At 44.7% G+C, this 115,343-nt stretch carries 97 protein-coding genes, 4 tRNA genes and 1 other annotated feature; of the genes, 46 read left to right on the top strand and 55 right to left on the bottom strand.

What is annotated here, in order from left to right; genetic code table 11:
• Positions 1–6 precede the first annotated feature (6 nt).
• On the top strand, positions 7–474 hold the full coding sequence (locus R7190_RS15350) for a GNAT family N-acetyltransferase (RefSeq protein WP_186584872.1): 468 nt from the start codon (positions 7–9) through the stop codon (positions 472–474).
• 89 nt (positions 475–563) lie between these two features.
• On the opposite strand, the gene queD is transcribed toward R7190_RS15350, so the two are convergent.
• Entirely contained in the window at positions 564–926 is a 363-nt protein-coding gene (gene queD, locus R7190_RS15345) for a 6-carboxytetrahydropterin synthase QueD (RefSeq protein ID WP_005376896.1), read from the bottom strand.
• A gap of 293 nt (positions 927–1,219) precedes the next feature.
• Here queD and R7190_RS15340 point away from each other — a divergent pair, with 293 nt between their 5' ends.
• On the top strand, positions 1,220–2,845 hold the full coding sequence (locus R7190_RS15340) for a methyl-accepting chemotaxis protein (RefSeq protein ID WP_025767294.1): 1,626 nt from the start codon (positions 1,220–1,222) through the stop codon (positions 2,843–2,845).
• Positions 2,846–3,034: 189 nt separating this feature from the next.
• Positions 3,035–4,435: an asparagine--tRNA ligase gene (gene asnS, locus R7190_RS15335; RefSeq protein WP_017636101.1), complete on the top strand. Its 1,401-nt coding sequence runs from the start codon at positions 3,035–3,037 to the stop codon at positions 4,433–4,435.
• Between the two features lie 91 nt (positions 4,436–4,526).
• On the opposite strand, the gene R7190_RS15330 is transcribed toward asnS, so the two are convergent.
• Complete coding sequence (locus R7190_RS15330; protein ID WP_017636102.1) at positions 4,527–4,751, bottom strand: hypothetical protein; 225 nt, start codon at positions 4,749–4,751, stop codon at positions 4,527–4,529.
• Between the two features lie 98 nt (positions 4,752–4,849).
• Positions 4,850–6,241 carry a PLP-dependent aminotransferase family protein gene (locus R7190_RS15325; protein ID WP_054574732.1) on the bottom strand — a complete coding sequence of 464 codons (1,392 nt, stop codon included), beginning with the start codon at positions 6,239–6,241 and terminating at the stop codon, positions 4,850–4,852.
• Positions 6,242–6,499: 258 nt separating this feature from the next.
• Here R7190_RS15325 and R7190_RS15320 point away from each other — a divergent pair, with 258 nt between their 5' ends.
• The 3 genes from R7190_RS15320 (at position 6,500) to R7190_RS15310 (ending at position 8,797) form a co-directional block, all read left to right on the top strand.
• Entirely contained in the window at positions 6,500–6,730 is a 231-nt protein-coding gene (locus tag R7190_RS15320; protein ID WP_186584870.1) for a hypothetical protein, read from the top strand.
• 245 nt (positions 6,731–6,975) lie between these two features.
• The gene (locus tag R7190_RS15315) at positions 6,976–7,275 is read left to right on the top strand and encodes a hypothetical protein (RefSeq protein ID WP_005376885.1); all 300 of its coding nucleotides are present in this window, start codon (positions 6,976–6,978) and stop codon (positions 7,273–7,275) included.
• A gap of 331 nt (positions 7,276–7,606) precedes the next feature.
• Positions 7,607–8,797, top strand: a complete 1,191-nt coding sequence (locus tag R7190_RS15310; protein ID WP_017636105.1) for an amino acid aminotransferase — start codon at positions 7,607–7,609, stop codon at positions 8,795–8,797.
• A gap of 89 nt (positions 8,798–8,886) precedes the next feature.
• Here the strand turns inward: R7190_RS15310 and R7190_RS15305 are convergent, their stop codons facing one another.
• On the bottom strand, positions 8,887–9,528 hold the full coding sequence (locus R7190_RS15305) for an outer membrane beta-barrel protein (RefSeq protein WP_025767291.1): 642 nt from the start codon (positions 9,526–9,528) through the stop codon (positions 8,887–8,889).
• A 314-nt stretch (positions 9,529–9,842) separates the two neighbouring features.
• Between R7190_RS15305 and R7190_RS15300 the strand changes: the two genes are divergently transcribed.
• Positions 9,843–11,732, top strand: a complete 1,890-nt coding sequence (locus tag R7190_RS15300) for a DUF294 nucleotidyltransferase-like domain-containing protein (RefSeq protein ID WP_104979487.1) — start codon at positions 9,843–9,845, stop codon at positions 11,730–11,732.
• A gap of 8 nt (positions 11,733–11,740) precedes the next feature.
• Positions 11,741–12,460 (top strand): 3'-5' exonuclease, encoded by a 720-nt coding sequence (locus R7190_RS15295; protein ID WP_005376881.1) that lies wholly within the window; start codon positions 11,741–11,743, stop codon positions 12,458–12,460.
• Between the two features lie 70 nt (positions 12,461–12,530).
• Here the strand turns inward: R7190_RS15295 and R7190_RS15290 are convergent, their stop codons facing one another.
• Both R7190_RS15290 and R7190_RS15285 read right to left on the bottom strand, forming a co-directional pair.
• Positions 12,531–14,414 (bottom strand): methyl-accepting chemotaxis protein, encoded by a 1,884-nt coding sequence (locus R7190_RS15290; protein WP_138940459.1) that lies wholly within the window; start codon positions 14,412–14,414, stop codon positions 12,531–12,533.
• Between the two features lie 230 nt (positions 14,415–14,644).
• Positions 14,645–16,216, bottom strand: coding sequence for a BCCT family transporter (locus R7190_RS15285; protein ID WP_047103228.1), 1,572 nt, complete (start codon positions 16,214–16,216; stop codon positions 14,645–14,647).
• A 387-nt stretch (positions 16,217–16,603) separates the two neighbouring features.
• Here R7190_RS15285 and R7190_RS15280 point away from each other — a divergent pair, with 387 nt between their 5' ends.
• Entirely contained in the window at positions 16,604–17,080 is a 477-nt protein-coding gene (locus tag R7190_RS15280; protein ID WP_005376877.1) for a MarR family winged helix-turn-helix transcriptional regulator, read from the top strand.
• Between the two features lie 40 nt (positions 17,081–17,120).
• On the opposite strand, the gene R7190_RS15275 is transcribed toward R7190_RS15280, so the two are convergent.
• The 6 genes from R7190_RS15275 to R7190_RS15250 all read right to left on the bottom strand — a co-directional run bounded on the left by R7190_RS15275 (position 17,121) and on the right by R7190_RS15250 (position 23,123).
• On the bottom strand, positions 17,121–17,759 hold the full coding sequence (locus R7190_RS15275; RefSeq protein ID WP_005376875.1) for a response regulator: 639 nt from the start codon (positions 17,757–17,759) through the stop codon (positions 17,121–17,123).
• Complete coding sequence (locus tag R7190_RS15270) at positions 17,752–19,107, bottom strand: cache domain-containing protein (RefSeq protein ID WP_005386831.1); 1,356 nt, start codon at positions 19,105–19,107, stop codon at positions 17,752–17,754. The genes R7190_RS15275 and R7190_RS15270 overlap by 8 nt, the downstream gene beginning before the upstream one ends.
• Before the next feature lie 151 nt (positions 19,108–19,258).
• Positions 19,259–20,545, bottom strand: a complete 1,287-nt coding sequence (locus tag R7190_RS15265; RefSeq protein WP_005376871.1) for a TRAP transporter large permease — start codon at positions 20,543–20,545, stop codon at positions 19,259–19,261.
• A gap of 12 nt (positions 20,546–20,557) precedes the next feature.
• On the bottom strand, positions 20,558–21,097 hold the full coding sequence (locus tag R7190_RS15260; RefSeq protein WP_005376869.1) for a TRAP transporter small permease subunit: 540 nt from the start codon (positions 21,095–21,097) through the stop codon (positions 20,558–20,560).
• A 115-nt stretch (positions 21,098–21,212) separates the two neighbouring features.
• Entirely contained in the window at positions 21,213–22,304 is a 1,092-nt protein-coding gene (locus R7190_RS15255) for a TRAP transporter substrate-binding protein (RefSeq protein WP_017636112.1), read from the bottom strand.
• Between the two features lie 414 nt (positions 22,305–22,718).
• The gene (locus tag R7190_RS15250) at positions 22,719–23,123 is read right to left on the bottom strand and encodes a hypothetical protein (RefSeq protein WP_005376863.1); all 405 of its coding nucleotides are present in this window, start codon (positions 23,121–23,123) and stop codon (positions 22,719–22,721) included.
• A gap of 273 nt (positions 23,124–23,396) precedes the next feature.
• On the opposite strand from R7190_RS15250, the gene R7190_RS15245 reads away from it, so the two are divergent.
• Entirely contained in the window at positions 23,397–24,062 is a 666-nt protein-coding gene (locus R7190_RS15245) for a DUF2982 domain-containing protein (protein ID WP_186584868.1), read from the top strand.
• 18 nt (positions 24,063–24,080) lie between these two features.
• On the opposite strand, the gene R7190_RS15240 is transcribed toward R7190_RS15245, so the two are convergent.
• The 15 genes from R7190_RS15240 to nrfB form a co-directional block, all read right to left on the bottom strand.
• Entirely contained in the window at positions 24,081–24,737 is a 657-nt protein-coding gene (locus R7190_RS15240) for an MBL fold metallo-hydrolase (RefSeq protein ID WP_005376855.1), read from the bottom strand.
• 129 nt (positions 24,738–24,866) lie between these two features.
• Positions 24,867–25,415, bottom strand: a complete 549-nt coding sequence (locus tag R7190_RS15235) for a DUF882 domain-containing protein (RefSeq protein ID WP_031778936.1) — start codon at positions 25,413–25,415, stop codon at positions 24,867–24,869.
• 166 nt (positions 25,416–25,581) lie between these two features.
• A complete protein-coding gene (locus tag R7190_RS15230; protein ID WP_186584866.1) occupies positions 25,582–27,123 on the bottom strand; it encodes a murein L,D-transpeptidase in 1,542 nt (513 codons plus the stop codon).
• A gap of 153 nt (positions 27,124–27,276) precedes the next feature.
• Positions 27,277–28,359 (bottom strand): DUF1513 domain-containing protein, encoded by a 1,083-nt coding sequence (locus R7190_RS15225; RefSeq protein WP_186584865.1) that lies wholly within the window; start codon positions 28,357–28,359, stop codon positions 27,277–27,279.
• Positions 28,340–29,377: an imelysin family protein gene (locus R7190_RS15220; RefSeq protein ID WP_318137574.1), complete on the bottom strand. Its 1,038-nt coding sequence runs from the start codon at positions 29,375–29,377 to the stop codon at positions 28,340–28,342. Before R7190_RS15220 ends, R7190_RS15225 begins: the two co-directional genes overlap by 20 nt.
• A gap of 10 nt (positions 29,378–29,387) precedes the next feature.
• Positions 29,388–30,770: a di-heme oxidoredictase family protein gene (locus R7190_RS15215; RefSeq protein WP_104979495.1), complete on the bottom strand. Its 1,383-nt coding sequence runs from the start codon at positions 30,768–30,770 to the stop codon at positions 29,388–29,390.
• Between the two features lie 92 nt (positions 30,771–30,862).
• Positions 30,863–32,125 (bottom strand): imelysin family protein, encoded by a 1,263-nt coding sequence (locus R7190_RS15210; protein WP_186584863.1) that lies wholly within the window; start codon positions 32,123–32,125, stop codon positions 30,863–30,865.
• Positions 32,126–32,299: 174 nt separating this feature from the next.
• Positions 32,300–32,896, bottom strand: a complete 597-nt coding sequence (locus R7190_RS15205; RefSeq protein WP_025767283.1) for a GTP cyclohydrolase II — start codon at positions 32,894–32,896, stop codon at positions 32,300–32,302.
• A 271-nt stretch (positions 32,897–33,167) separates the two neighbouring features.
• Complete coding sequence (locus tag R7190_RS15200) at positions 33,168–33,344, bottom strand: hypothetical protein (protein ID WP_020480909.1); 177 nt, start codon at positions 33,342–33,344, stop codon at positions 33,168–33,170.
• Between the two features lie 146 nt (positions 33,345–33,490).
• Positions 33,491–33,901 carry a heme lyase NrfEFG subunit NrfF gene (nrfF, locus tag R7190_RS15195; RefSeq protein ID WP_025767282.1) on the bottom strand — a complete coding sequence of 137 codons (411 nt, stop codon included), beginning with the start codon at positions 33,899–33,901 and terminating at the stop codon, positions 33,491–33,493.
• Positions 33,888–34,421 carry a DsbE family thiol:disulfide interchange protein gene (locus R7190_RS15190; RefSeq protein ID WP_025767281.1) on the bottom strand — a complete coding sequence of 178 codons (534 nt, stop codon included), beginning with the start codon at positions 34,419–34,421 and terminating at the stop codon, positions 33,888–33,890. Before R7190_RS15190 ends, nrfF begins: the two co-directional genes overlap by 14 nt.
• The gene (locus R7190_RS15185; RefSeq protein WP_151514965.1) at positions 34,399–36,306 is read right to left on the bottom strand and encodes a heme lyase CcmF/NrfE family subunit; all 1,908 of its coding nucleotides are present in this window, start codon (positions 36,304–36,306) and stop codon (positions 34,399–34,401) included. The genes R7190_RS15190 and R7190_RS15185 overlap by 23 nt, the downstream gene beginning before the upstream one ends.
• Positions 36,307–36,315: 9 nt before the next feature.
• Positions 36,316–37,287: a cytochrome c nitrite reductase subunit NrfD gene (nrfD, locus tag R7190_RS15180; RefSeq protein WP_213961911.1), complete on the bottom strand. Its 972-nt coding sequence runs from the start codon at positions 37,285–37,287 to the stop codon at positions 36,316–36,318.
• Positions 37,284–37,970: a cytochrome c nitrite reductase Fe-S protein gene (gene nrfC, locus R7190_RS15175; RefSeq protein WP_017636123.1), complete on the bottom strand. Its 687-nt coding sequence runs from the start codon at positions 37,968–37,970 to the stop codon at positions 37,284–37,286. The genes nrfD and nrfC overlap by 4 nt, the downstream gene beginning before the upstream one ends.
• 1 nt (position 37,971) lies before the next feature.
• Positions 37,972–38,574: a cytochrome c nitrite reductase pentaheme subunit gene (gene nrfB / locus R7190_RS15170; protein ID WP_054866141.1), complete on the bottom strand. Its 603-nt coding sequence runs from the start codon at positions 38,572–38,574 to the stop codon at positions 37,972–37,974.
• Positions 38,575–39,024: 450 nt separating this feature from the next.
• On the opposite strand from nrfB, the gene nrfA reads away from it, so the two are divergent.
• On the top strand, positions 39,025–40,452 hold the full coding sequence (gene nrfA / locus R7190_RS15165; protein ID WP_262602554.1) for an ammonia-forming nitrite reductase cytochrome c552 subunit: 1,428 nt from the start codon (positions 39,025–39,027) through the stop codon (positions 40,450–40,452).
• 121 nt (positions 40,453–40,573) lie between these two features.
• Here nrfA and R7190_RS15160 read toward each other — a convergent pair whose 3' ends face one another.
• The 3 genes from R7190_RS15160 to gyrA all read right to left on the bottom strand — a co-directional run bounded on the left by R7190_RS15160 (position 40,574) and on the right by gyrA (position 44,638).
• Positions 40,574–41,128, bottom strand: a complete 555-nt coding sequence (locus tag R7190_RS15160) for a hypothetical protein (protein ID WP_262602555.1) — start codon at positions 41,126–41,128, stop codon at positions 40,574–40,576.
• A gap of 42 nt (positions 41,129–41,170) precedes the next feature.
• On the bottom strand, positions 41,171–41,794 hold the full coding sequence (locus R7190_RS15155; RefSeq protein ID WP_054701274.1) for a tetratricopeptide repeat protein: 624 nt from the start codon (positions 41,792–41,794) through the stop codon (positions 41,171–41,173).
• Between the two features lie 123 nt (positions 41,795–41,917).
• Positions 41,918–44,638, bottom strand: a complete 2,721-nt coding sequence (gene gyrA, locus R7190_RS15150) for a DNA topoisomerase (ATP-hydrolyzing) subunit A (protein ID WP_262602557.1) — start codon at positions 44,636–44,638, stop codon at positions 41,918–41,920.
• A gap of 475 nt (positions 44,639–45,113) precedes the next feature.
• Between gyrA and ubiG the strand changes: the two genes are divergently transcribed.
• From ubiG to yfaE, 4 genes are all read left to right on the top strand, one after another.
• The gene (gene ubiG / locus R7190_RS15145; protein ID WP_005376820.1) at positions 45,114–45,821 is read left to right on the top strand and encodes a bifunctional 2-polyprenyl-6-hydroxyphenol methylase/3-demethylubiquinol 3-O-methyltransferase UbiG; all 708 of its coding nucleotides are present in this window, start codon (positions 45,114–45,116) and stop codon (positions 45,819–45,821) included.
• Between the two features lie 501 nt (positions 45,822–46,322).
• Positions 46,323–48,605 (top strand): class 1a ribonucleoside-diphosphate reductase subunit alpha, encoded by a 2,283-nt coding sequence (gene nrdA, locus R7190_RS15140; protein WP_318137573.1) that lies wholly within the window; start codon positions 46,323–46,325, stop codon positions 48,603–48,605.
• An 83-nt stretch (positions 48,606–48,688) separates the two neighbouring features.
• Positions 48,689–49,822, top strand: coding sequence for a class Ia ribonucleoside-diphosphate reductase subunit beta (gene nrdB, locus R7190_RS15135; RefSeq protein ID WP_005376818.1), 1,134 nt, complete (start codon positions 48,689–48,691; stop codon positions 49,820–49,822).
• Positions 49,822–50,103, top strand: a complete 282-nt coding sequence (yfaE, locus tag R7190_RS15130; protein WP_005376817.1) for a class I ribonucleotide reductase maintenance protein YfaE — start codon at positions 49,822–49,824, stop codon at positions 50,101–50,103. The genes nrdB and yfaE overlap by 1 nt, the downstream gene beginning before the upstream one ends.
• Positions 50,104–50,199: 96 nt before the next feature.
• On the opposite strand, the gene R7190_RS15125 is transcribed toward yfaE, so the two are convergent.
• Positions 50,200–51,432: a CinA family nicotinamide mononucleotide deamidase-related protein gene (locus tag R7190_RS15125; RefSeq protein ID WP_115386155.1), complete on the bottom strand. Its 1,233-nt coding sequence runs from the start codon at positions 51,430–51,432 to the stop codon at positions 50,200–50,202.
• 191 nt (positions 51,433–51,623) lie between these two features.
• Here R7190_RS15125 and R7190_RS15120 point away from each other — a divergent pair, with 191 nt between their 5' ends.
• Both R7190_RS15120 and R7190_RS15115 read left to right on the top strand, forming a co-directional pair.
• Positions 51,624–52,526, top strand: a complete 903-nt coding sequence (locus R7190_RS15120) for a DUF3943 domain-containing protein (protein WP_206949302.1) — start codon at positions 51,624–51,626, stop codon at positions 52,524–52,526.
• A gap of 221 nt (positions 52,527–52,747) precedes the next feature.
• Positions 52,748–53,260: a glycine cleavage system protein R gene (locus R7190_RS15115; protein WP_005376814.1), complete on the top strand. Its 513-nt coding sequence runs from the start codon at positions 52,748–52,750 to the stop codon at positions 53,258–53,260.
• 77 nt (positions 53,261–53,337) lie between these two features.
• Here the strand turns inward: R7190_RS15115 and nspC are convergent, their stop codons facing one another.
• The 10 genes from nspC to uvrY form a co-directional block, all read right to left on the bottom strand.
• On the bottom strand, positions 53,338–54,471 hold the full coding sequence (gene nspC, locus R7190_RS15110) for a carboxynorspermidine decarboxylase (RefSeq protein ID WP_262602558.1): 1,134 nt from the start codon (positions 54,469–54,471) through the stop codon (positions 53,338–53,340).
• A 103-nt stretch (positions 54,472–54,574) separates the two neighbouring features.
• Positions 54,575–55,819 carry a carboxynorspermidine synthase gene (locus tag R7190_RS15105; protein WP_012841628.1) on the bottom strand — a complete coding sequence of 415 codons (1,245 nt, stop codon included), beginning with the start codon at positions 55,817–55,819 and terminating at the stop codon, positions 54,575–54,577.
• An 18-nt stretch (positions 55,820–55,837) separates the two neighbouring features.
• Complete coding sequence (locus R7190_RS15100; RefSeq protein ID WP_318137572.1) at positions 55,838–58,714, bottom strand: pyridoxal phosphate-dependent class III aminotransferase; 2,877 nt, start codon at positions 58,712–58,714, stop codon at positions 55,838–55,840.
• Between the two features lie 897 nt (positions 58,715–59,611).
• Positions 59,612–59,687, bottom strand: a tRNA-Gly gene (locus R7190_RS15095).
• Between the two features lie 13 nt (positions 59,688–59,700).
• A tRNA-Leu gene (locus R7190_RS15090) sits at positions 59,701–59,787 on the bottom strand.
• A gap of 78 nt (positions 59,788–59,865) precedes the next feature.
• Positions 59,866–59,941, bottom strand: a tRNA-Gly gene (locus tag R7190_RS15085).
• A 36-nt stretch (positions 59,942–59,977) separates the two neighbouring features.
• Positions 59,978–60,051, bottom strand: a tRNA-Cys gene (locus R7190_RS15080).
• Positions 60,052–60,514: 463 nt separating this feature from the next.
• Complete coding sequence (pgsA, locus tag R7190_RS15075) at positions 60,515–61,072, bottom strand: CDP-diacylglycerol--glycerol-3-phosphate 3-phosphatidyltransferase (RefSeq protein ID WP_186584859.1); 558 nt, start codon at positions 61,070–61,072, stop codon at positions 60,515–60,517.
• 46 nt (positions 61,073–61,118) lie between these two features.
• Positions 61,119–62,951, bottom strand: a complete 1,833-nt coding sequence (gene uvrC / locus R7190_RS15070) for an excinuclease ABC subunit UvrC (RefSeq protein WP_017820475.1) — start codon at positions 62,949–62,951, stop codon at positions 61,119–61,121.
• 1 nt (position 62,952) lies between these two features.
• Positions 62,953–63,597, bottom strand: a complete 645-nt coding sequence (uvrY, locus tag R7190_RS15065; RefSeq protein ID WP_005386783.1) for a UvrY/SirA/GacA family response regulator transcription factor — start codon at positions 63,595–63,597, stop codon at positions 62,953–62,955.
• A gap of 427 nt (positions 63,598–64,024) precedes the next feature.
• Here uvrY and R7190_RS15060 point away from each other — a divergent pair, with 427 nt between their 5' ends.
• Positions 64,025–66,388, top strand: coding sequence for a DNA polymerase II (locus tag R7190_RS15060; RefSeq protein WP_053306581.1), 2,364 nt, complete (start codon positions 64,025–64,027; stop codon positions 66,386–66,388).
• On the opposite strand, the gene R7190_RS15055 is transcribed toward R7190_RS15060, so the two are convergent.
• Positions 66,385–67,152, bottom strand: a complete 768-nt coding sequence (locus R7190_RS15055; protein WP_053306582.1) for a nucleotidyltransferase — start codon at positions 67,150–67,152, stop codon at positions 66,385–66,387. The two genes, R7190_RS15060 and R7190_RS15055, sit on opposite strands and share 4 nt — an antisense overlap.
• Positions 67,153–67,346: 194 nt before the next feature.
• Between R7190_RS15055 and yeiP the strand changes: the two genes are divergently transcribed.
• Together yeiP and R7190_RS15045 are read left to right on the top strand one after the other, a co-directional pair.
• Positions 67,347–67,913, top strand: coding sequence for an elongation factor P-like protein YeiP (gene yeiP, locus R7190_RS15050; protein ID WP_005376801.1), 567 nt, complete (start codon positions 67,347–67,349; stop codon positions 67,911–67,913).
• A gap of 2 nt (positions 67,914–67,915) precedes the next feature.
• Positions 67,916–68,236: an HI1450 family dsDNA-mimic protein gene (locus R7190_RS15045; RefSeq protein ID WP_005376800.1), complete on the top strand. Its 321-nt coding sequence runs from the start codon at positions 67,916–67,918 to the stop codon at positions 68,234–68,236.
• A gap of 187 nt (positions 68,237–68,423) precedes the next feature.
• Here the strand turns inward: R7190_RS15045 and rluB are convergent, their stop codons facing one another.
• The gene (gene rluB / locus R7190_RS15040; RefSeq protein WP_005376798.1) at positions 68,424–69,362 is read right to left on the bottom strand and encodes a 23S rRNA pseudouridine(2605) synthase RluB; all 939 of its coding nucleotides are present in this window, start codon (positions 69,360–69,362) and stop codon (positions 68,424–68,426) included.
• A gap of 565 nt (positions 69,363–69,927) precedes the next feature.
• On the opposite strand from rluB, the gene R7190_RS15035 reads away from it, so the two are divergent.
• Positions 69,928–70,638 carry a calcium-binding protein gene (locus tag R7190_RS15035; RefSeq protein ID WP_005376796.1) on the top strand — a complete coding sequence of 237 codons (711 nt, stop codon included), beginning with the start codon at positions 69,928–69,930 and terminating at the stop codon, positions 70,636–70,638.
• Positions 70,639–70,731: 93 nt separating this feature from the next.
• Here R7190_RS15035 and R7190_RS15030 read toward each other — a convergent pair whose 3' ends face one another.
• Positions 70,732–71,352 carry an L-threonylcarbamoyladenylate synthase gene (locus tag R7190_RS15030; RefSeq protein WP_005376791.1) on the bottom strand — a complete coding sequence of 207 codons (621 nt, stop codon included), beginning with the start codon at positions 71,350–71,352 and terminating at the stop codon, positions 70,732–70,734.
• Between the two features lie 59 nt (positions 71,353–71,411).
• Complete coding sequence (gene rnm / locus R7190_RS15025) at positions 71,412–72,269, bottom strand: RNase RNM (protein WP_053306583.1); 858 nt, start codon at positions 72,267–72,269, stop codon at positions 71,412–71,414.
• 95 nt (positions 72,270–72,364) lie between these two features.
• Here rnm and R7190_RS15020 point away from each other — a divergent pair, with 95 nt between their 5' ends.
• From R7190_RS15020 to R7190_RS14985, 8 genes are all read left to right on the top strand, one after another.
• The gene (locus R7190_RS15020; protein WP_005376787.1) at positions 72,365–72,490 is read left to right on the top strand and encodes a trp operon leader peptide; all 126 of its coding nucleotides are present in this window, start codon (positions 72,365–72,367) and stop codon (positions 72,488–72,490) included.
• Positions 72,437–72,540: a sequence feature (Trp leader region), on the top strand. (Overlaps the previous gene by 54 nt.)
• Positions 72,541–72,666: 126 nt before the next feature.
• Complete coding sequence (locus R7190_RS15015) at positions 72,667–74,232, top strand: anthranilate synthase component 1 (RefSeq protein ID WP_186584858.1); 1,566 nt, start codon at positions 72,667–72,669, stop codon at positions 74,230–74,232.
• Positions 74,233–74,248: 16 nt separating this feature from the next.
• Positions 74,249–74,857: an aminodeoxychorismate/anthranilate synthase component II gene (locus R7190_RS15010; protein ID WP_005434961.1), complete on the top strand. Its 609-nt coding sequence runs from the start codon at positions 74,249–74,251 to the stop codon at positions 74,855–74,857.
• A 37-nt stretch (positions 74,858–74,894) separates the two neighbouring features.
• On the top strand, positions 74,895–75,905 hold the full coding sequence (gene trpD / locus R7190_RS15005; protein WP_186584854.1) for an anthranilate phosphoribosyltransferase: 1,011 nt from the start codon (positions 74,895–74,897) through the stop codon (positions 75,903–75,905).
• 13 nt (positions 75,906–75,918) lie between these two features.
• Complete coding sequence (trpCF, locus tag R7190_RS15000) at positions 75,919–77,358, top strand: bifunctional indole-3-glycerol-phosphate synthase TrpC/phosphoribosylanthranilate isomerase TrpF (RefSeq protein ID WP_186584852.1); 1,440 nt, start codon at positions 75,919–75,921, stop codon at positions 77,356–77,358.
• A gap of 64 nt (positions 77,359–77,422) precedes the next feature.
• Entirely contained in the window at positions 77,423–78,613 is a 1,191-nt protein-coding gene (trpB, locus tag R7190_RS14995; protein WP_005445041.1) for a tryptophan synthase subunit beta, read from the top strand.
• A complete protein-coding gene (gene trpA / locus R7190_RS14990) occupies positions 78,613–79,419 on the top strand; it encodes a tryptophan synthase subunit alpha (protein WP_025767264.1) in 807 nt (268 codons plus the stop codon). Before trpB ends, trpA begins: the two co-directional genes overlap by 1 nt.
• A 196-nt stretch (positions 79,420–79,615) precedes the next feature.
• Positions 79,616–80,311 (top strand): Crp/Fnr family transcriptional regulator, encoded by a 696-nt coding sequence (locus tag R7190_RS14985; RefSeq protein ID WP_005376777.1) that lies wholly within the window; start codon positions 79,616–79,618, stop codon positions 80,309–80,311.
• A gap of 126 nt (positions 80,312–80,437) precedes the next feature.
• On the opposite strand, the gene R7190_RS14980 is transcribed toward R7190_RS14985, so the two are convergent.
• Complete coding sequence (locus R7190_RS14980) at positions 80,438–81,979, bottom strand: long-chain-fatty-acid--CoA ligase (RefSeq protein WP_186584850.1); 1,542 nt, start codon at positions 81,977–81,979, stop codon at positions 80,438–80,440.
• Between the two features lie 543 nt (positions 81,980–82,522).
• Between R7190_RS14980 and R7190_RS14975 the strand changes: the two genes are divergently transcribed.
• The 8 genes from R7190_RS14975 (at position 82,523) to R7190_RS14940 (ending at position 90,201) form a co-directional block, all read left to right on the top strand.
• Entirely contained in the window at positions 82,523–83,782 is a 1,260-nt protein-coding gene (locus R7190_RS14975; RefSeq protein ID WP_005376774.1) for a dicarboxylate/amino acid:cation symporter, read from the top strand.
• Between the two features lie 156 nt (positions 83,783–83,938).
• Positions 83,939–85,123 (top strand): acyl-homoserine-lactone synthase, encoded by a 1,185-nt coding sequence (locus R7190_RS14970; RefSeq protein WP_186584848.1) that lies wholly within the window; start codon positions 83,939–83,941, stop codon positions 85,121–85,123.
• Positions 85,116–87,656, top strand: coding sequence for a hybrid sensor histidine kinase/response regulator (locus tag R7190_RS14965; RefSeq protein ID WP_186584846.1), 2,541 nt, complete (start codon positions 85,116–85,118; stop codon positions 87,654–87,656). The genes R7190_RS14970 and R7190_RS14965 overlap by 8 nt, the downstream gene beginning before the upstream one ends.
• Before the next feature lie 111 nt (positions 87,657–87,767).
• Positions 87,768–88,010, top strand: coding sequence for a hypothetical protein (locus R7190_RS14960; RefSeq protein ID WP_017634694.1), 243 nt, complete (start codon positions 87,768–87,770; stop codon positions 88,008–88,010).
• Positions 88,011–88,208: 198 nt separating this feature from the next.
• The gene (locus R7190_RS14955) at positions 88,209–88,772 is read left to right on the top strand and encodes a septation protein A (protein WP_005376769.1); all 564 of its coding nucleotides are present in this window, start codon (positions 88,209–88,211) and stop codon (positions 88,770–88,772) included.
• 225 nt (positions 88,773–88,997) lie between these two features.
• Positions 88,998–89,393: an acyl-CoA thioester hydrolase YciA gene (gene yciA, locus R7190_RS14950; RefSeq protein WP_005376768.1), complete on the top strand. Its 396-nt coding sequence runs from the start codon at positions 88,998–89,000 to the stop codon at positions 89,391–89,393.
• 115 nt (positions 89,394–89,508) lie between these two features.
• Entirely contained in the window at positions 89,509–89,805 is a 297-nt protein-coding gene (locus R7190_RS14945; protein ID WP_005376766.1) for a YciI family protein, read from the top strand.
• 3 nt (positions 89,806–89,808) lie between these two features.
• Positions 89,809–90,201: a GspS/AspS pilotin family protein gene (locus R7190_RS14940; protein ID WP_005386726.1), complete on the top strand. Its 393-nt coding sequence runs from the start codon at positions 89,809–89,811 to the stop codon at positions 90,199–90,201.
• Between the two features lie 133 nt (positions 90,202–90,334).
• Here the strand turns inward: R7190_RS14940 and metE are convergent, their stop codons facing one another.
• Entirely contained in the window at positions 90,335–92,617 is a 2,283-nt protein-coding gene (metE, locus tag R7190_RS14935) for a 5-methyltetrahydropteroyltriglutamate--homocysteine S-methyltransferase (RefSeq protein ID WP_186584844.1), read from the bottom strand.
• A gap of 281 nt (positions 92,618–92,898) precedes the next feature.
• Here metE and metR point away from each other — a divergent pair, with 281 nt between their 5' ends.
• Positions 92,899–93,810, top strand: coding sequence for an HTH-type transcriptional regulator MetR (gene metR / locus R7190_RS14930; RefSeq protein WP_005386724.1), 912 nt, complete (start codon positions 92,899–92,901; stop codon positions 93,808–93,810).
• A 21-nt stretch (positions 93,811–93,831) separates the two neighbouring features.
• Here the strand turns inward: metR and R7190_RS14925 are convergent, their stop codons facing one another.
• The 3 genes from R7190_RS14925 to R7190_RS14915 all read right to left on the bottom strand — a co-directional run bounded on the left by R7190_RS14925 (position 93,832) and on the right by R7190_RS14915 (position 97,438).
• Complete coding sequence (locus R7190_RS14925; RefSeq protein ID WP_005376762.1) at positions 93,832–94,032, bottom strand: DUF4250 domain-containing protein; 201 nt, start codon at positions 94,030–94,032, stop codon at positions 93,832–93,834.
• A 152-nt stretch (positions 94,033–94,184) separates the two neighbouring features.
• Positions 94,185–94,895: a hypothetical protein gene (locus tag R7190_RS14920; protein ID WP_005389354.1), complete on the bottom strand. Its 711-nt coding sequence runs from the start codon at positions 94,893–94,895 to the stop codon at positions 94,185–94,187.
• A gap of 86 nt (positions 94,896–94,981) precedes the next feature.
• The gene (locus tag R7190_RS14915; RefSeq protein ID WP_186584842.1) at positions 94,982–97,438 is read right to left on the bottom strand and encodes an EAL domain-containing protein; all 2,457 of its coding nucleotides are present in this window, start codon (positions 97,436–97,438) and stop codon (positions 94,982–94,984) included.
• Between the two features lie 425 nt (positions 97,439–97,863).
• On the opposite strand from R7190_RS14915, the gene R7190_RS14910 reads away from it, so the two are divergent.
• The 3 genes from R7190_RS14910 (at position 97,864) to R7190_RS14900 (ending at position 104,905) form a co-directional block, all read left to right on the top strand.
• Positions 97,864–100,197, top strand: a complete 2,334-nt coding sequence (locus tag R7190_RS14910; RefSeq protein WP_186584840.1) for a YgiQ family radical SAM protein — start codon at positions 97,864–97,866, stop codon at positions 100,195–100,197.
• Between the two features lie 262 nt (positions 100,198–100,459).
• Positions 100,460–103,957 carry a T6SS effector BTH_I2691 family protein gene (locus R7190_RS14905; protein ID WP_186584838.1) on the top strand — a complete coding sequence of 1,166 codons (3,498 nt, stop codon included), beginning with the start codon at positions 100,460–100,462 and terminating at the stop codon, positions 103,955–103,957.
• Between the two features lie 3 nt (positions 103,958–103,960).
• Entirely contained in the window at positions 103,961–104,905 is a 945-nt protein-coding gene (locus R7190_RS14900) for a hypothetical protein (RefSeq protein ID WP_054574767.1), read from the top strand.
• Positions 104,906–105,033: 128 nt separating this feature from the next.
• Here the strand turns inward: R7190_RS14900 and R7190_RS14895 are convergent, their stop codons facing one another.
• Genes R7190_RS14895 through R7190_RS14885 form a run of 3 tightly spaced genes read right to left on the bottom strand, consistent with a single transcriptional unit; the run spans position 105,034 to position 107,910 of the window.
• Complete coding sequence (locus tag R7190_RS14895; RefSeq protein ID WP_186584836.1) at positions 105,034–105,456, bottom strand: GtrA family protein; 423 nt, start codon at positions 105,454–105,456, stop codon at positions 105,034–105,036.
• Positions 105,457–105,460: 4 nt separating this feature from the next.
• The gene (locus tag R7190_RS14890; RefSeq protein ID WP_186584834.1) at positions 105,461–106,867 is read right to left on the bottom strand and encodes an ArnT family glycosyltransferase; all 1,407 of its coding nucleotides are present in this window, start codon (positions 106,865–106,867) and stop codon (positions 105,461–105,463) included.
• A gap of 2 nt (positions 106,868–106,869) precedes the next feature.
• Complete coding sequence (locus R7190_RS14885; RefSeq protein ID WP_186584832.1) at positions 106,870–107,910, bottom strand: glycosyltransferase family 2 protein; 1,041 nt, start codon at positions 107,908–107,910, stop codon at positions 106,870–106,872.
• A 152-nt stretch (positions 107,911–108,062) separates the two neighbouring features.
• Here R7190_RS14885 and R7190_RS14880 point away from each other — a divergent pair, with 152 nt between their 5' ends.
• The 3 genes from R7190_RS14880 (at position 108,063) to R7190_RS14870 (ending at position 111,027) form a co-directional block, all read left to right on the top strand.
• Positions 108,063–108,740, top strand: coding sequence for a response regulator transcription factor (locus tag R7190_RS14880; protein WP_020197905.1), 678 nt, complete (start codon positions 108,063–108,065; stop codon positions 108,738–108,740).
• A complete protein-coding gene (locus R7190_RS14875) occupies positions 108,737–110,023 on the top strand; it encodes a sensor histidine kinase (RefSeq protein ID WP_186584830.1) in 1,287 nt (428 codons plus the stop codon). Before R7190_RS14880 ends, R7190_RS14875 begins: the two co-directional genes overlap by 4 nt.
• Positions 110,024–110,130: 107 nt before the next feature.
• Entirely contained in the window at positions 110,131–111,027 is an 897-nt protein-coding gene (locus R7190_RS14870; protein ID WP_086046917.1) for a 1-aminocyclopropane-1-carboxylate deaminase/D-cysteine desulfhydrase, read from the top strand.
• A gap of 39 nt (positions 111,028–111,066) precedes the next feature.
• Here R7190_RS14870 and R7190_RS14865 read toward each other — a convergent pair whose 3' ends face one another.
• Both R7190_RS14865 and R7190_RS14860 read right to left on the bottom strand, forming a co-directional pair.
• Complete coding sequence (locus tag R7190_RS14865) at positions 111,067–111,609, bottom strand: hydrolase (RefSeq protein ID WP_005457944.1); 543 nt, start codon at positions 111,607–111,609, stop codon at positions 111,067–111,069.
• 150 nt (positions 111,610–111,759) lie between these two features.
• Positions 111,760–112,620, bottom strand: coding sequence for a LysR family transcriptional regulator (locus R7190_RS14860; RefSeq protein WP_017634710.1), 861 nt, complete (start codon positions 112,618–112,620; stop codon positions 111,760–111,762).
• A gap of 99 nt (positions 112,621–112,719) precedes the next feature.
• Here R7190_RS14860 and R7190_RS14855 point away from each other — a divergent pair, with 99 nt between their 5' ends.
• Together R7190_RS14855 and R7190_RS14850 are read left to right on the top strand one after the other, a co-directional pair.
• Positions 112,720–113,784 (top strand): HlyD family secretion protein, encoded by a 1,065-nt coding sequence (locus R7190_RS14855; RefSeq protein WP_186584828.1) that lies wholly within the window; start codon positions 112,720–112,722, stop codon positions 113,782–113,784.
• Positions 113,785–113,793: 9 nt separating this feature from the next.
• Complete coding sequence (locus tag R7190_RS14850) at positions 113,794–114,813, top strand: DUF2955 domain-containing protein (protein ID WP_053306601.1); 1,020 nt, start codon at positions 113,794–113,796, stop codon at positions 114,811–114,813.
• Positions 114,814–115,343 lie beyond the last annotated feature (530 nt).

Here is a 115,343-nt window from a genome sequence, read left to right as displayed (position 1 = left end):
TGAGCGATGATTGCGATTAAACCCACCAAACTGAAAGATTTTTCAAGTTTGATGCAATTGGATGTGCAAGAAGAGCAAAAAGGATTTTTTACACCGTTTGAAATGGCTTATCAAAAACGTAGTAAGTCAGAGGCGTTCTTTACGATTTATTCTGATGATCTATTAGTAGGCTACCTTGTTATCGATAAAGGTTTCTCCCAACATGCGCCGTTTGCTAAACGATACGAACTGGAGCTTAAGTACTTGATGATTGATCAACGTTTCCAATGTCAAGGGGTTGGGAGTGAGGCATTGCGTAAACTGTTCCTTTATGCGTATACCATTAACCCTAAAAGCACCTCTCTTTGCGCCACTGTCCCACAAAGTCAGCAATACGCTATCAGTTTTCTTGATGCGTGCGGATTCATTAATACAGAGGAAACAACATTGGGTGATAATGAAAAAGAATGGATTCTACGACACCCATTAAGCTAGCTGGTGAAGCATAATCAAAATTGGGCCATTCAGATACAACAAAGGCAAGCTTCTCGCTTGCCTTTGTTTAATGCTCAACAGAAAGTGACTTATTCGCCTTTGTAAATACAACCCGCTGTGCACGTTTCTTTGATTTCTACTTTACTTAGCAGTGGTAAGCTTGGCTTGAGCTGCTGCCAAATCCATTTTGCTAACACTTCGCTAGTCGGGTTCTCTAACCCTTCAATGTCGTTTAGGTAGTAATGGTCTAAGCGATTGTAAATTGGTTTAAATGCAGCTTTGATCTCTGCAAAATCCACTACCCAACCTGTATGTGGATCAACTTCACCTTCTACATAAAGACGAACAAGGAAAGAGTGTCCGTGCAAACGACCACACTTGTGACCTTCTGGTACGTGTGGCAAATGGTGTGCTGCTTCGAACATAAACTCTTTGTATAATTCTGTTTTCATCTTGATTCTCAGGCTTTAAAAAGACAGGCAATACTAAGGAATTCGCTGCCAAGAGACAAGCGTTACCCCATACAAGCGTAGCAAAAACTTCCGCTGGTTCCCGGCCTCTTTGCTATCACTCACACCAAAGCGCCGTATTTCTGTCACGCGCCAAACATTTGATTACACAGCACTCACATCACAATTACATATCCCCAACATGTGTGGGGTCACAATCATTCATTTCGTTGTTCGCAGTGCGCATTTGTGCACATTAATATTGTGCAGTTTGTTCCAATTACACTTATAAATTTATGCGCTCAACTATCACTTTTAAGCTCTTACTGGCGTTAATTGCTGTCTTCAGCTGCGTTCTAGCTGCCTCTACGGCTTACCAATACCATCAACAAAAAACCTTAATCAATGATGTTCTTAGTGAACAACTCCATGATAAGGCTAGTAATTATTTCGATAGCCTAAATATGATGATGCTTACGGGCACCATGTCGCAAAAAGAAACCTTACGTCAAAAGGCCCTGGCCCAAGAAGGCATTGAAGCAGTTCGCGTGTTGCGAGCTGATACTGTGACCAAACTTTACGGACCTGGGCAACAAAACCAACAGCCTGTCGATGATATTGATCAACGAGCGTTGAATGGTGAACTGGTGATTGAACCAATCTCAGCCGATTGGGGCAAAGGGTTAGTAGTCGCGCTACCAATGAAATCGAGCGAAAATTACCGTGGCACCAACTGCGTTTCTTGCCACGTTGCACCAGCAGGAGAAGTGTTGGGCGCGATTCGCTTGGAATACAACATGAATCATGTCAATTCAATGATCAGTAAACAGGCAATGTTTGCGATGGGAATAATGGCCGTAATCGCATTTGTGGGCTTCATCATAACGATGAGTTTGATTCAAAAAATCATTGTACGACCAATTCAAAGAACGTCGAAATTCATGTCGAATGTGAGCCATAGCAAAGATCTATCTCAACGACTTATGCATCACCAACAGGATGAAGTGGGCCAACTTTCTACTGCAATCAATTCATTCATGGATACGGTCTCCGAAAGCTTAGAACGTGTGCAAGACACCTCTCACTCACTTGCCGACTCCGCGAGTAAACTAACTGCTGTCGCGCAGTCCACAGATAAAGCGGCCAATAACCAACAGCTAGAGACCAACGAAGTACAAAGTAATATCACCGATATGTTGCAGCAACAAACTGCGGTTGAGGACTCGACTAACAACGCTACTGTTTTGGTCAATCACACCGTTGATGTCGCCACTCATAGTGCAAGTCAAGCACACAACGTCAGTGAAGACATCAAACAACTAGTAAGTAACATTGATACCGTACGGGAAAAAATCAGCTCTCTAAACCAAAGAACCGAAGAAGTGTCGTCCATTCTTGTGGTTATTAAGGGTATTGCAGAACAAACCAACCTGCTCGCGTTGAATGCTGCTATTGAAGCCGCCCGTGCCGGAGAGCAAGGACGCGGTTTTGCGGTCGTCGCGGAAGAAGTGCGTAACCTGGCTTCTAGGACGGCTGAAGCCACTGGTAATATTGAACATATCATTTCTCAATTCCAGCAAGGAAGTGAAGAGTCATTAACTTCTGTTGATACCGTCTGCCAGTTTGCTCATCAACGCTCTGTCGATGTCGAGGCACTATCAGCCACAATGCATAACGTTGTTGACGAAATGCGCCAAGTGCTCAGACATGCAGAAGATATCCAAAACCAGACGCAAACCACATCTGATGTAAGTCAGCATATTCAATCTAAAATAGATGTGATCACACTGCATGCTAACGACACATCGCAATCAGCATCGCACACGCGTGATATTAGTGTTGATTTAGAGCATCTATCCGAACGTTTAGAGCAATTACTAAACCAATTCACACTTTCAGAGCACAAAAGAGTGAATAAATAGAGAGATTCTCCCCATCAAAACGAATATAAAGGTTGATGCGAGCGAATTGACAGGTAATATGTCTCGTTGAATCTGTAAAATGCTACCCAACTCAGCGCTTAGCTTGTTTTTTGAACAAAAATGTTATTAGACAAGTACTTTAAGTAAGCGTTGAGTTGAATTTTTACCTCAATGGAGAATATTGAAAACATGACTTACGCGCCTGTATCAGACGTATTGAAAGGTCAGCTAGCAGTAGACAGCGAAGTGACTGTTCGTGGCTGGATCCGTTCACGTCGTGATTCCAAAGCTGGAATCTCTTTCCTTGCCATATATGACGGCTCTTGTTTCGACCCGATTCAGGCCGTGGTCCCAAATAATCTTAATAATTACGAAGACGAAGTATTAAAGCTAACGACTGGCTGCTCTGTTGAAGTAACTGGTAAGATTGTTGAATCTCCTGCAAAGGGTCAAGACTTCGAACTTGCTGCCACTGACGTTAAAGTGGTTGGTTGGGTTGAAGATGCTGAAACTTACCCAATGGCAAAAACTCGTCACTCAATCGAGTACCTACGTGAAGTTGCGCACCTACGTCCGCGCACAAACGTAATCGGTGCAGTAGCACGTGTACGTAACTGCCTATCTCAAGCAATCCACCGCTTCTACCACGAGCAAGGTTACTTCTGGGTATCTGCGCCGTTGATCACGGCTTCAGATGCTGAAGGCGCTGGTGAAATGTTCCGCGTATCTACGCTAGACATGGAAAACCTTCCTCGCACTGACGCTGGTAAAGTGGACTACAACGAAGACTTCTTCGGTAAAGAGACGTTCCTAACCGTATCTGGTCAGCTAAACGCAGAAGCTTACGCTTGTGCGCTAAGCAAAGTTTACACTTTCGGCCCTACTTTCCGAGCTGAAAACTCAAACACAAGCCGCCACCTAGCAGAATTCTGGATGGTTGAGCCTGAAGTTGCGTTCGCAGAACTGGATGATGTAGCGAAACTGGCTGAAGACATGCTCAAGTACGTGTTTAAAGCAGTGCTTGCAGAGTGTCGCGATGACCTTGAGTTCTTCGCTCAACGCATCGACAAAGAAGCAATCACTCGTCTAGAGCAGTTCGTTTCTTCTGACTTCGCGCAGGTTGACTACACTGACGCAATCCAGATTCTTCTTGATTCAGGCCGTGAGTTCGAATTCCCAGTTGAATGGGGTATCGATATGTCTTCTGAGCACGAGCGTTTCCTTGCTGAAGAACACTTCAAAGCACCTGTAATCGTTAAGAACTACCCGAAAGACATCAAAGCATTCTACATGCGTGCTAACGATGACGGTAAAACAGTTGCAGCAATGGACGTTCTAGCACCGGGCATCGGCGAAATCATCGGTGGTTCTCAGCGTGAAGAGCGCCTAGACATTCTAGATGCACGTATGCGTGAAGTGGGTATCGATCCTGAACATATGAGCTGGTATCGCGACCTACGTAAATACGGTACAGTGCCACACGCAGGCTTCGGTCTAGGCTTCGAGCGCCTAGTATCTTACGTAACTGGTATGGGCAACGTTCGTGACGTGATCCCATTCCCACGTACTCCTCGCTCTGCGAACTTCTAATCACTTTTTAGTGATATCGAATTAAAAAGACCTCCCATGTGGAGGTCTTTTATTTTGTACGAATGATTTTCTAGCAACCGATGTATGCACTCTAGTTGTTATTTTCGTCGTCATCCTCATCTGCTCGCGCTGCGTATTTTACTCCAACCACACACAAGCCAAACATCACAAATGGGATAACGGCAGCAGTGTATTCCGTCCAAACCATATGAGAAAAAGATTTCGCCAATATCAAGTGTGCAAACACCAACAAAAATGCGCTAAAAATAGCAACACCCATCAACCTAAGTTCATGCTTTACCAACTGCTTTTTCATTCCGGCTCCTAACCTAAATGGTTGTCTGCCCATGATTGAAACACAGCTTCGGTATCGTCCACTGATACAGTTTGAGCAAAAAACAGGTAAACAGTTGGCTAATGAAGTAATTCTCCGACCGTCTTCACGGCTTGTTCTAATTCATCATTTACAGGTAACGATGTATTAAGCCTCAGGTAGTTCTCATAATTTGGAGCGACAGAAAACAACTGACCAAATGCTACAGTGATGTTCGCTTCCAATAACTTTTGATAAATCGCTTTTCCGCACTTTGTTTTCGGCAGTTCTATCCAAAGAAAATAGCCGCCTTCCGGTTGCGTGTAACGAATCGATTGGGGAAAGTACTTATCAACCAGTTCAATAAACGCCAATTGCCGCTGCTCAAGATTCTTTCGCAGTTTTCTAAGATGGCTATCATAACTATCGTTTTGCAAGTAATGCGCGATACCCTGCTGGATTGGTGCACTGCCTGACAACGTCGAGATAAGTTGCAGCTTTTGAAGTTGCGCATTGAAGCGTTTGTTTACCACCCAGCCCAGCCTATAGCCAGGGCAAAGGCTTTTTGAAAATGATCCACAATGCAATACGCGCTCTTGTGTATCAAAAGCTTTAAGTGAGCTTGGCTTTTTTTCAGAAAAATAAAGCTCTGAATACACATCATCTTCGATCAAGTACACATCGTATTTGTCAGCCAGTTCGACGATACGCTGCTTCTGCCCGTCACTTAATAAGGTTCCTGTTGGATTGTGAAAGTTAGTCATTAACCAACATGCGCGAACATCATTGTCGGTAAAAGTCGCTTCAATTTGATCCACTGAATGTCCAGTTAACGGATCCACCGTTATTTCTATCGCCTTTAGACCTAAACGTTCAATCGCTTGAAGTGCGCCATAAAACGTCGGTGATTCAACTACAACAGTATCTCCAGGCTGGGTCACGGCCTGAAGGCTCAAATTCAACGCTTCTAATGCGCCAGAAGTAACGACAATATCATCATGGGTAAACACCATACCTTGTTGGATGTACCGTTGAGCAATCAAACGGCGTAGAGACTCACAGCCCGGCGGCAAGTTATCCAATAACGTCTCTGCCCCCATCTTCCTGCCTGAGCTGGCTAGGTTGCGGTTTAGCGCTTCTAATGGGAACAATGCTGGGTCTGGAAACGCGGAGCCAAACTTCACCGCATTCGATGAGGCCTGATTTTTGAGGTAGTCGTAAAGTTCATCGTTGATGCTAGAGCGATAAACGGAAGTGGCTGGAGAACTCGGTTCGAAGCGGTCCAACTCCGCAGTAACAAAGTATCCAGACTGAGGTTTCGCTGCGACCCAACCTTGTGCTTCGAGCAGCTGATAAGCTTGTAATACCGTACCTGCGCTGACAGAATGGTTTCGGCTTGTTACACGCACTGATGGCAGCTTTTCCCCTGCTCTCCAAGTATTTTGCTGAATCTGCGTTTTGAACAGCTCAGCCAGTTGACGGTATCGGTTCATGTTTCCCTCATTTCACTTACAGCCGCACCATAGCATACTTCGCGCCAGCATTCTGATATGGGAGTATTCAATTTAGCAACGTAATTTATCAATCTTATAATAGATATTTCAGCCACGAAGTGAGCGTTTATATCCCATACTTTGACCGTTACACACATATTGCCTCACATCTTTGCAATACCTAAAAACCAAGGTTTTACGTTGGACTGAGTGCGTTAAACTCACTTCGAACTACTGTCTTTAAATCAGGAGGAAGCGATGAAAGTTTTTACAATGGACGATCTCTCGTATCGCGGAAAACATAAAGGTGTACATAGTTGGGACCATCCTGGCAGTACCACCCCTTATTATTGGCATCCTGATTGGCTGCATATCGCTGAAGATACTTTGGGTGAACACAAAAAGGCTGACCTTGAAGTCCCTGATGGAGAAACAGCGACAGAAGAGCATGCAAAAGCGGCGATTCTCAAACACTTGAATGACGAGTAGTTTAGGCTCTATCACCGTTCAAGAATAGCATTAGGTAGGCGAATCCATCGTTGTATGCTTTAAACACAAATAAAGCTAAAACCTGCCAAATAGTAAATTCTTCTGAATGAGAAGTACGCATCTTCTATAGCGTTCAAAGGGCAAAATAAGTCGATTGTTATCACATTAATTTTCATTACATCTGTTACATTTAAATAGTAATGGTGATGCACACCTCAACTCATGGATTATGAGAGAAAACAATAATGGCGAAATACAACGAAGAAGATATTAAATACAAAGGTGAATCCAACGGCGTACATTCTTGGAGCTCTCCTTCCGGCCAACCTTATTACTGGCACCCAGATTGGCTACACGTTGCGGAAGATGCGACGGGTACGCATCCGAAGCAAAAACTTGAAGTTGAAAAGACAGAAGTACCAACCGAAAAGCACGCATTAAAAGCGATCTTAAAGCATATGAACGACTGGGCGACTGAAAAACTTTCTTCTAACCCTGACATCGAAACCAATGCGGTTGAGTCGGAAATCAATCTGAAGAAATAACCCCAACCGATATCCATACTCTAACAGTAAACGCTCCACCTTTGGTGGGGCGTTTTTGTCTCAACAAATCCTCACTAGACAATTATAAACGTGTTAACGCAAAGCACTGAATTGAAACGATTGGGATGTGTGCAAAACTTCTCCAACCATGGCATAAATGCCCTTCAAACTCTGTGCCTACCAAACGTTTTCATGGCAAAAACTTTAGTTATGTTAGAATTCTGTTTCAAATCGCAACTTTTTTAGGTTTTCTTTTCAGTAACGGTTGTAACCAATATTGCTGAAAGGTATAAATGTTAGCACACCCCTTCGATTAACATGGATGAAGATTATGTTTGAAAAAGTAGTTGCCGCTCCGGCTGACCCTATTCTTGGCCTTACTGAAGAGTTTAAAAAAGATGCTCGCGCAGACAAAATTAACCTTGGCGTAGGTATTTACAAAAACGAGCAAGGCGAAACTCCCGTTCTTGCGACAGTAAAGAAAGCTGAAGCAGCACTTGTTGAAACTGAAAAAACCAAATCTTACCTAACCATCGAAGGCACAGCAGAGTACGGCATTGCAGTGCAAAAACTGCTTTTCGGCTCTGATGCAGAAATTGTAAACGAAAAACGCGCTAAAACAGCTCAAGCTCCGGGTGGTACTGGTGCACTACGTGTTGCCGGCGAGTTTATTAAACGTCAACTAGGCGATGTAAAGATCTGGATCAGCAACCCAACATGGGCGAACCACAACGGCGTATTTACTGCTGCTGGTATCGAAACGGCACAATACAGCTACTACAATGCTGAAACAAAAGACAAAGACTTCGATGCGATGCTAAATGATCTGCAATCTGCATCTGAAGGCGACATCGTGCTTCTACACGGCTGCTGTCACAACCCTACAGGGATCGATCCTACGGCTGAAGAATGGGAAACATTGGCGAAACTTGTCGCAGAGAAGAAATTGCTTCCTCTGTTCGACTTCGCCTACCAAGGCTTTGCTAAAGGTGTGGAAGAAGATGCTGCAGGTCTTCGTACTTTTGCTAAATACAACAAAGAAATCCTAGTCGCGAGCTCTTTCTCGAAAAACTTTGGCCTATACAATGAACGCGTAGGTGCCTTCACGTTAGTAGCTGAGTCAGAAGAAGTCGCAACAACCGCTTTTTCTCAAGTTAAAGCCATTATTCGCTCTATCTACTCTAACCCACCTGCACACGGCAGCGCTGTCGTGACTCACATTCTTGGCAACGCCGAAATGCGTGCGGAATGGGAAGCTGAAGTAGCAGAAATGCGTGACCGCATTCAAGAAATGCGTGAACTATTTGTAGCGACACTAAAAGCAGAGGGTGTGGACGCAGACTTTAGTTTCATCGAACGTCAAAATGGTATGTTCTCTTTCTCTGGTCTTTCTAAAGAGCAAGTTAACCGCCTTAAAGAAGAGTTCGGTATTTACATTGTCGGTTCTGGCCGAATCAGTGTTGCTGGTATGACGAAGTCAAATATGGGCCCTCTGTGTAAAGGCATTGCAGCGGTTTTATAATCGACTGTCGCATACTTTATTAAAAGGAAAGGTCAGCATAAGCTGACCTTTTTTGTTTTAACTTAACGCCAAAAGCGAACCCGTCCGATCTAGTAGACAAACTTCAAACTCAGCCCTACTTCATTGACGTAATCTGAGCTTTCACCGCTGTAATCAGTATCTCTAAACTGATAAAAAAGACCAGTGCCGATGACTTTATGCCATTGGTAGTTAAAACCGATCTTAAAATTGTTCTCATCAACGATATCACTACGGTTCAACTCCACTTCAGCTGTCGCAATAAGCTTTTCACTGAGCAAGTAATTCACCCCAACAGTTACAGCTTGAATCAATTCGCTATCGGAAGACAACGTATTATCCGTTTTGTCGTCCGTCGCTTTCGCTTTGATTGCGCCTATTCCATATATCCCGTAGATATCGAATTGCTCTGTAACTCCATAACGGTAACCACCACCAAACAAAAGGCGGTCAATGCGAAGAGTAAAATCATCCGGATGGAAAAACTGCGCTGAGTAATCAACATTAAACAACCAGTTCTCAGTAAACAAATAGTTACCACCGAGTCCAACTGTGGTCGCATTAGAGTTATCTAACCATTCTTCGTTTGTCGTTCCGGCACCAACATCCAAATGAATGTGTTCGTACCCAAATTTTTCTGCTTGGTCCATGACCGCTGCGCTTGATATCGCCGGCAAAGCAGCTAAAGAAACAAGCAATAAATTTCTCACCATTCGACTTCCTTTCATGAGAATTATCTAAACACTGTATTCCATCGCCTGAGCTACTTGGCTCAAGAAGAATAGCTTAATCTAAAGACGTGATAACGATCTGAAACAGCCAAAGATCTAATCAGTCATCACGAAGAAAACATATCGACGACGTCTTTTTCAATTGAGGTGACCATATAGTAGTAAAAATGAAGCTCCCTTATCGTGCGATATGTCAGAATCTTATGACTGAGCACGAAAATCGCGGTTCAGATAAGACTCTGTTTTAAAACTAAGTTAAGATTACTTTATTATTTGCGAACTAAAAGGCGCCTTCGATGGATGCAGAACTTCTCGAGATTTACAACTTTCTCGCCAAGTATCCCCCGTTCAATGAACTCCCTGAAGAAACACTAAACAAGGTGACAGAGAGTGTCGAAATCTCGTACTACCGAGAAGATACCCCCATCATCCATTTTGGAGACTATATCCAAGATTTATACGTGGTGCGAAGCGGTGTTGTTGAAGTTTATCGACGCAAAGGTGAGCTGTATAACCGCCTTGACGAGGGTGACCTATTTGGCCAGATGGGCATGCTCACCAATAACAAAGTCCGCTTTCCGGTAAAAGCCATTGAGGATACCCTGCTCTACTGTATTCCTGGTGACATTTTCCAAGAAATTTACGATAACTTTGATTCCTTTGCGGATTTTGTTGAAGTTGAAAATAGCGCTCGTTTACGCCAAGCCATTTCAGAAAACAAAGACGCCAATGACCTGACGACGTCGAAAGTGAAAACCTTGCTAACTGGCGATGCTCATACGATTGATCGTGGTCAGACAATCCAGCAAGCCGCGCAGCAAATGGCGAATGACAACGTATCGGCTTTACTTATCGTCGACCCAGATTTCGTTCGTGACGAAGACGATCCACAGTCCCCAGTACTTGGTATCATTACTGACCGCGACTTGTGTACCCGTGTGTTAGCTGAAGGTTTGTCCCCACAGGACGATGTGTCCAGTGTGATGACCACGGAGGTCATGTCACTTGACCACAACGCTTACATCTATGAAGCAATGTTAACGATGCTGCGTTACAACGTACATCACCTACCAGTGGTAAAAAACCAATTACCAATCGGTATTATCGAAACAACCGACATTGTTCGTTATGAATCTCAGAATTCGTTGTTGTTGGTGAGTAGTATTTTCCAACAACAGACTATCGAAGATTTAGCCGTTGTTGCCGAAGAAGTGAAAAGCAGCTTCGTGCGTTTGGTCAATGAAGATGCCAACTCTCACATGGTGGGTAGCGCGATGTCGGTCATTGGCCGAAGCTTCAAACAGCGTCTGCTAGAAATGGCAGAAGAAGAGCTTGGCCCACCGCCAATTCCTTATTGTTTCCTTGCACTTGGCTCAATGGGGCGAGATGAGCAACTGTTGGTAACTGACCAAGATAACGCCATCATTCTAGATGAGACCTATCAAGAAGAGAAACATAGTAAATACTTCGAAGCCCTAGCAAAATACGTCAGCGATGGTTTAGATGCCTGTGGCTACAAATATTGCACAGGCGATATTATGGCAACCAACCCACTATGGCGCATGACTCGTTCAGAGTGGGAAGAGTGTTTTGCTGACTGGATTGATAACCCGAACCCGAAAGCACTACTCAACGCCTCCATCTTTTTCGACTTGGATGGCGTCTATGGCCGCTTAAAATGGGCAGAACAGTTAACTAGCTTTATTGTTCGTCGCGCTCGAAAGAACAACCGCTTCTTAGCGTGTTTGGCTCGTAACGCACTAAACAGAACACCACCTCTAGGCTTTTTTAAAGACTTCGTGATGGAAAAAGATGGCAGACACAACAACTCCATCAACCTCAAACGTCGCGGTACTGCTCCTCTGGTCGACTTAATTCGCGTTCACTCTCTGGCGGTTGGTTCACGTGCACAGAACTCGTTTGAGCGTCTTGACGACATTATTGATGCTGGCATTTTGCCAAAAGGTCGAGCACAAGACTTAAAAGACGCGTTAGAGTTTATTTCCATGGTGCGTATTCGTCACCAAGCGACGGATGTGGAACTAGGCATTGATCCTGATAACAATATCGAACCGGAAAACCTCTCTGAGTTTGAACGTCGCAACCTAAAGGATGCATTCCAGATCCTAAGCAATGGTCAAAATTTCCTTAAGTTCCGCTACCAAGCGAACAAGAGCTTTAAGTGAGGTTTAGCATGATTAAAAAGCTCTTTCAGAAGCCAACCATTCAGTGGCCAACGAAGTTTGAACAAAAGCTGGAGATGGCGAAGGATGAGAATTTAATTGCGTTTTATAGCAACAAGCCGCCTGCTCCAGAAACACCGTTATCTGAGGTGGAGTTCGTGGCGTTAGATTTCGAAACGACGGGTTTGAATCCTGAAAAACATGACATCATTACTATTGGTTTAGTGCCGTTTAACCTGAAGCGAATTTTCCTACGTAACTCGCGTCATTGGAAGGTACGTCCACAGCGTGCACTCGATGAAGATTCAGTCATTATACACGGTATTACTCACAGCGAATTGATCGATGCACCTGACTTAGGCGATATCTTAAGCGAGCTGCTACCATGCTTAAGCGGGAAAATCATTGTTGTTCATTACCGTCGTATCGAGAGAGAGTTTCTGGATAAAGCGCTCAAAAGCCGTTTAGGGGAAGGTATTGAGTTTCCTGTTTTAGATACGCTGCACCTTGAAGAAACCATTCAACAGAAACGTTCCGGCTCTCTCTGGGAGCGTTTAAAAGGGAAAAAGCCAGAATCGGTTAGGCTAGCGCAATCTCGACGCCGTTATGGGCTGCCAGACTATACGCCTCACCATGCATTAACCGATGCAATTGCTACCGCAGAGCTACTGCAAGCGCAAATCGCCCATCATTACAGTGAAGAGCAACCCATCAGTGAGTTCTGGCTGTAATATACTTCACACTTAATAGCGATCAAAAAAGGAGCCAGATGGCTCCTTTTTTACTTAGGTTGAGACAAGATTACAGCTTAAAGCGTTGAATCTCTTGTTCAAGTTCGTGTGATAGCTCAGACAGGTGAGCAGCTTGTTCTGCTGCTTGATGAGCTTCGACTGACAGCTCGTTAGACACATCACGAATACCTTCAGTGTTACGAGTGATCTCAGTGGTTACCGATGCTTGCTCTTCTGCTGCTGAAGCAATCTGCGTTGCCATATCACTGATACGCTCAACAGCAGTGTGGATTTGCGTCAAGCTCGCTGCAGCCGCATTGGCATCATCAACACTGGTATCAGCTAGACGACGACTGTCACCCATAATACCGACCGCCTTGGCTGTTGTGCCTTGTAGCATCTCGATAGTTTCTTGAATCTCTTGCGTTGAAGCATGAGTACGTTGGCTCAATACGCGGACTTCATCTGCAACCACAGCAAAACCACGGCCTTGCTCACCTGCACGTGCCGCTTCGATCGCCGCGTTCAGTGCAAGTAGGTTCGTTTGCTCTGCAATGCCTTGAATCGTTGATAGAATCGTATTGATGCTATTTCCGTGTGCTTCTAGCTCTTGAATCACATCAGTAGCAACTTGAACTTCTTGCGCTAAGTTCTGAATAGAGCCTTGCGTTTGAGTTACTTGGCTTGAACCATGTGAACAAGCTTGAACCGCTTCTTCTGAATTACTTGCCGTGCTATCAGCATTACCTGCAATTTCTTGTGTCGCTGCTGCCATTTCGTTCACAGCCGTCGCCACCATGTTGATTTCATCTTGCTGGTAAGAGATACGCTGACTACGCTCCTCAGCTTGCTGTGCTGTCGTGCGAGCTTGCTCTGAAAGCGCAGAAGATACGTGGCTAAGCTTAGTAACCATTGTGTGCATGTTGCCAACAAAACGGTTGAAGTTTTCCGCCAGTTTACCTACTTCATCATCACTGCGTGGTTCTAGGCGTTGCGTTAAGTCACCTTCGCCAGATGCAATTTCTTCCAGTGCATTTGATACGCGGTTCAAGTCACGGAACAAGAAACCAACTAGCCAAGAAACTGCAAGAATAACCACAATCGTGATCGCCACAGCAGTAAACAATAGATCTCGTAGCAATACCGCATGACCTGCTTCTTCTGTTGCGCGATCCATTTCAATCGCAAACATCCAATGCGTACCAGGAACTTTATTGAAGTAGTAAAGCTTCTCTTTTCCTTTGATTATCGTATCTTCGATACGACCTTCATCGGCGGCGCGCTCAATTGCCTCTTCTGAAAAATCTTTTAGAACACTGGTGATAGGCTTAAGCGTCAAGCTTTTATCTGGATGTGCTAAGAAGGTGCCTTCATTCATGTCGATTAGCATCGCATGCGCGTTTTCACCTGCATCTAAGTTAATGACATCGCTGATAAGCTGATCGATCAGTACGTCCGCACCAACAACACCAACAAACTGACCATTTTTCATTACTGGCTCAGCAATGGTCACAAGTAGTGCATTAGTGATTGCGTCTTGATATGCGGCTGTGATGATTTGCTTACCCGCTGCATCAGCATCCTTGTACCAAGGACGTGTGCGAGGGTCATAATCAGCACGGTTACGCTCCGGATGAGAGCGGTACATATCACCGTTTGGTGTACCAAGGAAGATGTCATCGAAGCCACCAGCCTTGCGAGCTTGTTGTAGGAAAGGAACAACGTCTTGCTCGGTCGAGTAGTCGTTGAACGCAGTGGCAATATCTTTACGGATATTGACCCAATCAGAAATTCCCTCTGACGCAGTAGTACTAAGACTTTGCGCACGTGAATAGACACCTGAACGAGTCTGATCAAATAATTGACCAGCCGACAACCAAGTAAGTGCTGTTGCCATCACAACAACAGCAGAAAGGCTTGCGCCTATAAGCTTTTGTTTTAATGATAATTTCATATTTATAGTTTTTTGAGTTGGGAGAACAGTTAAGGTGCATGAATATTACACACTTTTTTACGACTATTCACTAATTTTTAAAAAACAAAATAGCACATTAACTCTTTGTAAAATATGAACTTTCATGTGTCATTTTTTTGTCTCGAGCGTCATAAAAACCGCACAAAAAAGCCAGCAAATTGCTGGCCTTTTGATTAATTGTTAGTCAGACGGTTTTATAAAATGCCGAATTACTGACGCTCAGTTCGCATACCCATCAATAAGCTCACACACATTGCAAGCAGAATGAAGGTAAATGGCAGTGCTGTAGAAATGGCACCGGCCTGAAGAGCTTGAACCGCCTCGGAGCCACCAATCCATAGCAGAGCAACCGCAATTGCACCTTCCATGAATGCCCAGAAGACACGTTGAAGTACAGGTGCATCGACTTTACCACCTGCCGTGATACTGTCGATAACAAGTGAACCAGAGTCAGAAGATGTAATGAAGAACACAAGTACCAGCACAACAGCGATGATAGAAAGCATGCTACCAAATGGAAGAACATCAAACATTTGGAACATAGCGAGAGATACGTCAGTCAAGCCATTTGTGCCCAGCTCACCTACTTTATCAACAACTTGCTCGATCGCCAGGCCACCAAATACTGACATCCAAATAACAGTAACAGCGGTTGGAACAAGTAGAACGGCTGTAATGAATTCACGAACGGTACGACCGCGAGAAACACGCGCAATGAACATACCTACGAATGGTGACCATGAAATCCACCAAGCCCAGTAGAATACAGTCCAGCCTTGGAACCATGCCTCATCTGTACGACCAAACGGGTTACTTAGTGGAATAATATTCTCTACGTATGCCATAAGTGTGGTTGGAATCGAGCCTAAACTCGCCGCCCAACCGATAAGACCAACAAGGAGAAGTAGCAAGAACGCCACAACCATGTTGATGTTACTAATGACTTTAACGCCACCATCAATACCACGTACCACTGAAACAACAGCAAGCAAAGTTACAACGGTAATGACGACGATTTGTAGGCCAAGGCCTGGCTCAACACCAAATACGTGATGAATACCACTTGCTGCTTGCTGCGCACCTAGACCTAGGGATGTAGCAAGACCAAATAAAGTCGCAAGCACAGCCAGAATGTCCACAATGTGGCCAGCCCAACCCCATGCACGATCACCCAGAAGTGGGTAGAAGATCGAACGCATAGATAGCGGTAAACCTTTGTTGTAGGCAAAGAATGCTAAAGAAAGTGCTACAACACCGTAAATTGCCCATGGGTGAAGGCCCCAGTGGAACATCGTTGCACCCAGTGCCAATCTCGCGGCTTCTGGTGTATTTGCCTCAACACCAAGTGGCGTTTCATACCAACCGGTGAAGTAAGCGACAGGTTCTGCAACACTCCAGAACATTAAACCGATACCCATACCAGCTGCAAATAGCATTGCAAGCCATGACATAAACGAGTAATCGGCAACAGCGTCTTTACCACCTAGTCGAATCTTACCCATTGGTGAGACGATAAGCGCCAAACAGAAAATAACGAAAATGTTACCTGCAATAATGAACAACCAATCGAATGAACCAATAATTTTCCACTTCAGCCCATCAAGTGCCGTCTTTGCGGTATGTGCATCTAGAACTAATGCAGCGACAAGAAACAGCGCAATTAAACCTGCACTAATACCAAAAACTGGGTTATGAACATCAAAACCCCATTTTTGAACGTTGTCCTGACCTACCGTATAGTCGGTACTATCGATACTGTACTTATCTATACCCTTTGTCATCGTTCCTCTCTATTTTTGTAGTGTTTTTACGTACCAAACAAAAAAATCTTTCGAACACGATACGTTTTGCATTCCGTGAAGGCGCAAGATCCTATCATTTGACACGTTTTTGTCTATCTTTTTGCTATTAAAAAATCCAATAACTTACTTTTCACTGTGTGGTTACGGCCTTTGATAGAACAAATCACTACTACAATAGTTAGACCACAAACATTTATTGCTATAATAATTTTAGCTCTTCTTATTTTGTCGAAAAGGCGCGACAAAATGGTATTGAGGACACGGCGTAAAATTGTAGGGGTAATTTTTGATTTCCCCCCTTTAAATAAGGGCGCATTTAAGTTAGTGTCGCCTCGATAAATGTTCCCTACAGACTGGATGAATAAATTGGAAAAGTACGAAGAAGTATTGGTCTCGATTCGTCAGATCATCCGCGCTATTGATTTACATTCTAAAAAGCTGAGCAAAGAGTCTGGATTGACTGCTCCACAGTTGATTTTGATGCGCGCTATCAATGACTTAGATAACGTGACGATTAAACAGTTGTCTAGCCACACTAACATGAGCCAAGCGACCGCAACGACCATTCTAGATAGACTAGAACGAGGCCAGTTTGTTGAGCGTCAGCGCAGTGTTCAAGACAAGCGTAAAGTGCATGCTGTACTTACGAGCAAGGGCCAAGAAGCCTTAAAACAAGCACCAACGCCGCTGCAAGAGCACTTCATTAATCGATTCCAAAAATTGGAAGAATGGGAGCAATCCCTTCTACTATCTTCCGTTCAACGCATCTCGACGATGATGAATGCAGAGGACATCGATGTTGCTCCAATGCTAGAGCTTGGTAGCATTACCAAAGCCGATTAGTTTCGCTCCCACGTGCTCGCTTTTTGCGGGCACTACTCTCCTACTCAGTCAAGCCAGTTTCAAACGCATATTTTGCTAACTCTGCCGTCGAATGTAAGTCCAACTTGTGCTTAATGTTATGGCGATGCGTCTCTACCGTTCGATAACTAATATTGAGTAAAGTGGCGATTTTTTTGCTGCTGTTTCCTTGAGCAACTAATTTAAGTACCGCTTCTTCCCTGCGGCTGAGAGGATTCGTTTTTTGCGTGGCAGGCACCACTTCTTGGGTAAAGAGTGTTTGTGTGACGGATTCACAGAAATACGTCGAGCCTTGGTTCACCGTTTTTATTGCTTGCACCATTTTCTCGGCCGAGATTTCCTTGAGCATATATCCTACGGCACCAGCTTGCATGACCTTCATGATGTACTCGCGATTATCGTGCATGGTCAACATAAGTATTTTGCTCTCTGGGCGCGCTTCTTTAATTACACCAGTCGCTTCAATACCGTTCATTATAGGCATGCTGATATCCATCAATATGACATCCGGTTGCAAGTGCTTTGCGACCTCTATCGCTTCCAAACCATTACTTGCTGTACCCACCACTTCGATGTCAGGCTCTAACTCCAAACGAGCCATGAAGCCATCCAACACCACTTGATGATCATCGACAATCACTACACTAATCGGTTTATCCATAAACTATTTCATCCAAATTAAGCAGCACGGTAATCTCTGTTCCCAAGCCAAGCTCACTCATTAGCTCAAATTCACCACCGATGAACTCTACACGCTCTTGCATATTCCTTAACCCAATCCCTTGTTGGTGCACTGCTTGGTTAACCACAAACCCAACGCCATCATCACGTATGAGTAATTGCAGCATATTGCCCATTTTTTGCAAAGTAACCGTTACTTTTTTCGCTCGCGCATGTTTTTCAATGTTATTCAAAGACTCCTGAGCGACGCGATATAGCGTCGTTGCGACTTCCGAAGTCAGTTTGTGCTGCTGAGTATCGAAATTGCTCTCGATATCAATCCCGGAATGGGAATGAAAATCCTGTAGCAAGGTCGTCAGTGCTGCTTCTAAACCGATATCATCGAGGGCGCTTGGACGGAGCTGATGAGAAATATGCCGCACCTCATTTATCGCGGTGACGAGCGATCGTTGTGATTTATCTAAGTGGGATTTGAGTTTTTCGTCTTCCAGTCTATGACTCATTAAGTCTAAATGACATTTACTGGAGACTAACAACTGATTGATTCCATCATGCAGTTCTCGCGCTAAATGCTTTTTCTCATCTTCTTGGAACATCACGGTTTTATGTGCCAATTCTTTCAGGTTCTTATCAGCGAGGCGATGCTCGTGCAGATTGATCGCCAAAGTGAGAACAATGATTACAGCAACGGTCACCGCTAAGATCACGACGACTGAGAAAAATGTCGTTTCGATATTTTTGTTCACTGCCGCGCGCATATTGGCGACTTCTCGGCTGACATCCTCAATATACAGCCCAGTCCCTATCATCCATTCCCACTTATCGAGCCATGCAGCGTAACTAAGCTTAGGGACGACTTCACCCGTAGATGGCTTTTGCCACAGGTACTGATGAAATCCGCCACCGGATTGCGCTTGATACAATAAAGCTTCGATTAAGCGATCGCCATTTTCGTCTTCAAGATAGAGTAAGTTTTCCCCGACAAGCTCTGGAAGAACTGGGTGTACAAGGTTGGTACCATATTTATCATAAGCAAAAAAATAGCCGTCAGACCCATAACTCAAACGATTTAAAATCGCTTTCACACGCGTTTTGGCAACACTCTCTTCTAATGTCGGATCGTTGTAGATGTAAGAAATGGAGTCAAAAGCGACGTCGACCGTATCTTTCAGCGCCGCTTCTTTTGATTGGATCAGGTTTTGATGAAAGATCTCTACCTCCCTTTTGCCAAGGGTCTTGGTTTGATAGATAGAGATCCAGCTGATACTCGCTGACACCAATACCACGGGTATCAGTGTCAGCAGAATTAACTTTGCTTTGAGAGGCATCCCTTCCCTCCATGAAACGCTGCCTTTACAGCTTACTATCTTAGCAGTACAAACCAATCGATTGTGTCTGCATAGACATAATTAACAGCTTAACAACTTGTCTCAAAAGGTAAAAACTCTCAGTTCACAAAATCTCTTTATTATCGAGTGATTAACTCATACCGTAAAAACCTGGGAAAAACAGCAAAGACGCCAACACAACAATCTGAATCGCGATGAATGGCATCACACCTTTGTAGATATCACGCGTAGTAACCCCTGCTGGAGCGACACCTTTTAGATAAAACAAACTAAAGCCAAATGGCGGTGTGAGGAACGACGTCTGCAAGTTCATCGCAATAAGAATCGCAAACCACGTCATATTAATGCCCATCAATTCAGCGACTGGCGCAATAATTGGCACGATGATAAAACAGATTTCAACGAAGTCGATAAAGAAACCTAAAATCAGAATCACCACCATGGTAATAATAAGGAATCCCCACTTTTCACCCGGCAGTTCTAACATCCACTCTTCAACTAAATAATCACCACCAGTGTAGGTAAATGCCATTGAGAAGGCGGTCGCACCAAGTAAGATCGCAAAGACCATTGCGGTTACTTTAACTGTCTCTTTTGATGCATCATAAATCATCGACCAACTAAACTGCTTATACAATAGCGATAAAATAATCGCACCTGCACCACCCAGTGCCGCTGACTCTGTTGGTGTTGCAATCCCTGCAAAGATGGAGCCCAATACCACGATGATTAATGCTAAAGGTGGCAATACAGCTTTCAGTGCGGTGAGCACTTCTTGTTTACGACTGATCGACTCATCGCGCTCTATCGCCTGTGCGGCTTGAGGGTTCAACTTCGCGTAGATGAGAATGTAGATCACATAGGCGCCAACAAGTGTAATACCGGGCCAGATCGCAGCTTGAAATAGGTCCCCTACCGGTACGCCAAGTACATCACCCAACAAGATCAACACGATAGAAGGTGGGATAATTTGGCCCAACGTGCCAGACGCACAAATAGTCCCACACGCTAAACCTTTGTCGTAATTGTACTTGAGCATCACAGGAAGAGATATTAAGCCCATCGCAACAACTGATGCGCCTACCACACCCGTTGAAGCTGCAAGCAATGCGCCAACTAACACGGTAGAAATAGCGATACCACCGCGAACGCCACCGAACAAACGCCCCATTGATTCTAGTAGCTGTTCAGCAAGCTTCGTTTTCTGTAGCACTAGCCCCATAAAAACGAACAGCGGTACGGCCATTAGCACCGTATTTTCCATAATGGACTGAATTCGATATGGCATAAAAGCAAACATCTCGATGCCTTCAGCCCAAACACCAAAAATCAGCGCGATACCACCAAAAGTAAAGGCAACGGGAAATCCCAATAGAAGCGCAAAGAGCGCAACAAAAAACATCACTATACCGATCATAATGACTTCCTTTTACGACTTACCGTTATTACCGGCATAGATGAGATGAGGGTTGACAATTTTGTTGATTGAATGGAGTAACAATCCAATACCACTCACCGCCATAAAGAAAAATGACAGCGGAATCATCGCTTTGATAATCCAACGATATGGTAAGCCACCTGGGTCACCAGACGTCTCGCCTAACGCGTAACTTTCCTTGGCGAAATCAATACCAAACCAAGCCACCAGTAGGCAAAAAGGGAATAAGAAAAATAGTGTGCCTATGATGTCGATGATGGATTGTGCTTTGTAAGATAACCGTTCATAAAAAATGTCGACGCGAACATGCCCACCGGACTTAATTGCGTAAGGCACACCAAGCAAGAACACGGCAGAGAATAGATGCCATTCCATTTCTTGGAATGCGATAGACACATCATTAAACACGTAACGCATGACAACGTCGTACACAACGTTTGCTAACAACAAAATAAACAGGATGCTGGATAACCATCCGAGAAAATCGCTAAAGCGGTTAAATAATCGCTCAATATAAATAAGACTTCTCATTCCGAACTCCGTGGAACGTTTAGATGCGCTCCGCTATGGTGCGGAGCATTCATTATGAAGTTTTCTTGGGCTTCGATAGCAGGCTAAACCTCTCGGCATCGCCTGCTTCATAACGTTATTGTTGAGCTTGACTGTTTAAGTACGCTCGGTGCGAAATATCTGACCATGGTCGAACTTGATTCATATAGTTCGCTTGCGACTCTTGAATCTCTTTCGCCAAAGCATCTTTCTCTGCATGTTCTTTCAACAAACGATCGTTTGCTTCTCGCAACGCAGCTACTACTTCAGGTGGGAAATCTTTTACTTCAACATTTGGGTATTCAGACTTAATAGACGCCCAGTTTTTGCCGCTTTCGTGTTTCGATTGCGTGTACATATCGTAAGCGGCCGTTTTCATGGCTACTTGCAAAATCGCTTTTAGATCATCAGGTAGACGGTTCCAGGTACGCTTGTTAACGAGGAACTGAAGCTCAGTCGCTGGCTCATGCCAACCTGTGTAGTAGTAAGGCGCGATTTTGTGGAAGCCCATACGTAGATCCAGCGATGGACCAACCCATTCCAAGGCATCAATTGTGCGACGCTCTAGAGAAGTATATAGCTCACCAGGGGCGATATTCGTTGGCTTGGCACCTAACTCAGCCAAAATCTCACCAGCAAACCCTGGGATACGCATTTTCAAACCCTGTAAGTCCTCGACGGACTTGATCTCTTTTTGGAACCACCCGCCCATCTGAGTATCGGTATTACCGCCAGGGAAAGACATCAAGTTATGTGGAGAGTACACTTTTTCCATCAGCTCCATACCACCGCCGTAGTAAAACCATGCATACTGCTCAGTTGGCAACATACCGAAGGGCATAGAAGTGAAGTAAAGTGTGTTTGGAACCTTACCCTTCCAGTAATAAGACGCTGAGTGACCCATGTCATACTGACCCGACTTAACCATATCAAACACCCCAAAAGGCGCTTTATGCTTGTTTGCGGAATCAATGCGGATTTGCAAACGTCCGTTGGACATCTCTTCCGCCATTTTGGCCATGTTTTTTGTGGTATCACCAAAAATTGGGAAATTAGGCCCCCAAGTTTCAGCAAGCTTTAAACGATAGACTTTTTCAGCAGCGTTTACAGAAGTCGCTGCGAGTGCCATCGCGGCAGCGACAGCGGTTGTTTTGAGCACTCGTTTTAAAGATTTTTGGATTAGACTCATCGTTCACGTCCTTTATCACCAAGGTTATTGTTGTCATCCATTTCATTAGGATTGGCTGTATTCGGTATAAAAGATGTAACAATGTTGTCTAATGCGAAATGGGCATGAACACGGAAGCGAGTAATTCATCAATAAGGCATTAGCCTAAGGTATTACGTACAAGTACGTAGGACAACCGTCATGACAAAAGACTGTTAATAGCAAAATCAATAAATTATATTTTTATCTATGAATAAAAATAAAAGACAATACGTACGTATTTTTCTGCCAAAAAATTTACATAGTATTTAAGAAAATGTGACAAACCACTTATTGGCAGTGTTAAAGTCAGTACTTAATGCATTATTTCCAATACCAAGATAAAAAAATACCTCGGCATCGGCCGAGGTATTCAATCTAGAACGGTAGCGGTAATTAAACTGCTTTGTAGATAACTTTGTTACCTGCTAACTGCTCTTTTTGAACTAGGTTTTCTTCAAGAAGCTTCTTTAGTGCGCCAGTAGCCCATGATGCCGCTTTAGTATCTTCTTGACCTGCAGCTAGACCGATGCCTTTAGGGTTAATACCTTCAGCATTCGCCATAACGATGTCTAATACTTGTTGTTGCTTAGGAGTAAGGGCAACATCAACTGTTTTCACTGCAGCTACTTTTTTATCAGCTACTACTTTCTCCGCAACAGCTTTTTCAGCAACAGAAGGTGCTACTGCTTTTTCCGCAACAGGCTTCACTGCTTTAGGTGCTGCAGCTAAGTTTGCTACTGTCGCTTTAATGCGTTTTTGCAGTTTCATCTGCACTTTACGCTTATGAGCAAGTCTCATTGAATATTTCTCCAGTTCACTGCATCTCAGCAGGGATGAAAATTTGAAGCGCGTTTTATACCAAAATTCACAAGCAATTTGTAGGTTTTAGCGGCGAAACGCGATGAAAAATGCGCTCAAAGCATAGAACGTCTACTATTTAATCAGATATTTTATGAACGGATTTATTGAATACTGGGTATAAAAACAGAGGTTTGTTTTATTTTAAATGCAAATCAATGCACATAAAGCTACCCACTTATTTTTGGACAAGTATTCGATGAGGTTATAAGCATGGAAACGCTGCACCTAACAAATTCACATTTCAAACCCGACTCCCCTATCAACAGAATACTTTTGTTGCTTGTTGCACTCATCACTTTGTTTTTGGTTGCCATTTCTCCGGGATGGAAGCAAGCCATGTTCTCGGTCATTTTGATGTCTGCAATCGTTGGTTTCGCCATCTTGATGATTAAGAAAAGCCAAGTCACTTTTACGCTGACAGCTTCTCACTTTCAGCAACACCTTTTTAAAGGAGGTTGGGTCGTCCGATGGCGAAATATTGAGTCAATCGGTATTTGTAGCTACCAACAGGAAGGGTGGCACCAACCGCTACCTTGGATCGGTATTCGTCTAAAACACTACTCGCCCTACTTAAATTCAATCTGCCCTCGTATAGCGACAGAAATTCTCCTCAGCCAGCGAGCACTGCTTTACTTAGGCGCGAAACAAAATCAGTGTGAAGATAAGTTTGAGGATATAGTGCTTGACCCTAAACCGTATATAAACAGAGATGGGATTGAGTACAAAGGTTTGTTAGCGATGCTCGCCAACCGGATGAAGTATCAGAGAGGCTTTTATGGCTACGATCTATTTATATCAGCAAGTGATCTAGATCGTGAGGCTGAGGATTTTGTGGGACTGACTCGGCGATACTTAGCTGCCGCCGAGCCAGAATAATGCTTAGTACACGCACTTTTAGTAAAGCGGCATCTCGTCAGCAACGAACGGGTTAGTTTTACGCTCATGACCGAAAGTCGATTGAGGGCCGTGACCAGGGACAAACGTGACATCATTGCCTAAAGGCCACAATTTCTCTTTGATAGAACTAATCAACGTATTGAAATCACCTTGTGGGAAGTCAGTTCGACCAATGCTACCGTTAAACAAAACGTCACCCACAAACGCTAAACGCGCTTCTTCACTGTAAAGCACAACGTGACCAGGTGTATGACCAGGTGTGTGGAATACGTTCAGCACTTGATTACCAAAAGTGACAGTGTCACCTTCATTTAGCCATTGGTGCGGTTCAAACGCTTCTGTCAGCGGGAAACCAAACATTTGGCTCTGACCTTCCAAACCTTGCAACCAGAAGTTATCTGCCTTGTGAGGACCAACAATCTCTGTACCGCCAAGCAGTGCAGACAGCGGTTCCGTGCCACCTACGTGGTCCAAGTGACCGTGTGTTAGCACTAGGTTTACCACGTCAACACCCAGCTCTTTGATAAGCATAGCGAGCTGCTTTTCATCGCCGCCTGGGTCAACCACAATACCTTTCATGGTTTCGTCACACCAGACAATAGAACAGTTTTGAGAGAAAGATGTTACTGGAACAACTTGGTATTTCAGAGCCATAGATAACCTATACCGAATAAATTTGCATGAAAACTGCCGCAACTATGACACTAAGGCCTAGCGACTTCAAGCTTTGAACTGTGGGTAATCGACGACGTTCTGAGACTAGAAACCTTGTCTCAACTAGCACTACCAGGAACGAACAGCTCCCGTATCGATATGAACAAAGTTACTACCTGGATAATAACCCACGCCACCGGCTTTTAGGCTTAATGCAGCATCACGAACCGTTGAAAGCTTCACGCCGTCTAAACGAAAATCAATGGCCTTTCCTTCCATGTGCATGCTCTTTTTCGCTACACGAGAAGACCCGTTGCGCAGCGAGGCGTTAGTGGCAGGAGAACGGTAACCTGAAATGACGATCACCTCTGCTTCTGTACCAATTAACTTTTGAATTTGGCTTATTTGATCGAACAAGCGTCGATCCATCGGATGAACCTCATTCCGTCGATGGTCTCGACAAAACTCATTCAGCCTTTGAAGTTCATCATTAATGTATCGTTTTCCATCGAAATAGCATGTTTCGAGGATCTCTCCAGTATTAAGATTGTTCATCGCCAGCGCACGTGGCTCGTCAGGGAGTGAAGCCCAAGAAAATGATGGCAGGGCAGACGCCAACACCACACCACCAGCGGTCATTTTAAGGAAATCTCGGCGGGAAAAGTTACGACTTACCATTTCAAAATACAGTGCTCAACAACTAGACAAGTCGTGGACATTAACCAAACACATTTGTCACGTCAAATGCATAAAACGCTCCATCTTGATTTTCAGATGCAGTAATTATTGCTTAATTATTGAACGAAAAGAGAATTCTTCGTTTTGTAAATTTTCCTTAAAGATTTCAACTGCGGTGATCGTACTTATAGATATCATCACGGTAGTAAAGCGTTCCCTCTTCCAACCATGCTGTTTGATAAATGATGTGTACTTGAATGCGCTCTCCCAAAGGAACTGACGTGTTAGACCGACGAGAACTTTCTCGCTTTTTCGCTAAACGTTCTTCCAACCCCTGAGTTTTGAACAGAAGTTCTGCTAACTGGTCTGCATGTTCTACACGAACACATCCTGAGCTGAATGCGCGTCTGTCCTGTTCAAACAAGTTCTTACTTGGCGTGTCATGCAAATAAATAGCTTGTGGGTTAGGCATATTGAACTTGTACAATCCCAGTGCATTTTGTAAGCCCGACGCCTGTCGCATACGATAAGGAAATGTTCTCGGATTCACCGTTGCCCAATTGATGGTTGTAGGGTCAATAATTTCGTTCGAAGTCCAAGACCGAATGATTTGAATGTTATGGTTAATCAAATACATCGGATTACGTTTTACTTTAGGAATAATGTCTTTAACCATGATAGTCCAAGGCACGTTCCAAGTTGGGTTGAGAATAACTGAATCCAGTGCTACCGACATGATGGGCGTTTTTCTTGATGCTCTCCCTACCACGACTTTAGACTCAAACAAGGGTTGACCGTCATGCCAATACGTGACTTCGTATCCAGGCACGTTAACAAAGACAACATTATCCCTTTCTTTCGACCAAATTCTTGAACGCTCAGAATTCAACGCCAACAGATGCAATCGCTCTTGAGGAGAAAAGTTGATCCATCGAATGGTATTCGGGCCGATAACGCCATCTTCTTTCAAACCATGAATACGCTGGAACTCTTTTATCGCAAGCTCTAATTGTTCGTCATATTCTTCAGTGACTAAATCCAAGTAAGAAACATCTACGCCTACGATCTCCATTCGCTCAATCAATAGGGGTCTGTTTTCTAATATATCGCCAACACGTGCTAGCCCAGTTTGTTGATAGGCAGGATATTGGTACTGAGAATGTTCCGATAGCGAAGAATAGGTGGAGTAGAAAGCATCATCTGTTTGTAATGGAGACCGGAGACTTGCCAAAAACTGACCAAGTTTGCCAACCGTAATCTCATTACTCAGAACCGATAAAGTATCGATGCTAGGAGCGGGTAACGTAACATGGGCTTTGTCTGTAAATAGCCAATTAATCCCTTCTTCGGGGAGTTGCTCAAGATAACTAAGGTACATCAAGAGTGAATCTGTCATCACTAAATCGAAGTCGAGATTATCTCCCTGCCACCTTACTTGGTTTATCCGGTGAAGTTGATTTTCGAATTCATCGGTGACATCCGCAAGTGCAACCAGGTTTACTTGAAAAAGAAACTGCTCAATATCACTTTCATTTTCCCAGTTCAAACGGTAATTGGTGCTTTGATACAGTTGATCAATCACCTCTGGATAATGGATCATTTTTTCTACAGACAGCTTTTGTACCGCTCCCTCTTGCTCGACTTGCGCTGAAGCTTCGAGAGAAACGACGGTGGAAAAGCTGCAAAACGGCACCAGAAGTGCCGTCATGATTAAAACCCTAGCAAACACTGAAATGATCCTTGCGCTACTTGCCATAATAAAAAGTATGGCAAATATCTCACAGCTTGCAGGTTTAAAATTAAGAATCTGATGCCGAAAACGACAACAAAACTCTCTATAAGTAATTACTCAATGATCTTTCTAGATAATTCTCGACCAATGGTTATCCCATTGCACACCGCTTGCGAAGGTATTTTTTGACGCTTCGGGCTTTTGCTCTACCACTTTTCCCGCCCCAGAGCTGACTCGGAACTCATCGCCATAGACCACAACACCAGAAGCGTCTGGTAACGCACTTAGCTCGACCAATTTGCCAGTAGATTTAGACCATATACCATAACAACTGCCCGGAGGCGAAGTGGCTAAGATCCATTCATCGGTTGCTGCAATACTCGCAACGTAGTGATTGAAACGCGCCCACTCTTCAGGCTCGGCTTGAAGATCTTGCATTTCACCACCGCGTGTGTGCATGGCGATCAAAGCTGGATACTCGTCCGGCTCACCACGATATTGCTGACCACAAAGCACGGTTTCCGCACCGTCATGGGCTAAGTGGCGAATACTCAACTTATGATCCGGTAAAGACACTTGATCCAATAGCTCCCCTTCCTGTGAAAGGTAACTCAGACTCGGTCTCATGCTATCAAGATTGAGAGGTTCACGGCCGTTGGTGTGTACGCCACCGACGCCAATCGCTAGTGCGCCATCAGGCATCATGATCACTTCATGAGGGCCAAGGCCAAAACCCGTTAACTCATCGATTTTTTGATATTGCTTCTGCACATCATAAACACCAATGATCCCACGACTTGTCCCCCTCTCCCCTTCAGTGGCAAATAGCAACGTGCCATCATGGGAGTAAACGCCATGCCCATAGAAATGGCGGTTTGGTTTTGCTAGCTGCAGTTTGATCATCTGCTCTGAACGATAATCAAACACCATGAAGAAAGTACCTGGCCGACGACCAAAGACTACGGCGTGGCCTTGTTGGTTTGTTGCTACACCGTGACCACGCTCAGGAATCGGCAATGAAGATAGCGGCATACCATGCTCATCCGCTACAACCGCTGCATATTTATCTCGGCCAATGATAGAGCAGCCGATCAACGCAGGCTCACGTGAGCTTGTTGAAGCACAACCAAATGGCATCATAGGTGTAGCCGCCCCGAATAGAGCGGCTTTCAGTAAGTTTCGGCGGGTTTGATCAGTCACCATCGGTTGCATTAAATCCTATAACCACGCCAAGCTCGATCGCCACTTCTTCGTGAATCAGGTACTTCAATTGCTCTAGCTTATTGTACTGAGCGAGCACCATGCGATAGCCTTCTTTTGTTTGTAGTGCAACAAACAAGCTCTTATCTTCTGGCCAAGTTTCTAACGCCATTCCAAATTGATGAACAACACGGTCTGCGAGATCTGCATGGCCTTGCTCTCTAAGTAGCACATCTAAACCATTCCCGTTAGCAAAGTACAACGCTTCCATCCCTTGAAGGTTGGCTTTTAAGTTTGAAAGCGAGGTCTCTGAACGCCACGATTCTGAGAAATACGGGCGAGGCTTACCAATCTTCGCTAGCGGTCGGCTCAACTTCTTCATGCTGTATTCAAGCTGATTCGAGAGCAGTGAAATGTACTCAGATTCCCATTCCGTCATCTCTAGCGATTTCCAAGGGTTCTCTGCCCAAGAATCCGCGATGATCTGCGCTTTGTTATCGAGGTTTTCTGCAATCGCTACGCCTGTCACACAAGTATTGCTGTTGCTAGATAAGGTCGACGCTTTATCGTAAAGCAGCCATTCCAGAGCCCCTAAACCTTGCACGGTGACACTTTGGGTGGAGATATCTTCTGCACTCCAAGCTTGGTCAGATTTCGTCAATACAGACATTTTACGACCAGTAGTGTTCTTTTTATCTGGCCAAAACTGAACATTCCAGCTTTGCTCCAGCGCCGTAGCAGGGCCACGTTCTTGACCTTGTAATGCCATCCACGCAAGCATCGTTTGATGCCACTGCTGTTTTACTTGTGCATCATCTTTCGACTCTGATGCGCAGTAACCTGCGAAGCGTTGTTCAAGTTCTGTGGTTTGCGCTAAAAACGTCTGAGCTGATTGAAACTCGACCTCGTACACGCTTTGAGAAATATGACTTGTACTCTCAGGCTTGGCAACGCTCGAACCGATGGTCGATTGGCAACCAACCAAACTTAACGTTGCGGCAATCGCACTCACTAATAGTGTTTTTTTCATGGTTGCTTCCTCATAGAGAATTCAGAAACGCAATCAATGCGTCACGTTCTTTTTTGTTCAGTGCTAAGACGTTTTGTTTCGCCGTTTCAGCTTCGCCGCCGTGCCACAACACCGCTTCCATCAGGTTACGAGCGCGGCCATCATGTAGAAAGTAAGTATGTGCGTTTACTTCTTCGGTATAACCAATGCCCCATAGCGGTGCTGTTCGCCACTCGCGGCCGTTTGCTTGATATTCCGGACGGTTATCGGCTAAGCCTTCACCCATGTCATGCAAAAGCATGTCGGTGTATGGGTGGATAAGCTGCTCAGAAAGCGCTGGTAACTCTGGTCGTTTCGCCGTTTTAACACTGGTCTTGTGGCAGCTTTCACAGCCAGACGCAGCAAAGATTTGCTTGCCAAGTTTCACGTTAGGGCCATTGACATTACGGCGAATAGGTACAGCTAAGTGCTGGCTGTAAAACTCTACGAAGTCGAGAATATTTTCACTCACTTCTGGTTTGCCGCCATTTGGCATGTCGTCACAAATGCTTTGTTTCGAGGTACAGTTTTCATTTGGGAATAAATGGCTCGTAAGACCCACATCACCATTAAATGCTGCTGCATTTTGCTGCATTAGCGTCGGTTGTCCTGCTTTCCAGCCAAAACGACCAATCGAGAAGTCGTCCTTCTCAATATCCCACACCTTATTGACTTTGCCTGAGATACCGTCTTTGTCGGCATCTTGTTCATCAGCCCAAGCAAGTAGCGTTTCGTCGGGAATACTCTCTAACAAACCAAGGCCGATCATTGGCGGTGCCACGCGTGCTGAGAACTCGGTATCAGGGTGCATATCGCCGTAACCCAGATCGGTAATGTTCAAATGAGGTTTTCTTAGCGTCACCGTCGTACCGTCTTTAAATTTCACTGGGACATCGGTGTAAGTGATTTCGATTTTGCCTTCTGGCGTTTGATCTTGCAGGGCGAAATCTTGAAGCTGGCCACCATAAGTCGGCTCAGGTATGCCGCCATCTTTGATGTAAGCTTTCTTTTGTTCTGGCGTCATCGCAGGAATGCTTAAGCGCACTAACATAGACACTGCATGTAAATCATCTTTCTCTGGCGGATGACCACGACCGTCTTTGATGTGACAATTCTGACAACCATTGGTGTTAAAAAGCGGGCCTAAGCCATCACGAGCGTCTGTTGACGCTGGCGCTTGTACCCAAGGGTTGCGGAAAAAGCTGTTACCGACGCTAAAATCGAGGCGTTTGCTCATTGGCAAGTTAGCAGCAGGAAGAGAATAGGCATTCGCGCCGTCTTTTTTAACACTGGTTTTGCCACCAGACTTAACATCATAAGCCATGGCAGAAGAAGAAAGGATCGCGGCTAGCGCAGAAATTAGGTATGGCTTCATATCATTGCTCTACATAGACAACAAGGGTGATAACAACGAGCTCAAACGTCAAAAGGGCTCACAAAGAGCCCTTATTTATTATGGTTTTCTTATTAAAACTCGTGGTCAGCAGTATCAGGGCTTAGGCTGTCGATGCCGACAATGCTTGCCGCACGCTCAATCGCACCGGTTTGTGCTACCAACGACATGATGGTGTCGTTTACTAGCGCGTTGCCTTGTGCGTTACCCGCTGCAATAAGTTGGTCAAAGTGCTGGTTGTTCTTCTCTGCAGAAGTCACTAGCTCACCAACTTGGCTACGTGTTGTATCAAACTGCTTTTGAATGTCGGTCGCGGCTCTCTTATCTTTTTGAGCAACAAGATCAGCAATACTTGGACCAGATAGCGCTTTGCCGTTTACACCTTTGTATGTACCTGTGTAAACGTTGTAGATGCCTTGCTCGTTGTAGTAGTGAGAATTATGCGTGTTGTCTGAGAAACAATCGTGCTCGTCTTCAGTTGAGTTCGCTTCTAGTGCCACTTTCATGCGCTCACCCGCTAGCTCACCTAGAGAAAGAGAACCCATGCCGAATAGCATCTTACGTAGACCATTGTCCGCTGAGTCGTTCAGTAGCTCTTCACGGTAGTTACCTTTTACTTCAGCAGACCACTGCTTTTCCATCCACTCAAGGTCTTGAACCAGTAGATCAGCGGCTGCTTTTAGGTACTCTCCACGACGCTCACAATGGCCATTCGTACACTCAGAACCCACAACGAAATCAGTGTAAGCGCGTTGACCTGCGCCTGCGTTAGTGCCGTTTAGGTCTTGGCCCCAAAGCAAGAATTCAATCGCGTGGTAACCTGATGCAACGTTTGCCTCAGAACCACCTACTTCGTTTAAATCTGCTAGTAATTCTGGCGTAATTTTTGAAACGTCCAGTTTAGAAGCGCCAATCTGCAGACTTGTGTTTGCGATGATGTTTGCAGCCGCACCTTCGTTACCCAATTCGTATTGGTAGTCCGCTGCTACGTAGTCGATCAGACCTTCATCAAGTGGCCACGCGTTTAACTGACCTTCCCAATCGTCAACAATCGCGTTACCAAAACGGAAAACTTCAGACTGTTGGTAAGGCACGCGAGAATCTAGCCAAGCTTGTTTTACTTCTTCAAGCTTTTTCGCTGATGGTGATTTTAGAAATTCGTCGATTTTTACGTCAAGCGCCTTCGCTGTTGTTACTGAATCAGCAAACACAGCATGGGCAACGTCCGCGTAATGTTCGACTACTTGTTGTTTAGTTACTGTGGCAGCAACGGTAGAACCACTGGCAATGAGGAGTGATGCAGCAATAGATTGGACTAAAACTTTTTTTGCATTCATCTGAAGCATCCTTGTTGAGCTTTTCAATTATCGTATTAGTAGTGCTAATTATTCTTATTTGCACTTTAGTCTCGAGATAATACAAATTTACAATTTATTTGCAACTCCAGATACAAAAAAACCTCATAAAAATGAGGTTTTTCACAGGCTTTATTGTCAGTTTTATCTTTAGGATTAAACCTTTAGGTCATGTTTTCCGTGAGAGACTTTTGCCTTCAGATAATTTTCGTTGCCATCTTTGATATGTGCAGAGGTATTGACAACCTCGCCAATTTCAATTCCGTACTCAGATAACTCACGGATTTTCTTAGGGTTGTTCGTCACGAGGCGGATCTTATTCACGCCTAAAGCTTCTAGCATTTGTGCTGCTTCTGTGAAATCACGCAGGTCATCATCAAAGCCCAAATGGTTGTTAGCTTCGTACGTGTTCATGCCCTGGCTTTGTAAGCGGTATGCATCGATCTTATTGTACAAGCCAATACCACGACCTTCCTGACGGAGATACAAGATGATACCACCGGACTCGCCCATGCGATTGATCGTCTCTTCTAGTTGCTCACCACAGTCACAGCGTGAAGAGTGGAACACATCGCCTGTCAAACACTCAGAGTGCATACGAACTAAAGGCATGTCCTGAGTTTGGTCCGCTTGTTTAAAGATAATAGCAACATGCTCTTTGTCTGTCTTCAGACCATGGAAAGACAGAATTTCGGCATCAATGTTACTTTTTGCCCCGACTTTAAAATCTACTCTGGCACGTACTTCCGCCATATCTATACTCACTCGATTTATTGCTTGATGCGCTTGATGCGTTTTCGTTATTGCATTCATGGGATTTACTCGTTGCTCTTCAACTATGGGGACTGATACCGCATTTTGCAATATAGAGATCACAATTGAGGGCAGTTATCCACTCAAGACAGCAAAAGAGAAACACTCTCCAACTGAACAATTGTTATATTATAACAATTTAAAAAAACTACAATAAAAAACCCCAGACAAATTTTGTCTGGGGTTTCAAGAAGGTCGTTTGGTCTATCTTTTAATGGGTCTGACTGCGCTTCCAAACGGCGAGTTCAATCCAAACTGCTTCGAGTTCTTGGATTTCCTCGTCGGTCAACACGGCGAGCGTTGAAGTAACTTGAGGCAGGTTCGGTGATTGCAATGCACGAATCTGCGAATAGAAGTCTTTTTTAAGTTGTAATATAACTGAATCCACTGCGTGCACCTATTTCGTTCTTTTATTACTTATCCAGCTCAAAATTTTTATTTTCTTTATACTGGAAACTTCATAAATTCGGAAAAATGATAACATTCTGCTTGTTAAGTGCACAATTTATTTTTAATAGTGGAATAACGGTCACATTAATTACGCTTCACCATTCGGATCGAATATAAGACAAAAAAGATCAAAAATAGCACAGGAAAGATCCACAACAGCGCCGTGGAATAATTTAATGGTGGTTGATACAGAACAATATTCCCATAACGAGCAACTAGATAGTCCTTTATTTCTTGATCTGAGCTTCCTTCATTGGCCATCGTATACACTTTCAACCTCAGGTCTTTAGCCGCTTGTGCATTAGACTCGACAAGGTTTTGGTTTTGACACTGCGGGCAGCGTAATGTCTTGGCTAACGAGGTTGCACGCTGTTGCACTTCAACAGAATGAAATTCAAACAGATCAACATTCTGTTCTATATCCGCACTTCTCGTGAAAGGAGAAAATAGTATAAATAGGATTAAAGTGAGGAGAAGATTATTAAATCGAAACATTCAAGTATCCTGAAAATATATCGTTCCATTTATCTGCCGTTAGCTCTCCACGATATTTGATCAATATACGACCATTTGGATCAATCAAGTAAGTTTCCGGCGTTCCGATAACACCTAGCTCCACAGCGAGCTTTCCATTAGGGTCACTAATTACTTCAATATATGGATTTCGTTTAGAGCTCAAATATTCACGAGCGGCTTGTTTTTGATCTCTATAATTCAGCCCAATAATAGGCACACCGAGTTCTGCTAACTGCAATAATTCTTCATGCTCTCGTTTGCATACTCCGCACCAAGATGCCCAAACATTCAATAATTTATATCCGTCGCTTTTGAACAACTGCTCAGAAACCATGTCATCAGAGATCAGAGAAGTAGAGCGAAAATTAGGTGTCTCTAAATTTCGTTGTGGGGACAATTCAACATGTGGTCGCTCAGACAAAGCCACCGCAGTTACTACAGCAAACACGGCAACAGCCACAAACAGACCTGCGAGTTTAAGCGTATTTCTCGATCGCATTGATAGCCTCTCTCCTTTTCTTTAGGCCGGTTAATAGCGCACCAAACACAGCTAGTAGCCCGCCAGACCATATCCACCAAATACCTGCGCGGTACTGAACTTTAATCGCATAAGCATGAGTATCGACTTTGTCACCCAATGTCACGTAATAATCGCCATGCCATAGTGAACGAATCGCAGGCTCGGTCATATTCATCACTCGCACAGGGTAATGACGCTTTTGCGGGTTGAAATTGAGCATGCGGCCATCTTCCAAGTGCAAGGTGATCTGTCCTTGTTCCGCGGTGTAGTTTGGCCCCACTAGCCATTCGATACCATGATAATCGATAGTGATCCCCGCCCTTTGTTGAGAACTGCCGGGTTCGACACGTAAATTGTGTTCATATGAGTAGTGACTGTTGAATACAGCTCCATTCACCGCCAGCGCAAAACCGATATGTGCCATCACGATTGGCATGAGTTTGCGCTTATTGGAACAACGAAACAGCATAACGAGATGCGCCACAATCACCCAAGTAGCCAACGTTATGGTTAGCAATACTTCGAAATGCAGTGCGTGCACTAAGAAGATAAACCCGCTCCCAGAGACAAGAGATAACGCAATACTGATCGCAATATCAGCGCTTACACTCGGCACTGTGCCTTTTGTCCATTTCAGCAGCGGCATGAAAGCTAGGGCAATCAGAGCCAGTATGCTTAATGGGAAGATCAGACTATTAAAATAAGGTGCGCCAACTGAAATGTTTCCTAAACCGAGCAGTTGATAAACCATCGGATAAAAAGTGCCAAGAAAAACGATAGCAGTCGCAATAACCAGCAGCCCTTTGGCGATGTAAGCAGTGTAAGCTCGGCTCGCTAGAGATTGAAGTTTGAAGCGAGGGAGTTGTTCTCCTCGCAAAATCAATACGCCAAAAGTGATGATGACAAGCAAGCTCAATACACCAATCAGCACCAAACCTTTAGTTGGGTCCACCGCAAAAGCGTGCACTGAAGTCAGCACGCCAGAGCGCACCACGAATGTCCCTAAAATGCTTAGGCTGAACGTAGCAAACGCCAGTGCATAGGTGCTCCAAATTGCGCCTCTGTTACGTGTTGCGACAACACCGCTGTGCAACAAAGCAGTACCAGTAAGCCAAGGCAGTAGAGAAGCGTTCTCCACAGGGTCCCAAAACCACCAGCCGCCCCACCCTAGCTCATTGTACGCCCACCATGATCCCACCAAGACACCCAACGTGAGCGTTCCCCAAGCAAAAAACGCTGCGCTTCGAGCAACCACATACCAATCGCTCATCGGTTGTTTACCCAATAGCGCAGCTAATGCAAAAGCTAATATTGCTGCGTAACCGACATAACCGAGATAAAGCAATGGTGGATGAATGATAAGCCCAACATCTTGCAACATTGGGTTTAGATCTCGTCCTTCCGACGCCAATACTTGGGCATACTCGAACGGGTTAGAGGTCATTAACGTGAACCAAGCAAATGTCGCAATAAGAACGTTCATGATTCCTAAACAGTCACAAGTATATTGGGCGTTGAGCGGTGACTTAAATGCAATAAACGACGCCCATAAACTCAAGGTGACGACCCAAAACAACATAGAGCCTTGGTGCCCGCCCCAAGCGGCAGCAATCTTGAATGCTACGGGAAGTTGACTGTTGGAATGCGTAACAACATATTCCAACGCGAAGTTGTCTTGCACGAAGCAGACGATCAGAAGTGCTAAACAAATGATGGAAGCTAAGCTAATGATGTGGGACATCGCGACTTGATGCGGCAATGTCGCCTTCTTACCCATAGCACGACGTAGCCAATGCAGCAACGATGCACAAGTCGATGTTACAGCCACCAATATCAGTAAGAAGAACCCTAGCTCAGCTTCCATTTATCCCCCTTACACTACGGTCATTTGACCGGCATAGAGAATGAAAGTACGCAGCATAAGTACGCCAACCAAGCTCAACGTCGTGACCACAAAAACGTAACTGCCTTTGTGGCGCACTTCTGAAGGCGTTAACCAATTGAGAGTCAAAGGCGTTATCATGCCGATGAACACTACGCCAACCCAGAACCATTGAGCCCAGAATCCACTCGAAATAGCATTCCAAGCCGCGACTTCGTTCTGACCACCGCTGAAGATCAGTCCAGTAAAGAATGTCACTAAGACAAACAACTCAAACAACACTACTGGGCGTTCAAATCCGTGCACCCAAGACACACTTGGGCTGCAGGTCGACTCTTTAAACACCAAGATGCCGAACATCAAGCATGCTGCTGCGCCCGAGGACAAACTAGAGAACAGGAACAAGATTGGCAGTACTGGATTGTTTAGCATTGGGTAAGTCTTCAACGCAGACAATAGAAAGCCAGTGTACGCTGCAAGCACGATGGCTAAGAAGCCCAAGAACAGTTCAATGGCGTTGTTGGCTTTCCCCGCCTTAATCAAAATGCCATCGGCAAAATCCAGCAGTTTGCTTGGTAACTTCCCTTCACAGAAGCTGATGATTTGATGGCGGAAGATAACGCCAATCCAAACAAACAGCACCAGCATGTACACTTGGAACAAGATCACGCCCATCGACATCACAGACGTTGGGTTGTAGTAGATCATGATCTTCCAAAACTCTAAAGGCTTGGTTAAATGGAAAATCAAAATTACCAACCCAGCAATGATGCCAAATGGCGCAAGCCAAGCCATCGCTTTCATGATGCCGTTGTTTGCGGGATCACCTTCAATCACTTTGCGTTTTAAATAGATTGAAATCATCACCGCACCCGCTGACATCCCAGCAAGGAATAAGTAAATCGCGATGATCCAATCCCAGACTAACGAGTCAAAGTGGAATGCACTTTCGAAGCCGTTCATGATGACACCTCCCCTTTGCTATGCGGAATTTTGTACAGTTTAGGTTGCGTACCTAAATGCGATTTATCGCGATAGACAACATGGCTTTCGATAGCTTTGCTCACCTCGCTAGTTGGGTCATTCAAATCACCAAAGATGAGTGCTTTTGTTGGGCAAGATTCCACGCAAGCTGGCTGCTTACCTTGCGCTAGGTTGGTATCACGGCAGAAGTTACATTTATCCGCAGAGTGATCGACTGGATTAAAGAAGCGCACTTGGTAAGGGCAAGCGGCAAGGCAATAACCACATCCGACACATTTCTCTTTGTGCACATCCACGATGCCGGTCGCTTCATCTTTGTATGCAGCGCCTGTTGGACAAACGTACACACATGGTGGGTTATCACAGTGCTGACAGGATTCGCGAGTAAACTGGTATTCCACATCTGGAAATTCGCCAATCGGTTCACTGCGATGAATTTTAAGTCGCGTTACGCCTTCAGGGACTTTATTTACTTCGCGACAAGCATCGGTACAAGCGGTACAGCCAATACAGGCATTTTCATCATGAACCATACCCATGCGTTTCGCTTGTTCACTGTTGCTGGCATAGAGAGAGGAGCTAACAACGGAAGTGCCTGCAACGCCTGTAGTTAAAATCAACGCGCCGCTGCCGGCTAAAAAGTTTCTTCTCGAACATTTCATGCTATCTCTCCTCTTCTTTGGCAAGTTCAGGTTCGACGGCAAATTCAGAGTGACAATCCACACACTGCTTGATCAGTTGTTTTCTGTCGTACGACAACGCTTTGGTTTTCGCTGCGTGTACATCGTGGCAATTTGAACAAGTGAGGTTTTTGGCGTGCACATCGTGCGTCCAGTGGCTTTCTCTCAGCTGTGTCGGTGCGTGGCAATCCACACATTGGCTGTTCGCTTTGAGGATCAAGCTTGGGTCTAAGAACACTTTGTCGTGCACCGCTTTCGATTGAGCCGCTGAAAACTTGATTACATCAGGCGCGCCTTCTCGATGGTCAGGACCGATATTACTATGGCAGTTGGTGCAATTAAGCTGTTTACCCTGACTGAGTAACGCTTGAGGATCATGCGAAAGGTTCAGAGTCTCTTTGGCATCCTTGTGACATTGCAGACATTTATAGTCTCTGTCACGGATTAACTCGACTTGATGACGCTCAGATTGAGCTCCATCAATTGGCTCTGAAGAAGTCGCATGGGCGGCGATGGAGAAACCATAGATGGCAAAGACGAAGAGAAGTTTCAGCATTGTCTCTATGGTCAATTTTATATTGCCCATATTGTTCTTTCCTTAGCTCGATAATAATTGATAACTATTCTCAATTATTTATTTGAGCAACAATTAATTTCCTCTGAAGATATTTTTTAGATCTTCAAATGACATCAATTCTTATTTCGGAAAGCCACAACGCTAAACCTATATTTATAATACCTCTATTATTCATAAGGGGTAGAAACGCCTGCTCAAAAAGCGAACTAAATCACCCTATTTTTAAAAAGGTTAAAAACTCAAAGCATTGCAGAACAATGACTTAACAACTACCACTTTGGAGGTATATAAATTCAAACATGACTGAGATCACTGGTGTAAATTGATCTAAAACAAGACAAGATTCACTCACTATTTCATCTATCCAATTAAGCAATATTATTAATCGTAGATCTCCAGTTCTTATTTGGAATAGCTCCTCACAACGCTGCTAATAAAAACGAATATGGAGATAACACTGTGAGCATAAAACACTGGATGAGCGCACCTATTGCGGTTGCGACCTTATTCGCCAGCCAATTATTTTTGGTTGACGCTCCGTTAGCGGCAGAAGAGAAGGATTTTATCGATCCTCGTAACGATGTCTTTGAACAGAACCACCCTGATCAATACCATTCTTGGAAAGCAACATCCGAAAGTGAGCACATTGAAGATGCTCTAAGTGAAGACCCAAACATGGTTATCCTGTGGGCTGGTTATGGCTTCGCGAAAGACTACAACAAAGCGCGCGGTCACTTTTACGCACTTGATGATGTTCGCCAAACCTTACGTACTGGCGCACCAACCGACGAGAAGTCCGGGCCTATGCCGATGGCGTGCTGGAGCTGTAAAAGCCCAGACGTTGCTCGCGTGATTGGTGAACGTGGTGAAGACGGTTATTTCGAAGGTAAATGGGCACGCTTAGGCTCAGAAATCGTCAACCCTATCGGTTGTTCCGATTGCCACAACACGGGCTCTGAAGCCTTCAAGAAAGGCGAACCCGCGCTGGCACTGACTCGCCCATACGTCGAGCGTGCTTTTGATACTATTGGTAAAAACTTTGATGAACAGTCTCGCCTAGATAAGCAAGCATCGGTCTGCGCTCAATGTCACGTTGAATACTACTTCACCGGCCCAACTAAAGCGGTTAAATTCCCATGGGATATGGGCACCACCGTTAATGACATGGAGAAATACTACGACGCGTTGAATTTCAAAGATTGGACGCATGCCGTATCTAAAGCGCCGATGCTAAAAGCACAACACCCAGGTTTCGAAACTTGGAGAGCGGGTATTCATGGTAAAAACAAAGTGGTGTGTGTGGACTGCCACATGCCTAAAGTGACCAAAGAAGACGGTACGGTGTACACAGACCACAAAGTGGGTAACCCATTTGATCGTTTTGAAGACACCTGTGCGCAATGCCATACCCAAACTAAAGAGCAGCTACAAGGCATCGTCTCGACTCGCAAAGCGCAAGTACTGAACATGAAGCTAACCGCCGAGAAGCAAATCGTAGCGGCACACTTTGAAGCAGGCGCAGCGTGGAAAGCAGGTGCAACAGAAGCAGAAATGGAGCCTATCCTACAAGATATTCGCCATGCACAATGGCGTTGGGACTACGCGATTGCTTCTCACGGTGTTCACATGCATGCTCCTGAGGTAGCGCTTGAAGTACTAGGTACTGCAGTTGATCGCGCCGCTGACGCTCGTACCAAGTTGGTTCGTTTACTAGCAACCAAAGGCATCACTGACCCTGTTCAAATTCCAGATATCTCTACCAAAGCGAAAGCACAACAAGCACTGGGCATGGATATGGATAAGATGAACGCAGACAAGAAACACTTCCTAGAAACAGTAGCGCCAGAGTGGGATAAAGCAGCCGCTGAACGCGAAGCCACGTATTAATCTAACAAGCAGAGATTAATCTATAGATACAACAAGGGGCGTACTGAACGCCCCTTTTTTTGTTTCTTTGTTATCTTTATTTCTTCATCCCCGATTCTATCGAGAGTGAAAATCGAATGTACTAGCGACGAGGAAGCCTAGGTCTCGGTTGAATATTTGGACGTGCTTTAGGCATCTGCACATTTGGACGAGCAACTGGGCGTTGGATCTTCGTTTCCGGTAATGCTTTTCTTTGTTGAACCTTTTCTTTTACCGCTTTGTCTTGTAAAGCCGCTGGCTCAATACGCTCCGGACGATTCTCCCATTTGGTTTGAATCTCTTGCTTTTGCTCGTCAGGCAATGATTGCCAATGATCGTCGAGTTGGCGTTTCATGTTATCGATATTGGCGGACATATCATCGTCCTTCCAATCCTCGACTTTGTCTTTGATGGATTGCTGTTGGTCTTCATCTAAACCATTCCACCACTCTTCCAGTTTCTCTTTGTATTCGTCGTCGTTGTCGCAACAACCCGGATAGTAATAAATCCAGTAGTCGTCATTATCGTACCACCACGGATCGTAATAACCTGAAGAATAATAAACCGAAGAGGAAGAACCAGAATGATCGGAAGAGCTACAACCCGCTAATACAGAGCCGCACAGCAAAACCAATATGCTTAGTGCCTTATTTTTCATTCGTTGCCCACCTTTCCCTCTACTGCTTATTAAATTGTACGCTTACAACAGCTCTTTTGCTTTGTTAATAGAGTTAATGATTTGCACCCTATCTAAATTTGGATCATTAGAATCTAATAATAGTACCCAGGCATCAATCGCTTCCTGAAATCGGAATGACAGAAAATGATCATTTGCGATCAAAGACAAAGCGGCTTCATTGTGCGGTTCTATCTGCAAAGCTTGCTCCAAAAGCAAGCTAACTTCTTGCGTCATTGATTGCTGGTGAATGTAGTACAAGGTCGTCGCTTTTGCGGCAAGTTGCGTGGCACTGACTGGCTCAGTCAGCTGGATCGCGTAATCAAAACAAATCAGCGCGCCATCAAATTCCCCCTCTAGCAGGTAGCCCTGCCCGAGTTGGAACCACAATTCAGCGTTGTTCGGATCTTCACGCAACTGGTCTTGAATCTCTTTCATGATGTCACGAGCAGTCATCATTCGTGACATTTCCGCTTGTATTGGTTTAGGCGGAGTTTGATGCAGCAATAAGAAACTGGCACTCGTCACGACAAGTACTAACAGGCAAAAGCCAAACCATTGAGCAGGTTTAACTTTTGATGCACTCAGTGATAAGAGTACGATAAACAGCCCCATCAGAGTGATGGCAGCGAAAAACCAAACAGACATAACACGTCCTGTAAACAAAGATAACGTCAGTGTACGCATTTCTTACTTTAAATGCGTTGATACAGATACAAAAAAGCCGAGCAACTAAGGCTCGGCTTTTCATATCAGGATAACGATGTAAGATTACTCTTCGTTACCTTCCTCTGCATCATCAGCAGCTGGAGCTTCTGAAGCGTCTTGCTGCGTATTTTCGTCTGTTGACTCTAACGCTTCTGCATCTTCATCAGCAGGCAGCTCTTCATCATCAACTTCTTCAATACGTTGCAAACCAACAACTGATTCATCTTCCGCAGTACGGATAAGCGTTACACCTTGTGTGTTACGACCAACCTGGCTAACTTCACCCACACGAGTACGTACTAACGTGCCAGCGTCGGTGATCATCATCATTTCATCACCTTCAACAACCTGGATAGCACCAACTACCGGGCCATTTCGCTCAGAAACTTTGATAGAAACTACACCTTGAGTGCCACGACCTTTTGTCGGGTACTCGCTAAGTGCTGTGCGTTTACCATAACCGTTTTCTGTAACCGTTAGGATGTCGCCTTCGTGCGAAGGAACAATAAGTGATACAACTTGGTCATTTTCAGCCAGTTTCATACCACGAACACCAGAGGCGGTACGACCCATAGGACGAACACCTTTAAACTTGATCTCTGGCTGACCATTCTCATCAAGAACTGATTTACCATTTTCATCAAGTACTGGAATCTCTTCTGCTTCTTTAAAGCGAACCACTTTACCCGCTTTAGAGAACAGCATGATTTCGTTTTCGCCGTTAGTGATATCCACACCGATTAACGAATCGTCTTCACGTAGGTTCACAGCGATTAGGCCGTTTGAACGTACGTTTGCAAACTGGTTCAACGGCGTTTTCTTAACCGTACCGTCACCTGTTGCCATGAAGATGAATTTGTCTTCAGAGAATTCATCAACACGCAGAATCGCGGTAATGCGCTCACCTTCTTCGAGCGGAAGGATGTTCACAATTGGCTTACCACGCGCAGTACGGCTCGCTAGAGGCAATTGGTAAACTTTCAGGCGGTATGTCTTACCACGAGTAGAGAAACACAAGATGTTATCGTGGGTATTCGCCACTAGAAGACGCTCGATATGGTCTTCATCTTTCATCTTAGTCGCACTCTTACCTTTACCACCACGGCGCTGTGACTCGTAGTCGCTCAGTACTTGGTACTTAACGTAACCACCGTGAGATAGAGTAACCACAACGTCTTCACGTGCGATCAGCTCTTCCATGTCAATATCATGGCTCGCAGCTGTGATTTCTGTACGACGAGCGTCACCAAAGCCGTCACGAACCGCTTCAAGTTCTTCACGGATCACTTCCATCAAACGCTCAGTGCTCGCAAGGATATGCATGAGTTCAGCGATTTCTTCTAGAAGTGTTTTGTATTCGCCAAGAATCTTCTCGTGTTCTAGACCTGTTAGTTTATGTAAACGTAGATCTAGGATAGCTTGTGCTTGTTGCTCAGTCAGGAAGTACTGACCATCACGAATACCATATTCAGGCTCTAGCCATTCAGGGCGCGCAGCATCTGTACCAGCACGCTCTAGCATTGCTGAAACGTTGCCTAAATCCCAACCACGAGCGATAAGACCCGCTTTTGCTTCAGCCGGTGTAGGTGCCTTACGGATAAGCTCAATGATTTCATCAATGTTAGCAAGCGCTAGAGCTAAACCTTCAAGGATATGAGCACGTTCACGCGCTTTACGCAGTTCGAAGATAGTACGACGTGTCACAACTTCACGACGGTGATCAACAAAGCACTTCAACATATCTTTTAGGTTGAATAGCTGTGGCTGGCCATTGTTTAGGGCCACCATGTTGATACCGAAAGTGGTTTGCAGCTGAGTCTGAGCGTAAAGGTTGTTTAGAACTACTTCGCCCACAGCATCGCGCTTACACTCAATAACAATGCGCATACCGTCTTTATCTGACTCGTCGCGCAGTGCACTGATGCCTTCTACTTTCTTATCTTTAACTAGCTCAGCGATCTTTTCGATCAAGCGAGCTTTGTTCACCTGGTAAGGAATTTCAGTGACGATAATGGTCTCTTTACCATTCTTCTCCACTTCGATGTCCGCTTTCGAACGCATGTAGATTTTGCCACGACCTGTTTTGTACGCGTCTACAATGCCTTTACGACCGCTGATAAGCGCCGCCGTTGGGAAATCAGGACCAGGAATGTAATCCATTAGTTCATCAATAGTGATTTCTTCATTATTGATGTATGCAAGACAGCCATCAATCACTTCGCCAAGGTTATGAGGCGGGATGTTGGTTGCCATACCTACTGCGATACCAGAAGCACCGTTAACCAATAGGTTTGGAATTTTAGTTGGAAGAACCGCTGGGATCTGCTCAGTACCGTCGTAGTTTGGTACGTAGTCTACGGTTTCTTTGTCTAGGTCAGCCAATAGTTCATGGGCAATTTTTGCCATTCGAACTTCGGTGTAACGCATTGCCGCAGCAGAGTCGCCATCGATCGAGCCAAAGTTACCTTGACCATCGACCAGCATGTAACGAAGCGAGAACGGCTGAGCCATACGTACGATTGTGTCGTACACAGCACTATCACCGTGTGGGTGATATTTACCGATTACGTCGCCGACAACACGGGCTGATTTTTTATATGGTTTGTTCCAATCGTTGCCTAGTACGTTCATCGCGAATAAAACGCGGCGGTGTACTGGTTTTAGGCCATCACGCACATCTGGAAGAGCACGACCCACGATGACTGACATCGCATAGTCTAGGTATGAACCTCTAAGCTCATCTTCAATGTTTACGGGCGTGATCTCTTTAGCTAAATCGCTCATAGAGCCATTATCCCTCTATTATCTGATCGTAATTACGATACGTGTAAGGTGCAAAAATATAACACACAATTCATCACTTCGGCATCACTTTCCCTCTCCTTTTATCAGGTTGTGAGCTTGGTTATGAATCAAATGTCGAGAATTTGCACACTCATCCCATATCTTTCTGATTAGTGGTTATATTTCGGTCAATATTGAGCAAAATCGGACCCTTTACGCGGAAAAGCGAGGTAAATTCCTTTAACCACACAACGCGAAAATGCAGGTTTTAGAGTTATTGTCACTGGCACCAGTTCAAGGATGAAGCAAAAACAATAGTTAGCGCTTTACAAATTACAGGCACCTTTCTCGATTGCCGCGCCAGTGAACTCTGTCATTGTCCCTTAACTAAGCACATCGAGGTTGTTTGGGTGTAAAACGTTGGAGTATACTGGCGCCCTCTAAAGGACTCAGATTGAATGCAATAAAACCAATTATGACTAAAGCACAAAACGTCGACCCAAGTGAAATTAAGAAATTCGAGGACATGGCTTCTCGATGGTGGGATTTAGAAGGCGAGTTTAAGCCGCTTCATCAAATTAACCCACTTCGTTTGAACTATGTACTTGAAAAAGCAAATGGCTTGTTTGGCAAGCGCGCACTTGATGTCGGCTGTGGTGGTGGCATTCTTGCTGAAAGCATGGCAAAAGAAGGCGCTATTGTGACGGGGCTTGATATGGGTAAAGAACCATTAGAAGTCGCGCGACTACATGCATTAGAAACAGGCACTCAACTGACCTACATTCAGAGCACAATAGAAGACCACGCTATAGAAAACGCAGGAACTTACGATGTCGTGACTTGTATGGAGATGCTTGAACACGTTCCAGATCCTCTCTCCGTTATCCGCTCTTGTGCTGCGCTAGTCAAACCCGGTGGTCACGTGTTTTTCTCAACTTTGAACCGAAACATTAAGTCGTACTTATTTGCTATTGTCGGTGCTGAGAAGCTTCTTAAGATTGTTCCTGAAGGCACTCATGAGCACGATAAGTTTATCAAGCCAGCCGAAATGATGAAGATGATAGACCAAACTGACCTGACGGAAATGGGCATTACTGGGCTTCATTACAACCCTCTAAATGACAGCTACAAACTCGGTCGTAATGTAGATGTAAACTACATCGTTCATACTAAAAAATACTGAACGCTGTTGCGTTAAAAAATGTGTTTTGTGATTGACATTTTTTAAAGAAAATGAATCGGAAGCGGTAGCACAAAGTTGCCGCTTTTTTTGTCTTTTTATGGCTAAAATTCGTGCTCTAGATTCCATTTTGACCAAGCCATTTTTCGTAGATAAAAACGGCCAAAGATCAAGGAAAATATTTTTGCATGCGGTTATTTCTAAACCGATCTCGAAACCGTACTTTTAACCATTCAAGTCTGCCCTTTTCTCATCGGTTAGTGTTCACTTACTGATTTTTTTCATTTTGTCAGTTATCCACAAGTCATCCCCGAACTGTACCTTGATAAATCAGTGTAATAGCACTATCTTGTAACCCGCAAACAAATGAACCCCTATATGTTGTGTTTAAGCGACAATATATAGATAGACTTTGATCACAAAGCCGCCGCAAGCTTTACTCATATTGCACATAAACAAACAAAAATACGGCTTTTATCAGTTTTCTTAGGGAAATAAAGCAGAATGAACCAACAACTTACCGTCACCAAGCGTGATGGCCGTAAAGAAAGTATCGATCTGGATAAAATCCACCGCGTTATCACTTGGGCTGCAGAAGGTCTAGATAATGTTTCGGTTTCTCAAGTAGAACTTCGCGCTCACATCCAGTTTTACGACGGCATCACAACGACAGATATTCACGAGACAATCATCAAGTCTGCGGCAGACCTGATCTCTGAAGAGACTCCGGATTACCAATACCTAGCTGCTCGCCTAGCGGTATTTCATCTGCGTAAAAAAGCGTATGGCCAATACGAGCCACCAACGCTTTATGATCACGTGTCTCGCCTCGTCGATATGGGTAAGTACGATCAACATATTCTAGAAGACTACACAAAAGCAGAACTCGACGAACTTGATGCGTACCTCGACCATAAACGCGACCTAAACTTCTCATACGCGGCAGTTAAGCAGCTAGAGGGTAAGTACTTCGTACAGAACCGTGTTACGGGCCAAATTTACGAAAGTGCTCAGTTCTTATACATCCTTGTAGCAGCGTGCTTATTTGCGAAATATCCAAAAGCGACGCGTCTTGATTACATCAAACGTTTCTACGATGCGACATCGACATTTAAGATTTCTCTACCTACGCCAATTATGTCTGGCGTGCGTACCCCTACTCGCCAGTTCAGCTCATGTGTTCTGATCGAGTGTGGCGACAGTCTTGATTCTATTAACGCAACAGCAAGCTCAATTGTTCGTTACGTATCTCAGCGCGCTGGTATTGGTATCAACGCAGGTCGTATCCGTGCATTAGGCTCAGAGATTCGCGGTGGTGAAGCATTCCACACTGGTTGTATTCCGTTCTACAAGTACTTCCAAACAGCAGTAAAATGTTGTTCACAAGGTGGTGTACGTGGTGGCGCAGCTACTGTGTTCTACCCAATGTGGCACGGTGAAGCACGCTCACTAATGGTACTTAAGAACAACCGTGGTGTTGAAGAAAACCGTGTTCGTCACATGGACTACGGTGTTCAGTTAAACAAACTGATGTACCAACGTTTAGTTGAAGGCGGCAATATTACGCTATTCTCACCATCTGATGTACCTGGTCTGTACGACGCATTCTTCGAAAACCAAGAAGAGTTTGAGCGTCTATACGTGAAGTACGAGAACGATCCTTCAATCAAGAAAGAAACGGTTAAAGCGATTGAAATGTTCACTCTGCTAATGCAAGAGCGTGCATCAACGGGTCGTATCTACATCCAGAACGTGGACCACTGTAATACTCACAGCCCATTTGATTCTGAAGTCGCTCCAGTTCGTCAGTCGAACCTATGTTTAGAAATCGCACTGCCAACGAAACCATTAACTAACGTTGAAGATGACTCAGGCGAGATCGCACTGTGTACGCTTTCTGCATTCAACTTAGGTGCTATCAAGTCTCTAGATGATTTCGAAGAGCTATCCGATCTTGTTGTTCGTGCGTTAGATGCACTGCTTGATTACCAAGATTACCCTCTACCAGCGGCATACAAATCGACTATGAACCGTCGTACGCTAGGTGTTGGTGTGATTAACTTTGCTTACTACTTAGCGAAGAATGGCGTGAAATACTCTGACGGTAGCGCGAACGGCCTAACTCACCGTACGTTCGAAGCAATGCAGTACTACCTATTGAAAGCATCTGTAGCACTGGCGAAAGAACAAGGTAAGTGTCCTTCATTCGACGAGACGAACTACGCGAAAGGCTTACTGCCGATTGATACGTATAAGAAAGATATCGACCTAATTTGTGACGAAGCGCTGCACTACGACTGGGACAGCCTGCGTAAAGAAATTATGGAGCACGGCCTACGTAACTCAACACTGACTGCGCTAATGCCTTCTGAGACTTCTTCTCAGATTTCAAACGCAACTAACGGTATTGAGCCACCACGTGGTTACGTTTCAGTAAAAGCTTCGAAAGACGGTATCCTGAAGCAAGTTGTACCAGAGTTCACAGAACTTAAAGACAGCTATGAACTGCTTTGGAATATCGGTTCGAACGACGGTTATCTACACCTTGTGGGTATTATGCAGAAGTTTGTTGACCAAGCTATCTCTGCTAATACTAACTACGACCCGTCACGTTACGAGACTGGCAAGGTTCCAATGAAGAAACTGCTTCAAGACCTGCTAACAGCGTATAAGTTTGGTGTGAAAACGCTTTACTACCACAACACTCGTGATGGCGCGAAAGATGAACAGAAAGACGCTGTTCAACCACAATATGACGATTGTGCTGGCGGCGGTTGTAAGATTTAATCTTCCCGTACCTAGCGAACCCGTAAAGACAGACTATCGATAACCTCCCCCTTACGGGGAGGTTTAAAAGGAATTGAGGCATTATGGCTTACAGTACTTTTAACCAAAAAAAGAATGACCAATTGAAGGAACCAATGTTCCTAGGTCAATCAGTAAACGTTGCACGTTACGACCAACAAAAGTTTGAGATTTTCGAAAAACTTATCGAGAAGCAACTTTCTTTCTTCTGGCGTCCAGAAGAAGTAGACGTATCTAGCGACCGTATCGATTACAACAAACTGCCAGATCACGAGAAGCACATCTTCATCTCTAACTTGAAGTACCAAACGCTTCTTGACTCTATCCAAGGCCGCAGCCCTAACGTGGCACTGCTGCCGCTTGTGTCTCTGCCAGAACTAGAGACTTGGATTGAGACTTGGTCTTTCTCTGAAACGATTCACTCTCGTTCTTACACACACATTATTCGTAACATCGTGAACGACCCTGCGGTGGTGTTTGATGATATCGTTGAGAACGAGCACATTCTGAAGCGTGCAAAAGACATCGCGCACTACTACGACGATTTGATTCAAGCGACGAATGATTACCATCGCTACGGTGAAGGTGAGCATGTCCTTAACGGTGAAACGGTTAAGGTTAGTCTGTACGATCTTAAGAAGAAGCTGTACATCTGTTTGATGTCTGTTAACGCATTAGAAGCTATTCGTTTTTACGTCAGTTTCGCATGTTCTTTCGCTTTCGCAGAACGCGAACTAATGGAAGGTAACGCGAAAATCATCAAGCTGATCGCTCGTGACGAAGCACTTCACTTAAACGGCACGCAGCACATGATCAACCTGCTACGTAACGGTCAAGATGACTTCACTTTCATGCAAATCGCAGAAGAGGCAAAACAGGACTGTTTTGACCTATTCAAAGAAGCGGCTGAGCAAGAAAAAGAGTGGGCAGAGTATCTATTCAAAGATGGCTCTATGATCGGTCTAAACAAAGACATCCTAAGCCAATACGTTGAATACATCACAAATATTCGTATGCAAGCGGTAGGTCTACCAGCAGCGTATCCAGAAGCAACAACTAACCCAATTCCATGGATTAACGCTTGGTTGTCTTCAGATAACGTTCAAGTTGCGCCTCAAGAAGCAGAAATCTCTTCTTACCTTGTGGGTCAAATTGACAATGAAGTTCGCGCAGATGACTTCGAAGGATTCGAGCTGTAATGGCAACACTCAAAATCAACAAACTGATCAGCATTGAATCCAACCCTTCCAATACGATTTTGGAAACAATGGAGCAAGCTGGCCTATTACCAGAATACAACTGCCGTGATGGGCACTGCGGCGCCTGTCGCTGCAAATTGGAGTCTGGTGAAGTGGAGTATGTTGGTTTTGCCATGGCTTACACACAAAGTGATGAAATATTACCTTGTATCTGTAAAGCAAAATCAGATTTGTCACTTAGCGGCGTTAACTACGCGATGAAAGAAAAGCAGCGCGCATAATGTTGACTCGACGGTATAAAATGCAAAAGCCAAGGTAATCACCTTGGCTTTTTTGTCTCTGTTTTTTGTCTCTCAGACTACTGTATAGAGCTTTGGTTATAAAGCACTGCTCGGGAGGTGCATCTCTTTAACTTTCTCTAAAAATGCATAATGCGCAAACATCGGTTTACGTTCTAGGTAGCGACGCAACAAGTCTAGTGCTGCCGTGCTGATCACTTTAACTTGATCACTGCGCTGATACTTTTTCGAGAGTTTATATAACGCTCCCCACTCGCCTGACGGTGTCGATAAAGCGACGGAAAAAACGCCCTCTTCAATATGGCCAGTAACGAGTGATAAATCCGTCCCACACTTCTCTCGCGTAGCGCCAGCCAGAGCAAACGTCTCTGCTAATGGATCTCCGCTGTTGGCCATCGCTTGAGTCAGGCTCGGTAGTATCCAACCATGCCCTAGTTGCTTTTCAGCGTTTTCATCGCCGTTTAGCCAGTACGTTAAGTATCCTCCGCTACTTTTTTCGGAGGTCGACACCGTTAGTCCTTTATCGACCAACAACTGGCCGACATTTTCAACCATAGGTAAGTCAATACTAACGGTATTACTCTCAAGGTGTTTATTAATTATCTGTACGAGTTTCAAACGCTGTTCAATCTGATCTGAAGGACCAAAAAGTTTCACTTCAATAAAAGGCAAGTAAGAGCGATACCCTAGCTCATAGCCTTGAGGAAGTTTTAGCTGATCTAGCTTATCTGAAATACCGGATTCAGATAGACCAAACGTGTAGATTCGACTACAACATGAGCCTTGAACATCTGGAAACACTCTTCTCAGATCGGGAAGAATTTGCGTCTCTGCCATGAGCTTAAATTCACTTGGTACACCCGGTGTGAAATAAAAAATGGCATCATTAATCAGCATTTTGAAACCGCAAGCAGTGCCTATCGGGTTGTCCAATATCTCTGCCGTTTCTGGCAGCATTGCTTGCTTTAAATTACTGTCCGGCATAGGGATGCCACGTCGAGCATACAAACTTTCTAGATGCTGCAACCACTCTTTGAATAGCACCAGTTTACAATCGGCGGCTCTCGCGGCGGCGGCAGCACTCATGTCATCCGTTGTAGGGCCTAAACCACCATTAACAATAACCACATCGTTGTTAAAGCTGAGCATTAAAAACTCTTCAACCAAACTCGATAGGCTATCACCAACCGTTGAGCGCTTTGTTAAGCCAAATCCATGTTGATAAAACAGGCTAGACAACCATGCCGCATTAGTATCAACAATATCACCGTGGAGGACTTCCTCACCAGTACTAAGCATTGCTATTTTCACAACTGACTCCTGAACGTAAGCACAATCCTATTTTCGTTATAGCGCTTATTTTTCTTTTTATTTGGACAAATCTCGCCGAGGTTTGTTGGGACTAAATAAGGGTCAAGTGTTTAAATGATTGATGTTTTGAGGGATAATTACGAGCCCGAACATACACCATTAACTCGGAGACCTTTGTGTCAAAATCATCCATGTTCAAGACGACTCTAACAGGCCTTTGCTTGGCTTCGTCAGCGCTTGCGCACGCAAGTCACTATGACCTAAGCCGTCATACAGAGTTTTCTTACACACCTGATTGCTTGTCAGGTTACTGCGAAACGACGACTCTGTACACCTTCGAGGCTCAAAATCGCGGTGTTATGTATGAACAGAATAATGATGATTCGCTAAACCTTGACGCAGGGCTTCAGCCTAAACATCTCATCATCCCTCAAGATAAAGACTGGGATTACCTGATGGGTCAAACCTACACCATTCTAGGTCTCAGTATCGCGACCGTAGGCATGATGACTTTTCTTCCAGAAAGTATCACCAAATGGGACGAAGAAGACCGAGACATGAGTAAGTTGGGGCAAAAGTGGAAAGATAATGTCTCTGACGGCCCCGTTTGGGATCGCGATGAACATGTCCTCAACTACATCATGCACCCATATTTTGGCGGCGTTTACTACACGGCAGCACGTCACGCTGGCTATAATGAATTTCAGTCGTTTTTGTACTCCGCAACTATGTCGACGTTCTTTTGGGAGTATGGCGTGGAGGCGTTCGCAGAAGTACCATCTTGGCAGGATATTTTTATCACACCATTCTTTGGTGCTGTTGTTGGTGAAATGATGTTAACGGCTGAGCAAGACATTATTGCAAACGGCGGCGAAGTTATGGGCTCTGAAACCGCAGGTGATGTTTCGCTCTTCTTCTTAAACCCTGTTGGACATATTCATTATTGGGTAACTGATGCATGGGGCGGTAGTGCAGAACTACAATTCAATTCATCACCTTGGTTTGGAAACCAAGATGTTGCAAAATTCGCCATGGACGCAGGCGCAAACTACGACAGTCAATTTTTTGGTGTCGAGTTAAAAGTAACCTTCTAATCCTAAGTTGATACTCGGTAAAAAGCAGCCTTACGATGGCTGCTTTTTTGTGCTCTGAACATTGTTTTAATTATTTCCATCACGAATTAGTGTTAAAAATTGACTTTCATCAAACATTACCTGCCCTTAGCACCTACACTAAATAAAAGGATTTATTCCAATAACTTAAGTAGCACGTTTATTCGTACTGCGTCCAAACCTTGATTCTAGGAGGGGACATTATGAACACCGTATTTATTGTTAATTTTGTCGGACAAGCGTCACCCGCCACGATTAAAGAGCTCGCTGCAATCACACACGAAAACGGCGGGAAATGGCTGATCAGCAAAGTAAACTTTATCGAAGACCAAGTTGCAGGTGTCATCAAAGTGGAGCTTCCAAGAGAAAATGCCGACATCGTTAAACAGGCGTTCTCTTCTTGTCAGACTCTTGTTGTTAGGTTCGTCGACTCTGAGCCTCACTCATATCGTGAAGACACTATCTTCCAACTTCGTTTAGATGCCAACGATAGAGCGGGTATTGTGAATGAAATTACTCACGTTCTCGATAATCAAGGTATCTCAATTTTAGATATGGATTGTCAGCGTGTATTCATTGCTGGAGGCGGAGGGGTAAGCTCTAGCTTATTCAGCGCTAAAATGGCGATAAAACTACCTAGCGAGCTAGAAATTGAAGACATAGCCAATGAGTTAGAATCTCTGAGTGAAGACACTCGTGTAATTGTAGAAAGCTAACTGCATACCTTTAACGCTTCCCCAATAAAAAGAGCAGCAATTCAGCTGCTCTTTGTCGTTCTAATACTCAATACGTTTTATTTCACTGACCACTGAGACAGTGAACGTTTGAAATCAGAGTAGTCAAATTCATTCAGTTTTTGAATGTCACCATTCGAGCGTTCACAGTAGACCGACGGCATACGTAGACCGTTAAACCAGTTTAGTTTCACCATGGTGTAACCGGCACTATCTAGAATATGCAGACGCTGTCCTATCTCTAGAGGCTGTTCGAAGTTCGCCACGCAGAACTGGTCACCAGCCAAACAAGAGCACGAGCCGATCACATACTCATGTTCACCATTTTCAGATGCTTCAAGGATTGACGCTGGCTCATTGTAGATCAACGTATCTAAGCGGTGAGCTTCTGTGGCCGAATCGACAATCGCCGTCTTCTTTACGTTCTCTACAATATCAACCACTGTTACAACGAGATCAGTGGTCTTAGTAATTATCGCTTCACCCGGCTCTAAATACATTTGTACGCCGTGTTTCTCTGAGAACGCTTTAAGTGCTAACCCCAACTTCTCGATATCGTACCCCGGCCATGTGAAGAACACGCCGCCACCCATGCTTACCCAGTCCAGCTTATCTAGGTACTCGCCAAACTGAGCTGAAATAGCATCGAGTAAGCCGATAAACGCATCCACGTCTTTGTTCTCACAGTTCATGTGGAACATTACGCCATCAATACCATCAAAAATTTCCGGTTTGATGTGATCAGCCTGAACCCCAAGACGAGAGAATTGACGCGCTGGGTTTGCTAAGTCTTGCCCTGCATAGCTCACACCTGGGTTTAGGCGCAAGCCAATCGATGCTTTACCTTCGACAATATGACGATAAGCCACTAGCTGTGACTGAGAGTTAAAGATCATCTTGTCACAGATGTCCGCCACATCGCGAACGTCATCTTCGCTGTAACCCACACTGTATGCGTGTGTCTCACCACCGAACGTTTCGTAGCCAAGCTTCACTTCAAACGGGCCAGAACTTGTTGTTCCGTCTAGGTAAGGCTTGATGATGTCGAATACACCCCATGTTGAGAAGCACTTCAGTGCTAATACAAGCTTCACACCAGAGATGTCTTTTAGCTGTTTTGCTTTCTCTAGATTCTCAATCAGCTTGTCTTCATTGATCATGAAGTATGGCGTTTTTAGTTCGTTTTGTTGCATTTTGATACCTTACGTCCCTTCGCCTTAGCAAAGACACTATAAAATCGAACAAAGCCGACGCAAGTGCATCGGCTTAAACGTACAAATAAGAGTCGCTAAATTCTTACTTCAATTTATGGATAACAGGTTGTCCTGGCTCCAGTTCTTGAACATGCCAATCTAGACCAATAGATGGCATGGTTTCTAGGAATGGGTCTGGATCTAGTTGTTCCATGTTGAACACGCCTTTGTCTGCCCATTTGCCACGGAAGAACTGCAAAGCAGCAGTGATCGCAGGTACGCCAGTGGTGTATGAGATAGCTTGGTGTTCAACATCTTCGTATGCGACTTCGTGATCAGCGTTGTTGTAAATAAATACACTGCGCTCTTTACCATCTTTCTTACCTTGAACCCAAGTACCGATACACGTTAGGCCAGTGTAGCCTGGTGCGAGAGATGTTGGATCTGGTAGTAGTGCTTTTAGCACGTGCAAAGGTTGAACAACCGTACCGTCGTGAAGCGTTAGTGGATCTGGGCTGAGTAGACCGATATCGCGCATCACATTGAAGTAGTTTAGGTAACGGTCACCAAAGCCCATCCAGAATTCGATGCGTTTCGCCGGGATGAACTCTTGCATAGATCGAACTTCGTCGTGCGCCATTGAGTACACTTTGTGTGAGCCACAATTCGGGAATTCGAACTCAAGCATACGTGAGTGACAAGGTACTTGTTTCCACTCGCCGTTTTCCCAGTAGAACGAATCGCCTTGAATCTCAAGCATGTTCGTTTCTGGATCAAAGTTAGTTGCGAACTTCTTACCGTGGTCGCCTGCGTTTACATCCATTACGTCGATAGTATCGATTTCATCGAACAGATGCTTCACTGCGTATGCGGCAAACACCGATACTACGCCCGGATCGAAACCAGCACCAAGAATACCTGTAATGCCCGCTTCTTCAAACTTCTCACGGTAGCCCCACTGCCAATCGTAAGCTTGAGGTACTTGTTGGCCTTCAGAGCACAAGTCAACCGCAACAGATGTATCAAGGTATGACACTTTAGCTTGGTAACATGCTTCCATAATAGACATGTTCACCCAAGGAGGACCTGCGTTGATCACTAAGTCAGGTTGTACTTCTTTAATTAAAGCAACTAAAGAATCTACGTCGTCCGCGTTTACCGCTCGCGCTTCTAATTTCTTAGTTGAATCTTTCAGATTGTTTTTCTTCTGAATCGATTCGATGATTTTCTCACACTTACCTACGGTACGTGATGCGATTGTGATATCACCCAGAACGTCGTTGTTTTGTGCTGCTTTATGTGCAACTACCCAGCCAACGCCGCCTGCACCAATCTGTAGAATTGCCATAGTTTTCCGTTACCTTTGTTAAACTAGCTCTGCCGCTAGCGTATTGATTTTTGAGAGCAAAGATTCAAAGTCCGCCGTCGTCAGACACGGGTTCAAAATCGTAAATTTCAATGCAGTTTTATCGTCGACAATGGTTTCACCCAATACCGCGATACCGCGTGTTAACGCTTCTAAGCGCAACGTTTTGTTCAGTTCATCAAGATCCGCTGATTCATGTGTCGCGCGGAACAGAACCGTAGATAGTGATGGTTCAGCCAACAACTCAAAGTGTTTGTTATCTCGAATCATGTCCGCCACTTCAAGCGTCTGTTCAAGCAAATGATCATACATATCGCCTAGGGCTTTTGGCCCTACGCTTTGCATCGTCATAAACACTTTGAGCGCATCAAAACGCTTAGTTGTCGCAATAGACTTATCCACCAAGTTCGGTAGTTCGTCGTGTTCGCGGTTCAAATAGTCTGCATGGTGAAGCAGGAATTTAAAGTTAGACTTGTCATTTACCAATAGCGCACCACAACTGATGGTTTGGTAAAACAGCTTATGGAAGTCTACGCTGATGGAATGTGCACGCTCACAACCTTTCAGACGCGCTTTTTGGCTACTTAGAATCAGAGCTCCACCGTATGCACCGTCGACGTGCATCCACATGTCATGTCTCGCTGCCATATCGGCGATAAAGTCTAAGTCATCAATAGCACCGTGGTCCGTTGTACCCGCTGTACCAACAATGGCAAATGGGATCAAACCTTCTGCTTTGGCCTGATTGAGAACTTCGTCTAATTTAGTGACATCCATCGTTCCATCGGCATTAGCATCGACGGTCATGACCGCTTTTTCACCCAATCCCATCCAAGACGCTGATTTTTGAACCGTGAAGTGGGATTTTTTCGAACATACAATACGTAGCTTGTCTGCGTATTCAGGAAGGCCAAGCTTTTGAATTGAGTGTGCACTGAGTTTGTCAACAATCCAATCTCGCGCAAGCATCAAACCCATTTGGTTACTTTGCGTGCCGCCGCTCGTGAAGATACCGTCCGCTTTTTCACCTAACTCATATTTATCGCATAGCCAGTTCACAACTTTCTGTTCAACATAAGTCGCTGATGAAGCTTGATCCCATGAGTCCATCGACTGGTTCAAAGCCGCAATCATTGCCTCTGCCGCAATCGCTGGCATCAACGGTGGAGTATGTAGGTGAGCAATACAATCTGGATGTTGAGTAAAAATTGCGTTTTTCGCGACCAGCTCAGCAGCATCGTCGATAACGGTTTTAAGAGGCGCATTTCCATTATCAAGATCAACGTCGTGAATCGCTGCTTCCAATGCTTTTGGATCCATACCTGAATACGGTGCAGTCACTTGTTCAAACACTGACTTCATTGCCGTAGTAGTGTGATTCATCACCGAAGCAAATTCATTGCTGCCCATCTCTCCAGTGTGGATGAAATGCTTCTTCCATTCATCTTGTGGCTGAGTTTCGATGTGACTACCGCCAGCGGCTAAAATCGCGTCTTCAAATACACGTAAAGCAAAGTCGATTTGCTCAAACGAGATGATAAGAGGAGGAAGGAAACGAATTACTGCGCCTTCGCGTCCACCTTTTTCAACGATCAAGCCACGCTCGAGTGCTGCGCGTTGAATAGAAAGTGTGAGTTCACTATCCGCTTGAGGTTCACCAAATTTATTGAGCTCACCGTCTGGATTTTTAATCTCCACGCCTAGCATCAAACCTTTGCCACGAACCTCTGCGATACAGTTTACACGCTTTTGAATACTCTCAAGGCCGTAACGCAGGTACTGACCCGCAATATTGGCATGCTCAACAAGGTTATCACGCTGGATAATTTCTAATGCTTTCGCACCAGAGACCATAGCTAGCTGGTTACCACGAAATGTACCTGTGTGCTCGCCCGGCTTCCATGTATCATGTTGCTTGTTGATAACCAATAGCGACATTGGTAAGCCACCACCAATTGCTTTTGATAAACACAGAATATCTGGAACAATGCCCGACTCTTCGAACGCGAAATTGTAGCCAGTTTTACCAATACCACACTGGATCTCATCGAAGATCAGTAAGATACCGTGTTCATCACAAATACGACGTAACTCTCGTAGCCAGAATGCTGGCGCAGGAGCAACACCACCCTCACCTTGCACTGGCTCCACGATAATCGCGGCAGGCTTCATAATGCCTGACTCATCATCGTTTAAAAGACGATCGATATAGCGAATACTTGCTTTCGCACCTTCATCACCGCCAAGCCCAAAAGGACAACGCAGGTTGTATGGGAAAGGCATAAAGTGCACATCCGACATCAAACCAGTTCGACGAGCTTTGGTGCCTAAGTTACCCATCATCCCCATCGTACCATTAGTCATACCATGGTATGCGCCACGGAAGGCAAACATAGTGTTGCGACCGGTAGTCTGTTTCGCGAGCTTGATAGCAGCTTCAACCGCATCAGCTCCAGACGGGCCGCAAAATTGGATAACGCTGTTCTCGCTTAACTCTTGAGGAAGAAAAGACTTAACAGATTGAATAAACGTCGTTTTTGCTGATGTTGCAATATCTAGCGTCTGATATGGCAGTCCTGAATCTAATTGCTCTTTCAGAGCTTGGTTTATTTCAGGATGGTTATACCCCAAAGCTAGAGTGCCAGCCCCCGCAAGGCAGTCTAGAAAGATCTGTCCACGCGTATCTTCAACCAAGCACCCAAAGGCTTGTTTAATTGCGATCGGCAAACGACGTGGATAAGAACGTACTTCAGATTCATGCTCAGCCTGATCAATCAATACTTGATCTGGCGTTAAGTCATACGTTCCCTCAACGATAGGAACCTGAGACGAAAAAATGTTTGCGATATTGCTATCGACTTCAAAGGCAGTGCTCATACTACATAATCCCTTGAATTATAATAATTCTGTATCCTGTATTAATAATCATTAGAATGAAATTACAGGAGGTGTGAATACCCCTCCGCATTTGTCAGTGCATAAATGACAAATACAGATCATCCGCCACGATACTCGCGACTTTATATGTAAAAGGGATTAATCAAGGTTCTGTAATGCACCCGTTTTGTAAAACAGGACATTTCGGCAGTATGAAGCTGATTAGTGTGTGTTTATTCAAAGGTTTCAATGTTGGGTTTCCCATTAATATGCCGCGTTTACAGCATTAGTATCCCGTCTATCGACAAAAGGCTTTGCCGATACCTACCCTACGCAGTGTCACAATCAGCTTGAATGGTCACTACGCGTATCCCCCAGAGATCAAACGTTGTTAATTACGCTCCGAGATTGCGCGCGAATTTATCACAAAATAAAATCTTCTGGCAACGATTTTTCATATTAGTAACAGTGATGTAAATCACAACAAAACATACCCCATCGCAACTGTCGTGCTCATAGTCGTGAGCTATGCTTTTCTGCTTCTCTCAAACAGCTGTTATTTAAACAAATATTCTTGAGATATCATCACCTCATCCAACAGAGGTTTAAGGTTGTGCTGCTTAATCGTAAAACATTCCTTTCTATATCCGGAACATTTAAAAAGATAGCATTCTCGTCACAGCTTTGCCTGGATCAAGAGTGGTTATTCTCCACAAGTGATGGTTTAAACATAGACTAGTAGGAATAGCTAAGGTGTTTTGCAATGGCAGAATGAACAATCACTTGAGTCAATGAGACAAAGGGTTCGTTACTTAACGAAGTCTGTGACAGAAAAGAAGTTTGAGATTTTCAAAAAATACGAAAAAGGCCTAACATTTTCATGTTAGGCCTTAAATCTGGAGCGACACACGAGGTTCGAACTCGTGACCTCAACCTTGGCAAGGTTGCGCTCTACCAACTGAGCTAGTGTCGCATTTAATATGAGATGGTGCCCCGGGCCGGACTTGAACCGGCACAACGCGAACGTCGAGGGATTTTAAATCCCTTGTGTCTACCAATTCCACCACCAGGGCACACAAATATTCTTTGTGATGCCTTTACAGAAAAGTAAAACACCATCTGATACCGCTAAATGCCATATCAATAAAATTTGGAGCGACACACGAGGTTCGAACTCGTGACCTCAACCTTGGCAAGGTTGCGCTCTACCAACTGAGCTAGTGTCGCATTTTTCTCGAAAGCCATTCGCTCTCAAAAGAATAATGGAGGCGCCTCCCGGAGTCGAACCGAGGTCCACGGATTTGCAATCCGCTGCATAGCCACTCTGCCAAGGCGCCTCATTTGTGAATAAAGCTAAGCTTTTTCACAACCCTTTTGAGCCGTGCTCTCTTGGGTACGGGATGCATTCTACGGATTCGAGCGATCGAGTCAACACTATTTTTATTTTTTTAAATCGTTTGACTAGAATTTGTGCGAAAGACGATGGATTGCTTAGTTTTAATACTAAAAATCGCTTAAATACACTTGTTTATCATAAAACTTTGGCTACGCCTTACACTGCTGGCCGTGCGTTGCGTGCATTGAAGTATTAATAATCAGAAGACTCGCCTCTCTAAGACTCTCCAAGGACAAAAACAAGACTTAGATCACAAATAGAACTCTATCGAAGCAAAAGCCCCAGATACAAATTGCAAACATGGCCGTTAGCAAGCATTGAAAAGCGAGAGAAGCCAAAAAATGCTGTAGATTGTCTTAGATACAAAAAAGCAGGCTATTAAGCCTGCTTTCTAACATCAGAATTTAATGGTGCTCTTCATTCAACAGATCGTCTTTCGCAGCAGCCAAATATTGAATCATTGACCAATATGTCAAGAAAGTTGCCACATACAAGGCCGCAAAGCCTAGCCAAACCATCCATTCATCGTAACGCCATATCAACACCCATAAGGCGAACATTTGCGAAACAGTTTTTACTTTGCCAACCCAAGATACCGCAACACTCGCTCGCTTACCGATTTCAGCCATCCATTCTCGCAATGCTGAGATAATGATTTCTCGCGCAATCATCGTTACCGCAGGAATGGTCACCCAAATTGAATGATAATGTTCCGTGATTAGAATCAATGCCGTTGCCACTAGCACTTTATCAGCGACAGGATCAATAAACGCGCCAAAACGAGAAGTTTGGTCAAGTTTACGGGCCAACATGCCGTCAAGCCAGTCAGTAAAACCCGCTACCCAAAACACCATTGCTGCTGCAAACGGTGCCCATGAATAAGGTAGATAAAAGACAACCACAAAAACAGGGATTAGGAACAGTCTAAGAAGAGACAGAATGTTCGGGATATTCAAACGCATTTTATTATTCTCTTACACATTGCGGCTTAATGTTGCGCGATTTTCCTTATTGTTTCAATGCTTGGAAAATAATTTCTGCTAAAGAGTGACTTATTCCCGGTACTTTGGCGATTTCTTCGACACTTGCACGTTTAAGTTCTTGTAACCCACCCATGTACTTGAGTAACGCCTGACGTCGTTTAGGGCCGATTCCCTCAATCCCTTCGAGTGCACTCGTACGTCTGGTTTTACCTCGCTTAGCACGGTGCCCCGCTATAGCATGGTTATGACTTTCATCACGAATATGTTGGATAAGATGCAGCGCAGGAGCATCGCTTGGTAAATGAAACTCGTCCCCATCGACTGTAATCAGCGTTTCTAAACCTGGTTTGCGAGTAACGCCTTTTGCAATACCTATCATGATAGGACGCTTTGGCCAATCCCCCCAGTACTGCGAAATGATGTCATGCGCACGATTTAACTGACCTTTACCGCCATCGATAAAGATGATGTCGGGAATTTTCTCTACGTCCAATTGCTTCGAATAACGGCGCTCCAACGCTTGTCCCATTGCTGCGTAATCATCACCACCGGTAATCCCAGTAATGTTGTAGCGACGATACTCTTGCTTTACGGGGCCTTCGTTGTTGAACACAACACATGACGCAATCGTGCTTTCCCCCATCGTATGAGAGATATCAAAACATTCCATTCGAGCTATAGACTCCAAATTCAATGTTTCGCGAAGCGCATGAAAACGTTGATTAATCGTCATTTTGTGATTGATTTTGGTGGTAATCGCCGTTAGTGCATTCGTGTTCGAAAGCTTGAGATACCTTGCTCGAGAGCCAGTTGGCGACGTATGAAAATGAACCTTACGGCCTGCCACTTCACTTAACGCTTTCTGTATTGGCGCAATATCTTCTGCCAACTCTTGATTCAAAATAATACGAGAAGGAATTGTACGTGCTTCGTTATGGCTCAAATAGTATTGAGTCAGAAAACTATCGAACACTTCCTGCTGGCTTGTATTTTGTGGGATTTTCGGAAAATGGCTACGGCTACCAAGCACTTTGCCTTGACGTATCATCAGGATATGGATACACGCGATACCATTCTCCTGAGCAAACCCGAGTACATCCATATCATCCATGCTGTCTTCTGAGACGTACTGCTGCTCTTGAACACGCCTAATCGCTTGGATTTGATCGCGAAATTTAGCGGCATCTTCAAAGCGCAATTGCTGACTGGCAACTTCCATTTTCTCGATCAGTTGTTTGAGTACTTGCTGATCTTTGCCTTGCAAAAACATGCGCACAAAGCCAACCAACTCTGCATATTCTTCATCAGAAATGATGGTATTAACGCATGGTCCTGCACAACGACCAATTTGGTACATCAAACATGGGCGCGTTCGGTTGGAATAGACAGTGTCTTCACACTGGCGCACAGGAAATATCTTTTGCAGCAAATGCAATGTTTCTCTTACTGCACCAGAATCTGGGTAGGGGCCAAAATATTCACCTTTGCGCTTCTTGGCGCCACGGTGGATAGAAAGCCGTGGGTGCTTATGACCGCTAATAAAGATATAAGGGTAAGACTTATCATCTCGCAGCAACACATTGTATTTCGGCAAATACTGCTTGATGTAGTTATGCTCTAAGATCAGCGCTTCTGTCTCAGTGTGAGTCACCGTGACGTCTATTTTGGCGATATTACTGACAAGCGCGCGAGTTTTCTCACTGTCTACTTTTTTCCGAAAGTAGCTTGAAAGGCGCTTTTTAAGGTCTTTGGCTTTACCTACGTAGATTACAACAGCTTCGGCGTTGTACATTCTGTAAACGCCGGGCTGATGAGTTACTGTCTTGAGAAAGGAAGCCGAATCGAAAGGAGGATTCACGCTAAAGGGTCTCGGTGTCCAGCATTCCGTGGCGAATCGCTAAGTGAGTTAACTCAACGTCACCATTAATGTCCAATTTACTAAAGAGTCGGTAGCGATAGCTGTTGACTGTCTTTGGACTTAAATTAAGTTGCTCAGAAATATCCGTTACCTTTTGGCCTTTGGTGATCATAAGCATGATCTGCAATTCACGTTCGGATAAGTCTTTAAAAGGGTTCTCAGAGGCTGGAGAAAATTGACTCAATGCCATCTGCTGCGCAATCTCTGGCGAGATGTAACGCTGCCCACTATTAACTACACGAATCGCATTCACCATTTCGTCAGGGCCAGCACCTTTGGTTAAATAACCAGACGCACCTGCCTGCATCACCTTGGTTGGAAACGGGTTTTCTGTATGAACGGTAAGTACGATGATTTTCACATCAGGATTCACGCGAAGAATTTTTTTAGTGGCTTCCAAGCCGCCAATTCCTGGCATGTTCATGTCCATTAAAACGACGTCAGCATGATTACTGCGACACCATTTTACTGCATCTTCACCGCTGTCAGCTTCTCCTGCTACGTTCATTCCACGGACGTCTTCAATAATACGTCGTATCCCTGTGCGAACCAGCTCGTGATCATCTACAAGGAAAACATTTATCAAACTTGTATCTCCACACTTTGTATTGGTTCTGCACCCACATAACCGTTATTTGTTAAATGTGGATATCAGTATGACTGCCTATATACTAACGTAATCGACAAAAAATTGCTTTCTATGAATATGTGCTGAAACGCAAACTTTAGCAAGAACTTATTCATAAACCACTCTATTATTTTAGAGCGTGATGAGCAGAACCGAAATCTAAGAAAAGACAATTAACAACATTAAGTACAATAAATCAAGTAACTAGGTTTCATATTGCCCAGAGAAACACGCTATAACTTAAAATGACACTGTCCCTCTTGCACCAAAGACTAACTTGTAATCACTAATTCCAGCAAAAATTTGAGACGCTTTCTTTACTGGTTATTTTTACAGTTCTTAGTGTTAAACTAACGTTCTTCAAGTTTTCTAAGGTTTCTCACATTTGAATATCCAACAAGGCTTTCTGCTTACTCGACAGGCACGAGACATCAAAGGTCAAACTCAAATCGAGCTGTGGCTTTCGACAGAAGCAGGTCCTACTCAGTTACTTATTAATGGTGAGAAGCCAGTATTTTTCATCGCTCAGAAACACTCAGAGCAAGCAAAGACACTCGCACGAGAAAAAAACATATTCGTCGACATCCGCCTTTTGGATCTCAAAACGTTTGAACATACGCCTCTTGCTGCCTGCTATACCAATGTAACCAGAGACGCTCTCACACTCAAAGACACATTCGCTCAAAAAGATATCACTACGTATGAAAGTGATATTCGCCTCGCCGATCGCTACCTAATGGAACGTTTTATCAAAGGCAGTATCGAGTTTACAGGCAATGTGACTTGCACCAATGGCTACCAACGCGTCCAGAACGCAAAATGCCGTGCGGGGCAATATGAGCCGAAGTTAAACGTTGTCTCGTTAGATCTAGAATGCTCTGAGAAAGGCATTCTTTACTCAATCGGATTAGACAGCGTCATGGATTCCCGCGTTATCATGATCGGAGAACCAGAACCTTCGGAGACACCGATACAGTGGGTTAAGGATGAAAAAGCGCTTCTAGAAGCACTCATCGTTTGGTTTAAACAATTCGACCCCGATGTCATTGTCGGTTGGAACGTCATTGATTTTGACTTTCGTCTGCTACACAAACGAGCAGAATGGCACAACATGAAGCTAATGCTTGGTAGAGCAGACCAAGCCAGCTTTTTCAGAAGTTCATCTCAAAGCCAACAAGGGTTTATCTCCATTCCAGGGCGAGTTGTAATGGACGGTATCGATACGTTAAAAACGGCGACTTATCACTTTCGGTCTTGGTCATTAGAGTCTGTATCTCAAGAACTCTTAGGGGAAGGGAAAGAAATCCACAACGTTCATGACCGCATGGATGAGATCAATCGTATGTACCGCTCCGACAAACCATCGCTGGCTAAATATAATTTACAAGACTGCATGTTAGTGAATAAGATTTTCAATCACACTCACCTGCTCGACTTTGCAATAGAGCGCTCTCGTCTCACTGGTGTCGAACTGGATCGTGTCGGCGGTTCGGTTGCAGCATTCACAAACCTATACATGCCTCAGATACACCGAGCAGGCTACGTTGCTCCGAACCTACACCCTGAAAATTGGATTGCCAGCCCCGGCGGTTACGTGATGGACTCCATCCCTAACCTATATGATTCTGTTTTAGTATTGGATTTTAAGAGTCTATATCCATCGATTATTCGCTCTTTCTTGATTGATCCTATGGGTTTAGTTGAGGGGTTATTGCTCGATATTGGAAAAGAAGAAAATCAGGCTGTACCTGGCTTTCGCGGTGGGCAGTTCCATCGTACGAAACACTTTTTACCAGAAATGATTGAAAAGCTTTGGGCAGCACGTGATGTGGCAAAGAAGAACAATGAAAAAGCTTTTTCTCAGGCAATCAAAATCATCATGAACTCCTTTTATGGCGTACTGGGCTCATCGGGATGTCGTTTCTTTGATACTCGGTTAGCTTCTAGTATTACCATGCGCGGACATGAAATCATGAAGCAAACTAAGGTGCTGATTGAGGAGCAAGGATATCAAGTGATTTACGGCGATACGGATTCCACATTCGTGTCGTTGAATCGACCATACAGTCAAGTAGAAGCTGACGCTGTTGGAAATCAATTAGTTGATTACATCAACTCTTGGTGGCAAGAACACCTGCGTTCTGAGTACAACCTAACATCTATGTTGGAAATCGAGTATGAAACCCATTATCGCAGATTCCTTATGCCAACGATTCGTGGCGCAGAAACTGGCTCGAAAAAGCGCTATGCGGGTTTAATCGGTGAAGGAGAGCAAGAACGGATTGTATTTAAAGGGTTAGAAAGTGCCCGTACTGACTGGACCTCGTTAGCACAGAAATTTCAAAATACACTCTATAGCATGATTTTCCATGGTGAAGATCCAAGCGACTATGTCCGAGAGATGGTTGAGAAAACTAACAACGGTGAATTTGATGAACAGTTGGTGTATCAAAAGCGACTGCGAAGAAAACTGCATGAGTATCAGAAGAACGTCCCGCCACAAGTGCGTGCAGCTCGTTTAGCCGATGAGATAAATGCCAAGCTTGGCCGCCCATTACAGTATCAAAACAAAGGGCGAATTGAATACATTATTACCGTGAACGGCCCTGAACCTTATGAGTACCTCAATAGCCCGATTGATTATCAACATTACATTGATAAACAACTCAAACCCGTTGCGGATGCGATTCTCCCTTTCATTGGGACGGACTTTGACAGGCTTTCAGCGCCACAAATGGGGTTGTTTTAGCCGATACGAAACTCTGTTTTCTGGTACTGTTTGACTAACCAATCACCAAACGCATCAATTAGCCCGATAACAGAACGCTTGGGAATACCCCGGCCAGAAAGTAAAATTTCTAGCCGCTCGATCTCAAGCTGCTTTTCAGGATGATAAGTTAAGAATACCTTGCCACATTGTATAGGGTCATCAAACCAACGTTTATCTCGATACATCACCAAAGAGTATGACGCTCTTAGTAACTTTTTTGCAATCACGCGCTGGGCGGCCACCTGCTCTTCTATCGTCTTCGCTTGTACGATTTTTTTGCGATACACCGTAATCCAATCTTCCACATCCATATTCCAGTGCTTAGCAATTTCCCAACTTGGGACGTAATCACCAAAACAGTCTGCTAGATCATCACCATAAACACAGACACAGCAATGCTTAAGCATAAAACCCCAAGTGAAAATACTGTCTAAATTAGCTACTTCGCTCACTAAGGCTGTACGGACCGATACACCATTCACGTGAGGGTAACTCTGCTGCGCACGCCACTTAATTGTGTTGAGCAAAGTCGCGCGATTGTGCTCAAAGGATGATTGAGTAACGACAACCAGGTCTAAGTTCGACCTCCCAACGATCGCTGTTTTACGAGCAACACTACCGTATACATAAACGCTGTGTAAGTTTTGCCCCAGTCCACCTTTGAGACAAGCGATGACTTCCCTAATTAAAGGCGCAAACTCTGGTTGAAATGGTTGTTTAGGATCGATAACAGGCAGAGACATGACTTAAAACGTGTTCTCAGATGGTTCAAGAAGTTGGACTATATGTTCTCTTAGCCGACTCACTGAATCAAGTCCATTCAGGTGTTTAGTCATGGGAGTAACAACAAATTTCTGCAATGAATTTTAATGCTAGGCGGCTAACTTAGCGCTATAATCACCGAGTTTTGCTTAATAAGTATGAATAGGAATATACAATGCCAAAGGCAAGTGAAATCAAAAAAGGCTTCGCAATCGAGTCTAATGGTAAAACTCTTCTAGTTAAAGACATCGAAGTAACGACTCCAGGCGGTCGTGGCGGCGCTAAAATCTACAAAATGCGTTGTACAGATCTAAACACGGGCGCACGTGTAGATGAGCGTTACAAGTCTGATGACGTTGTTGAAACGGTAGAAATGAACAAACGTGCAGTTGTGTACTCATACGCTGACGGCGATGAGCACATCTTCATGGATAACGAAGACTACTCACAATACACATTCAAGCACAATGAAGTTGAAGACGACATGCTGTTCATCAACGAAGATACACAAGGTATCCACATTATCCTTGTTAACGGTGCTGCAGTGGGTATTGAACTACCATCTTCTGTTGAGCTAGTGATTGAAGAAACTGACCCTTCAATCAAAGGTGCTTCTGCATCTGCTCGCACTAAGCCAGCACGCTTCGCTTCAGGTCTTGTCATCCAGGTTCCTGAGTACATTGCAACTGGTGACCGTGTTATCATTAACACAGCTGAACGTAAATACATGAGCCGAGCATAAGCATGTCTGATTTGATTTCTTACGACGACGTCATCGACGCAGCGTACGACATTTTCCTTGAGATGGCTCCAGATAACCTAGAGCCTGCTGACGTGATTCTGTTTACTGCGCAATTTGAAGATCGTGGTGCCGCAGAACTTGTTGAAACCGGTGATGACTGGGTTGAACATGTTGGCTTCGAGATCGACAAAGAAGTATATGCAGAGGTTCGTATCGGCCTAGTAAATGAGGAAAATGACGTTCTTGATGACGTATTTGCTCGTATGCTAATCAGCCGAGACCCTGAACATAAGTTCTGCCATATGCTTTGGAAACGCGATTAACGTTTCTTCATCATGAACAAAGATACCAGCCTAGTGCTGGTATTTTTTTATCTGTTGTTTTCGTCTAGCTGAGATATTTGTTTATACAAAGCACCCTGCTCTATATAGGCTTTAGATCCTTTTGTTATGTAACAGATAAGAAAAAGGCTTGCCGAATTGGCAAGCCTTTCTGATGTTTTGCTATCGATTAACGATGCTTGTTGCGTGCGCCTTGGTCACCAGCAGTCTTCTTCGGCTTACGACGAGAAGGGTTGTTGCTGCGACCTTTTGGCGTGTTAACACGCTCTTCATGGCGCTTAACTGCGCGACGAATTTTTTGGCTGCGTGCACGCTCACGTTTGCGTGACGTGTTGTCTTTGTTCAGATCAAGCATGGTTTCTTTCTCTGGACGAAGCTCTACAAGCTCCCGCAAGTAGTTTACTTCTTTCAGGTCAAGCTCCATCCAACCGCCACGAGGCAGTTTCTTGTCTAAGAAGATGTCGCCGTAACGAACACGTTTCAGACGACTAACGGTACACTCTTGCGATTCCCATAGTCGACGAACTTCGCGGTTACGACCTTCGTTGATAACAACGTAAAACGTGTGGTTCATGCCTTCACCACCCGCGTAAACAACATCTTCAAAGCGAGCTAAACCGTCTTCCAGTTCAACACCTTTTACTAGATTACGAACTTTCTGTTCAGTTACTTCACCGAACACACGTACTAGGTATTCACGTTCAACTTGGCGGCTTGGGTGCATTAAGCGGTTCGCCAGTTCACCATCCGTTGTGAAAAGTAGAAGACCAGAAGTGTTCGCATCCAGACGACCAACTGAAATCCAACGAGAGCCACGAATTTTTGGCAGACGATCAAAAACAGTACGACGACCTTCTGGATCGTGACGAGTACACAGTTCACCCTCAGGTTTGTAGTACGCAAGTACACGACAAATCACTTCTTCTTGAATCTTTGCAGAGACAATGTGACCATCGATACGAACTACGCTGCTCTCGTCTTCAAGTCTTTCACCAAGCTTAGCGACTACACCGTTCACGCTAACGCGACCAGATTTAATTAACGATTCAATCTCACGACGAGAACCGTGACCAGCACGTGCTAATACTTTTTGTAACTTTTCGCTCATTTATCTACCTATGTGTCGTCTTCACAGACGTCTAGACCAGGATTGGTCTGCATTTTGCTATTTACCCATTTCAGTGGGATTTTTCGGTCGGACATTATACGTAACTTTCTTAGTTAATGTAAGCTAAATCGGCGCCATTCTCCACACCAAAATTCACATCAAAAATGACCGAAATATTTGTCCTATTCTGCAACTTTTTTACTACTTAATGCAGGCATTGCTCAACGAGAATCCCACTAATATCGGTCTTCCTGAACCACTTTAACCACGCGGTACCTGATAAAATTGTCAGGGTTACAACAATAACCACTTGGGGTGTGTTTACTGTTCGTATTGCTAGAAAGCAACGAAAAATAAGCCGTCCCTGTTTGCTGCTAAGTAATACCAATCACCGTAGACAATGAGCGCTCATAGCAAAACAAGGTCGTGGGTAACAAGACAAAAATTGTCTTTAAGTCATTAGTTCACATCAAAAATAACACTAATGCTATCGTGTACTCTGACTCACTAGGTTCGCTCTGCACTCTCGGCGATTGGCATAAATCAGACAAAAAGGAATAGAACAATGTCTATGCTAAATCTCGACCTAAATTGGATTTTTGGGACATCTCAAGATGACGATATGACAGGCACAAAAGGCTCTGAAACAACCGATATTTTCTTCGGCTTCTGTGGTGATGATAAGTTTGTAGGATACGGAGGTAATGATATTGTCTTCGGTGGCTGGGGAGACGATACCTTGCTTGGTGGCCGAGGTAACGACTTTGTTTCTGGCGGTTTTGGAAACGATTTCCTATCCGGAGGATTAGGAAACGACAAACTCTTTGGTGGCTGTGGCGACGACACAATTTTTGATTATTCAGGCAACAACTACTTGAGTGGTGGCTGGGGTAACGACACGCTCGTTGTTGGTGATGGTGAATCGGTACTGAGCGGTGGCTGTGGAGACGACACCTTCGTGCTTACAAACCGCCTGGCTATTGGTGTACCTGATCAGCCAGTGTCTTCCAACGATATTGATGTTAAAGCCGACATTGTCGATTTTAATATTTTCCATGACAAACTTGTCTTTGATATGGGCCGAGACACTGATAACGATGGCATTCGAGATACGTTCTTGGATTCAGCGGATGATCTGACTTTATCTTACAATGAATGTGGCTGGGCAGTATTCTCAAGTGATGAATACAATGTTGAAGTGACACTAAACGGTGTGAGCTCTGCATACATCAACTATGCAGAACAAAATGGTATCGACATTTTCGATTTTGCTTAACCTCAATCAGTTAAGTTCAGTAAGATATTCGATATGACAACTAAAATAGGAGGCGCGATGCCTCCTATTTTGTTTGACGGTGGTGTGCGTCTACTATTCGAATGGTGCAGGGTCACCAGATCCCAAACGAACTACAACAGGTTCACCTTCGCTAAAGTCAATTACAGTCGTAGGTTGTTCACCTAGGTAACCGCCATTAAGAATCACATCAACCGCATGTTCTAGTTTATCTCGAATATCCTCTGGATCAGATTCTGTTACGTCACTGCCAGGTAGAATCAACGACGTAGACATCATCGGCTCACCTAATGCTTCCAACAAGTCCAAGGCAATTTGATTGTCTGGAACACGGATACCGATGGTCTTACGTTTTGCATTCATCAAACGACGCGGCACCTCTTTTGTGCCTTTGAAGATGAAGGTGTAAGGACCTGGTGTGTTATTTTTCAGCAGTCGGAATGCAGAGTTATCCACTCGCGCATAGAGAGAAAGCTCCGACAAATCACGACACAGTAAAGTAAAGTTATGCTTATCATCCAGACGACGAATCTGACAGATTCGTTCCAGCGCCTGTTTGTTCTCCAACTGACAGCCAAGTGCGTACCCTGAATCAGTAGGGTAAACCACAACGCCGCCGTTACGAATGATTGCTACTGCTTGATTAATCAAGCGAGCCTGTGGGTTTTCTGGGTGAACGTAAAAAAACTGGCTCATTGTAATTCCTCATTATCGAGCCTCTCGGCTCTATATTTTTATGGGTTCTCGACTTCGTATTACTGAGTGTTATTCAACGAAGGGTCTATTCCCCAATCTTTCCAAACTGGTTCGACGCCAGCAGGCAACCATAGGTTCCTTCCTAGCTCCATCCACGGTGATGGGTAGTGAAAATCACTGCCTTGAGAGGCTAATAGTTTGTATTGTATAGCATAATCAGCCAAGTTGCGCCTTTCTTGTTGCGCTTGCTGTGGCTGTGCAACTTCCATCGCATCACCACCCGCTTCGACAAACGCTGCTAGAAGACGCTTAATCCACTTCGCTGTCAACTTATATCTACCAGGATGCGCTAATACCGCCATTCCACCAGCCGCATGGATAGCATCAACCGCATCCTTCATCGAACACCAATTCGGTGGTACATAACCTGGGTTATTACGCGTTAGGTATTTTTTAAACACCATTTGCATGGTTTTTGCGTAACCATTATCTACCAACCATTTCGCGAAATGCGCTCTTGTCACTGGGGCATCACCGGCGATTTTCCTTACCTCTTCAAGCACACCTACTCGAGTTGCTTTTTGTAGTCGCTCTGCAATTAACTCAGATCGTGTTATGCGATGCTGCTTCTGCTGTTCTATGAGGGCAGATAATTGTTCATTTTCCGGATCAATATTCAGGCCGACAATATGAATGTCTTTGTTTTGCCAGACGGTCGATATCTCAATGCCATTGATGATTTTTATCGGCAAATTATTATCTTGAACGTATTGCTTAGCTAACGCCAAACCGTCAACCGTATCGTGATCAGTGATCGCCAAAACCTCGATATCAAAACTCAGCGCCCTTTCCACTAAATCTTTAGGTTCTAACCGACCGTCCGATGCTGTGGTGTGACTATGTAAATCAATTCTCATATTTTTATCGTTTTAATGCCGTTTTGGGGTTGACTTTTTACTCTCGCACTAGTTAACTAGTACATAAATACAAAGTACGTAATTTAAGGTTCACCATGTTACAAGAATTTAACCAAAACCAAAAAGCGAAAGTTGCGGTTTGTCTTAATAAGGCAAACTCATCAGATCTTGCTTGGTGGCGCACTTGGACTAGTTCTTGGTGGGCAAACGTATACTTCTAGTTTATAGAACCAAACGTTGTAAAGCCCGCTACTTCAGCGGGCTTTTTTGTTTTGTTGCTCATTTCACATTCAACTGCCTAAACATTAATCGAATATAGCCAACTCTAGATTGGGAGAACGTTTGCTTTATGCGACTATGTACGGCAGGAAGATTTAAACAGCTACAAGGAGGTCTTGTGAACAAGGCCATTGAAATTAAGAAACTTGGACAGCTTGAAGTGCTAACGGCTTCCGTCCCTTATACTCAAGACCCGACTCGCTTGTTCCACACACTATGTGAGAACAAAACTGACAGCCTATTGCTGGAATCTGCTGAGATCGATTCAAAGCAAAATTTAAAATCCCTGCTGATCGTAGATTCAGCGGTTCGCATTGTTTGCTTCGGCCATACCGTTAGCATGCACGCCTTGACCAACAACGGTAAAAACCTACTGTCTCACCTAAACCAGAACATCCGTGGTGACGTTGAGAGTAAGTTCGATGGCGAAACGCTAACTTTGGAATTTAGCCAGCCATGCGACACGTTAGATGAAGATTCTCGCCTACGTGAAGCCTCTTCTTTCGATGCGCTGCGTTTGGTTCAGCATAGTTTTGATATTTCACTGCAAGATAAACATGCGATTTTCCTTGGTGGTCTGTTTGCCTACGACTTAGTGGCAAACTTCGAGCCGCTTGGTAATGCAGAAGCAACAAATCAGTGTCCAGATTACGTTTTCTACGTCGCGGAAACACTACTTGTTGTCGACCATCAAACGGAATCTTGCCAGCTTCAAGCGACGTTGTTTGTTGATGGTTCAGAGAAAACCGCGTTAGAGACTCGTATTGCAGAAATCAGCGCTCAGTGTGCAGCGCCAAAACTACTGCCAAGCGCAAAACAAATCGCTGACGTAACGGTAGAACCTAGCGTATCTGATGCAGACTTCTGCCAAACTGTTCGCGACTTAAAAGAGTTCGTAGTGAAAGGCGATGTATTCCAAGTTGTACCATCTCGCCGATTCACTCTACCTTGCCCTTCTCCACTAGCGGCTTACAAAGAACTGAAACAAAGTAACCCAAGCCCTTACATGTTCTACATGCAAGATGAGCTGTTCACTCTGTTTGGCGCATCACCAGAAAGCGCGCTTAAGTACGAAACCGACACTAACCAAATTGAAATCTACCCAATCGCAGGCACACGTCGCCGTGGTAAGCGCCCTAACGGCGAGATTGATTTCGACCTAGATAGTCGCATCGAACTTGAACTGCGCACCGACATGAAAGAAAACGCAGAACACATGATGTTGGTTGACTTGGCACGTAACGACGTCGCTCGTATTGCTCAATCTGGTACTCGCCACGTAGCAGACCTTCTAAAAGTCGACCGCTACAGCCACGTAATGCACTTGGTGTCTCGTGTGGTTGGTCAACTGCGTGAAGACCTAGACGCGCTGCACGCATACCAAGCATGTATGAACATGGGTACGCTCACCGGCGCACCTAAGATTCGTGCCATGCAGTTGATTCGCGATGTAGAAGGCGCACGACGCGGTAGCTACGGCGGCGCTGTTGGCTACCTCACTGGTGAAGGCACACTCGACACCTGTATCGTGATTCGCTCAGCGTACGTTGAGAACGGCATTGCTCAAGTTCAAGCTGGTGCTGGCGTGGTGTTCGACTCTGATCCACAAGCGGAAGCAGACGAAACGCGCGGCAAAGCACAAGCGGTAATCTCTGCTATCCAAGCAGCGCATAATTCACAATAAGGAATAGGGTTCAGAGATGGCTAATATCATTTTTATCGACAACTTTGACTCGTTCACCTACAACCTTGTGGATCAATTCCGCTCGCTAGGTCACTCAGTCAAGATTTACCGAAACAACATCCCAGCAGAAACCATTGAACAAGCGGTAAATGAGCTTGAAAACCCAGTGGTTCTGCTATCACCAGGTCCTGGTGCACCGTCAGAGGCAGGCTCAATGCCAGAGCTTATCCAACGTATGAAAGGCAAAGTGCCGATGATCGGCATTTGTCTTGGTCACCAAGCGATTGTTGAAGCGTACGGCGGTACTGTTGCTGGCGCGGGCGAAATCATTCACGGTAAGGTCTCTATGATGGAGCACCAAAACCATGCGATTTACCAAAACCTACCATCACCACTTGCAATTGCACGTTACCACTCGCTGGTTGCGACCAAGGTTCCTGAGAGCCTAACCATCACAGCAGAAGTGGATGACTTGGTAATGTCTGTTGTACATGAAGAAGATAAAGTTTGCGGGTTCCAGTTCCACCCGGAATCTATTATGACGACCTACGGAGCAACACTGTTGGCCAATGCCATTGAATGGGCACTTGAAGAACAAACTTCAGCGAACCCACTCACTGCTTAATAAGCACTTGGCACATAAGAAATTTAGGAGAGGAAATATGGAAACAATCATCAACCCTATTATTACCAAACTGTACGAGCAAGAATCGCTTACTCAGGAAGAGAGCCAACAGCTATTCGACATCATTATCCGTGGTGAACTAGATCCAATTTTGATGGCATCAGCACTGACTGCACTAAAAATCAAAGGCGAAACGCCAGACGAAATTGCAGGCGCGGCCAAAGCACTGCTGGCAAACGCAAATCCATTCCCTCGCCCAGATTACGATTTCGCAGATATCGTAGGTACTGGCGGTGACGGTCACAACACCATCAACATTTCAACCACTGCGGCGTTTGTTGCTGCAGCATGTGGTCTAAAAGTAGCGAAACACGGTAACCGCAGCGTTTCCAGCAAATCGGGTTCTTCTGACCTTCTTGATTCATTTGGTATCAACCTAGCTATGAGCGCAGAAGATACGCGCAAAGCGGTAGACGATATCGGTGTTGCTTTCCTATTTGCACCTCAATACCACGGTGGTGTGCGCCATGCGATGCCAGTGCGTCAAACCATGAAAACACGCACCATCTTTAACATTCTTGGCCCACTGATTAACCCTGCTCGTCCTAACATCGAATTGATGGGCGTTTACAGTGAAGAACTGGTTCGTCCTATCGCAGAAACCATGCTACAAATGGGTATGAAGCGCGCAGCAGTAGTACACGGTAGTGGTTTGGATGAAGTGGCGATTCACGGTGAAACAACGGTTGCCGAAATCAAAGACGGTAAAATCACTGAGTACACGCTAACACCAGCAGACTTCGGTCTAGACGCGCACCCACTAGAAGCAATCAAAGGTGGCGATCCTGAAGAAAACAAAGCGATCATTACCAACATTCTGACGGGTAAAGGTACAGACGCACAATTGGGCGCAGTGGCAGTGAACGTTGCTCTGCTAATGCGTCTATTCGGCCACGAAGATTTAAAAGCCAACACGCAACAAGCGATTGAGGCAATGAATTCAGGCAAGGCGTACCATTTGGTACAACAACTTGCCGCACACGCTTAAGGAATTGAAGAAGATGACTGACTTCAACACTCAGCAAGCTGACAACCTGTCTGAACACGTTTCTAAGAAAGAAGCAGAAATGGCAGAAGTACTGGCGAAAATTGTCCGCGACAAATATCAGTGGGTAGCAGACCGTAAGGTGTCTCAGCCGCTAAGCACATTTCAGTCTGATTTACTGCCATCGGACCGCAGCTTCTACGATGCTCTGAGTGGCGAAAAGACGGCCTTCATCACCGAATGTAAGAAGGCATCTCCTTCTAAAGGTTTGATTCGTGATCACTTCGACTTGGATTACATTGCATCGGTTTACAACAACCATGCTGATGCGATTTCAGTCCTAACAGACGAGAAGTACTTCCAAGGTAACTCTGACTTTCTTCCTCAAGTGCGTGGCCAAGTCAAACAACCGGTTCTGTGCAAAGACTTCATGGTAGATACCTACCAAGTTTACCTAGCGCGTCATTACAGTGCTGATGCCGTGCTACTGATGCTTTCTGTCCTGAATGACGAAGAGTACAAAGCGCTAGAGGAAGCAGCGCACAGCCTGAACATGGGTATCTTGACCGAAGTCAGCAACGAAGAAGAGCTTCATCGTGCCGTTAAGCTTGGCGCACGCGTTATCGGCATTAATAACCGTAACCTTCGCGACCTAAGTACTGATTTGAATCGTACTAAAGAACTGGCACCGACCATTCGCGAACTGGCTCCTAACGCAACAGTAATCTCAGAATCTGGCATTTATACGCATCAACAAGTTCGTGATTTAGCGGAATACGCAGACGGCTTCTTGATTGGTAGTTCACTGATGGCGGAAGACAACCTAGAACTTGCTGTACGTAAAGTGACGTTAGGCGAAAATAAAGTGTGTGGCTTAACGCATCCAGATGACGCAGCAAAAGCATATCAAGCAGGCGCAGTATTTGGTGGCCTGATTTTTGTCGAGAAGTCGAAGCGTGCGGTCGACCTTGAAGGTGCGCGCTTAACCATGAGCGGTGCTCCACTGAACTATGTAGGCGTGTTCCAAAATCACGATATCGATTTTGTTGCTTCTGTCGTGACCTCTTTGGGTTTAAAAGCGGTGCAACTGCACGGTCAAGAAGACCAAGCTTACGTAAACCAACTCAAAGCCGAACTGCCAGCAGCGGTAGAAATTTGGAAAGCTTACGGCGTGACTGATGCCAAGCCAGAACTGCTAGCAGACAACATTGATCGCCATTTATTAGATGCGCAAGTTGGCACTCAAACTGGCGGAACTGGTCAAGTGTTCGACTGGTCACTGATCGGCGACCCAAGTCAAATTATGCTAGCGGGCGGACTGTCGCCAGAAAATGCTCAACAAGCAGCGACACTAGGTTGCTTGGGATTAGATTTAAACTCTGGTGTAGAAAGCGCACCAGGCAAAAAAGATTCACAGAAGTTGCTCGCGGCCTTCACCGCCATTCGCAGCTACTAAAGCTGGATATCAGCTAAAAAATTTAAAGCTATTCGTAGCGAAAAATACGAGAAGGAATATAACGATGGCAAAACTGAATGCCTACTTTGGCGAATACGGCGGTCAGTACGTTCCGCAAATTCTAGTTCCAGCACTGGAGCAACTAGAGCAAGCGTTTATCGACGCGCAAGAAGATCCAGAATTCCGCAGCGAATTCATGACGCTTCTCCAAGAGTATGCGGGCCGTCCAACGGCTTTGACTCTAACTCGTAACCTAACCAAAGGTACGAAAACCAAACTGTACCTAAAACGTGAAGACCTACTTCACGGTGGCGCGCACAAGACCAACCAAGTGTTAGGTCAAGCTCTGCTTGCAAAACGCATGGGTAAAAACGAAATCATCGCAGAAACAGGCGCAGGCCAACACGGTGTAGCAACTGCACTAGCGTGTGCGCTGCTTGGCCTTAAGTGTCGCGTTTACATGGGTGCAAAAGACGTTGAGCGTCAAAGCCCGAACGTATTCCGTATGAAGCTAATGGGCGCAGAAGTTATTCCTGTCCACTCGGGTTCAGCAACGCTTAAAGACGCATGTAACGAAGCGCTACGCGACTGGTCTGCAACTTATGAAGACGCGCACTACCTACTAGGTACAGCGGCAGGTCCTCACCCATTCCCAACCATCGTGCGTGACTTCCAACGCATGATTGGTGAAGAAACGAAGAATCAGATTTTGGCACGTGAAGGCCGTCTTCCTGATGCGGTTATCGCATGTGTGGGCGGTGGTTCAAACGCTATCGGCATGTTTGCTGACTTCATCGAAGAAGAAAGCGTTCGCCTAATTGGTGTTGAGCCAGCAGGTAAAGGTATCGATACTGACCAGCACGGTGCACCACTTAAGCATGGTAAAACAGGCATCTTCTTCGGTATGAAAGCGCCATTGATGCAAGATCCAAACGGCCAAGTTGAAGAGTCTTACTCAGTATCTGCTGGTCTTGATTTCCCTTCAGTTGGTCCACAACACGCCCACCTAAACGCAATCGGCCGTGCTGAATACGACAACGTAACAGATGATGAGGCGCTAGAAGCATTCCAAGAGATTGCGCGTCACGAAGGTATCATCCCTGCTCTAGAATCTTCTCACGCACTGGCTCATGCACTGCGTATGGCTCGTGAGAACCCAGAAAAAGAGCAATTGTTGGTTGTTAACCTATCTGGTCGTGGTGATAAAGATATCTTCACTGTGCATGCCATCCTAGAAGAAAAAGGAGCAATCTAATGAGCCGTTATGAAAAGATGTTTGAGCGCCTAAACGAAAAGAACCAAGGCGCGTTTGTACCGTTCGTAACGGTTTGCGATCCAAACGCAGAGCAGTCTTACAAAATCATGGAAACACTGGTTGAGTCTGGCGCAGATGCCCTTGAACTTGGTATTCCATTTTCAGATCCGCTAGCCGATGGCCCAACCATCCAAGGCGCTAACATTCGCGCGTTAGATTCAGGTGCAACACCAGATATCTGCTTCGAGCAAATCGGTAAGATCCGAGCTAAGTACCCAGAGTTGCCTATTGGCCTTCTGATGTACGCGAACCTTGTTTACTCTCGTGGTATCGAGAACTTCTATGAGCGTTGTGCAAAAGCAGGCATCGATTCTGTTTTGATTGCAGACGTACCAACTAATGAAAGTGCTGAATTTGTTGCTGCTGCAGAAAAGTTTGGTATTCACCCAATCTTCATCGCACCACCAACGGCAAGTGATGAAACACTGAAGCAAGTATCAGAGTTGGGTGGCGGATACACTTACCTACTCTCTCGTGCAGGTGTTACTGGCGCAGAAACCAAAGCAAACATGCCTGTAGGTCATATGCTCGATAGACTGAACCAATTTGATGCACCACCAGCGCTACTTGGTTTTGGCATCTCTGAGCCTGCACAGGTGAAACAAGCACTAGAATCTGGTGCGGCTGGTGCAATTTCTGGTTCAGCCGTGGTAAAAATCATTGAAGCGAACGTTGAGCAGCCACAAATTATGCTCGACAAGCTAGGTGAATTCGTTTCTGCAATGAAAGCTGCCACTCAAAAATAATTTCAGTTTGATATGACACAACAACGCCCGCTTAACATTATGTTTAGTGGGCGTTTTCTTACTATCGCGTTTATACCACGTCATTTTTTGTTCAACGCCCGCACTTTCCAAATCTATCTCAAGCAGAGCACTCAAAGAGTGTTAAGCTTGGGTAACTTAACTAACTCAATAAAGCAATGTGCAGTAAGGTTGCTACATGGAAGAAGTCAAAACACTGCTAGCCAAATGTCCTGTACTATCAGGGCTGCCAGATAAAGGGCTTAGTGAAGCAGCGCAAATGACTAAGGTTCGCTGCTTCGACGAAAAAGCACTGATTTGCAATAAAGGTGCGCTTCAATCTTCTCTTATGGTCATAGCTCAAGGTGCAGTGAGAGTGAACTCAATTAGTTCAAAAGGCAAAGAAGTCACACTGATGATTTTCGAAGCTGGTGGCTGGTTTGGAGACAATGTTTTTTCTCCCGGTATGCCTCGTATTTTTGGTGCGACCGCGCATTCTGACGTGACTGTAATGGAGCTTCCTGGAGATAAATTTCGCCAATTACTCGCCAAATACCCTCAAAGTTACCCCACTATACTAGACTTACTTAGCCGCCGCTTGTGGTCTGCTATTTCTGTTATCGAAGATGACGCGATTAGAGGAATTGAAGAACGAGTCGCCAAAAGGTTGCTGCTACTTGCTGAATACCAACTTAATCAAGCGATCGATACTCGACCATGCGTTGTCAGGGTAACAAGAGAACATATCGCTAACATGATGGGGCTAACTCGTCAGAGTGTACACAAGATACTAAAACGACTAGAAAGTATCGGGATGCTAGAGCTAAACTATGGCTCAGTAACCATTACCAATCCGAAACGCTTAGAAGAATACTTTAAAGAACTCGAGCAATAGATCCATTCAACAAACGCTAAGTATTGTCTAACGATAGCTAAAAAACTTATGCATCTAATTGGTCAAGAGCACAACACCATTTGCGCTTAGGCAAGTGGCGCTGTGACACAAAAACCATTGAATTGACTAAGCTATATTCAATTCAGATTTCAACTCACGTTTCAAAATCTTTCCTGTCGCACTCATCGGGAGGTGTTCACGAATTTCGACATAACGAGGATATTTAAACGAGGCTAATTGCTCTTTACCCCACTTTTGTAATGAATCGGCGTCAATATATTCTTTTGGTTTAAGTACAACGTAAGCTTTTATCTCTTCGCCATACTCTTCATTTGGAATCCCTATCACCGCTACCATTGAAACTGCAGGATGAGTCATGAAAACTTCTTCAATTTCTCTGGGATAAACATTAAATCCACCTCGAATGATCAGATCTTTCATTCTATCGACAATAAATAAATTACCTGAACTGTCAAAGCGGCCCACATCACCAGTATGGAACCAACCATTTTGTAGCGCAGATTCAGTAACTTCTGGGCGGTCAAGATATCCCTTCATAACATTATGACCACGCACAACAATCTCACCTTCTTCGCCTATCGGTAGTGCATTACCTTCAATATCGATAACTTTTACTTCGACACCTTGAACCGGTTGACCTACCGAGCCTGGTATGCGCTCCTGATCCAAATGATTAAAACATGCAATAGGACTTGTCTCCGACAACCCGTATCCTTCTAAGATCGGCACATTAAATGTTTCTTCAAAGGTTCGAAAGATTTCGGTTGGCAATGACGCACCACCGCTTACTGCAACACGCAATGACGAGGTATCAAATTGATGCTGCACATGAAGCAGACCGATGTACATCGTTGGCACACCAGCAAATATCGTCACCCTATGTTTTTCCACCAGCTCAAGAACATGTTTAGGCTCAAACCTAGGCACTAACACCAATGTTGCCCCGCCCAAAACACTAGCATTTAAGTGGACGGTTTGACCAAATGTATGAAATAAAGGCAAAGTTACTAAGTGAATATCATCGGCCTGGCTGCCCATAATGTTTTGTGCCACCAGAGCGTTCATTATGATGTTCTGCTGAGTCAGCTCAGCGCCTTTTGGTAAGCCTGTCGTCCCTGATGTATACAAAATCACACAAGTATCATCCGCATTACGCGGTATATAATCCGGCAACGGTTGGACATCGGCTATAAACGCATTGAGAGTTATTACACCATTCCAATAGCTTTGATCTTGAGATTGAGTCAGTACGACTATGCCTTCGCATGTATCGACTTGTTCAAAGGCTTTGACGCCCTCTTTTGCCATTGGCAGTTCTTTCGTCCCTTCAAAGCAGAAATAAAACTTCGCTTTTGAATCTTCTAAGTGATACTTAATTTCTCGCGCTTTCAAAAGCACATTTAATGGGACTGCAACCGCGCCAGCTTTTTGTATTGCATAATAAACAAACGCGAAAAAAGGAATGTTTGGGCATGAAATCGCAACGCGGTCACCTGGCTTTACGCCTTTATTGATTAAAGACGCTGCGATCTTGCCGGCGATCGCATTAAACTGCGCATAATTTATCTTTTCAGCGCCACATATCAACGCCGTTTTATCTGGTTTACTCGCAGCATTTCTTTGTAACGCAGCAGCAAGATTCATCATAGTCTCTTCACCTCTTACTTGTCTTTCTCGTCTAATCAGCTCAGGAGCATTAACTAAGCAAGTTATCCTTAACACTGGATCGTCAGCATTTGATTCTCACCAGTCATTACCATTTAACATTATGTTTACAACGCAATCAGGACTAAGAATGTAAAGCAATTAACATTTCAGAAGGCAAATTAATAAAAGTGTGAGCTTGAAAGAGATGAATTGTTATAAATATCACCCCAAGTCACTAAAAACTCTGACTGCAATAGCAAATACAAAAGCGGTTAAAATTAACAAAAAGAAAACAAATAAAGAAAAATAAACTTGAACAATCCCAAGCGTAACCCTTATAAGAAAAATCAATAGCAAACGTTTGCTATTGAACAAAACTTTATCGTTCGTCAATAAAATATCGATTAATCCATCAATAATACCTTGCTGCATATTGCCAATTGTAAACGATAAGTGTAAAAAGCAAGGCGAGATAATTATCCGTAAATCCATTTATGGTTAGTGGGTAATTTTAGGATTTTACATTTTATTAGCACAGAGGTTATGGAAGTGTTAAAAGAAAAGAGTTTGCTAAACAACATTGGCGTACAAGTCGTAATCGCCATGATCGTGGGCACAGCCGTTGGTGCCATGATGGGTCATGATGCGACAGTGTTCGCTCCTTTAGGTGCTATCTTTATCAACTTAATCAAAATGTTGGTTATTCCTTTGGTCGCTGTAGCCTTGATTTCTGGCGCCGCTGGTCTTGGGAACAGCCAGTCAGCAGGTAAAGTTGGTATCGTCACTCTAGGTTATTTTGGTTTAACATCCGCCCTAGCCGTTGCGCTTGCACTATTTATGGGTGAAGTATTCCAACCAGGCATGGGTATCGACGTCTCTGGCGTTGAAGGCATGTTCTCAGCAGAATACGCTTCAAAAGGTGAACTACCTACTTTCTGGGCAACCATCACTGGTATGATCCCAACCAACGTTTTCCAATCACTAAATGAAGCAAACATCCTACAGATACTCGTTTTCTGTATGTTCTTTGGTATTGCGATTTCTAAGCAAGCAAAAGAACGTCGTGAACCAATCATCAATGGTGTTAACTGCATCGTTGACGCAATGGTTTGGATGATCAATAAAGTAATGATCATTGCACCTATCGGTGTATTTGGTCTGATGGCAGAAGCCGTCGGTACGTTCGGTTTTGGTGCGCTAATGGTGGTGTTTAAACTGTTCGTTGTTTACGTTGCCGCCATCCTAATCTTCGGTTTCGTTGTTTACCCAGCAATGGTGCATGTTTTCACGAAGACATCTGCGAAGAAATTCCTGTCTTCAATGAAGAAACCGCAAGCAGTTGCGCTTTCAACAGCGTCTTCTATGGCAACACTGCCTGTCACAATGGACACCTGTGAAAAAGAGCTGGGCGTAAAAAATTCAACTGCATCATTTGTTCTGCCTCTAGGCGCAACGATCAACATGTCAGGTAATGCGATTTACTATGGCTTGGTTGCTATCTTCTTTGCTCAACTGTTCAATATCGATCTAGGCATGGGCGCTTACATTGCAATTATCGTAACGTCTACATTGGGTGCGGTTGGTCAAGCGGGTGTTCCTGGCCCTTCTTTCCTAGTGGTTGCCGTGCTTCTTGCCGCTGGCATTCCAATTGAAGGTCTACCGCTGCTATTCGCTCTTGACCGTATTTTCGATATGATTCGTACAGCACTGAACATCACAGGTGATGCTGCATGTGCAGTTATCGTTGATGCGCTAATTGAAGAAGAAACGGCAGAAGCTGAGCTAAAAAAGCAAGAAGCCTAACCCTTTCTTGAATAGACCAAAAACCGCTCATAATGAGCGGTTTTTTTGTCTTTTCTTGCATTACGTAACTATACAAATAGAAACCGATGGCATAAATTTTTCAAAATGATATAAACCATTACAAAATATAACAAAACGTTAGAACTAGGTTATATCATGAGTCTTGAGCAATCTTTGGAATATCTCACCAAAACAAATTTGCCGATCGAATCAAAGCAGCAGGCACTGATTGACTTAGTTATTCTTACCCTAACGAAACAAAAACGAGATGCTCTTTTTCAACAGGTTGCTCTGTATCGAATAAAACTGCTTAAATCTCTCTTTCCTAAACACGCATCAAAAAGTCTTTCTGCACTATTTGAGTTAATGGATTATCGAGATTTAGTGCAACAGTATCCGACAGGTTTCTCCAAAGAGATTCGTTTACTTGAACAACTTGCCGCAGATTGTTACCCGCATTGGATGGTTTTCTGGTGTCAATGCGAGATCGAAGCAATCAAGCAAAAATATCCTTCAAACGAAGCTGCGATTCCTACTCCGCTTCCGTTTGACGACCACAGCTATACTAGCGTGTTAATTGAAGATATCGCAGATTGCGATCTTGAGGTAATGCTGCCAAATCATGCAGCGTTAATGCCGATTTCCGAAGCGATCACACTGAGTAATCTTGAGCTTTTCGTCCAAACTGAACAATGGTTTGAAATCTTGCCTCTTTTATCACTCTCGCAAAAAGGGCAGCACTTTGCGCTCTTGCTCAAATCGTCATCTTCACCAATCATGGTCTCCTCCGCTTTAGTGCAAAGCTGGCATCAACGAAATAACTGGCTCAGTTACTCACCACAGTTTAGTAACGAACAATGGCAGTTTTGCTTTCCTAATCATGGGTACAGTGTTCTCAATCAACTGGGTATTTTGGAGTGTCGTGCTCTAACTCATGAGCACACTCTTATTGAGTTTGATGCTCAGTTTCAATCTCGTGTAAAGAACACTGAAGCGGTTTGCGAAGTGCTGCGCCTTACGGTGGGAGGCAACATCCAACAAAAGCTGTATTTTTTGTATCTGGCGCAAAAAACAATGATGAGTGAGCTTTATAAAACAGGCTATAAGCTCGGCTTTACCATTATTGAGCAAGTATTTATGTTAAATTTCTATCAATCTATTGATTTAAGTGCCTACTTTCACTCAGGATACCGCGACATTAACGGTGACGGTACCAAGACATACCGCGGTTTCTGGAATTTAGGTATGATGGTTGAAGCATTTCAAGACATACAATTTCGCGACTACAAACATTGCGTACGAACAAAAAGAATGGATAAAAAGGTGAATGAGCATGCTTGATGTTCATTTGCACGGTCTCTTTTACCCAAAAGCAATGGCATTGTACGCGACTGTACTAATAGTATTCGCTTGGCTACTGTATTACTGCTATCGCCTAAAGCAGAAGAGTGAATCAATCTTAGGCTCGCATCACGCGCCTTACATCGCTTATTCCAGCTGTATCATTGTTTGGATAAGCAGCAACGCCTATTTCCATACCGATTTATTGCCAGAATTAGGCTCTGTTGGTGGCATCTTTATGGCTAAGTTAGCGAACTTAGCGTCTTTTTTCGCCTTTGCGTTTGCATTCTATTTTTCTTGCCAGTTAACCGCAGATGTTAAAAAAACAGCGGTCAAAGTCTGGCAAAAAGTCGTCTTTGTCGCACTAGCAACGTATTCACTGTACATCAACTTAGTGCCGAATCTTACTGTCGAAAATGTCACCATTAGTGGTCCAAGCCAGTTCGTCATTGAATTTGGCCCACATACCTCATATTTTTTCATTAGTTTGCTAGCTTTCGTGGTACTAACGCTGCTTAACTTGATTGCCATGCGCGCGAACAGCAGCAAGCTCACGCTAGCAAAAAGCAACTATATGATCGCTGGCATTTTGGTATTCATGTTATCTACGGCAGTGATACACCTTGGAATGACGTATTTCCTTGGCGACTTCTCCCTAACTTGGTTACCACCAGCACTTTCAATCAGCGAAATGTTGTTTGTGGGCTATGCCCTACTTACCTCCCGCTTCTACAGCGCTAAATATCTCACGTACTTAACGGTAAGCGCGCTCTTAGTCTGCGCCATTTTTGTTCTGCCGCTAGGGGCGATATTTATTCCGATCTCTGAAGATAACCAATGGCTTGTTGCGGTACCTTTATGTGCGCTTATCGGTATCACTTGGCACTTGCTTTTTAAGCGAGTCAGTCGTTACGCTTCGTATTTTATTTATGGGAAACGACACACTCCCGTTCAGCAAATCCTTGGGTTAGAGGAAGAGTTTAAACGCTCAATAGATGATGCTATGCGTCAGTTGGCATCGTTACTTAACATACCAAACAACAAGCTACAGCTAGTCACTAGCAATTACACAGAAACGTTTTACGAAGAGTACCTGCCGTCAAGCAAGTCAGTTCTCGTGCTTGATGAGTTGTCTGAAGAAATTGATTATGCCTCCTCTTCTAAAGGGTCGATGAGAAAGCTCTACGAGCGCATGCGCTCAAGCAATACTGCGCTCGTTATGCCTCTCTTCGGTCGTGGAAAATCTGTTACTCACTTGCTGATTTCTTCACATAAAATAGATAATAAGCTGTTTTCTAATGAAGAAATCTCAGCTCTGCAAACGTTATTAGTTCGCATCCAGAGCACCATTGAAGCCGATAGAAAGGTACGCCAAAGCCGTGCGCTGGCTAACTCCATTGCACATGAAATGCGTAACCCTCTCGCTCAAGTACAATTACAATTTGAAGCTTTAAAACAGCATATAGAGTCAAACGCCTCACTGGATACGCTAAAAAGAGAAATTGATAAAGGTGAAGCCGCTATACAACGCGGTCGACAACTTATCGATATTATTTTACGAGAAGTTAGCGACAGCTCACCAGAGCATGAGCCTTTAGCTCTCACTTCCATACATAAAGCCATCGACCAAGCAGTAAGCCGTTATGGTTTTGAAAACGATCAAATAATAGAGAGAATTAACCTGCCACAGGCACACGATTTTGTCGCGAAGTTAAATGAGACCCTGTTTAACTTTGTCATTTTCAATTTGATTCGTAACGCTATCTACTATTTTGATTCTTATCCCGACAGTCAAATTGAGATTCGTACCCAGACGGGGGCTTACGAAAACATTCTGATCTTCCGAGATAGTGGGCCAGGTATATGTAGCAGTATCTTACACAAGATATTTGATGACTTTTTCTCGTATCAAAAAAGCGGAGGCAGTGGCTTAGGTTTGGGCTATTGCCAACGTGTTATGCGCTCCTTCGGAGGACGAATAGAGTGCCAGTCTGAATTGAACGAGTTCACAGAATTCTACTTGTATTTCCCAGTCGTACCAAACGCACCAAAACCAGAGACATTAAGAGCACCGGACTTTGATAGCTGGAAAGCAACTGCATCACATTCTGAAAATTATTCAGCTCAACACGTACAAGTATGTAAAGATGCACCAACAGTGCTCATTGTAGATGACAAAGAGGTGCAACGCACCTTGGTACAGATGTATTTAAAAAGATTGGGAGTCAACAGCTTACAAGCAAATAATGGAGCCTCTGCGGTAGAACTATTCCACTCTCACAAGATTGATCTCGTTCTTATGGATGTCCAAATGCCGGTAATGAATGGATTTGACGCCAGCCAACGGATTAAGCAAATCACATCCTCCGTTCCAATCATTGCCTTATCTGGTGAGTCTGGAGCTAGAGAGTTGGAGCTAATTTCGACACTCATGGATGACAGGCTCGAAAAGCCCACCACGTTAAATGCACTTCAAGTCGTCATCCAAAGATGGTTACAGAACGAGAATTTTGCACCTTCCAACACTTTTTAATTTGCAAATATAGAATTGGCACTAGATGTGCATTGTTGGAGTAAATCGAATTATCCAGAAGGTCAAGCAGGCTGCAAATGAGTAGCGTATGAGCTTGATAAGGAGATCGCCATGTTACTTCATCGACATACATACTACGGCTTGATTCATCATGGAATCAAAACACTGTTACTTGATCGCTTAGGCCACTATACAGAAGAAGAGTATCATCAATATCTGACCCTGATGACTGGTAAATCCACTTGCTTCACGATGTCTCTCGAAGAGCTAGAAGCAACGGTCGATAACTTACTGCGGGAAGGCTATTTAGAAGATGTAAAAACGCTTATTTCCCAATATCAACGTGTGGCTTAAGGTTTAAAACTCTCAACTCTATTGCCGCTTCACGCGGCAATTTTTATTCCTTCCATTTGCTGTTTCGACGTGGAAGAAGCTTGCGGTCTATACGATATACTAAGCGTTACTATTCTTACCTTAACTTCCTCAGTATTCACATCTTGTCAGATTCCGTTAGACTGTCTTCAATTCAATAATTAGGTAGATTTTGCCATCATGAAGCAGATCCTAGACTTTATACCACTCATCGTTTTCTTCGCTTTATACAAGCTGTACGACATCTACGTAGCGACAGGTGCACTGATCGTAGCAACAGCCATTCAACTTGTCGTCACCTACGCGCTGTATAAGAAAGTCGAAAAGATGCAGCTAATAACATTTGTTATCGTCACTATCTTCGGCGGCATGACCCTTTTCTTCCACGACGACAATTTTATAAAGTGGAAAGTCACCATCATTTACGCGATTCTGGCGATTGGCTTAGCAGTGAGCCACGCATTGGGAAAATCAGCTATCAAAGGTATGCTAGGCAAGGAAATTACGTTACCTGACGCTGTTTGGGCAAAGATTAACTGGGCTTGGGTTGGCTTCTTCTCATTCTTCGCTGGCCTAAACATTTATATTGCTTACGAATTGCCGTTGGATGTTTGGGTTAACTTCAAAGTATTTGGAATGTTGATCGCGACATTTGCCTACATGATTGCGACTGGCTTTTACATTTATAAACACATGCCAAAAGAACAAAAAAATAACTCATCCGATGTGTCCACTGATGATTAAAAACTCAGTTTTGCTATAATCCGCGACTTCACAGCGACCTTAGGGTCGCTGTTTTGCTCCATGTATCAGTAAACCGCTCAAACAACGTACCGTTTTCAGACCATTCTTGCTGCTGTAAACCAACTTTCTCTGGTCCGGTATCTGCGGTTTTTTAAGGACCTTTGGTTCTAGGTATTTACTATGTTGGCGCTTAGTTTGAGCGCCTTTAAGATTTAGGATGTCACAATGAGTCAAGAAATTAGCTCTCCGAAAGGTCAAATGCTGCTTCGTACCCTTGCAATGCCTGCAGATACAAACGCCAATGGCGATATTTTTGGCGGTTGGATAATGTCTCAGCTCGACTTAGCGGGCGCGATTCTGGCAAAAGAGATCTCTTGTGGTCGCGTTGTCACCGTTTCGGTATCAAGCATTACGTTCAAAAAACCTGTTGGTGTGGGCGATGTCGTATGCTGCTACGGCGAATGCACTAAGATCGGCCGCACATCCATGAGTGTCGATTTGGAAGTATGGGTCAAACCCGTCAAAGCTCACGGTGTTGGCGAACGCTTCATGGTTTGTGATGCGACCTTCAACTACGTAGCCATTGACAGTGAAGGTAAACCACGTCCGGTTCAGAATTAGTCAACCTACAACGCTAACAGTTAGAAAGGATCTCACATTTTCTGTTGTTCACTTGTGAGAGACACAAAAAAGGCGTTAAATTAACACTTTACCCTACCAATTAAGGAACTATGCTATGTGGTATGTCATCTTTTCACAGGACGTTGAGAACTCGTTGGAAAAACGCATGAGCGTTCGCCCACAACACTTGGATCGCTTACAAAAGCTACAAGACGAAGGTCGCCTTCTTACAGCTGGTCCGATGCCTGCGATAGATTCTGACAATCCTGGTGAAGCTGGATTTACGGGCTCAACTGTCATCGCTGAATTCGCCTCTCTAGAGGATGCTAAAGCGTGGGCAGAAGCCGATCCTTACGTAGCGGCTGGTGTTTACGATAATGTAATCGTGAAACCGTTCAAAAAAGTGTTTTAATTTATGAAAAAATTACTGTGTCTTTTCTTGGTATTTGGTGCTCTGGCTGGCTGTTCATCAACCGATGATAATCAGCGCCAACTTGAGCTTATGGCATCAAACCGAGCAGGAGTCTTGTCAGCGGGCCTCCCTTTAGAGTACGGTCCACTGCAAATAATGCGTGTCTCATCCAACAAAAATGTTGTAGAGATGATGATGATTTATAACGATGGCGCACTCGGTGCAAAGCCGTTAAATCAAGTACTGAATACCAGTATCTATACCTACTGCAGCAACCCAGAAGTTCGCAAGCAAATTGATATGGGCTTGATGTATCGTATTAAAGTACGTAATTCTCGCGGTCAGTTGATGGCAGATGAGTTGGTTTCCGCACAGACTTGTACTCAGGTGAAGTAGCTACAGTAATTTTTGTTGCTTTCGGCATGAGACGATGATTCGCTATTATTGGATAATCTGAAAACGAAAGTTAACAATTAAGAATAGAAAAACGGAGACCACAGTCTCCGTTTTTATTTGCTGTAACGATGTGTTATGCCAGCTCAGCACGGAGCTTCTTCGCCGCTGAAACCAGATTTGCCAATGCGGCTTCTGTCTCCTTCCAGTTTCGTGTTTTCAGACCACAATCTGGGTTTACCCACAAACGTTGAGCCGGAATTTTTTCTGCCGCTTTCTTGATTAAACCTTCAATCCATTCTTCCGTAGGAATGTTTGGTGAGTGAATGTCATAAACACCAGGGCCAATTTCGTTCGGGTAATTGAACTCTTCAAATGCTTTCAGCAACTCCATATTCGAGCGAGATGTTTCAATGGTAATGACGTCCGCATCGAGTGCCGCAACCGAATCAATGATTTCATTGAACTCGCTGTAACACATATGAGTGTGAATCTGAGTTTCTGGTTTTGCACTTGCCGCAGAGACCTTAAACGCATTTACGGCCCATTCTAAGTACGCTTTGTGATCGCGTTTTTTGAGTGGTAAACCTTCTCGAATGGCTGGCTCATCAATTTGAATGATATTGATGCCTGCATCTTGCAGGTCAGACACCTCATCACGCAGTGCCAAAGCAAGTTGCTGCGCAATTTCTTGACGTGTGATGTCTTCACGTGGGAACGTCCAACACAAAATCGTAACTGGTCCAGTCAACATGCCTTTCATCTGTTTGCTGGTTAGCGACTGGGCGTACGTCGACCATTCAACCGTGATCGGTTTTTCACGTTCAATGTCAGCAACTACAATGGCAGGTTTCACACAGCGAGAGCCATAACTCTGTACCCAACCAAATTTGGTCGTTTGAAAACCCGCCAAGTTCTCAGCGAAGTATTCCACCATGTCGTTACGCTCTGCTTCGCCGTGAACAAGCACATCTAGGTCGAGCGCCTCTTGACGTTTTACTGCGTCAGCAATATGTCCTTTAAGTGCTTGGATATATTCAGACTCAGATAATTGACCTGTACGATAAGCGCTGCGCTGCACCCGGATTTCACCCGTTTGAGGAAAAGAGCCGATTGTCGTTGTTGGCAACAAAGGCAAGCCCAATACTTCAGCTTGATGCGCAGCACGCTCTGCATAAGGTGCGCTGCGCTCGGCAAGTGACGCGGTAATGTTGTTTAAACGCGCTTGTACTTGAGGTTTATTCACATGTGTTGCTGTCTTGCGCGCTTTGATTGGCTGGCTATAGGTATCACAAGCGAGAATCGCATTTTGGTCACCATCGAGCGCTCGGCCAAGCAAGGCGACTTCTGCCACTTTTTGTTTTGCAAAGGCAAACCAACTTTTTACTTCTTCGCTCAGTTCTGTTTCCAGTGCTAAATCAACAGGGCTATGTAGCAGAGAACATGAACTGGCAACCCAAAGTTTGTCGCCCAGTTTCTCTTTGACTGGCTGTAGACGCTCGAGTTGGGCACTTAAATCTGAACGCCACACGTTACGACCATTCACAACGCCGGCAGAAAGCACCCACCCCTCCGGTAACTTGGCAACCACATCGTCAAGCTGCTGAGGGACGGCAGATAAATCGATATGCAAACCATCCACCGGTAGCTCTACAATTTTGTCTAGCGTATCGCTTACGGAGTCAAAGTACGTCGTTAGCAGCACTTTTACATCGCTTCGAATCACTTGGTAGGCTAGCTTAAACGAATCAGCCCATTTGCTTTCTAGCTCCAGTGACAAAATTGGCTCATCAATCTGAACCCACTCAACACCTTGACTTGCTAGCTTTGCCAAAATAGCTTGGTAAGCAGTAAGTAAGCGTGGTAGCAGGGTTAAGCGGTCAAACCCTTCTTCGACCTCTTTGCCCAAGTAAAGGTAACTGACTGGGCCAAGCAAAACAGGCTTCACTTGGTGGCCAGCTTGAAGCGCTTCGTTGACTTCTTCAAACAGTTGCGGCCAGCTTACTTCAAACGTATCGTCCTTGCTGAACTCAGGGACAATGTAATGGTAGTTTGTGTTGAACCATTTGGTCATATCCGATGCCGCAGCGCCCGCACAGCTGCAACCCGCCTGAGATTGACCGCGACCCACTTTAAACAACGTATCCAGGTTAGGGAAACCATCAGCGTGACGCTTTGGCACATGACCCAATAGCAACGTGGTCGTCAGTACATGATCGTACCAAGCGAAGTCGCCAGCGGTGGCAAAACTCAGACCAGCATCCGTTTGTGTTTGCCAGTTTTTGGCGCGTAGATCTGCCCCAACCTTTTTAAGCTCAGCTTGATCAATTTCTCCTCGCCAGTATTTCTCCTGAGCGAATTTTAATTCTCTTTTTTCACCAATGCGTGGATAACCTAGTATGTGAGTCGTTGTCGCCATGTCCCTATTCCTTTCTCAATTTTGTTCAATTTGTTTGGGTCAGAGCATCTTTCGGTAAACAATAAGATGTCTGGATGGCTAAACTATCGCTCTCATCTGATATTAGAACAACGTCCATTTATTCAACTTGTTTATTAAAAAAATTCATCATGAAGCGACATGATTCGCAAATAAAAACAACAAATAGACGTCTAGACGTTTACATATCCATTTTTTGTCGTTAAGTTATTTACACGATTGCTATTCTGTTCATAGCGAGCAACAAAGGATGAAAGGAATTCATGATAGAGCTAAAACATTTGCGGACACTCACTTCGCTTCGAGACACTGGCTCTCTAACGGCGACAGCGACCGCTTTGCATCTCACTCAGTCGGCACTGTCTCATCAGATCAAAGATTTGGAGGCGCGAATTGGAGGGCAACTGTTCCTGAGAAAGACTCGTCCGGTGAAGTTCACTTCAGAGGGAGAAATCCTATTGCGTCTTGCAGAAGATATCCTTCCGAAACTCGCAAGAGCAGAAAATGATTTAGCGAGCTTGAAAGAGGACGTCAATGGCCGATTACATATGGCCATTGAATGTCACTCTTGCTTCCAATGGCTAATGCCTGCACTTAGGGAGTACCAACTTGCTTGGCCTAGCGTAACATTGGACTTTTCCTCTGGTTTTGGCTTTGAACCACTCCCAGCTCTATTGGCAGGCGAACTCGATCTCGTTATTACTTCCGATATCCAACCTCGATCCGAAGTCCACTACGAGCCTCTATTCGACTTTGAAATGCGTTTAATTACCGCAACCAACCACCCATTGGCGGAAAAAGAAATTATTGAGCCGCAAGATCTCGCAGATCAAACCATGCTCTCTTATCCTGTTCAAAAACAAAGGCTAGACGTCGTAAAACACTTTCTTCAGCCAGCAGGAATAGAACCTGCGAAATGGAAGCAAGCCGACAACACTCTCATGTTAGTTCAGATGGTCTCTGCTGGATTAGGGGTGGCGGCACTACCCAATTGGGCGATTTCTGAATTTTCTCGCCAAGGTCTTATTACCAGTAAACCTTTCGGCCAAGGCTTATGGCGTCGCTTGTTTGCTGCAACGCGTCACTCAGAGAAAGAAAAGCGTTACTTACAAGCTTTTTTCGCAACCGCGAGGCTACAATGTAAAAGCCACCTTGACGGAATCAAGGTGGCTTAAAAGATTTGGGTTATGAAAGGCTTAGCGTTGATATGCTTTAAATTGGTTAGTCAATGGATCGTACTGATAACCGAGCATATCAAGCTTGCCGACTACAGACTCTACATCCATCTCATACACTGATACTAACTCGTCAAAACTGTCGCACTCTAAACGTAGCTTTTCGTTGACGATACCTAGCAAAATAGTGCTGTCCAGATTACCTACATTGCTTAAATCCATCGCGACTCTCCTCTTCGACAAGGTATATAAACAAGCGTAGTAGTAATCACGCGAATTTAAAGTGAGTGCGATCTAAAACGTGATCACCTTATACCCAAGCACCAAGAAAGCACTTGGATATAAGCTGTCTAGCTTTGTCTTTAGAATAGAGGTTAAGCCGCGAGAGAGAATAAACCTTGCAGGCTCGTCATCGACGCGAGTGCTAGCAACAAGGCAACGCTCAGTTGCACCTTTTCTGGTTTCTTATGCGTAAAAATATGCCAACACCACACAATAATTGAAGAAATTAGCATAGCTAAAGACAGCAAGATCGGCTGTGTCGCAGCGTTTAGTGTGGCTTCATTTAACTGATAAGAAGCAAACAACGTTGCGATGACTAATAGCATTCCAGACACAATGCCCGTAACTGGTAAAATACGGTGAAATGCCTGTAATCTGCTGCGAGCTATCGTAAGCAGCAATTGAGAAAATGACGCCCCAAGGAAAAATATCATTAGCGCCATCGCTATCGATGCTGGCCAGCTTGATTGCTCAAATACTTGAATACTCACATACGCAAAGGCCAAACCATTCGCTAAATGCATCGCCCATAGTGGCCCTTTTTCACGCGTTTTCTTGGTTTGAACCTGAGAATAGAAGTAGAAAATAGCAAACACGATCATAAATGCTTCAATGCGAAGTGACGCAACAGCGAGCCACAATACAGCTACTGCAGGCAACATTTTATGAAGACGTCCTCGCTGACCAGGACAAATATCGCCCTTGATTAGAAGCAAAGTCAGTAGCGCTTGTGCGCCAAATAGCATCGGAGGGAAAGTAACCAGCAATTGTTGAATCATGTTGAATGCACGCTCAAAAGTCATTTTGGGGGGCGATAATATCAAATCAACTATCGCCAAACCACCGAAAGTCGGCCCCCAAATGAGCTAAAACGGTAAGACAATTTTATTCACAGAGAAGCAAGATACTTCAACGCGTCTTCCTGCGTTAAAACTCCACGGTACTCTTCTTTGGTATTACACAATACCCAAGGGAAACGAATGCCGGTTTTAACCAACTCTCGAATAACAGAGACAGGTAAATCCTCATCAACCAACACAAATTCGGTGCTCATTATCTGATTAACAGGACGTTTCCAAATTCTGCTTTCTCGTTCAGTTTCTCGCTCTGTGCCCATCGAGGGCGTTAGGTGTAAATTCACCGTCTCTTTCGTAATTAACCCAACACAACGATTTTCATTGAGAACAACTAAAGGCAAGCTTGGATTCAAATTCATGTACTCCACTGCCAAGGAGAGCGGTTCTCCAGGGTCCATAGACCTGACTTGTTCATGGCTCACAGATTGCAACACATCACTTTGCTTAGACTCAACCGCGATGTCAGAGAACAGATGCTCATAACTGTCCGCTTTATCCATCAAATCGACAGGCACGGCAGCAGAAAATAGAAAGCCCTGCATGTAATCGACACCGATTTCTGCCAATACTTGAAGTTCTTGCTTAGATTCCACGCCTTCAGCAACCACTTTTACATTCATTTGCTGTGCAAGCTCGGTGACCATTTTCACAATGTTATAGCTGGTGCTCCCTTTATGAATGTTCTTGATGAATTTTCGGTCTATTTTCAGTAAATCAAACTGCCCTTTTTCTAGATAAGAAAAAGAAGAATACCCAGTACCGAAGTCATCAATCGCGATCTCAATGCCCTCTTTCCGCACTTCCTCTAGAGCTCGAGTATGCTCCTCATCTTGTTCAAAATACGCGGTTTCTGTTAGCTCGATAGTTACTCGCTTAGGGTCTACACCACTGGCTTTAATCAAATCATGCGACCGCTGAAGGATCTGAAGAGAATCCAATTTCGTATTGAGGGAGCGATTGATGGTCACGCCCACTTCCTCGCCATAAATTTCTTGTAAGCGCGGAAAGTGCTTCAACGCAGCTTGGCAGACCACATCATCAAGTGCCGCTATGAGTTCTAGATCTTCAATAATAGCGATCATCTTTTGCGTACAATACGCATCATTTTCATCATAGAAGCGTGCGAGAGCCTCGAACTTAACCACTCTTCCGGTTTGAACGTCGATAATCGGTTGAAAGTAAACGTCCACTAGCCCACTCTCTATTTGCGCCTCCAAAAACGCCTCGAGATGTTGGCGCTTCACTAATTCAGAGTGAAGTTCACTGTCGTAAAAGTTGAAATAGCTGCCTTCACCGGAAATAGAGGACAACATCGCTTGCGCTGCATGTGCTAGCGCTTGTCTTGGTCGGTTCGTATCATAACCAAGGATTGACACACCAGTTTGGCCTTTAACGATAGTGGCATGCATTTTTGTGCCCATTTCATTTCTAAGCTCATTAAAGAATCCTTTCATGGCAATTTGGATCAAACGAACCGGGCTCAACCATTGACAATGAGGGGTCTGCAAGCATACGACAAACACATCCCGAGATAACTGCCCCGCAATACTGGTGTAGCGACTTCGCATAATAAAATCTGCAAAACCTAATTGCTGTTCAAGCAAGTATCTCTCCGAAAACTTGGGTCTTAGTGTCATAACAATGTTGAGTTCTTTATTTCTGCTTTCATTCGCTAAGGTAGCTAATTGGAGTTCAAATTCTTTCCTCGTCGGTAAAAAGGCAGCCCAATCATGCTGTTGTTCACAACGATTTTTCATCCACAACAACGAAGCAGAAATATCCGTAGAAAATCCGAGATAAAGAATTCGTCCAGAGTGAAACGTAAGTCGGTAAATACAAAGATGATGAGCTTGGTTGCTACCGTTTGCTGTTTTGCTCAGCAAGTTACCACACCAACATCCTTCATCATTAATTTGCTGCCACAGCTGATCATAAAACGCTTGGCTATGGTGAGAGGTACTGAATATATGAGTTTTAAGCCCAACCAGATCTCGGTTTTGATAGCCCATTTGTAACTCAAAGGCACGGTTACAACCTAAGATGCGCGTATCTTCATCGGCAACTAAAACGCCTACATTTGGCAAATCAAAAATCGTTTCGAGAATTTTCGCTAACTCCTCGCAACCAGTGATTGTTAATTGTGGAATGATAGTGCCTTGGATAATGCGCTTATTGAGCCTTTCAAAACTAATAGTAACGTGCACTAAGTTAACGTTTTTTAGCATCATGCAACAAGAAAACCGCCCCCGTCCGCCAAAGAGTTCCACTTCTAGAATTCGTTGTTTTAGCGTTTCTTGTTGCCCCATCAGCATATGATCAAACAAGTTATTTAGGCTGGTTACTGGCGTACTTATCCCAAATGCCTTTGCCATTCCTTGCTGATCACATTCGAACTCGCGAGTATCAATATCGTAAGACCACTCTATAACAGGAGTTAGACTGGAAGTCGTTTGCATTTTTGGATGCACTGTTGTCGTAGATTCACTCATACCCTAGCCCCTTTTTTTGTAATTAGCCCAAGGCTCAAAATTCACAGTCAATTCGCGACATTCCAGTTGGGACCTGCCGATCCTCTTTATAGATGGATTGTGTCAACGATAAGCCTATCGACTTAGAACTATTTCCAGAGCAGCTCAGCCTTTTGCATTTAATATGCACTAATTTGATTATAGGCTTTACCCCATATAAGCACACCATTGCTTATGCTTTGTATTAAGATTGCGACATTTTTCATGAACCGATCTATAACCATGAGGCTTTCAAGGTGAAATTAGACAGAAAATCGCCGATAGAGCATTGATATTTTTACAAACCAAATAAAACTCGATGAACTAAGCTTGAATAGATGAGTTTGTTATAGATACCTGATAATCAAATCGCTATAATTCGCGCTCCCTGGAACAGAGAGCAAAATATGACCAATAACATCACTCCTATTCATGAGTACAAAAAATACTGGGCAGAGTGTTTTGGTACGGCACCTTTCTTGCCGACCAGTCGCAAAGAAATGGATGCCCTAGGATGGGATAGCTGTGACATTATCATTGTAACCGGTGACGCTTATGTGGATCACCCAAGCTTTGGTATGGCTATCATTGGCCGCCTGCTAGAAGCACAAGGTTTCCGTGTCGGTATCATTGCTCAACCAGAATGGCAAAATAAAGATGCGTTCATGCAACTTGGTAAGCCAAATCTGTTCTTCGGGATCACTGCGGGTAACATGGACTCCATGATCAACCGTTACACAGCGGATAAAAAGCTTCGTCACGATGACGCGTACACACCAAATAACGAAGGTGGTAAACGCCCAGACCGCGCAACGTTGGTATACTCTCAACGTTGTCGTGAGGCTTACAAAGAAGTACCTATTGTTTTAGGTGGTATCGAAGCCAGCCTACGCCGTGTGGCACACTACGATTACTGGTCAGATAAAGTTCGTCGTTCAGTACTGTTTGATGCAAAAGCAGACATCCTACTTTTTGGTAACGCAGAACGCGCACTTGTCGAAGTAGCACATCGCATCGCAAACGGCGAAGATATCAGCACCATGACCAATATTCGTGGTACTGCCGTGAACTTGCCAGCGGCGCCAGAAGGCTACACGGTTATTGATTCTTCTCGCATTGAAAAACCTCGTAAAGAAGCGTTCATACCAAAGAACCCATACGAAGTAGAAACTCAGTGTGAAACTAAAAAAGACGAGCCAGTTGCACAACCAATCACGATTCGCCCATCACGCCACGATGCTGCGACGACTGCGGTCCGTTTACCTTCGTTTGAAAAGCTAAGAAACGATCGCATTCTTTATGCACATGCAAGCCGTGTATTGCATTTAGAAACGAACCCGTACTCTGGTCGAGCGTTACTTCAAAGCCATGGTGATCGTGAACTTTGGGTAAACCAAGCTCCAATTCCATTGACGACCGAAGAGATGGACTTTGTGTTTGGCCTGCCTTACGCGCGTGTTCCTCATCCTATGTACGGCAAAGCAAAAATTCCTGCGTACGACATGATCAAGACGTCTGTGAACATCATGCGTGGTTGCTTTGGTGGCTGTTCTTTCTGTTCGATTACCGAGCATGAAGGTCGAATCATTCAAAACCGTTCGAAAGAGTCTATCATCAACGAGATTGAAGAAATTCGCGACAAAGTTCCAGGCTTTACCGGCACAATTTCCGATCTTGGTGGCCCGACTGCAAACATGTACCGCCTGGGCTGTAAAGATCCAAAAGCGGAAGCGAACTGTCGTCGTCCTTCTTGTGTATTCCCGGGCATCTGTAACAAGCTAAACACAGACCACAAACACACGATCGATTTATACCGCGAAGCGCGTAAAGTTGAAGGCGTGAAGAAAGTGATGGTTGCATCTGGCGTACGTTACGACCTTGCGATTGAATCACCAGAATACGTGAAAGAGCTCGTTACTCACCACGTAGGCGGTTACTTGAAGATTGCACCGGAACATACAGAGAAAGGTCCTCTTGATCTGATGATGAAGCCAGGCATGGGTACGTACGATCGCTTTAAAGAGATGTTCGAGAAATACAGTGCAGAAGCAGGCAAGAAGCAGTACTTAATCCCTTATTTTATCTCTGCGCACCCAGGCACAGAAGACGAAGACATGCTGAACCTTGCTCTGTGGCTCAAAAAGAACAACTTCGAATGTGACCAAGTACAAAACTTCTACCCTTCGCCAATGTGTAACGCAACGTCGATGTACTACTCAGAGACAAACCCTCTGAAACGCGTGAAGTACAAAAAACGTGAAGATGTACCTGTAGCAAAAGGTGAACGTCAACGTCGCCTACATAAAGCGCTGTTGCGTTACCACGATCCAGCAAACTGGCCAATGATCCGTGAAGCCCTAGTCAGTATGGGTAAAAAACATTTGATTGGTGACAAACAAGGCTGTCTCGTTCCTGCAGAAGACATTGAAGCACAAACACCTGCGCAACGTCGTAAATCTGGTCGTCACGGGGCAAACCGCTTTGCAACCAAACATACCAAAAATCAACCAGGCTTCGGTGGTCATTTGAACAAACGCTCTGAAAGCGGTTCAAAAGATGGTAAGCCATCTGGTAACCGTAACGGTTCTGGCAAAGCTACAGGTGGTCAACGCCCTGCAAGCAACGGCCAACGTCCTAGCGGCAACGGTGCAAACCGCCCGGCAGGTAGCAAGCCGCAAGGCCAAGGTCGCCCGCAAGGACAAGGCAAACCAGCTGGTCAACGTAAACCAAAGCGTCGCTAATTATTTAGAGCTTAAATACTAGAAAGGGCTCCAGAGTTAACTCTGGAGCCCTTTTGTTTTGTCGGCTCATTGAGGCATCACTCACAACTCAAACTTTGATTCAATCAATACAAAAAATGGTAAACACCAACCAACTTATTGGAAAAACAAACAATTATTTGATTGACGCAAAACCATAAAAATCTAACTCATTGATTTTTAATTGCTTTATTTTGGTGCGATATTTGCGTAATAGAATAAAACTCTTAAACATGGGCTAACGATGAATAATCCACTTCCCCCAAAAACTTCTATGTTCTGGTATGACAACAGCTATACCTATGAGGAGGCCGTTCAGGCATTTGAAAGCGATGGTACACTGAAATCGCTGAATATCGTTCCAACCACGGAATCCGATGATCTTGCTGGCTCACCCCCAGAGCGCAGTATGTTTTGGGAGGGAGAAACAAAAAAAATCGATCCGCCACCGCCGTCTGAACCAGAGCCTCTCAATTTAAAAACTGAGAAGGAAGCAACGGAAGCATCACCTGCGCACTTTATCCCAGTCCGCTATGCCATCGATCAGCTAGAAACAGAAGAGACACAACCTTTTGGTTTGCCTGAAGAATGGAAAGGCCAAGGCCCAGCCAAACTCAATACCGTTGGTTACACCCTGCGTCAACTGCGCGACGGTTGGCTGTATGTCTATGATGCAATCAACAAAAGCTTAGACGAATACGAAATCAAAGGAACGCAATTCACGCTCTATAAGTTGGGAGAATCAGAAAGCCCAAAATCAGAGCAGCGAGGGACACCACAAGATGCAAAGGCCTTCCTTACTTACGTCAACGGAAGCGTACTATCGATTTGCTTCTCTGAGCACCGCTGGACATGGCACACGTTCATGCGCGTACTTAACAATCCGAGTAATCATATCGATCGCATGCAAACCATTGTTCTGTCCTCAAACGAGAATCAGCACAACATTGCACCAATAGATAAGTTAACCCAAGTCGCTGATATTGAATCTTCTGCCGTCGATGATGGTCGCTTTGCGGATTCTGGCATCGCCACCAAAGCAGATGAAGATGGTTCTGTCTTTAAACCTGTCGCAGTCGAAAGCGATTTAACCTCTGCGATTCCAGAAGAAGAATCAGGCTACTTCGCCGCGATAAAAGATTACGCCGCAGACATTCAAGATATGTCACTGCATTTTGTTGGTGCCGCAAGCCCTTACCGCCTTTTCACTGACCAGTTTTCAAACCAGTGGAACTTGATGCAGACCGCCATGCAACTGTGTATGTTTGGTGCAAGTGACGAGGTAGACATGCCAGCTAGCGTTAAGCGTAACGGCGAAGAGCTGTCGTTTTATACCGACATGGCTGACTATTATGACTCCTCTCACCAACTTGATTTGGCAGAGCAGAACAAAAGCTCAGTTCAGTCCGGCTATCCTGCTAAATTTTCCGCTGGAGCGATTGAATCACACCAACATACCCAAAGTGACATTGCTAAAGCGATACAGGACAAATATCGAATTTCTGCGAGCCGTTTTGGTAAATACGAACAATGGATAGCGACTGAACGCTGGCGTCAGCAGCTCAACTGGAAGCAAATGCTGAGCGAGATGCAAGAGCTGTCAGAACAAAAAGAAACCATGATAGCCCAAGTGGTTTCGGTCAAACGCGACTTTATTGCTGTAATGGAATCTTTGACACCTCATCATCTTGAGAGAACCTTCGACCTATACAGCGAAGACACGCAGTACAGCTTGTATCAACTGCACAAGCAAGCCGTTGAGTCATTTACTCTGGTGATGCAAGAAGAAGACCGACAGTGGGCTGAAAGCCAATGGGAAAAACCAACCAGTTTACTTGCTCTCTATGCCTCAGGGTTTAGTCGTAGTTTATTTAAAGTGATGGAGAAGAATATTACAGAGGCGCTTGATGAACAGTCGATCGTCTCAGACAATCCTGAACCTGATAATCAGTTGATGGACCAGATATCTGATACAAGCAACCGCGTGAATATGTACTCTAAGATCATGGACTTTGTTTCCAACCCAAACACTGCGGAAACAGCCTTTCTCAAAGATATCGCCAAAGGTTTCCAAGAGCTGGATATTATTTTTAAATCTGCAATAGGTGCGCTTGCAAAAGGCGTTGTAGAGTTTGGTGTTAGCATGACCTCACAAGTATCAATTTCGCTGATGCCTGTTTTCGCTAAACCTCTGAACCGTCATAGCTATTATTTATTTGCCGTTATTGCAGAACATATGGCACACAATATGCCCGTAACAATAAAAGAAGGTTACGCTCACGATTTTAAAAAATGGAAAACACGCGTAAATGATTATCTGATTAAGCTCGAAAAAAACGATGCAATCATTGCTGACTTCCAGAAAAATAACCGCAAAGCTGACTCTAAATACACAACAGCTTTAAAAAATAAAAAGACTATTAAGAAGGCTCTCGCTGTAGCTACATTGGAGTACCCGCAGTACATTGAGTTACCTGATGATCTACCTCAAAGAACCATCGAGCTTAGAACGCGGATCGTGATGAATAAGCTCAATGATTTGAATAAACTGTTCGAGAATGCCGGTGGTCTAGGCTTTCTGGCATTAATATTTAACTGCATCGCGCTTGGTGATGCCATGAGCAGTATTCAAGACACGGGGTTAATGTCCTCAGATGAATTTTTGGATATCCAGCAAAAGTTATTTTACACAGTCAACGCTTGGACAGGTGTTCGTACAGGTAAGTTATGGGAGAAAGTGAAGGGTGAACCTAGGTTAAGGTCACATTCATATAATGTCTTAAAAAAGTTAGTGAATAGAAACGAAGATACCTTTAAAAACTTAAACCTTGATGACCTAAAGGTATTCAATAAATGGCTAGCAATCACAGGGGCTTTAGGTGCGTTAGCTTCGGGTATTGAGGCTTACCGTTCTTGGCAGAGTGCTGACAAAGTTTATGGTCAAGAAAAATATCTGCATGTAGCAAATTCCCTAGTATTAACAGCAATGTCAGCTGTCGGTATATTCCAAGTATACGGAGGGTTAACTGGACAATTTGCATTAAACTTATCCTTTGGCGGGCCTATAACGGCCGGCCTGGTTATTCTCACGATTGCATACCTAGCCATCAATTATAAGTTGAATAAACTGAAACAAGATGATTTCCAAAAATGGTTAGATAAACTGCCTTGGGGTTATCACCCGACTCGCACTCAGTGGAGCCAATCTTCGAGCTTACCCGAAAGAGAGAAGCATAATTCAGCATTGGTTCAGCAAGCGCTGTTTGACTTACAATCTATTATTCAACAGCCTACGGTATACCATCAACCTATTGAAAAAGTACAAGCTTACCCAGGTTACACACATCGTGAGTTAATCGGTTTGGAAGTGCATATTCAACTGCCAAGGCGTGCTGCAACGAATGGTATTACGTTGAGAACTAACAGCAAGGCAACAGAAGATGATTTGATGTCAGGCTCGTGGCATCAAAACGCAGATTTAGTCACGCTACAAACTCAAGATCAAGCGAGCAAAGAATCACTGGTGTACAAAGTAACCTTGCCAATTGAAGAAGCAGATCATTACCTTGCAATGCAAGTAGCTTACGATGTGGAAGATGATGCCCCTGCTAAGCGTGAGTATTGGTTCCAAAACGGCATAAAACAGAGTGCAACTTATGGCATTATTTCAGACAATATCAAACAAGACATAATTAAAAAAACACTCACCCCCGCTGTTGGCACACTAGGTTTTCAGGAGTAACCCTTGGCATATTCACCGTTTTATATCACCCCAGAAGAATTGGCGGTTTATCAAGAAGCACAAGAGCAAGAGATTCTCAAAGGGGACAATTTAACAACATGGCATAAGTATGATGTAGAAGAGCCATTTCGCTACCATTACAAGTTAACGGCTTTGCCATTTATGAGCTTCTTATTTGTAATTGTATTTTTGACACACTCAAGTGATACGCTTGTCGTGACCTTTTTTGGCCTTATCTTGTCAGTAATGATGGCCGGGATCTTTTATCTTACGATTGGCCTCGACTATCGCTATGACTATATCTTTTCTGACAAAGGCTTTGTGATGAAGAAGCGTCGCAACATGCCTAAGTGGGCGAATACCGCCACACAAGCCGTTGGCTGGATCGGTGCGGTAGTTTGCGTTTTGATGGTAGCGGTAGTTGGCCCGATGGCGTTAGCTGGAGCGGGCGCTCTTATTTTATTCTCATTTGGTATGTTAAAACGCAAGCCCGATGAACCAACAGAAGTGAGAATTGGAGAGCGTGAAGATTGGTTGTTTGCCGACTACAACAAAAAGCGCAAAGTGATCCAGTTCTACTTTAAGCAGGATAAGTGTGAATATATCGATATGGAACACAACACTATTGTCCGTTCACATAGTAGATCTGATTGCTACGTATTTTTCAAAACTGAAACGGACTTAGAATCGATGGTAAATCAGTTAGCGACGGAATATAAGCTGGATTGTACAGAGGTAGATGACCACAAAAAGCTGTTTGAATCGAAGCCAGAAGCTAGACTGTTTAACATTCCTGTTTGTAATAGAGAATATAAAGCCGATGAGGTATTTGATTTAAGAGCGTCAAATGCCCCGCTTCCTGAGCGTGAATACCTTTACAACGGTAAGTGGCAAACCGAGTCTGAAATCGAACAATCAAAATCTGAACTAACGGCAGCCAAGGTATAAACCTTGGCTTATTTACCTTTTTACATCCCCCATGAAAAGCTTTAGGTTTACTCTGATGTACAAAAAGAAAAATTGGTTCAAATAACGAATTTTTTAACTCGAGGATAGGATAGTAAGCCCGAACCTTTCTATCCTCTACTAAACACCCATTTTGCACTGAGTAAATAGTTACTCACCATGCCTGCCAATATGCCTAAGATCAAAGCCAAATAGACCATCACTCCTTGCGTTCCAAGCGCGAGCGTTACGCCTTTGAACACAATAAAATTCGGCAAAGCACTGATACAGGCACTCGCCATAAATTTTTGCCATTGAGCGAAAGGGTTGGTTTTTTCTGCTTGAGAGAAAGTCAGCCAGCGATTGCCAAGCCAAGTCGTGGTTGCTGCAAACAAAAATGCTATCCCACGAGCCAGCATCAACTCCAGACCAAACCAATGGAACAACACAGAAAAGATAAGAGTGTCGACCATAAAGCCGACACCACCTACCAGAGCAAACCTTGTTAACGAAGCAAACCTTTCTAAAGAAGCAAATCTTGGTAATTTGCGCATTCCGTTACCCAACCACACAGGTGTAGAGTGAGCGTTTCGATTTTGCTGTGAACTCGTTGGTACAACTCAACGCATTTTCATGAATCATGCTATCCACTTGCTGCGATTTACCAATCAGGTGGAATTTCTTCAGATTGTTTAAGTCATTCTTATCTTCAAGCTTTTTCGCCTGACCATGACTATAGAACTGGCCTGAGAACGGGCGCTTACCAATGTAGAAGACTGGAGCGTTGTCATTAATTTGCGCGAAGATGATGCGGTCGCTGCGGCTATCTGCTTTGCCCATATTCAAAACCAACATCGCAATCATAAGCAGCGCTGGCAACACCGCTGCCGTTCCGGTCAGCCATTTGAAATCGTGTTTATCCACCAGCATCGCAATCAAGATACCCAATGCAGGCACACCCGGTAGCACGTAAGCAGGCAAAATATTCCCAGCCATGGTGAACAAGATCATTGGTGAAATCAGCCAACACATCAGGAAGCTAAATAGGCCTTGATGATCAGTTTCAATGGCTTTGAGTACTTTACGACGTTTCCACGCCAAGATAGGCAATACAATTGACCAAGGCGCAGCCGATTGCAGCCAGAATACCCAGATCATCCCACGTGGTTGATCATGAGCAGAGCCATACAGGTCTCCTTCCCAACCGCTGACAACAAAACGCTTAAAGTGCTCGCCAACAATAAAGTAATCAATAAATCCAGGCGTCGCCATTTCAGCCATGATGTACCAAGGTAGAGCAATCGCCAGCATGAGCGCCAACCCCAACACAATTGGAAAACGCTGCCACAAGGCTTTGAAGGCACCGAAGAAACCATGCTGAATCACAAGCCAAGGAAACACTGCGATGCCCATGATCACGATCGCCACCGGACCTTTTGCTAACAGCCCGCAAGCCAAGCCAAAGAAACCGAGATAACCCCACAATCGGCTGTGTTTGTCTTTGCCAAGCCAGCAGTAGTAAAAGCCGACCATCGCCATGGTCATTGCCAATGTCAGTGCCATGTCTGTCATCACTGCACCCGCCGCAATTGAAAAGATGCCACACGTCGCCAATACCAACGCTGCGATGACTGCATTAAAGCCAGCGCGATGCGCCATGGCTGCAACAAAAATAATAGTCGCGACACCCGCCAACCAATGAGGCGCGCGCACTGCGAATTCATTCAATCCAAACAACTCAATGCCATAAGCACTCATCCACGTGAACAGGGGTGGTTTCCCCCAAAAAGGCACGCCGTAATCAAACTGTGGGGTAAGCCAATTGCCTGTTTCCACCATTAAGCGCGCCATTTCGCCATAGCGGGCTTCTGTGGTGTCCATCAAAGGGTATGCGGCAAGTGAAATAAGACGGAGTAAAAGAGCAAACGCCAACAACAACCACAGATGGGTTTTATTAATACTCATGATTACGCGGTTTCTCCCAGTTTAAACTTCATGGTTTGGATGGATTGATGTTTTGCAGGCTGCTCGTAAACAGACTGAACAAGATAAAGAAGGCGTTGCTTGGTCTCGACAAAAATGCGGCCAATGTATTCGCCCAAAAGGCCAATCGACAGCAGTTGCACACCGCCCAAGGCAAGTTGGACGACCATCATGGATGGGTAGCCAGTGACAGGCTCACCAAACGCAACAGTTTTCATCACTATGAATGCGCAATAGATAAAGGCACTGAACGCCACCAATGCACCAGCAAGTGTCGCTAAACGCAAAGGACGAATGGAAAACGAGGTGATGCCGTCCATTGCAAGGCCAATCAGCTTGAGGTAGTTCCATTTGGTTTCACCACAGAAACGAGCGTCACGCTCAAACTGAACCGTCACTTGCTTGAAACCCGGCCAAGAAAAGATGCCTTTCATGTATCGGTTACGCTCTGGCAACGCATTGATGTGTTTAACCACTTTTGCGCTCAGTAGACGGAAATCGCCCACGTTCTCCGGCACATCCAATTTCGCCATGCTATTAAGCACTTTGTAAAAGCAAGCGGCCGAGAAGCGTTTGAACCAAGTTTCACCGTGGCGTTCACTGCGCTGCATGTTCACCACGTCATAACCTTCACGCCATTTTGATACCATTTGCGGGATCAACTCCGGTGGGTCTTGCAAGTCGGCATCAATCACAATCACCGCTTCACCTTGGCAGTGTTCCAGACCCGCACTCATGGCGGACTCTTTGCCAAAGTTACGGCTTAGTGCAATACAACGAACGTCGCTAGAAGATTGAGAAAAGTTTTGCGCGATCATTAGGCTGTCATCTTTGCTGCCATCGTCGACATAAACGATTTCACAGCGTTCTGGCATTTCATCCAAAACGGCGGCTAAACGACGATGAAATTCAGGTAAGACTTCTTGCTCGTTAAAGAATGGCACCACAACAGACAAAACTGTTTTAGGCTCAGTGTGTTGGCTCACCTTTGAAAAGGTTGCAGCGTGAATGTTGAAGGTTGACATGCTACTCTTCCACTAAATCCGATGAATGAATCCAGTCTACAAACATCAACGTGAAAGAGATGTTATTGACATCTTTTTCACGTCCTTAGTGAATAATGTTCGGTTAAGACGAAATCTTATTTTCGAGCACCTGCCCACTTGGAGAGAAATACATGAAACGCGTACTTTTAGTCGAAGATAATCGAGAAATCGCAGGCATGCTGTTCGATTATTTTGAGTGTGCAGGTATGGAACTCGATTATGCAGACAACGGCGAGCTCGGCCTGAAACTGGCGATGGAAAACACCTTCGACATCATCTTGCTCGACCTCATGCTGCCACGCATGGATGGCCTGACCATGTGTAATAAACTTCGCGATGCGGGCAACAACACACCAGTGCTTATGCTGACTGCACTCGATAGCCGTGACGATATGCTCAAAGGCTTCCAACACGGTGCGGATGACTATCTGACCAAACCCTTCGATCTTGATATTCTTGAAGCGCGCATGATGGCACTGATCCGCCGTTACCGCGGCACTGTCGCGTCGAGCAAGTTGGAATATGGCGAAGTCTCTATCGACCAAAAAACGCGTAAAGCTTACCGCCAAGATAAACTGTTGGCGCTAAACCCAACCACTTACACCATTCTGGAAATGCTTGTGAAAAGCGCGCCAGACGTAGTAACACGTGAAGAAATCGCCTTCCAACTATGGCAAGAGAACGAGCCGAACAACGACGTTCTGCGAAGCCACATTTACCAACTTCGCAACCAACTTGATAAGCCATTTGAACAACATGTGCTGATCACCGTGCCGAAAGTTGGCTTCCGCTTGGAGACAGTTGCATGATCAATCGCTTACTTGCTAGCACGCAAAGCACACAAAGTATGACAGGGCGGCTCGCTCTGTTTTTCTCTTTTGTGTCGGTCGTGATTGGCATCTTCTGTTTTTTGTTGATTACCGGCTCCCTGCTTTGGTCTGAAGACCGCGTGGGCGAGCGTCGTATTATGGTCGACAAAAAAGAAGCGATTGAACATTTCCAGTCCCACCCAGAGCAAGGCAGTATTCAGCTTGACCTGCTCACCACCGCATACAACGACATCTCATTGGTTGCCGAGCGCTACCAAAAATACCTAATAGGTCAAAAGCACTTTCTTGATGAAGTAGAAGATGGTGAATACTCGCGCATGGTTTACATGAGTACTTACACCTACAAAGGCGTTGAACATCCCGTTATTCTGGTTTCCTTGATTGATGAAATCGAGATCACCTCAGAGGAATTCATTCTCGTCGTCGCTATGGTGCTGTCCATTGTCGCCGTGCTGGTGTTCCTGTTTGGTAGCCTGCTGCTGCGCTTATCGCAGCGCTTAATTGAACCCGTCAATGCGCTTAAAACCCAACTCGATCATCACCAAGGCGATGCCACGCAGACCTTTAGTGTGCCTGAGGGCTCGGCCAAAGAGTTCCAAACCCTTGCGGATGAGTTGAATGAGTACCGCCACAAAATCAACCAAGTCATCAAGCGCGAGCAAGCCTTTGCACGATACGCAAGCCATGAACTGCGTACACCGTTAACCGTGATGAAAGGCTCAAGCAGCTTACTGGCGAGAAGTGCGAACACGGATTTCCAAAACCGCCAAGTGAACCGAATTCAGGATGCAACGCAGCAGATGTCGACCATGGTGGATGCCCTACTCGGCTTAGTGCGTTACGAGCGTAATGCAGATGATTCACCAGTACGCAGCATCACCGAAGAAGAACTCAACCAAATCATCTTCCAAAGCCAAGCTCAGGCGGATGAGAAAGCACTCAGCTTTAATGTACAGATAGACGGCAACCCAAGAACGCGCGCGACGAATGCCGTGTTGACCATTATTCTTGGCAACCTGATTCGCAACGGCATCGCCGCGACACCATCGGGATCAATTCATATCAGCATGGATGAAAACACCATCTCGGTGCGCGATGAAGGTGAAGGCTTTTCAACCATTCCACATTCTGATGGGCACGGATTAGGTTTGATGATTGTGGATGATTTGTGTCAACGCTATGGCTGGCAATTTAAGATTGGTACACATCCAGAAGGTGGTTGTGAGGCAGTAATTGATCTTGCGTCAGAGCATCAGGAATAACCGAAATGGTTGTACTGAAACACAGACTTTTTATCTGGGTTTAATGGCGTTACACTACGCGCCCTTTTTAACGGCAAGGTCGCGTGGTTGGACACGTCAGCAGTCACATGAAACTCTCTGAAAGCCCGATAACTCAACACAACTTCAACGGTCATACGTTTTTTCTTAAGCGTGATGACATGCTGCATTCTCACTTTTCTGGGAACAAAGCACGTAAGTTTATGACGTTAATGGAAGAGCAAAATCCCGACATCACCACGTTAATAAGCTTTGGCTCCGCTCAATCTAATGCCATGTACTCGCTAGCGGCTCTCGCCCAGATTAAAGGTTGGGCATTTGAGTTTTATGTTCATCACATTCCATCTTGGCTAAAAAGCTCCCCCATCGGAAACTATCGCGGCGCTCTCGATTTGGGTATGAAAATCACCGCCATGCAAGACATCGGTAGCGAACTTCACCCTAGTGAATACATCCACCAGGTACGAAGAGTAGATGAGTCGACATTGCTGATTCCAGAGGGTGGACGTTCCCACCTCGCTGAAGCTGGCATCAAACAGTTAGCACGAGAAATTCTTGATTGGACGCGATTGAGAGGTAAAGAGCAGTTTACGGTCGCCCTGCCATCAGGTACTGGCACGACGGCTTTATATCTTCATAAACATTTAAGCCCACACGGCATAGAAGTGCTAACTTGCCCTTGCGTAGGCGATGCAGATTACTTAACTGAGCAGTTCAACCAGCTCGGTGAAAACAGCCACCCAACCATTTTAACCGTGCGCAACAAACACCATTTTGGTCGCTTGTACGAAGAAGATTACATCACATGGAAAGCACTCTTTGAGCAAACCGACCTCGAATTTGACCTGTTATACGACCCGTATATGTGGCAATGCCTCACCCCTTGGTTGGAAGAGAACACAGATAAAACGGTGATTTATATTCACCAAGGCGGGTTACTTGGCAACGAGTCGATGTTGCCAAGATATCAACGAGAATTTGAATAGCGTGTTCAAATAAAGTTGTTGCTGATTACAGTGATTCCACTATTTGATGAGCGCCAGAATTTCTTTGAATTCAGGTGCTCGGCAATCTTCGACCATTTCATACAAACACATTTCTAACCCAGTGAGCACCACACCGTTAGCGGTTAACTTCGCAAGAGCGAGCGCTTTATTGGCAGCGGTTCGGGAAGAGACACAATCCGTGACTAATTCAACGCGATAACCGGACTGGCGCAGAGAAACCGCGGTTTGATAGACGCAAATGTGGGATTCAATACCGCAAACCAACCAGGTATCAACTTTCGCGTTCTCCACCGCGACCTTAAACGTCGCCTCTTTGCAACCATCAAACGTGTACTTGGTAATAGGTAAATGCGTGCTTTCAAGCACTTCACGAATCGGCTCCGCGGTTGGGCCCAACCTTTCTGGATTCTGTTCTAGCCACAGAATAGGCAAATCTAGTGCTTTGGCGCCCTTTACCAGTTTCGTGATATTTTCAATCAGTGCGTCGCTTTCATGCATTAATGTAGCGAGTTTGCCCTGAACATCCACCACAATCAGGCCCGTGTTTCCTTTCGATAACATTTCCATCTCCTATCTTGTGCGACCACAAACCATACTCAACAAGTTGAGCAACAGTTAATGTATCAGAACCCTTTCATGTTAGAGCAATAAAACCTAGAAAGATGACCTTCGCTCACACATTTGCCCTTAGGTAAGAGTGGTTTGAACTGACTATTTAAATTTCTCTCGAATTAGTTCAATCAAGGCTTTGACTTTATTGGGCAGAAATAAGGCCGAGGGATAAATCAGAGTAAGATGCTGCTTCGGATGCGCGAATTGAGGCAGCACCTCGACCAACAAACCGTCTCTCAGTGCAGGCTTGGAATGAATTTGAGGAATAAACGCGATGCCGTTTCCTGCTATCGCCATCGAGCGCAGCAAGTTGAGGTCATCCGAACGCAACGCCACATGCAGATCTGAATCGAGCAAATCGGCATTGTAACGATTAGTTAAAAGGCGATGCTGCTTAAGATCTTCCACCGTTTTTACTGGCGGATGCGATTCTAGATAGGCTTTTGACGCAACAAAGTGACTACGATAAGGCAAAAGACTGAACTGCACATAGCTGTCATCGGTGACTTTGACCACGCTCGGAAGAAGCTGTAAATCAAACGATTGACGCTTGAGATCGACACTCTCTTGATGGTTTTCAATCTCGACCGAAATCTCCGGATACCGCGTTGTGTACTCGGTGATGATCGCGTTAAACGCGGCAGAGCTCATCAATGCGGAAGGAATGGCTAAACGCACCTTGCCCGTCAGCTCTTGTTGATATTCGTGCATGGCATTTAAACCTTGCTGAATATGGTCAATAGGCTGCCCCACCAACTCAAACAAGCGTTTCCCGTGCTCCGTCAACTCAATGCTGCGTGTTGTGCGAATCAAAAGCTGTACCCCGAGCGATTTCTCTAATTCTTGCAGACGACGACTCACTTTTGAGCGTTGTAGTTGATTCGCCTCTGCCGCTGCACTTATACCGCCGTGAACCACTGTCTGAGTGAATAGGTAAATATCATCAAAATTAACGTTCATTGTCCTATTTTTAGGTCATTTATGTTCGTATTATCATTCTACTGAATTGTGAGTGACTTCTCTATAATCCGCTATCCAATATGTTTAACGGAGCTTGTAATGACGGCTGACCAAAAATTCAAACACTGGATGCGAACTTTGATTGTCCTGTTCATCGTACTATTTTTGTACATTATCATTGCTGACCGCCACGCCCCCTTAACGACCGAAGGACGAGTGCAAGGATACGTTGTCCAAGTCGCACCCGAGGTATCTGGTAAAGTGACCGACGTTCTCATCGAGAATAACCAGTCCGTTCAAAAAGGCGATGTGTTGTTTACGATTGATGATCGTAAATACAAGATAGCGCTTGAACAGGCGGAGCTGTCTCTGCAATCCGCCTATGAAAAAGAAGCAACGCTGTATTCTCAACGCGAAGCCGCTCTTGCCAATATTGCCCGCGCACGAGCGACATTTGATAATGCACACCGCGAGTACAACCGCTTACTGACACTATCGAAGCAGAAAGTCATCTCTCAATCGACACTCGATAATGCCTTTGCCCAAAATCAGGTATCACGTGCAGCGCTTAAAGCGGAACGACAAAACTTAAAAGTCATTGAGGCGCAATTAGGCGACCAAAAAGGTCAAAGCACCGCCGTTCGAATTGCCAAAAACGGCATCGAAAAGGCGCAACTTGATTTGGCAAATACCGCGGTACTCGCTCCCAGTGATGGTGTCGTGACCAACCTGCAACTAGAAGTTGGCACGATGGCAAACACCAACATGCCATTGCTGACATTTGTACCAACAGGATCACTTTGGGTAGCCGCTGATTTTCGTGAAAAATCCGTCGCGAACGTAGACAAGACTTTCCACGCCTTGGTCACATTTGATGCCAACCCAGGTTCAGTGTACGACTTTGATTTAGCTAGCCGCGATTACGGTGTAGCAGCCGCACAACAAACGCCTAATGGCGCACTAACCAAAGTAGAAGTGAACAACCGCTGGGTACGTGATGCACAGCGTACACGAGTGAACCTAACCAGCAGTGAAGAGTTACCACCAGCACTGTTTGTCGGCTCTCGCGCTACCATTGTTTTATACCCAGACAACAGCATTTTCTGGCAGTGGATGGCGCAAGCACAGATTCACCTCGCAAGCTGGTTCCACTTCATTTACTAGGCGGCGACAATGAAAACCTTACGAATTTGGTTCGGCTGCTCTTTAGGGCTCGCGCTAAGCATGGTCTTTGGTTGGTCTTACGGATTTTTTGCCATCATGATGCCGTTGTTTATATTAGGCAGAATGGACCACTTTAATCTTTCGGCTCTATTGACCGTATTTTTCTCTGCGGTGTGGACAACCATACAAGCCACATTTTTGCTGGAATACTTGCAGTTTCATCCAACATTAATGACCGTAGCCGTCGGAATTATGATGCTGTTCAAGTGCATTGCAATGATGAACCAGAAAACCTATTTGTTTGGTTACATGGGGTTGTTGGTGGGTTCAATTGTGTTGAACTTTGCCAGCTATAACTTCATGGATATTGAAGAGTTCAACGTCAACATGTGGGTGATGGCGTTCAGCAATATTTTTGTTTGCGCATTCGCGTATTGGTTGTTCCCGGAGCCAAAATCCCCCGCCGAGCACATTGAGATGTCGACTCCAGTGAAAAGCGATATTGACTACATCAGCCAAGTTGCCATGGGTTGGGTAGTGGCGATGGCGGCATTTATCGTATTCCAAGTAGCGGACTTATATGACTCGCTATCCGCACAAGCTTCCATTTTGATCATCCTAACCCCAATGACTTTAGCAGGCTCGCTCGCCATGGCAAAAATTCGCATCATCGGCACCGCACTAGGCTGCATCGCAGGAATGGCTGTTCAGCTCATATTGGGCAGTTGGTATGGGCATGGGCTACTCTTTTGGCTCGCCTTTACCATTGCAATGGGGCCATTCTGCTTGTGGCTCACCAAGGGGCAAATTAAAGCTGCTATCGCGTTTTCTGCCATGTCTGCCCTATCGGTTCCGCTGACGACCTCATTGGTGCCAGAACAAAAAGACGCGTTCTTTTCGATCTTGTACCGTTTCAGTTCGATTTTCGTCGCGGTTCTACTCACCGCGATGGTGATGTGGGTAGTGCATCACTGGATTCGTGTGATGTTGCTAAAGCATCCTGAGATGAAGAACGTGGAGTTGAATTAAACCTGACCGAGGCTGGAAACGGGAAATGTATGCCGCTCACTTTACTGTGAGCGGCATTTTTATTTAAAACGGTCACCCTGAACATCGAGGGACGAGCGTGATTCAGGATCTACCCACCGAGTGCTTTGAAGTGCGAAAGTTACCGCCATTTCCTAGCGAGCTGTAATCAGATTCCTATTCTCATTTAAACTCGCTGGAATGATCCTATCTTGGAGCAGATCCAATGCCTGGGGTTGTGGCGAGCAATGCATTTTCCAACAGCCGTCATCCTGAACAGCGAGGGACGAGCGTGATTCAGGATCTACCCACCGAGTGCTTTGAAGTGCGAAAGTTATCGTCATTTCCTAGCGAGCTGTAATCAGATTCCTAGTCTCGTCTAGACTCGCTGGAATGACCCTCTCTTGGAGCAGATCCAATACCTAGGGTTGTGGCGAGCAATGTATCTTCCAACATCCGTCATCCTGAACAGCGAGGGACGAGCGTGATTCAGGATCTACCCACCGAGTGCTTTGAAGTGCGAAAGTTATCGT

This window comes from Vibrio sp. 1078-1, assembly GCF_033340475.1.
This window is presented reverse-complemented; position numbering and strand designations above follow the sequence as displayed.

Coding starts and splice junctions, on each gene's coding strand:
- R7190_RS15350 (WP_186584872.1), top strand. CDS start 7: ATGATTGCGATTAAACCCACCAAACTGAAAGATTTTTCAAGTTTGATG.
- queD (WP_005376896.1), bottom strand. CDS start 926: ATGAAAACAGAATTATACAAAGAGTTTATGTTCGAAGCAGCACACCAT.
- R7190_RS15340 (WP_025767294.1), top strand. CDS start 1,220: ATGCGCTCAACTATCACTTTTAAGCTCTTACTGGCGTTAATTGCTGTC.
- asnS (WP_017636101.1), top strand. CDS start 3,035: ATGACTTACGCGCCTGTATCAGACGTATTGAAAGGTCAGCTAGCAGTA.
- R7190_RS15330 (WP_017636102.1), bottom strand. CDS start 4,751: ATGAAAAAGCAGTTGGTAAAGCATGAACTTAGGTTGATGGGTGTTGCT.
- R7190_RS15325 (WP_054574732.1), bottom strand. CDS start 6,241: ATGAACCGATACCGTCAACTGGCTGAGCTGTTCAAAACGCAGATTCAG.
- R7190_RS15320 (WP_186584870.1), top strand. CDS start 6,500: ATGAAAGTTTTTACAATGGACGATCTCTCGTATCGCGGAAAACATAAA.
- R7190_RS15315 (WP_005376885.1), top strand. CDS start 6,976: ATGGCGAAATACAACGAAGAAGATATTAAATACAAAGGTGAATCCAAC.
- R7190_RS15310 (WP_017636105.1), top strand. CDS start 7,607: ATGTTTGAAAAAGTAGTTGCCGCTCCGGCTGACCCTATTCTTGGCCTT.
- R7190_RS15305 (WP_025767291.1), bottom strand. CDS start 9,528: ATGGTGAGAAATTTATTGCTTGTTTCTTTAGCTGCTTTGCCGGCGATA.
- R7190_RS15300 (WP_104979487.1), top strand. CDS start 9,843: ATGGATGCAGAACTTCTCGAGATTTACAACTTTCTCGCCAAGTATCCC.
- R7190_RS15295 (WP_005376881.1), top strand. CDS start 11,741: ATGATTAAAAAGCTCTTTCAGAAGCCAACCATTCAGTGGCCAACGAAG.
- R7190_RS15290 (WP_138940459.1), bottom strand. CDS start 14,414: ATGAAATTATCATTAAAACAAAAGCTTATAGGCGCAAGCCTTTCTGCT.
- R7190_RS15285 (WP_047103228.1), bottom strand. CDS start 16,216: ATGACAAAGGGTATAGATAAGTACAGTATCGATAGTACCGACTATACG.
- R7190_RS15275 (WP_005376875.1), bottom strand. CDS start 17,759: ATGGATAAACCGATTAGTGTAGTGATTGTCGATGATCATCAAGTGGTG.
- R7190_RS15270 (WP_005386831.1), bottom strand. CDS start 19,107: ATGCCTCTCAAAGCAAAGTTAATTCTGCTGACACTGATACCCGTGGTA.
- R7190_RS15265 (WP_005376871.1), bottom strand. CDS start 20,545: ATGATCGGTATAGTGATGTTTTTTGTTGCGCTCTTTGCGCTTCTATTG.
- R7190_RS15260 (WP_005376869.1), bottom strand. CDS start 21,097: ATGAGAAGTCTTATTTATATTGAGCGATTATTTAACCGCTTTAGCGAT.
- R7190_RS15255 (WP_017636112.1), bottom strand. CDS start 22,304: ATGAGTCTAATCCAAAAATCTTTAAAACGAGTGCTCAAAACAACCGCT.
- R7190_RS15250 (WP_005376863.1), bottom strand. CDS start 23,123: ATGAGACTTGCTCATAAGCGTAAAGTGCAGATGAAACTGCAAAAACGC.
- R7190_RS15245 (WP_186584868.1), top strand. CDS start 23,397: ATGGAAACGCTGCACCTAACAAATTCACATTTCAAACCCGACTCCCCT.
- R7190_RS15240 (WP_005376855.1), bottom strand. CDS start 24,737: ATGGCTCTGAAATACCAAGTTGTTCCAGTAACATCTTTCTCTCAAAAC.
- R7190_RS15235 (WP_031778936.1), bottom strand. CDS start 25,415: ATGGTAAGTCGTAACTTTTCCCGCCGAGATTTCCTTAAAATGACCGCT.
- R7190_RS15230 (WP_186584866.1), bottom strand. CDS start 27,123: ATGACGGCACTTCTGGTGCCGTTTTGCAGCTTTTCCACCGTCGTTTCT.
- R7190_RS15225 (WP_186584865.1), bottom strand. CDS start 28,359: ATGCAACCGATGGTGACTGATCAAACCCGCCGAAACTTACTGAAAGCC.
- R7190_RS15220 (WP_318137574.1), bottom strand. CDS start 29,377: ATGAAAAAAACACTATTAGTGAGTGCGATTGCCGCAACGTTAAGTTTG.
- R7190_RS15215 (WP_104979495.1), bottom strand. CDS start 30,770: ATGAAGCCATACCTAATTTCTGCGCTAGCCGCGATCCTTTCTTCTTCT.
- R7190_RS15210 (WP_186584863.1), bottom strand. CDS start 32,125: ATGAATGCAAAAAAAGTTTTAGTCCAATCTATTGCTGCATCACTCCTC.
- R7190_RS15205 (WP_025767283.1), bottom strand. CDS start 32,896: ATGGCGGAAGTACGTGCCAGAGTAGATTTTAAAGTCGGGGCAAAAAGT.
- nrfF (WP_025767282.1), bottom strand. CDS start 33,901: ATGTTTCGATTTAATAATCTTCTCCTCACTTTAATCCTATTTATACTA.
- R7190_RS15190 (WP_025767281.1), bottom strand. CDS start 34,421: ATGCGATCGAGAAATACGCTTAAACTCGCAGGTCTGTTTGTGGCTGTT.
- R7190_RS15185 (WP_151514965.1), bottom strand. CDS start 36,306: ATGGAAGCTGAGCTAGGGTTCTTCTTACTGATATTGGTGGCTGTAACA.
- nrfD (WP_213961911.1), bottom strand. CDS start 37,287: ATGAACGGCTTCGAAAGTGCATTCCACTTTGACTCGTTAGTCTGGGAT.
- nrfC (WP_017636123.1), bottom strand. CDS start 37,970: ATGAAATGTTCGAGAAGAAACTTTTTAGCCGGCAGCGGCGCGTTGATT.
- nrfB (WP_054866141.1), bottom strand. CDS start 38,574: ATGGGCAATATAAAATTGACCATAGAGACAATGCTGAAACTTCTCTTC.
- R7190_RS15160 (WP_262602555.1), bottom strand. CDS start 41,128: ATGAAAAATAAGGCACTAAGCATATTGGTTTTGCTGTGCGGCTCTGTA.
- R7190_RS15155 (WP_054701274.1), bottom strand. CDS start 41,794: ATGTCTGTTTGGTTTTTCGCTGCCATCACTCTGATGGGGCTGTTTATC.
- gyrA (WP_262602557.1), bottom strand. CDS start 44,638: ATGAGCGATTTAGCTAAAGAGATCACGCCCGTAAACATTGAAGATGAG.
- ubiG (WP_005376820.1), top strand. CDS start 45,114: ATGACTAAAGCACAAAACGTCGACCCAAGTGAAATTAAGAAATTCGAG.
- nrdA (WP_318137573.1), top strand. CDS start 46,323: ATGAACCAACAACTTACCGTCACCAAGCGTGATGGCCGTAAAGAAAGT.
- nrdB (WP_005376818.1), top strand. CDS start 48,689: ATGGCTTACAGTACTTTTAACCAAAAAAAGAATGACCAATTGAAGGAA.
- yfaE (WP_005376817.1), top strand. CDS start 49,822: ATGGCAACACTCAAAATCAACAAACTGATCAGCATTGAATCCAACCCT.
- R7190_RS15120 (WP_206949302.1), top strand. CDS start 51,624: ATGTTCAAGACGACTCTAACAGGCCTTTGCTTGGCTTCGTCAGCGCTT.
- R7190_RS15115 (WP_005376814.1), top strand. CDS start 52,748: ATGAACACCGTATTTATTGTTAATTTTGTCGGACAAGCGTCACCCGCC.
- nspC (WP_262602558.1), bottom strand. CDS start 54,471: ATGCAACAAAACGAACTAAAAACGCCATACTTCATGATCAATGAAGAC.
- R7190_RS15105 (WP_012841628.1), bottom strand. CDS start 55,819: ATGGCAATTCTACAGATTGGTGCAGGCGGCGTTGGCTGGGTAGTTGCA.
- R7190_RS15100 (WP_318137572.1), bottom strand. CDS start 58,714: ATGAGCACTGCCTTTGAAGTCGATAGCAATATCGCAAACATTTTTTCG.
- pgsA (WP_186584859.1), bottom strand. CDS start 61,072: ATGCGTTTGAATATCCCGAACATTCTGTCTCTTCTTAGACTGTTCCTA.
- R7190_RS15055 (WP_053306582.1), bottom strand. CDS start 67,152: ATGTCTCTGCCTGTTATCGATCCTAAACAACCATTTCAACCAGAGTTT.
- yeiP (WP_005376801.1), top strand. CDS start 67,347: ATGCCAAAGGCAAGTGAAATCAAAAAAGGCTTCGCAATCGAGTCTAAT.
- R7190_RS15045 (WP_005376800.1), top strand. CDS start 67,916: ATGTCTGATTTGATTTCTTACGACGACGTCATCGACGCAGCGTACGAC.
- rluB (WP_005376798.1), bottom strand. CDS start 69,362: ATGAGCGAAAAGTTACAAAAAGTATTAGCACGTGCTGGTCACGGTTCT.
- R7190_RS15035 (WP_005376796.1), top strand. CDS start 69,928: ATGTCTATGCTAAATCTCGACCTAAATTGGATTTTTGGGACATCTCAA.
- R7190_RS15030 (WP_005376791.1), bottom strand. CDS start 71,352: ATGAGCCAGTTTTTTTACGTTCACCCAGAAAACCCACAGGCTCGCTTG.
- rnm (WP_053306583.1), bottom strand. CDS start 72,269: ATGAGAATTGATTTACATAGTCACACCACAGCATCGGACGGTCGGTTA.
- R7190_RS15020 (WP_005376787.1), top strand. CDS start 72,365: ATGTTACAAGAATTTAACCAAAACCAAAAAGCGAAAGTTGCGGTTTGT.
- R7190_RS15010 (WP_005434961.1), top strand. CDS start 74,249: ATGGCTAATATCATTTTTATCGACAACTTTGACTCGTTCACCTACAAC.
- trpD (WP_186584854.1), top strand. CDS start 74,895: ATGGAAACAATCATCAACCCTATTATTACCAAACTGTACGAGCAAGAA.
- trpCF (WP_186584852.1), top strand. CDS start 75,919: ATGACTGACTTCAACACTCAGCAAGCTGACAACCTGTCTGAACACGTT.
- trpB (WP_005445041.1), top strand. CDS start 77,423: ATGGCAAAACTGAATGCCTACTTTGGCGAATACGGCGGTCAGTACGTT.
- trpA (WP_025767264.1), top strand. CDS start 78,613: ATGAGCCGTTATGAAAAGATGTTTGAGCGCCTAAACGAAAAGAACCAA.
- R7190_RS14985 (WP_005376777.1), top strand. CDS start 79,616: ATGGAAGAAGTCAAAACACTGCTAGCCAAATGTCCTGTACTATCAGGG.
- R7190_RS14980 (WP_186584850.1), bottom strand. CDS start 81,979: ATGATGAATCTTGCTGCTGCGTTACAAAGAAATGCTGCGAGTAAACCA.
- R7190_RS14975 (WP_005376774.1), top strand. CDS start 82,523: ATGGAAGTGTTAAAAGAAAAGAGTTTGCTAAACAACATTGGCGTACAA.
- R7190_RS14970 (WP_186584848.1), top strand. CDS start 83,939: ATGAGTCTTGAGCAATCTTTGGAATATCTCACCAAAACAAATTTGCCG.
- R7190_RS14965 (WP_186584846.1), top strand. CDS start 85,116: ATGCTTGATGTTCATTTGCACGGTCTCTTTTACCCAAAAGCAATGGCA.
- R7190_RS14960 (WP_017634694.1), top strand. CDS start 87,768: ATGTTACTTCATCGACATACATACTACGGCTTGATTCATCATGGAATC.
- R7190_RS14955 (WP_005376769.1), top strand. CDS start 88,209: ATGAAGCAGATCCTAGACTTTATACCACTCATCGTTTTCTTCGCTTTA.
- yciA (WP_005376768.1), top strand. CDS start 88,998: ATGAGTCAAGAAATTAGCTCTCCGAAAGGTCAAATGCTGCTTCGTACC.
- R7190_RS14945 (WP_005376766.1), top strand. CDS start 89,509: ATGTGGTATGTCATCTTTTCACAGGACGTTGAGAACTCGTTGGAAAAA.
- R7190_RS14940 (WP_005386726.1), top strand. CDS start 89,809: ATGAAAAAATTACTGTGTCTTTTCTTGGTATTTGGTGCTCTGGCTGGC.
- metE (WP_186584844.1), bottom strand. CDS start 92,617: ATGGCGACAACGACTCACATACTAGGTTATCCACGCATTGGTGAAAAA.
- metR (WP_005386724.1), top strand. CDS start 92,899: ATGATAGAGCTAAAACATTTGCGGACACTCACTTCGCTTCGAGACACT.
- R7190_RS14925 (WP_005376762.1), bottom strand. CDS start 94,032: ATGGATTTAAGCAATGTAGGTAATCTGGACAGCACTATTTTGCTAGGT.
- R7190_RS14920 (WP_005389354.1), bottom strand. CDS start 94,895: ATGACTTTTGAGCGTGCATTCAACATGATTCAACAATTGCTGGTTACT.
- R7190_RS14915 (WP_186584842.1), bottom strand. CDS start 97,438: ATGAGTGAATCTACGACAACAGTGCATCCAAAAATGCAAACGACTTCC.
- R7190_RS14910 (WP_186584840.1), top strand. CDS start 97,864: ATGACCAATAACATCACTCCTATTCATGAGTACAAAAAATACTGGGCA.
- R7190_RS14905 (WP_186584838.1), top strand. CDS start 100,460: ATGAATAATCCACTTCCCCCAAAAACTTCTATGTTCTGGTATGACAAC.
- R7190_RS14895 (WP_186584836.1), bottom strand. CDS start 105,456: ATGCGCAAATTACCAAGATTTGCTTCTTTAGAAAGGTTTGCTTCGTTA.
- R7190_RS14890 (WP_186584834.1), bottom strand. CDS start 106,867: ATGAGTATTAATAAAACCCATCTGTGGTTGTTGTTGGCGTTTGCTCTT.
- R7190_RS14885 (WP_186584832.1), bottom strand. CDS start 107,910: ATGTCAACCTTCAACATTCACGCTGCAACCTTTTCAAAGGTGAGCCAA.
- R7190_RS14880 (WP_020197905.1), top strand. CDS start 108,063: ATGAAACGCGTACTTTTAGTCGAAGATAATCGAGAAATCGCAGGCATG.
- R7190_RS14875 (WP_186584830.1), top strand. CDS start 108,737: ATGATCAATCGCTTACTTGCTAGCACGCAAAGCACACAAAGTATGACA.
- R7190_RS14870 (WP_086046917.1), top strand. CDS start 110,131: ATGAAACTCTCTGAAAGCCCGATAACTCAACACAACTTCAACGGTCAT.
- R7190_RS14865 (WP_005457944.1), bottom strand. CDS start 111,609: ATGTTATCGAAAGGAAACACGGGCCTGATTGTGGTGGATGTTCAGGGC.
- R7190_RS14860 (WP_017634710.1), bottom strand. CDS start 112,620: ATGAACGTTAATTTTGATGATATTTACCTATTCACTCAGACAGTGGTT.
- R7190_RS14855 (WP_186584828.1), top strand. CDS start 112,720: ATGACGGCTGACCAAAAATTCAAACACTGGATGCGAACTTTGATTGTC.
- R7190_RS14850 (WP_053306601.1), top strand. CDS start 113,794: ATGAAAACCTTACGAATTTGGTTCGGCTGCTCTTTAGGGCTCGCGCTA.